Consider the following 113,166-nt stretch of genomic DNA (forward strand, 5'->3'; position numbering starts at 1 on the left):
GTGCCCGCTTTTGATTTGGCTGTTGCTTTTGCTCTTCAACACTCAAGACCCCATACAAGCCCTCATCCAAATAACGGATATACACCCTTAAACCAAAACCTGGCCCAACTCTTGCTCTACCTCCTGTTACCGCACCCTCGACCCCTGTGCGGCGGAGACTCTTGACTATGGCAATCACCCCGAATTCGCTCCTTCAGGCAGCCCTTGCGGCCAAGCCTCAAGCGCCCGCTGCCAATCCACCGGCAGTGGCTGCGAACCCGCGGGACAAGGCCCCGGGCTTCGCTCAGGTGTTCGCCAACCAGGCCCCTGCGCCGGCGGCAAAACCTGCCGACACCCCCATCAAATCCACCCGCGACAAGCCTGCGGACAACAGCCCCAAGCCCGTCGCCAACAACGACAAGCCTGCCGCCGGTACGCCATCGGTTGCCGATAACGGCAAGACTTTGCCTGCCAACCCGCCGGCCAAGGCGGACACCCCGGACACCACCGCCAAGTCAGACGACGATGCCCCGGCAGACGATCCGTCCCTGGCCCAGCAACCTCCGGTCGACCCCGCCGTAGACCCGGCGCTGATAGCCGCGGTAGTCCCTGTCCCCGTCCCCGCTACGCCGGCGCCCGTCGAGACCCCGACGCCGGCCACCGCGAAGGATGACAAGAACCAGCCAGTCGTGGCGCCACCGATGGCCGCGACCGACGACGCCAAGCCCGCCTTCGACCCCGAGGCCGATCCGCTGGATGCAATGCCCGCCGTGCGCCTGGCCATGGAACAGGGCGGACACGTGTCCGCCAGCAGCCAGGCCCCGGCAAAAACCGCCCCGGCCCCGACCCAGGATCAGCCGACCGCCGCGCAAAACTTCGTCACAGGCCTGGCCAATATGGTCGACCAGCAAGCGTCCAAGGACAGCACCGACCAGGGCGGCGACAAAGCCTTTGCCGGTCTGATCGACGGCGGCCTCAAGGATTTGAAGGACGCCAGCAGCGACACCCGTGTCGATGACTTCGCCAACCGCCTCGCCGCGCTGACCCAGGCTGCCACGCCGAAAACTGCGAATGCCCTGCCGCCGGTGGCCAACGCGCCATTGGCCATGCACCAGAGTGGCTGGACCGATGAGGTGGTGAACCGGGTCATGTACCTGTCCAGCGCCAACCTCAAGTCGGCAGAGATCCAGTTGCAGCCCGCTGAACTGGGTCGCCTGGACATCAGCGTGAAGATGTCCGCCGACCAGCAGGCGCAAGTCACCTTCATGAGCGGCCATGCGGTGGTGCGTGAAGCCCTGGAAAGCCAGTCGGGCCGCCTGCGGGAGATGTTTGCCCAGCAGGGCATGGGCCAGGTCGACGTCAACGTGTCGGACCAGTCACGTGGCTGGCAGGGGCAGCAGGGCCAGGACCAGCAACAGCAGAACCAGGCTCGCGGCGTCAGCGGCAGTGGCGGGCGGGGTGATGGAGTTGATGGCGGCGGTATCGGTGAGGTGGCTGAAGTGGCCGCGCCGGTGGTGCAGTCGGTGATTGGCTCCAGTGCCGTGGACTACTACGCCTGATCCGAGGCCTGGCGATGATCAAAATGTGGGAGCGGGCTTGCTCGCGAATACGGAGTGTCAGTCACCGTTACAGGTGCTGATCCACCGCTTTCGCGAGCAAGCCCGCTCCCACATTGGTTTTGCAGTGTCGGCGAAACCGTGACCGAACTGACAACTCTGGCATAACACTTGCTCTTGCCTTTCCCCAGAACTATGAATCCCAGAATAGTGACGGATTATTGGCATGGCGAAGAGCGACGACGCAGCAAAAGCACCCGCAGGCAAGGGCAAGCTCAAGCTTATCCTGCTGATTGTCCTGGCCTTGTTGCTGGCGATCGGCTTGTCCGTGGGGGCTACCTGGTACTTTATGCACAGTGCCCAGAGCAAACCGGCCGCCACGGCCGAGGTCAACCCCAACGTCAAGCAACCGGCAATCTTCGAGCCGATGCTGCCGGCGTTTGTCGCCAACTTCAATCAGAACGGCCGTCAACGCTACCTGCAGGTGAGCATTACCCTGCTGGCGCGTAACCAGGCAGACCTGGATGCCCTCAAGGTGCACATGCCAGTGATCCGCAACAACCTGGTGATGCTGTTTTCCGCCCAACCCTTCGACACCCTCGCCACCCCGGTGGGCCAGGAAATGCTGCGCCAGAAGGTCACTGCCAGCGTGCAGGAAGTGGCCCAGAAGGAAGTCGGCAAACCGGTGATCGAGCAGGTGCTCTTCACTAATTTCGTATTGCAGTAGGATCACGACATGGCCGTGCAGGACCTGCTGTCCCAGGATGAAATCGATGCGCTGCTCCATGGCGTCGACGATGGTCTGGTACAGACCGAAATGGCTGCCGAGCCCGGCAGCGTCAAAAGCTACGACCTGACCAGCCAGGATCGCATCGTCCGTGGACGCATGCCGACCCTGGAAATGATCAACGAGCGTTTTGCCCGTTACACCCGTATCAGCATGTTCAACATGCTGCGCCGCTCGGCGGACGTGGCGGTGGGCGGCGTGCAGGTGATGAAGTTCGGTGAGTACGTGCACTCGCTGTACGTGCCCACCAGCCTCAACCTGGTGAAGATCAAGCCGCTGCGCGGCACCGCGCTGTTCATCCTCGACGCCAAGCTGGTGTTCAAGCTGGTGGACAACTTCTTCGGCGGCGACGGCCGTCACGCCAAGATTGAAGGCCGTGAATTCACCCCGACCGAGTTGCGGGTGGTGCGCATGGTGCTGGAGCAGGCCTTCATCGACTTGAAGGAAGCCTGGCAGGCGATCATGGAAGTCAATTTCGAGTACATCAACTCGGAAGTGAACCCGGCCATGGCCAACATCGTCGGCCCCAGCGAAGCCATTGTGGTCTCCACCTTCCACATCGAACTCGATGGCGGCGGCGGCGACCTGCACGTGACCATGCCGTACTCGATGATCGAGCCGGTGCGCGAGATGCTCGATGCCGGTTTCCAGTCCGACCTCGACGACCAGGACGAACGCTGGGTGAAAGCCCTGCGCGAAGACCTGCTGGACGTCGACGTACCCCTGAGCGCCACCGTGGCCCGTCGCCAGCTGCGTTTGCGGGATATTTTGCACATGCAGCCGGGGGATGTGATTCCCGTCGACCTGCCGGAAGAACTGATCATGCGCGCCAACGGCGTGCCGTCGTTCAAGGTCAAGCTCGGTTCTCACAAAGGCAACCTGGCGTTGCAAGTGATCGAACCGATCAACCGTCGCTGATCCACCTTAATTTCTGCTCCGCCGAGGACATGTAATGGCTACCGAACACGAAAACACTTCCGCCGAAGACCAGGCCCTGGCTGACGAGTGGGCGGCTGCCCTGGAAGAAACCGGCGATGTCGGCCAGGACGATATCGATGCACTGCTGGCGGCCGATGCGGCCACTGCACCGGTCGGCAACCGCCTTCCCATGGAAGAGTTCGGCAGCGTGCCGAAGAACAATGACCCGGTGACCCTCGACGGTCCGAACCTGGACGTGATCCTCGACATTCCCGTGTCGATCTCCATGGAAGTCGGCAGCACCGAAATCAACATCCGCAACCTGCTGCAGCTCAACCAGGGGTCGGTGATCGAGCTGGACCGCCTGGCCGGCGAGCCGCTGGACGTGCTGGTCAACGGCACGCTGATCGCCCATGGCGAAGTGGTGGTGGTCAACGAGAAGTTCGGCATCCGCCTGACCGACGTGATCAGCCCGAGCGAACGCATCAAGAAGTTGCGTTGATATGAAGCGCTCATTGGTAGGACTGTTATCGACGCTGCCCTTGAGCGTAATGGCAGCAGAACCGGTTGCCCAGGCGGCTGCGCCTGCGCTTGGCAGCGGTGTGGGCGGGCAACTCACCCAGTTGGTGCTGGGGTTGTTGCTGGTGGTGGGGCTGATCTTCGTGCTCGCCTGGGTGTTGCGCCGCGTGCAGCGCATCGGCCCGGGCAATGCCCAGGTCATCGAGCTGGTGGGTTCACGCGCCCTTGGCCCGCGGGACAGGCTGGTGCTGGTGCAGGTCGGCGACGAGCAGATCCTGCTGGGCATCACCCCCGGTCGCATCACCCCGTTGCACGTGCTCAAGTCGCCTGTGGAAGTGGCCCAGACCCAAGCGGCCACGCCGGAATTCGCCCAGCGCCTCATGGAGTTGCTGGGCAAGGATCAGAAGGATAAGAAGTAATGCGCGTTTTATTGACGCTCATGCTGTTGCTGGCAGCGCCGCTGGCGTACGCAGCAGACCCGTTGTCGATCCCGGCGATCACCCTGGGCACTAACGCGGCGGGCGCGCAGGAGTATTCGGTCAGCCTGCAGATCCTGCTGATCATGACCGCGCTGAGCTTCATCCCCGCGTTCGTGATGCTGATGACCAGCTTCACCCGCATCATCATCGTGTTCTCGATCCTGCGTCAGGCCCTCGGCCTGCAACAGACGCCGTCGAACCAGATCCTCACCGGCATGGCGCTGTTCCTGACGCTGTTCATCATGGCGCCGGTGTTCGACAAGGTGAACCAGCAAGCCCTGCAACCGTACCTGGCGGAGAAAATGACCGCCCAGGATGCGATCGACAAGGCCCAGGGCCCGATCAAGGATTTCATGCTGTCGCAGACGCGCTCCAGCGACCTCGAGTTGTTTGTGCGGTTGTCCAAGCGTACCGACATCGCCAGCCCCGACATGGCACCGCTGACCATCCTGGTGCCGGCGTTCGTGACCTCGGAGTTGAAGACCGCGTTCCAGATCGGCTTCATGATCTTCATTCCGTTCCTGATCATCGACCTCGTCGTGGCGAGTGTGCTGATGGCCATGGGTATGATGATGCTGTCGCCGCTGATCATTTCGCTGCCGTTCAAGATCATGCTGTTTGTGTTGGTGGACGGGTGGGCGCTGATAATCGGCACCCTGGCCGGCAGTTTCGGTGGGGTGTAGGCCATGACGCCAGAAGTAGCAGTCGACCTGTTTCGTGAAGCCCTGTGGCTGACCACCATGATGGTCGCGGTGCTGGTGGTGCCGAGCCTGTTGGTGGGCCTGTTGGTGGCGATGTTCCAGGCCGCGACCCAGATCAACGAACAGACCCTGAGCTTTTTGCCGCGCCTGCTGGTGATGCTGATCACCCTGATCGTCGCCGGCCCGTGGTTGGTGCAAACCTTCATGGAATACATCCTGCAGTTGTACGGCAGTATTCCGCAGTTGATCGGCTGACCCCGTGAATTCGATGCTGGCGTTGACCGACACCCAGATCAGCACCTGGGTGGCCTCGTTTATCCTGCCGTTGTTCCGGGTCACGGCCGTGCTGATGACCATGCCGGTGTTCGGCACCACCCTGGTACCACGGCGCATCCGCCTGTATTTCGCGGTGGCGATCACCGTGGTCATCGTGCCGGGCTTGCCGCCGATGCCACCGGTGAATGCCCTGGACCTCAGTGCAATGATGCTGATCGCCGAGCAAATCATCATCGGCGCCTTGCTGGGCTTCTCCCTGACGCTGTTCTTCCAGGCCTTCGTGATCGCCGGGCAGATCATCTCGATCCAGATGGGCATGGGCTTCGCGTCCATGGTCGACCCTACCAACGGCGTGTCGGTGGCGGTGATCGGGCAATTCCTGACGATGCTGGTGACCTTGCTGTTCCTGGCCATGAACGGCCACCTGGTGGTGTTCGAGGTGATGACCGAAAGCTTCACCACCTTGCCGGTGGGCAGCGGGTTGGTGGTCAATCATTTCTGGGAGCTGGTGGGGCGCTTGAGCTGGGTGCTCGGTGCATCCCTGCTGCTGGTATTGCCGGCGATCACTGCGCTGCTGGTGGTCAACATCGCCTTTGGCGTGATGACCCGGGCGGCGCCGCAGTTGAACATCTTCTCCATCGGTTTCCCGTTGACCCTGGTGCTGGGCATGGGGATTTTCTGGGTCGGCATGGCTGACATTCTCAATCAGTATCAACCGCTGGCGACCGACGCCTTGCAGTTTTTACGTGACTTGGCGCGGGCGCGGTAAGCCATGGCCGAGAGCGAGAGTGGCCAGGACAAGACAGAAGACCCCACGGAGAAACGTAAAAAGGACTCCCGGGAAAAGGGCGAGATTGCCCGCTCCAAAGAGCTCAACACCCTGGCGATCATGCTCGCCGGTTCCGGCGGCCTGCTGATCTACGGCGGTGGCCTGGCCCTGGACCTGATGGAGTTGATGCGCCTGAATTTCTCCCTGCCCCGCGACGTGCTGCTGAGCCCGGGCGCCATGGGCTTGTACCTGCTGCACTCGGGCAAGATTGCGATCCTCGCGGTGCAGCCGATCCTCATCACCTTGTTGCTGGCGGCCCTGATCGGCCCGATTTCCCTCGGCGGCTGGCTGTTTGCCGCCGGCAGCCTGGCGCCCAAATTCAGCCGGATGAACCCGGCGGCCGGGCTCAAGCGGATGTTTTCCACCAAGGCCCTGGTGGAACTGCTCAAGGCCTTGGCCAAGTTCATCCTGATCCTGTTTGTGGCGTTGACGGTGTTGTCGTCCGACATCGACGACCTGCTGCGCATCGCCCATGAGCCGATCGAGCTGGCGATCATCCACAGTGTGCAAGTGGTGGGCTGGAGCTCGCTGTGGATGGCTTGCGGGTTGATCATCATTGCTGCGGTGGATGCGCCGATCCAGCTGTGGGAAAGCCACAAGAAACTGCTGATGACCAAGCAGGAAGTGCGCGACGAGCACAAGGACCAGGAAGGCCGGCCCGAGGTCAAGCAGCGGATTCGCCAGCTGCAGCGCGAGATGTCCCAGCGCAAGATGATGGCCTCGGTGCCCGATGCCGATGTGGTCATCACCAACCCGACCCACTACGCCGTGGCGCTCAAGTACGACCCGGAGAAGGGTGGGGCGCCGATGTTGCTGGCCAAGGGCAGTGATTTCACGGCGTTGAAAATCCGCGAGATTGCGGTCGCCAATGACATCCTGCTGCTGGAATCGCCGGAGTTGGCGCGGTCGATCTTCTACTCCACCGACCTGGACCAGGAGATCCCGGCCGGGTTGTATCTGGCGGTGGCTCAGGTGTTGGCGTACGTGTATCAGATCCGCCAGTACCGGGCGGGCAAGGGCAAGCGGCCGGATCCGCTCAAAGACCTGCCGATTCCGCCGGATCTGCGTCGGGATTCCTGATTTTGTAGCGTCCCTCCTGGCCTCTTCGCGAGCAAGCCCGCTCCCACATTTGACCGTGTATATCCTGTAGAAACGCGGTCAAATGTGGGAGCGGGCTTGCTCGCGAAGGCGTCCGCCCAGGCAACAAAAAATCTCGCAATTGCCTATGGCAACGTTTAAGTCGCCGGCAAGGGCGCTATGTCATCCAGCACTCGATCAGCCAGCAACCGCCCCACCTCGATTAACTGTGCAATCCCCAGCGCGCCTTCCCGCCGCGATCCTTCCAGTTCAAAGGCAAAGTCGCAGGTCAGCGCATGGGCTGAAGCCAGTGTTTCGGTGAGGTTGACCAGCAGGTCTTCGGTACTGATGCCGTCGATGACGCTGAATAGCACGACGGGGGCGTTGTGGGAGGAGGAATAGCTATCTTCGATAGCGCCTTTTTCGGCGTTGCGCAGGTTATGGGAAGTTGTTTTGGTCATGGTGACGCTCCTGGAGAATATGCTGGAGGTACCCTGAATTCACTCGGGCCGCGACGCCCGCCCGCTGCGTTTGCAGCGGTGTCCGAAGACTAGAGATCGACTTTCCCACCAGCAACCCTAAATACCTGTCGGACGTTTCGCTTTCCATCCCATAGCTAGCCGAACGGTCAGTTGTTTGGTTTAGCGTCGCTCAGCAACATCCCTTCCCGTGCCAAAGCATAAACCTCGAAATCACGGATACGCGTTGCTAAGGGACTTTGTTATGTGGGAGCGACTTATTCGCTGGCAAGATCGTGAGCGATTAGGGATTGGTTTTGAAAAGATCGAATCTCCATTTTTTGCGGTCGGTCATGTCCGTTGGTCTTTGGAGAGAGACCTGCACATGACGGGGCTGGATGAATTGAAAACCGCCTTTGGTTGCTACGGCGTTTATCGTAATAGGTTATCTGAGTTTAAATTGCGCCAGATGCTAGAGGCGGTAGAGCATGGGAACTGGTTCCTGGTGCTGGATGAGCCGTTCAGTCCATTGAGCCAAGACACAAGCGGCCGGTGGTGGAGGGGGCTGGAAAGTGGCTACCACCCGGCACGTGCGCAAGAGAGGTCAGAGTCGCCACCTGCTGAGCCAATCGGGGCGCTGCCAAGGCCTGCACCTATTGAAAAGCAATTGGCCTGTACCTTTACCAAACCCTGTACGTTGCCTGATGGTGCGATTGACTACACGAATTTCAGTGGGGCGATTCCCACCTTGGCCGTCGGCGACTACGGCACCTTCGCCCTGCTGGGTGGGCGTGAGGCGGACGCTGCGGGCACCATCGTTCTCAAGAAAATCAGGGGCAACCAGTTGCCGGCAGCGCTCGGAACGCTGCGATTGGGTGGGGCGGCGACGACTACAGGAGCCTCCTGTGGAGGTCTTTGTACTGCGGCAGCCGGTGCTGTAACGACGGGTGTTGCCAGCAGCGCATTGGCCGGTCTGGTTGCGTTGCTTTGGCCTTCGAGCCTTGGCGACAGTAGCTTGTACACTGACGAACAGCTCCATTCGATGAAAAATGGCCGTACGCGGCTTCGGTTGTATGTAGAGCAACAAGCTGATGGGGCCTTGAAGGGGTATGGATACAACACCCAGAAACGCCCTGACTGGGAAATGATACCGGTTGTGCAGTTTCAGGCGCGGGGCGCCCAACAAGTGGCCGACTTTGGTGATGGGGTGACCCTGATCTGGACGCCGGCGGTTGATCCGTCCAGCACCTCCGGTATTCCGCCATTGGAGGGCGCACCGCAGGCTCCGAACATCTGGATTTACCCGCCGACCGAGCAAGCGGATAACATCATCGTCAACCCGATTTACCCGCCTGAATACAAGGATTTTATTCTCGTGTTTCCGGCGGATTCGGGTGTGAAGCCGCTGTATATCGTGATGAATGTGCGCCTTCAGCCAGGGGTTGTGACGGGGCGGGGGCAGGATGTAGCAGGTCCCTGGTTAGCGGGTGCTGGTGCGGGGCTCGGAGCGCCCATTCCGACACGAATCGCTGATCAATTGCGGGGAAAGAACTTCGGCAGTTTTGATTCGTTTCGGAAGGCGTTCTGGATGGCTATAAGCAATGATCCTGAGTTGTTGGGTCAGCTAAGTCAGAGTGCTCGGGATCGTTTATCGACCGGAAACGCTCCTGTTGTTCGGGACAAGGATTCTGTGGGCCAAAGAAGCACTTACGAAATACATCATATCGAGCGCATTGCTGATGGCGGTGCCGTTTATGACGTGGACAATCTAAGGGTAAACACCCCGAAAAATCATATTGATCTTCACAGGAGGTCGTAAGTAGATATGGCAAATATTACTGATTACACAGAAGAAGAATTTGTAAGCCTTATCAATCAAATACTAATCGCCAACAAGGGGGGGACTGATGCCGAGCTGGGTGGATTGATTGAGCAATTTCGGCAGATCTCTGGGCATCCGGATGGTTCTGACTTAATTTTCTACCCTGCGCCGAGTAACGATAGCTCTGCCGAAGGAGTTGCTCTGACAGTGAAGGCGTGGCGTGCTGCTCATGGTTTGCCGGGCTTCAAAGATGCTTGATACCCCCACACTGTAGGAGCGAGCTTGCTCGCGAAGGCATCTTGACAGCCACCTTATCCCTCCAGCCAAACCCCCTACCTGTCAACTTTGACAGTAGCTATCCCCTGCCTTTAGCGGTTTGATTGAGGTGATGAGGCTGGCTGCGCTATGCAGTCTGCGCACGAGATGTCGGGAGAACGGCAATGGCAAGGGTTACAGGCACGGTCAAATGGTTCAACACAGAAAAGGGCTTTGGCTTTATCAAGCAAGAAGGCGGCGAAGATCTTTTTGTCCACTTCTCGGCCATTCAGAGCGACGGTTTCAAGACGCTTGAAGAAGGCCAGGCCGTTGAGTTCGAGGTGGTGCAAGGTCCAAAAGGACTGCAAGCGGAAAAGGTTCGTCTGGTCTAGGCAGGGACTGATCGTTCCCGCGCAGGGAGCGATCAGCCTTTGACGGCAATGCAACCCTAAATACCTGTCGGACGTTTCGCCATCTCCCGCGAACGAGCTTGTGTGGCGAGGGAGCTTGCTCCCGCTGGGGTGCGAAGCGCCCCCAATAAAGCTAGCGCGGTGAATCAGGCAAAGCGCGCAAGCCGTTCCGGGGCTGCTGCGCAGCCCAGCGGGAGCAAGCTCCCTCGCCACAGGTGATGTGTGTACGGCGGTAGCCCTTCGCTGTCCGTGAGACCGATCTGCTTCCTCAAGCAAAAGTTGGAAGGCTTCTTGCAATACCGCCTCCAGGACGCTTCCCGGCGTCAAAAGTTTGCTTCAAGGAAACGAGGAATACCGGTGGATCGCTCTCAAATGCTCAGCACGGCCCGTGGCACCCTGACTGACCTCTCGCGAGGCAATCTGGGTGTGCCGTTGTTGTTGCTGGTGATGCTGGCAATGATGATGTTGCCGATGCCGCCGTTCCTGCTGGATGTGTTCTTCACCTTCAACATTGCGCTGTCGGTCGTCGTGTTGCTGGTGTGCGTATACGCCCTGCGGCCGCTGGATTTCGCGGTATTCCCGACCATCCTGCTGATCGCCACCCTGCTGCGGCTGGCGCTTAACGTGGCTTCCACCCGGGTGGTGATGCTCCACGGCCAGGACGGCCACGCCGCCGCGGGCAAGGTGATCCAGGCCTTCGGCGAGGTGGTGATCGGCGGTAACTACGTGGTCGGTATCGTGGTTTTTGCGATCTTGATGATCATCAACTTTGTGGTCGTGACCAAGGGCGCCGGGCGGATTTCCGAGGTGAGCGCGCGTTTTACCCTCGACGCGATGCCCGGCAAGCAGATGGCGATCGACGCCGACCTCAACGCCGGCCTGATCGACCAGAACCAGGCCAAGGCCCGTCGCCTTGAAGTCGCCCAGGAAGCCGAGTTCTATGGGTCCATGGACGGTGCCAGCAAATTCGTGCGCGGCGACGCCATCGCCGGCCTGTTGATTCTGTTTATCAACCTGATCGGCGGCATGGCGGTCGGCATCTTCCAGCACGGCATGACCTTCGGCGACGCCGGCAAGGTTTACGCCCTGCTGACCATCGGTGACGGTTTAGTGGCGCAATTGCCATCACTGTTGTTATCTACAGCTGCGGCGATCATGGTGACCCGTGCTTCGGGCTCCGAAGACATGGGCAAGCAGATCAGCCGGCAGATGTTTGCCTCGCCCAAGGCGCTGGCGGTGGCGGCAGGCATCATGGCGATCATGGGCATCGTGCCGGGCATGCCCCATGTCTCGTTCCTGAGCATGGCCGCCATGGCCGCCGGCGGTGCCTACCTGTTCTGGAAAAAACAAAACAACATCAAGGTGATTGCCCAGCAGGAAGTGGCGCGCCAGCAGGAACTGCTGCCATCGCCGGCCCGCGCCCTGGAAACCAAGGAGCTGGGCTGGGACGACGTGACCCCGATCGACATGATCGGCCTGGAAGTCGGCTACCGCCTGATTCCACTGGTGGATCGCAACCAGGGCGGGCAATTGCTGGCGCGGATCAAGGGTGTGCGCAAGAAGTTGTCCCAGGACCTGGGCTTCCTGATGCCCACCGTGCACATTCGCGACAACCTCGACCTGGCCCCGAGCGCCTACCGCCTGACCCTGATGGGGGTGATTCTGGCCGAGGCCGAGATCTACCCGGACCGCGAACTGGCGATCAACCCGGGCCAGGTGTTTGGCAGCCTCAACGGGATTACCGCCAAAGATCCGGCTTTTGGCCTGGAAGCGGTATGGATCGAAATCAGCCAGCGCAGCCAGGCGCAGTCGCTGGGCTACACCGTGGTCGACGCCAGCACTGTGGTCGCCACCCACCTCAACCAGATTCTGTACAAGCACTCCCACGAGCTGATTGGCCACGAAGAAGTCCAGCAACTCTTGCAATTGCTGGCCAAGGCCTCGCCAAAACTCGCCGAAGAGCTGGTACCGGGTGTGCTGTCCACCTCGCAACTGCTCAAGGTGCTGCAAGCGCTGTTGGCCGAGCAGGTGCCGGTGCGGGACATTCGCAGCATTGCCGAAGCTATCGCCAACAATGCCGCCAAGAGTCAAGATACTGCCGCCCTGGTGGCCGCAGTGCGCGTCGGATTGTCGCGTGCAATCGTCCAAAGCATTGTAGGGCTTGACTCCGAGCTGCCTGTTATCACCTTGGAACCAAGGTTGGAACAAATATTGCTCAATAGTATTCAGAAGGCTGGGCAGGGCGCTGATGAGGGCGTGTTGCTGGAGCCAAGCATGGCAGAGAAGCTGCAACGTTCGTTGATCGAGGCCGCGCAGCGCCAGGAAATGGAAGGCCATCCGGTGATCCTGCTGGTGGCTGGCCCCGTCCGGGCGATGTTGTCGCGGTTTGGACGCCTGGCTATACCGAATTTGCACGTATTGGCTTACCAGGAAATTCCTGACAATAAGCAAGTGACTATCGTCGCGACAGTAGGGCCCAACGGCTGAGGTAGTGGGATATGCAAGTGAAGCGTTTTTTCGCCGCCGATATGCGTCAGGCCATGAAACTGGTACGTGATGAGTTGGGCGCCGACGCTGCGATTATCGGTAACCGTCGTATTGCCGGCGGCGTAGAGCTGACGGCTGCCCTGGATTACAAACCCTCGGCCCTGGCGCCGCGCGTGCCGAACATGGAGCTGGAAGACGAGCTGCGCAAGACCGCTTCGCGCATTGTCTCGGCCCAGGCTGAACTGAGCATGCGTGGCGACAGCGACGCCTCCACCAATCGCCAGCTGTTTGCCGGGCTGCCGTTGACCGCGTCCGAGCCGCTGGTAGAGCCGACTTTTGTTGAACCACCGCGTCCTGCTGCGCCAGCCCCGGCGCCGGCGGTAGACCAGCGGGTGTTCGACTCGATGCGTTTCGAACTCAACGGCCTGCGTGAACTGCTGGAAGTGCAGTTGGGTTCGCTGGCCTGGAACCAGTTGCAGGGCAGCCAGCCACAACAGGCCAACCTGTGGCGTCGCCTGCAACGCATCGGCCTGTCCGGCCCGTTGTCCCGCGACCTGCTGCAACTGACCACGCAAATTGAAGAACCTCGCCAGGCCTGGCGCATGCTCCTGGCCCACCTGGCGCGGATGATCGTCACCCCGGAAATCGAACCCCTGGAAGAAGGCGGTGTGATTGCCATGGTCGGCCCTGCCGGCATGGGCAAGACCACCACCCTGGCCAAGCTGGCCGCACGTTACGTGCTCAAGTACGGCGCCCAGAACATCGCGCTGGTGAGCATGGACAGCTACCGCATCGGCGCCCAGGAACAACTCAAGACCCTGGGCCGCATCCTCAATGTGCCGGTGACCCACGTCGACCCGGGCCAGTCCCTGGCCAACGCCCTCGACCCACTGCTGCGCAAGCGCGTAGTGCTGATCGACACCGCCGGCCTGCAAGCCAGCGACCCGGCCCTGCGCATGCAGCTGGAAAGCCTGGCCGGACGCGGGATCAAATCCAGAAACTATTTGGTGCTTGCCACTACCAGCCAGAAGCAGGTATTGACCGCCGCCTACCACAGCTACAAGCGCTGCGGGCTGGCGGGTTGCATCCTGACTAAACTGGATGAGACGGCAAGCCTGGGCGAAGTATTGAGCCTGGCAATCAGTCATGAATTACCGGTCGCCTACCTGACCGACGGGCCGCGGATCCCGGATGATCTGCATCTGCCGCGCCGTCATCAGTTGGTCAGCCGGGCTGTCAGCGTGCAAATGCAGGAAGAACCCAGTGAGGAAGCGATGGCTGACATGTTTGCTGACCTCTACCACAGCCCGAACAAGCGAGTTGGCTGAGGCATCATGGCTTTCTATTTAAAAATGACAGTGAAAAGTATCTACATCGATGGCCTGCCAGCAGTTCGCGCGGCCAACTTATGTAGCCTGCGTCTAAGCAAGACAAGGTAAAGAAATAAAATGGGCAGCATGCATCCCGTACAGGTGATCGCGGTGACCGGCGGCAAAGGTGGCGTCGGGAAAACTAACGTGTCAGTGAATTTGTCCCTGGCCCTGGCAGAGCTTGGCCGTCGCGTCATGCTGCTGGATGCTGACCTGGGGCTGGCGAACGTCGACGTTCTGCTGGGACTGACGCCCAAACATACCCTGGCCGATGTGATTGAAGGCCGCTGTGAGCTGCGCGACGTACTGTTGCAAGGCCCCGGCGGGATTCGCATCGTGCCGGCGGCTTCCGGCACCCAGAGCATGGTGCACCTGAGTCCGGCGCAACATGCCGGCCTGATTCAGGCGTTCAGCGACATTGGCGACAACCTCGACGTACTGGTGATCGACACCGCCGCCGGGATCGGCGAGTCGGTGGTCAGTTTCGTGCGCGCAGCCCAGGAAGTGTTGCTGGTGGTGTGCGACGAACCCACCTCGATCACCGACGCCTACGCCCTGATCAAACTGCTCAACCGCGACTACGGCATGAACCGCTTCCGCGTGCTGGCCAACATGGCCCAAAGCCCGCAGGAAGGGCGGAATCTGTTCGCCAAGTTGACCAAGGTCACGGATCGCTTCCTCGATGTCGCCTTACAATACGTTGGCGCAGTTCCTTACGACGAGTGTGTGCGCAAGGCCGTGCAAAAGCAGCGTGCGGTCTATGAAGCGTTCCCTCGTTCGAAGTGCGCATTGGCGTTCAAGGCTATTGCCCAGAAGGTCGATACCTGGCCGTTGCCCGCCAATCCCCGGGGGCATCTGGAGTTTTTCGTCGAGCGATTGGTGCATCAGACGAGCGCAGGACCGGTGCTATGACAGCCAGCGGCTACAACCTTTACAAGAAGTCGGCACGTGACAGTCAAGTCGAATTGATCGAGCGCTATGCGCCCCTGGTCAAGCGCATTGCCTATCACCTGCTGGCGCGCTTGCCTGCCAGCGTGCAGGTCGAGGACTTGATCCAGGCCGGGATGATCGGCCTGCTTGAAGTGTCGACCAAGTACGACGCGAGCAAGGGCGCGAGTTTCGAGACATACGCGGGTATCCGTATCCGTGGGGCCATGCTCGATGAAGTGCGTAAAGGTGATTGGGCGCCGCGATCAGTGCACCGCAATACGCGGATGGTGAGTGACGCAATTCGCTCAATTGAAGCAAAAACCGGTCGCGACGCTAAAGATCATGAAGTTGCGGCCGAACTCCAATTGAGTCTCGACGATTACTACGGGATTTTGAACGATACCTTGGGCAGCCGGCTGTTCAGTTTCGACGACCTTTTACAGGACGGCGAACATGAAGGGCTGCACGAGGACGGCGCGAGTGCCCATCTCGAACCGTCACGGGACCTGGAAGATGAACGCTTCCAGAGCGCGCTGGCGGACGCGATAGCCAATTTGCCGGAGCGTGAGCGACTGGTGTTGGCGCTGTACTACGACGAAGAGCTGAACCTCAAGGAAATCGGTGAGGTCCTGGGAGTCAGCGAATCGCGGGTCAGCCAGTTACACAGCCAGTGCGCGGCCCGCTTGCGGGGGCGTTTGGGAGAGTGGCGAGCGCGCTGACAGGCAGTGTGGGGACACTGCGAACGATACCGTCCAGGCCCTGCGCCCGGACGGGCTTGGCCCGTGGTGCGCCCCCGGTAGTCCTTTTTGTGTAACGCCTGTTGATTGATATGGCGCGCCCAGGTGCTGGGCGCGTTTAAGACTGCTTGGAGGTCGAATTGGACAAGAACATGAAAATCCTCATCGTTGATGACTTCTCAACGATGCGGCGGATCATAAAAAACCTGTTGCGTGACCTTGGGTTCACTAACACGGTCGAGGCGGATGACGGTATTACGGCGATTCCGATCCTCAACAGCGGGAGCATCGACTTTCTGGTAACGGACTGGAACATGCCGGGCATGACCGGTATCGATCTGCTGCGCCACGTGCGCGCCGATGAAAAACTGCGCAGCCTGCCTGTGCTGATGGTGACCGCTGAAGCCAAGCGTGAACAGATCATCGAAGCCGCCCAGGCCGGGGTCAACGGCTACGTGGTCAAGCCATTCACTGCACTGGCCTTGAAAGAGAAGATCGAAAAGATCTTCGAACGCATCGGTCATTGATGCTGCCACGGGGGAGCTATGGAGCATAAAGAATCATCGCAGGCCGACTTTGAGTCGACCCTGAAAAAACATGCTCATCAACTCGTCGAAAGCCTTGAAAGAGGCCAGTTCGGCGACGCGGTGCAGTTGATCCATGAGCTCAACCAGACCCGTGACCGCGGCCTGTACCAGGAAGTGGGCAAGCTCACCCGTGAGTTGCACAGTGCGATAGTCAATTTTCAGATTGACCCGCACATGCCCCAGGCCGAGGAAATCTCGCAGATCACGGATGCCACCGAACGCCTGTCCTACGTGGTCAGGCTGACTGAGGCGGCGGCCAACCGCACCATGGACCTGGTGGAAAACGCCACGCCTCTGGTCAACGGTATGGCCAGTGAAGCCAAGGCCCTGAGCACTGACTGGGGCCGGTTCATGCGTCGGGAAGTGGGCGCTGAGGAGTTTCGTGAGCTGGCGCGTCGGGTCGAGGGCTTTTTGTCCCGCAGCGAGCAGGAAAACCGCACGGTTTCCAGCAACCTCAATGACATTCTGCTGGCCCAGGATTACCAGGACCTCACCGGTCAGGTGATCAAGCGTGTGACCCAACTGGTCACCGAAGTGGAAAGCAACCTGCTCAAACTGGTGTTGATGGCGGGCCAGGTCGACCGGTTTGCCGGCATCGAACATGACCGCGCAGCGATCCTTTCTGAAAAAGATCCACAAAAACACCTCGCCAAGGGTGAAGGTCCGCAGATTCATGCCGATAAACGTGAAGACGTTGTATCCGGGCAAGACGACGTAGACGATTTGCTGTCCAGTTTAGGCTTCTAAGGAGCACACCCATGAGCTTCGGCGCCGATGAAGAAATCCTTCAGGATTTCCTTGTAGAGGCCGGCGAAATTTTAGAGCAACTGTCCGAACAACTGGTCGAGCTGGAAAGCCGACCGGATGATGCGAACCTGCTCAATGCAATTTTTCGCGGTTTTCATACTGTAAAAGGGGGCGCCGGCTTCCTCCAGCTCCACGAGCTGGTGGAGTGCTGTCACATCGCCGAGAACGTGTTCGACATCCTGCGCAAGGGTGAGCGGCACGTCGACTCGGAACTGATGGACGTGATCCTGGAAGCACTGGACGCGGTCAACGGCATGTTCAGTGAAGTGCGCGAGCGCGCACCGATCACTGCCGCCACGCCGGAACTGCTGGCCGCCCTGGCGCGCCTGGCGGAACCTGCGGCCAACGCTCCCGTGGTGGAAGCGGTGGCTGAGCCGGTTGCCGAGCCTGCGGGCGACGTGACCGACAGCGAATTTGAACAACTGCTGGACTCGCTGAACGCCGTCAAGGCCGAAGCCGAAGCGCCGGCAGCCAGTGCGCCGGCCATGGTGCCGACCACCGAAGACATTACCGACGCCGAGTTCGAGTCGTTGCTCGACCAGTTGCACGGCAAGGGCCAGTTTGCCCCGGACGCGGTGGCCGCAGCGCCAGCGCCAACGGAAGCCGCGGCGCCCGTCAGCAATGAAATCACCGACGACGAATTTGAAGCGCTGCTGGACCAGTTGCACGGCAAAGGCTCGTTTGCCGCCGAGGCTCTGCCGGAAGTCGCCGCAACGGCCGCCGCGCCTGCGGCACCCGCTGCTGCGCCGGCCGCCGATGGACTGATCTCCGATCACGAATTCGAAGCCCTGCTGGATGAACTGCACGGCAAGGGCAAGTTCACCGAAGTGGTCGGCGCTGCTGCACCGGCTGCTGCCGCAGCTGTCGCAACACCGGCTCCTGCCGCCAAGGCTGCCGCGCCTGTCGCAGCGAAAGCGGCTCCGGCTCCAGCAGCGGCCCGGGCTGCCACGGCTGCCCCGGCCCCGGACAAGCAACCGGCCAGTGAAGCCGAAACCACCGTGCGGGTTGATACCGCGCGCCTGGACGACATCATGAACATGGTCGGCGAACTGGTGCTGGTGCGTAACCGCCTGGTGCGCCTGGGCCTGAACAGTGGCGACGAGGCCATGCAAAAGGCCGTGTCGAACCTCGACGTGGTCACCGCAGACTTGCAGACCGCCGTCATGAAGACCCGGATGCAGCCGATCAAGAAAGTCTTCGGCCGTTTCCCGCGCCTGGTTCGCGACCTGGCACGCCAGCTCAAGAAAGAGATCAACCTGGAACTGGTGGGTGAAGAAACCGACCTCGACAAGAACCTTGTCGAGGCCCTGGCCGACCCGCTGGTCCACTTGGTGCGCAACGCGGTCGACCACGGTGTCGAGACGCCGGAAGAGCGCGAAGCCTCGGGCAAGAACCGCCAGGGCAAAGTGATCCTGGCGGCCGAACAGGAAGGCGACCATATCCTGCTGTCGATCACTGATGACGGCAAAGGCATGGACCCCACGGTACTGCGCAACATTGCAGTCAAGCGTGGGGTGATGGACAAGGACGCCGCCGACCGCCTCACCGACACCGAGTGCTACAACCTGATCTTCGCCCCGGGCTTCTCCACCAAGACCGAGATTTCCGACGTGTCGGGCCGTGGCGTGGGCATGGATGTGGTGAAGACCAAGATCAGCCAGCTCAACGGCTCGATCAACATCTACTCGACCAAGGGCCAGGGCTCGAAGATCGTCATCAAGGTGCCGTTGACCCTGGCGATCATGCCGACCCTGATGGTGATGCTGGGCAACCAGGCGTTCGCCTTCCCGCTGGTCAACGTCAACGAAATCTTCCACCTCGACCTGTCGCGCACCAACGTGGTGGACGGCCAGGAAGTGGTGATCGTGCGCGACAAGGCGTTGCCGCTGTTCTACCTCAAGCGCTGGCTGGTGGCTTCGGCCAAGCATGAAGAGCAGCGCGAAGGCCATGTGGTGATTCTTTCCGTGGGCACCCAGCGTATCGGCTTCGTGGTCGATCAACTGGTGGGCCAGGAAGAAGTGGTCATCAAGCCTTTGGGCAAAATGCTGCAGGGAACCCCGGGCATGTCGGGTGCGACCATTACCGGTGACGGTCGGATCGCGCTGATTCTGGATGTTCCGAGCATGCTCAAGCGTTACGCCGCACGGCGTATTTGATTCGGCCCGGGCAGGGCGGTTGTCCCTCGCCCGGCCTAACGGAGTGTTTATGGTAGTCAAGGTCCTGGTGGTGGACGATTCGGGTTTCTTCCGCCGCCGCGTCTCGGAAATTCTTTCATCGGATTCCAATATCCAGGTGGTCGGCACGGCCACCAACGGCAAAGAGGCGATCGATCAGGCCCTGGCGCTCAAGCCGGACGTGATCACCATGGACTACGAGATGCCGATGATGGACGGCATCACGGCGGTGCGGCACATCATGCAGCGCTGCCCGACGCCGGTGTTGATGTTCTCCTCGCTGACCCACGAAGGCGCCCGGGTCACCCTGGATGCGCTGGATGCCGGCGCGGTGGACTTCCTGCCGAAGAATTTCGAAGACATCTCGCGCAACCCCGAGAAGGTCAAGCAGATGCTCTGCGAGAAGGTGCACAGCATCTCCCGCAGTAACCGTCGCAGCCTGTTCAGTGCGCCGGCGCCCGCACCCGTTACGCCGCCACCGGCCGCCCCGAGCACCTTTGGTCGCCCGGCGCCTGCACCGGTTGCGCGCCCGGCCGCCGCCCCGGTGCGTACGGCTGCGCCCGCCGCACATTCACCTGCGCCCAAGCGCAAGGCCTACAAACTGGTGGCCATCGGTACGTCCACCGGCGGCCCGGTGGCCTTGCAGCGGGTGTTGACCCAATTGCCGGCCAACTTCCCGGCGCCGATCGTGTTGATCCAGCACATGCCGGCCGCGTTCACCAAGGCGTTCGCCGAGCGCCTGGACAAGCTGTGCCGCATCAGCGTCAAGGAAGCCGAGGATGGCGACATCCTGCGTCCGGGTCTGGCGCTGCTGGCCCCCGGTGGCAAGCAGATGATGGTCGATGGCCGTGGTGCGATCAAAATCCTGCCGGGTGACGAACGCCTGAACTACAAGCCGTGTGTGGATATCACCTTCGGGTCTGCGGCCAAATCCTACGGCGACAAAGTTTTGGCGGTGGTGTTGACCGGCATGGGCGCCGACGGCCGTGAAGGCGCGCGCCTGCTCAAGCAGGGCGGCAGCGCGATCTGGGCCCAGGATGAAGCCAGCTGCGTGATCTATGGCATGCCCATGGCCATCGTCAAGGCCGACCTGGCCGACGCCGTCTACAGCCTGGACGACATCGGCAAGCACCTGGTGGAGGCTTGCCTCTGATGGATGTATTGAGCCTGATTGGCATCATCATGGCGTTTGTCGCGATTATCGGCGGCAACTACCTCGAAGGCGGCCACCTGGGCGCTCTGGCCAACGGCCCGGCGGCGTTGATCGTGATCGGCGGCACCGTGGGCGCGGCGTTGTTGCAGTCGCCCATGAGTTCGTTCAAGCGCGCGATGCAGATCCTCATCTGGATTATTTTCCCGCCGCGTGTCGACTTGCCGGGCGGCATCGACCGCGTGGTCAACTGGAGCCTCACGGCGCGCAAGGAAGGCCTGCTCGGGCTGGAAGGCGTGGCCGATGCCGAGCCCGACAGCTACGCCCGCAAAGGCCTGCAACTGCTGGTGGACGGCGCCGAGCCGGAAGCGATTCGCAGCATCCTCGAAGTGGACTTCTACACCCAGGAAAGCCGCGACATCAACGCTGCCAAAGTCTTTGAAAGCATGGGCGGCTACGCGCCGACCATCGGCATCATCGGTGCGGTGATGGGCTTGATCCACGTGATGGGCAACCTGGCCGATCCGTCGCAACTGGGCAGCGGGATTGCCGTGGCGTTCGTCGCCACCATCTACGGGGTGGCCAGTGCCAACCTGGTGTTGTTGCCGGTGGCCAGCAAGCTCAAGTCGATCGCCCTGCGCCAGTCGCGTTATCGCGAGATGTTGCTCGAAGGCATCCTCTCGATTGCCGAGGGTGAAAACCCGCGCTCCATCGAATTGAAGCTCCAGGGCTTCATGGATTGATGGGAGGTATTTGTTGTGAGCCGTCGCCGCCGCGAGCCTGAAGAACACGTCAACCATGAACGCTGGCTGGTGTCCTACGCCGACTTCATTACGTTGCTGTTCGCGTTTTTTGTGGTGATGTACTCCATTTCCTCGATCAACGAAGGCAAGTACAAAGTCATTTCCCAGGCGCTGATTGGCGTGTTCAACGACGCTGACCGCGCCCTCAAGCCGATACCCATTGGCGAAGAACGCCCCAAGACCGTGACCCCGGCCAAGCCGCTGGTCAACGACAGCGATGAAACCGCCGCCGGCATCGGTGGCACCAGCGACCCGCTGAAAAGCATCGCCGATAACATCAGCGCGGCCTTTGGCGACCTGATCAGCTCCAACCAGATGACCGTGCGCGGCAATGAGTTGTGGGTCGAGATCGAGCTCAATTCCAGCCTGCTGTTCGCCAGTGCCGATGCAATGCCCAGCGACCAGGCGTTTACCATCATCGACAAGGTGGCGGCGATCCTGAAGCCGTTTGAAAACCCGGTCCACGTTGAAGGCTTTACCGATAACCTGCCGATCAGTACCGCGCAGTACCCGACCAACTGGGAGCTGTCTTCGGCCCGGGCGGCGAGTATTGTACGAATGCTCGCGATGCAGGGTGTGAACCCCGGGCGCCTGGCGTCGGTGGGTTACGGCGAGTTCCAGCCGGTGGCCAATAACGCCACGGCGGAAGGCCGTGCGCGCAACCGTCGGGTGGTGCTGGTGGTGTCGCGCAACCTGGACGTGCGCCGCAGCCTGACCGGTACCGGCACTGCCAATGCAACACCGGATGCCGCCTTGAAGCGGGCTGGCACACAAACTGCACCAGCGCCCGTAAAGGCGCCGGTTCGCGGGAGTGCCGTCAATTCTCCGTCACCGGCTCTATAACCCCATGCAATTTCTCGGTCGAGCCTGTGCCTGCCGGGAGGAACAATCCGAATGAGAGTCTGGGCAGTTGCCAATCAAAAGGGTGGTGTCGGTAAAACCACCACGTCCATCGCCTTGGCCGGCTTGCTGGCCGAGGCCGGCAAGCGTGTGGTCGTGGTCGACCTGGACCCCCACGGCTCCATGACCAGCTATTTCGGCTATGACCCGGATGCCCTGGAACACAGTTGCTACGACCTGTTCCTGCACAAGGGCAGCGTGCCGGCCGACTTGCCGGGGCAACTGTTGCTGCCTACCAGCAATGAAAAGATCTCGCTGTTGCCGTCCAGCACCGCCCTGGCCACCCTTGAGCGCCAGTCGCCGGGGCAGAGCGGCCTGGGCCTGGTGATCGCCAAGACCCTGGCGCAGCTGTGGCAGGACTTCGACTACGCGATCATCGACAGCCCGCCGTTGCTCGGCGTGCTGATGGTCAACGCCCTGGCCGCCAGCCAACAGCTGGTGATCCCGGTGCAGACCGAGCACCTGGCCGTCAAGGGCCTGGAGCGCATGGTCAGCACCCTGGCGATGATCAACCGCTCGCGCAAGCAAGCGCTGCCGTTCAGCATCGTGCCGACCCTGTTTGACCGCCGTACCCAGGCGTCCCTCGGCACCTTGCGGGTATTGCGCGATGCTTATCCGGACACCATCTGGCAAGGCTACATCCCGGTGGACACGCGCCTGCGGGATGCGAGCCGGGCAGGGCTGACGCCGTCGCAGTTCGACGGCAAGAGCCGTGGGGTGCTGGCGTATCGGGCGTTGCTCAAGCACCTGTTGTCCCAGCAACTTGTGGCGCAGGTGGCATGATGGTCATAAACAGCCCTGTAGGAGCCTGGCTTGCCAGCGATGCAGACGCCGCGGTTTTCCTGACCAAACCGGCTCTCGATTCAAGTCCGGACACTCACAGGCCGATAACCTCTGAATACAGGGTTGATGGGGCTTGCGCGTGGGCATACAGATGAACCGTCCCGTTGATTTCAAGACCCGGCCGCAACTGGCGCTGGAGTCCTACCTGGACGCTTTGCTCCAGGACGCCACCGAGGACATGCCGGAGCCGATTCTGATCCTCGATGAAGTCATCGAGCCTGAACCTGCTGCCCTGGACGAGTTTCAGCTGGCGGTCCTGGAAGAGCAGGCCCGTGATGCGTTGGTGGTTCCCGTAGCAGTTCCTGTACCGGTTGCTGTGCCCGTCGAGCCTGTGGTGATTGCGCCTGTAGTGGTGGAGCCGGTGGTTGAGGTTCACCTCCCGCCGAGCATCACGCCGCCGCCGGTACAGGGCGACGGTCGCCCGGTGTGGGCTGCGGAGCCGTTCGAATGTTTGCTGTTCGATGTCGCCGGGCTGACCCTGGCGGTGCCGCTGGTGTGCCTGGGGTCGATCTACTCCCTGGAAGGCCAGGAGTTGACGCCGTTGTTCGGCCAGCCGGATTGGTTCCTCGGGATCCTGCCGAGCCAGCAGGGCAACTTGAAGGTATTGGACACCGCGCGTTGGGTGATGCCCGACCGCTACCGCGATGACTTCCGCCAGGGCCTGCAATACGTTATTTCGGTCCAGGGCTACGAGTGGGGGCTGGCGGTGCATCAGGTCAGCCGCTCATTGCGCCTGGACCCGAACGAAATCAAATGGCGCAGCCACCGGGGCCAGCGGCCATGGCTGGCGGGCACTGTGATCGAACACATGTGCGCGTTGCTGGATGTCGCCGAACTGGCGGAGTTGATTGCCAGCGGCGCGGTAAAAGCCATGCCGCTGAACAAACGCACTTGATAACAAGCAGCAGCGCTACGGCGCTGCCTAAGAACACACACCGTAACCAACGGTATTTGAAGGGGTCTGGAGTATGAACAAGTCAGTGTCCGCACAAGGTCTGGTGGATGATCCAATCCTGCAATGGGTCACCTTCAAGCTGGACAACGAGTCCTACGGCATCAACGTGATGCGTGTGCAGGAAGTGCTGCGCTACACCGAAATCGCTCCGGTTCCGGGTGCCCCAAGCTATGTGCTGGGCATCATCAACCTGCGCGGCAACGTGGTGACCGTGATCGACACCCGCCAGCGTTTTGGCCTGGTGCCGACCGAAGTCAACGACAACACCCGCATCGTGATCATCGAAGCCGACAAGCAAGTGGTCGGGATCATGGTCGACAGCGTGGCGGAAGTGGTTTACCTGCGCCAATCCGAAGTCGAGACTGCGCCGAACGTCGGCAACGAAGAATCGGCCAAGTTCATCCAGGGTGTCTGCAACAAGAACGGCGAACTGCTGATTCTGGTTGAGCTGGACAAGATGATGAGCGAAGAAGAGTGGCAGGACCTGGAGAATATCTGATTGTTTCTTGAGGTAGCGGTGATCGTCCTGGCCATCCTTTGGGCCGGGACCCTGGGCTTCCTGCTGCGTTATGTTCGCCAGCAACGGGAATTGGCCACTCGACAAGTCGAGCGCGACGCTGTGCGCGACCGGCGGATCCTGGAGCTGGCCAAGCGGGTCGACCACTTCCAGCAAAGTGCGGTGCGTGTGGGTGATGAAGTGCACGAGCTGCGTTCGGTGCTGGCGCCGTTGCCGGACAAGCTGTCGGCACTCGAGCAGCGTGACCCGTCGAGCCTCTCATTCGCCCAGGCGGCGAAGCTGGTGGGCATGGGCGCCACGGTGGATGAGCTGACGCAGTCCTGCGGGTTGACCCAGGCTGAAGCGCAGTTGATGAGCCGGTTGCACAAGGACAGCTGAAGGTTACGAGCTGCAAGCGGTATTGCTTGCAGCTTATAGCCGGTGCCGGTTGCTCAGCCATTCGGCCATGGTCGAGTCCTCCAAAGCATATTCACCACGGTTGGCTTTCCAGACCAACTCCTTCTCCCGCAGCACTTCCAGTGCTTTCTGCACGTTTGGCGTGCTGGCGTTCGGCTCGACCTGGGCCTGTTCCAGCTTGCGGTTCACATCCTGGAAGGTTTTCTCCGCAAAAGGCGAGAACGCCTGCTTGCCCAGGGTTCGTTCGCCCATCACTTCAAGTACCGCCTGTTGCAGCGGCGAGAGGTCGTTGTAGGCGCTCTCGTAATCGCTCCAGATGCCGGCCTGGTGATTGAGTGCCCCGGTCCTCAGCAACTCGCCAAGGTTGCTGGCCTCGCCAAGACCCACGCTCACTTCGGTCAGTAGTGTGTTGAGCATTTCCGGGCGCCGGCCAACGAGCTGGAAGGCATAGTCCATGTCCTCCAGGTTGAACTGGTTGGTCGCGGCCAGGCGCCGGTTCCAGAGGTCCGTCACGAACTCGACGAAATCCCGGCTCAACAGCGGGAACGGCGTGATATGGGCGCCGAAGAACGGTTGTTTGCTCTTGAGTACCAGGTTGGCCAGTTTGTCCCGGCTGGAGCCGGTGAAGACCAGGCGCAGGCCGTCGGCCGTGCTGCTGCCGTTGAGATGATCCCGTGCCGCCTTGAGGGCGAACATGGCGTTCACCCCGCCTTCGCTGTTGAGGGCGTGCTGGGCCTCGTCCACGATCAGCACGATCATTTGCCCCGAGACCTGGTGCAGCACGTCCAGGGCGTGGCTGAGCGTGGTGCCGGCGGGCAATTGCGGTTTGGTGAAATCCCAACTCAAGGTGCGCAGCAGGCTGATCTTGTCGATACCGGCCTTCTTGGCCGCTTTGCTCACTGCGCTTTCGAACTCGCCCAGGGCTTTGCCGATGGCGCCGGAGATCAGTTCGGCGGGGTCGATTTCGCGGTTCATCCACAGGTCCACGTACACCGGCAGCCAGCCCCGGGCCTTGCACTCGGGGATAAGGTCGTTGCGCAGGAACGTACTCTTGCCGGTACGGCGCGGAGCCGCGAGGAACATGCCGGAGCTGTAGTCGGCAAATGACTCGCCTGCCAGATCACGGGCGAGCGCTTCGGCGAGTAGCTTTCGACTGAGAATCGGGCGGGTAGGGCTCATGGGTTTATCCTGAACTATCGGGTTCGAGATAATCTATACCTCGAAAGATATAATTGCTATACACCACCCACCGCAACTGATCATTCCCACGCTCTGCGGGGGAATGCATCCCGTGACGCTCCGCGTTACCCCTGCGCAAGACTTGAACGTTGCAGCGCCAGTTGGACGCGGAGCGTCCGAGGCGGCGTTCCCACGCAGAGCGTGGGAACGATCAGCCGGCTCCCACCTTAATAATCGTCGCCTCTTTCCGTCACATCCCGCTCCACCGGCCCCGCGTCCGGGTCGTAGCCCACCGGGAACTTGCCCTTCAGCGTCCAGGCAAACGCGATGATCTCGGCGACGGTGCGGTACAACTCTTCCGGGATACTGTCGCCCAACTCCATGCGTGCCAGTAATTTGACCAGCTCGGCATTTTCGTAAATCGGGACTTCGTTCTCCCGGGCCAGCTTGAGGATGGCTTCGGCCAGGGCATCGTCGCCCTTGGCGGTCAGGGTCGGCGCTTGTTGCCCGTCGTATTTGAGGGCGATGGCCTGGCGGGGCGGGTTGGGGTTTTTCATGCGGTTTCATCCACCCAGCGTTGTTCAAGCCCGGTTTTCGGGCCCCGTGGCGGGGTACCGAGGTGGCAGTCGAGGTCGCCGACGTTGAGTCCCGACGACACCAGGCGCTCGCGCAGGCTGCCCAGGTGGCTTTCGATCAGGCTGGCGGTGAAGGGCCGGGTCGCCCACAACTGGCTCGACAGTTTGCCCTGGCTCAGTTGCGCCTGGACCTGCAACGGGCCGAGCGGCTCCATGTCGAGCGCCATTTCCACGCGCCAGAGCATTTGCTTGGGATCCTTGCTGTCCTTGCGTTCCTGCTGTTCCTTGTCGGGCGCCGGTTCTTCCCGCTGGAACTTGACCTGCAACGGCACGATGTCCTGCAAGGTGCGCATGGGGATTTCCAGCTGCCAGGTGGTCAAGAGCTTGCCGTCGGCGGTGGTACCGGTCTGCTCCAGGCTCGACAGCTGATGGCTTTGCAGGCGGGAGATGGCCCCGGCGGCCAGGCGCAGCAGGTTTTCCAGGTCACTTTCACCTTCCAGGCGTTGCATCAGCCGATCGGGCAGCGGAAAGCCCGCGGGCGCCTGCCTGGCGCCGACCTGGCCGAGGGTACCCAGCGGGCTGCGTACGAAGCTGGGCAGCAATTGCGCCAGGGTGTTGGCAGCGAGGATCGCATTCAGATTGGTGCTGGCGGGCAGGGATGGCAGCAGGTCGGCGACGAAGCGCAGCAGCGCGCCTTTCATGTCCAGCGGCGGTATCTGCGGGTTTTGCCCGGCCAGCAACTTGGCTTCGAGGAAGGTCCCGCTGTTCTGGATCAGTTGCGCCAGCACCTTGGGGTTGCTGGCCTGGGCCAGGTCGGGCAGGCCGGCGAGCAAACGCTCGGCGGCGGCGCGCAGGTCGGCCCCGGTGCTGTCGCTGCTGGTCGCCGGCAGGCTTTGCAGCGCGGTGAACACCACGTCCAGCGAGCCCTGGCGGCTTTGCTGGGTGGAGAGTTGCTGGGCCACGGCCAATTGGTCCTGGCGCCCGCTCAGCGGTACAAAGCTCAAGGTCTGCGCACTTTGCACCACGGCGCTGAGCAGGCTGCCGACGCGCAAGGGCTGCGGGCTTTCGACGGTCAGGGTCGCGCCGCTGAGGACGTTATTGAGCACCGACACCAGTGAGCGATACACCACCGGCTGGTTGGCGCCCTGTGGCAGCGCCTGGGTGGTCAGCACCTTGCCTTGCAGCAGGGTGCCCACCGGTAACTGGCTGGTATCGATACGCGTCAGCGCGGCGACGCTGGAACTCAGGGCCTGCTGCAGGCTGATGGACAAATTGCCCGACGGCGTCTGGCTGACTTCCACCTGGGTACCCAGCGGCAGCGGCTGGCTGCTGCTGGCCTGCACCAGGGTTTGCCGGCCGCCTTCCAAGGTCAGCTTGAGCAGCAACTGAAATGCATCGCCGCCTTGTTTCAGTGCCAGCACCTCGGCATTTACGGTTTTTCCGGGGTCGATCAGGCCGGTCTGCGGCTCCAGCAGTTTCAGCAACTCGCCCGCTGCAGGCGCGGGCGCAGGCCCGGCCGGAAGCGTCGGGGGGAGCGTGGGAAGATTGATCTCACCGGTCATCGTGCGCGCCGTCTCAGGGGAAATTGCCCTCTTTAGAGTAGGGCATCACATGTATAATGCCGCCCGTCTTCAAAGAGAGCGTTAAAAACAACACAACTGATTGATCCAGCTCTCTAAAAACGGTCGCCAAAGCAGTTAATGTGCATCTCTTTAACGGCCGTTCCACCGCCGACTTGAACCGTAAAGGCCCGCGATCTCTTGACCAGCCCTCTTCTAGAAGCCGTAGCGCTCGCCTGTGAACGTGACCTGCGGATGCTGTTCGAACACCTCGAACTGCGTCTGGCGGGCGGCGACATGGTGCAGGTCAGCGGTCCCAACGGCAGCGGCAAGACCAGCCTGTTGCGCCTGCTGGCCGGTCTGATGCAGCCGACGGCGGGGGAAGTGCGGCTCAACGGCAAACCGTTGCACGAGCAGCGCACCGAGCTGGCGCGCAACCTGATCTGGATCGGCCACGCCGCCGGGATCAAGGATGTGCTCACCGCCGAAGAAAACCTCAGCTGGCTCAGCGCCCTGCATCATCCCGCCAGCCGCGAGGCGATCTGGCAGGCGCTGGCCGCGGTTGGCCTCAAGGGTTTCGAAGACGTTCCCTGCCACACCCTGTCCGCCGGCCAGCAGCGCCGCGTGGCGCTGGCCCGTTTGTATCTCGACGGCCCGCCGCTATGGATTCTCGACGAACCCTTCACCGCCCTCGACAAACAAGGCGTTGCCCAATTGGAAGAACACCTTGCCGCGCACTGCGAGCAGGGCGGCATGGTTGTCCTGACCACTCACCACACCTTGACGCGCATGCCTGCCGGTTACCGCGACCTCGACCTGGGACGGTGGGCGGTATGAGTGTTTTTGCCCTGTTGGTCGCCCGCGAAGCGCGGTTACTCTGTCGCCGTCCGGCCGAATTGGCCAACCCGCTGGTGTTCTTCGCGATTGTGATTGCGCTGTTCCCGTTGGCGGTGGGCCCCGAGACTAAACTGTTGCAAACCTTGTCTCCGGGACTGGTCTGGGTGGCGGCGCTTTTGTCAGTCCTGCTCTCGCTGGACGGGCTGTTTCGCAGTGATTTTGAAGACGGTTCCCTCGAACAGTGGGTCCTTTCGTCGCACCCCCTGCCACTTCTGGTATTGGCCAAGGTACTGGCACACTGGGCGTTTTCCGGCCTGGCGCTGGTATTGCTCGCGCCGCTGCTGGCGATGATGCTGGGGTTGCCCACCGAATGCCTGCCGGTGTTGCTCCTTTCCTTGTTGCTTGGCACGCCGGTTCTCAGTCTACTGGGCGCCGTAGGTGCGGCACTGACCGTCGGTTTGAAACGCGGTGGCCTGTTGTTGGCCCTGCTGATCTTGCCTTTGTATATCCCGGTGTTGATCCTGGGCAGCGGCGCGTTGCAAGCCGCGCTCCAGGGCATGCCGGCGACCGGTTACCTCCTGTGGCTTGGCAGCCTGGCCGCCCTGGCGGTAACCCTGACACCCTTTGCTATAGCGGCTGGCCTGAAGATCAGCGTCGGCGAATAATGAGGTCTGGTTAAGCGATAGAACCTTAACCAGTAAAGACCCTAAGCTTCTCGCAACGACGAGAAGCAACCGTGATGGAAACAGCATGAACTGGACCTGGTTTCACAAGCTCGGCTCGCCCAAATGGTTTTACGGCATCAGTGGCAAACTGCTGCCGTGGTTGAGCATCGCCGCCGTATTGCTGATCGGCATCGGCCTGGTCTGGGGCCTGGCCTTCGCGCCGCCGGACTATCAGCAAGGCAACAGCTTTCGCATCATCTACATCCACGTGCCTGCCGCGATGCTGGCCCAGTCCTGCTACGTGATGCTGGCGGTGTGCGGCATCGTCGGCCTGGTGTGGAAGATGAAACTGGCGGATGTGGCCCTGCAATGCGCCGCGCCCATCGGTGCCTGGATGACCGCCGTGGCGCTGGTCACCGGCGCGATCTGGGGCAAGCCGACCTGGGGTTCGTGGTGGGTATGGGATGCGCGACTCACCTCGATGCTGATCCTGCTGTTCCTGTACTTTGGCCTGATTGCCCTGGGCAACGCCATCAGCAACCGTGACAGCGCCGCCAAGGCCTGCGCGGTGCTGGCGATCGTCGGCGTGATCAACATCCCGATCATCAAATACTCGGTGGAGTGGTGGAACACCCTGCACCAGGGCGCCACCTTCACCCTCACCGAAAAGCCGGCAATGCCCGTGGAAATGTGGGCGCCGCTGCTGCTGATGGTGCTGGGGTTCTACTGCTTCTTCGGCGCCGTGCTGCTGATGCGCATGCGCCTCGAAGTGCTCAAGCGTGAAGCCCGCACCAGTTGGGTCAAGGCCGAAGTGCAAAACAGCCTGGGAGCCCGTGGATGAGCTTCAACTCTTTCAGTGATTTTCTCGCCATGGGCCATCACGCCCTGTACGTCTGGACGGCCTATGGCATTTGCCTGGCGGTGCTGGCCCTCAACGTCGCCGCGCCGATCCTGGCCCGCAAGCGTTACCTGCAACAAGAGGCGCGTCGTTTGCGCCGGGAGACCGAAAAGTGAATCCGCTGCGTAGAAAGCGTCTGTTGATCATCCTGGCCATCATGGCCGGTGTCGGCATTGCCGTGACCCTGGCCCTGAGCGCCCTGCGGGAGAACATCAACCTGTTCTACACCCCGACCCAGATCGCCAACGGCGAAGCGCCGCTGGATACCCGAATCCGTGCCGGTGGCATGGTCGAGAAAGGCTCGTTGCAACGCTCCGGCGACTCCCTGGACGTCAAGTTCATCGTCACCGACTTCAACAAGTCCGTGACCATCACCTACCGCGGCATCCTCCCGGACCTGTTCCGCGAAGGGCAGGGCATCGTCGCCCTCGGCAAGCTCAACGCCGACGGCGTGGTAGTGGCCGATGAAGTGCTGGCCAAGCACGATGAAAAATACATGCCGCCGGAAGTCACCAAGGCCCTCAAAGACAGCGGCCAATCCGCCCCGACCCCTGCCAAGGAGGGTTAAGTCATGACGTCCGCACTGTTTATTCCGGAGTTGGGCCAGCTGGCGATGATCCTCGCCCTGTGCTTTGCCATCGTCCAGGCCGTGGTCCCGTTGCTGGGCGCCTGGCGCGGTGACCGCCTGTGGATGAGCCTGGCCCAGCCGGCTGCCTGGGGCCAGTTCGCCTTTCTGGTGTTCGCCTTCGGTTGCCTGACCTACGCCTTCATGACCGACGACTTTTCTGTCGCCTACGTCGCCAATAACTCCAACAGCGCCTTGCCCTGGTACTACAAGTTCAGCGCCGTGTGGGGCGCCCACGAAGGTTCGTTGCTGCTGTGGGCATTGATCCTCGGCGGCTGGACCTTTGCCGTCTCGATCTTCTCCCGCCAACTGCCGCAAGTGATGCTGGCCCGGGTGCTGGCGGTGATGGGCATGATCAGCATCGGCTTCCTGCTGTTCCTGATCATGACCTCCAACCCGTTCACCCGCATCCTGCCGCAGATCCCGGTCGACGGGCACGACCTCAACCCGCTGCTGCAAGACATCGGCCTTATCGTGCACCCGCCGATGCTCTACATGGGCTACGTCGGTTTCTCGGTCGCCTTCGCCTTCGCCATCGCCGCCTTGCTCGGCGGGCGTCTCGATGCCGCCTGGGCGCGCTGGTCGCGGCCGTGGACCATCGTCGCCTGGGCATTCCTCGGCATCGGCATCACCCTGGGCTCGTGGTGGGCCTACTACGAACTCGGCTGGGGCGGCTGGTGGTTCTGGGACCCGGTGGAAAACGCCTCCTTCATGCCCTGGCTGGTGGGCACCGCGCTGATTCACTCGCTGGCGGTCACGGAAAAACGCGGCGTGTTCAAAAGCTGGACCGTGTTGCTGGCCATCGCCGCGTTTTCCCTGAGCCTGCTGGGTACGTTCCTGGTGCGTTCCGGCGTGCTGACCTCGGTGCACGCGTTTGCCTCCGACCCGGAGCGCGGCGTGTTCATCCTGATCTTCCTGCTGTTCGTGGTCGGCGGCTCCCTGACGCTGTTCGCCCTGCGTGCGCCAGTGGTCAAGAGCCACGTGGGCTTCAACCTCTGGTCCAGGGAAACCCTGCTGCTGGGCAATAACCTGGTGCTGGTGGTGGCGGCCTCGATGATTCTGCTCGGTACCCTGTACCCGCTGGTGCTGGATGCCCTGAGCGGCGCCAAGCTGTCCGTCGGCCCGCCGTACTTCAACGCGCTGTTCATCCCGTTGATGGCGCTGCTGATGGTGGTGATGGCGGTCGGCGTACTGGTGCGCTGGAAAGACACCCCGGTGAAATGGCTGGTGGGCATGCTCACCCCGGTACTGCTGGGCAGCGCCGCGCTGGCCGTGATCGCCGGTATTGCCTACGGCGACTTCAACTGGGCCGTGCTTGCCACCTTCATGCTCGCGGCCTGGGTATTGCTGGCCGGTGTACGCGACCTGATCGACAAGACCCGCCACAAAGGTTTGATCAAAGGCTTGCCGACCATGACCCGCAGTTACTGGGGCATGCAGGTCGCCCACATCGGCATCGCCGTGTGCGCCCTGGGTGTGGTGTTGTCCAGCCAGAACAGCGCCGAGCGCGACCTGCGCCTGGCCCCCGGCGAGTCCATGGACCTGGCCGGCTATCACTTCATTTTCGAAGGCGCCAAGCACTTCGAAGGGCCGAACTTCACCTCCGACAAAGGCACCGTACGCGTTGTGCGCAACGGTAAGGAAATCGCCGTGCTGCACCCGGAAAAACGCCTGTACACCGTGCAAAGTTCGATGATGACCGAAGCCGGGATCGACGCCGGTTTCACCCGCGACCTCTACGTCGCCCTGGGTGAACCGTTGGGCGATGGCGCCTGGGCCGTGCGGGTCCACGTCAAACCGTTTGTGCGCTGGATCTGGTTCGGCGGCCTGCTCACCGGCTTCGGTGGTTTGCTGGCAGCGATGGACCGGCGCTACCGGGTCAAGGTCAAGAGCCGGGTGCGTGAAGCCCTCGGTCTGCAAGGAGCGCCAGTATGAAGCGTTGGTTGATGGTGTTACCGCTGGCGGCGTTTCTGGTGGTGGCGGTGTTCCTGTATCGCGGGCTGTACCTGGACCCGGCCGAGCTGCCGTCCGCCATGATCGGCAAGCCATTTCCGGCGTTCTCGCTGCCGACCGTGCAGGGCGACAAGACCCTGACCCAGGCTGATTTGCTGGGCAAACCGGCACTGGTCAACGTGTGGGGCACCTGGTGCATTTCCTGCCGCGTGGAGCATCCGGTGCTGAACAAGCTGGCGGAGAAGGGCGTGGTGATCTACGGCATCAACTACAAGGACGACAATGCTGCCGCCCTGAAGTGGCTGGCGGAATTCCACAACCCGTACCAGCTGGATATCCGCGACGAAGACGGCAACCTCGGCCTGAACCTCGGCGTATACGGCGCCCCGGAAACCTTCTTCATCGATGCCAAGGGCGTGATCCGCGACAAGTACGTGGGCGTGATCGACGAAGTGGTGTGGCGCGAGCAACTGGCCGCCAAGTACCAGGCACTGGTGGACGAGGCCAAGCCATGAAGCGTTGGTTAGCCGCCGCTGTGTTGGGCTTGAGCATGGTCGGCGTGGCCCACGCCGCCATCGACACCTACGAATTTGCCAAGGACGGAGACCGCGAGCGTTTTCGCGAACTGACCAAGGAGCTGCGCTGCCCCAAGTGCCAGAACCAGGACATCGCCGACTCCAACGCACCGATCGCCGCCGACCTGCGCAAAGAGATTTTCCGCATGCTCGGCGAGGGCAAGGACAATCAGCAGATCATCGACTTCATGGTCGACCGCTACGGTGACTTCGTGCGCTACAAGCCGGCGCTCACCGGCAAGACTGCGCTGCTGTGGTTCGGCCCCGCCGGGTTGTTGCTCACAGGCTTAGTCGTTATGGCGGTGATTGTGCGCCGCCGTCGTGTCGCCCCGGCCGATGGCTCGGACTCGCTTTCCGTCGACGAGCGTCAACGCCTCGACCAACTGCTGGACAAAAAAACTGATGATTGATTTCTGGCTCGCAGCAGGTCTGCTGCTTCTGATTGCCTTGAGTTTCCTGCTGATCCCGGTGTTACGCGGCCGCCGTGCCCAGCGTGAAGAGGATCGCACTGCATTGAACGTGGCGCTGTACCAGGAACGCGTGGCGGAACTGCAAACCCAGCAGACCGAAGGCGTGCTGGATGCGGCCCAGCTGGACAGCGGTCGCGCTGAAGCGGCCCGTGAGTTGCTGGCGGATACCGAGGGTGTGGAAAAGCCCCGGGAATCGCGCCTCGGCAAACCGTTGCCGTTGCTCGCGGCGTTTCTGGTGCCGGTGTTGGGCGTGGCGCTGTACCTGCATTACGGTGCCAGTGACAAGGTCGAACTGACCCGCGAATTCTCCCAGCCGCCGGTGTCCATGGAAGACATGACCCGCCGCCTGGAGCGCGCCGCAGCGGCCCAGCCGGACTCGCCGGAAGGCCTGTACTTCCTCGGTCGTGCCTACATGGCCCAGGACCGTTCCGCCGATGCGGCGAAAATCTTCGAGCGCACCGTGGCCCTGGCCGGTCGCCAGCCCGAGTTGCTCGGCCAGTGGGCCCAGGCCCAGTACTTTGCCGACAACAAACAGTGGTCGCCCAAGGTCCAGGCCCTGACCGACGAAGCACTGAAACTCGACCCGAAGGAAGTCACCAGCCTCGGCCTGCTGGGCATCGCCGCCTTTGAAGGCCAGCGTTACCAGGAAGCGATCGACTACTGGAACCGCCTGCTGGCGCAACTGCCACCGGACGACAATTCCCGTGCCGCGCTGCAAGGCGGGATCGACCGGGCCGCCGAGAAGCTCAAGGAGAGCGGCGGCAGCGTGGCGCCCGTGAAGGCAGAAAAACAGATACAAGTGCGGGTGGACCTGGCCGCCGATGTGAAGGCCAAGGCCTTGCCGACCGACAGCGTGTTCATCTTCGCCCGTGCCGTCAAAGGCCCGCCGGCGCCCCTGGCCGCCAAGCGCGTGACCGTGGCCGACCTGCCGATCACCGTCGAGCTGGGCGACAGCGACGCGATGATGCCGCAGTTGAAACTGTCCAACTTTCCCGAAGTCCAACTGGTTGCGCGCATATCCCGGGCAGGTGTTCCCACAGCTGGCGAGTGGATCGGCCGCAGCCAACCCCTGGCCAGCAGCACCACTGCGCTGCAGCAGCTGACCATCGACAGTCCGGACCAATAATTCGAGGAAATGCCCATGACCGCTATCGCACGTATCACCCTGCTCAGCCTGGTATTGGGGTTGAGTGCTTGTGCGGTCCATCGGCCTCCGTCGCCTACCGGGCCGACTATTCCACCGACAGGGCCGTCGACCCAGCCGAGCACACAGCCAGGCACCCAGCCCTCAGGCCCAGTGATCAAACCGTCGAAGCCGGTGCCGAGCTCCTCGCCGACCTTCGCACCGCCACCGGGTGCGGCCAGCCACTGGGACGGGAAGATGCAGGTGTATGTGCTGGATGAACAGCCGGATACGTTCTACCGCCAGCGCACCTACTACCGCTGGAGCAACGGCTGGAGCCGGTCCATCAGCCCGAACGGGCCTTGGGAAGAGACCGATGTCCATGGCGTACCGCCGGGGTTGAGCAAGCAGTACGCACAATGAAAAAAGGCGACCTTCGGGTCGCCTTTTTCATGGCTGGTTTGGAATACAGTCCACCCAACAACAAAGCTCAAATGTGGGAGCGGGCTTGCTCGCGAATACGGCGTGTCAGCCAACAAATCGGGCACTGATATACCGTATTCGCGAGCAAGCCCGCTCCCACATTTTGAATCTCGTTTGATTTGAAATTACGCCAGCTCCTCAGTCTGCCTGGGCGCGCTTGTCCAGTGGACCACCCCGGCAATCACCCCCAGCATCACCCCAAACTCCACAATCCCCATCCAGCCCAACCGCGCCATTAACCAGCCGCTGACTGTCGCCCCCACCGCACCGCCAAAAAACGTCGCCGTCATGTACAAACTATTGATGCGGCCCTGGGCTTTCGGGTCCACCGCAAACGCCCGGGTCTGGTTGGAAACCAAGCCCGACTGCACGCCGATATCCAGCACGATCACCCCCAGCACCAGCAAGATAATCGAAGTCTCGGCACCCGCCAGCAGCAGGAACGCCAAGGTCACAATCCCGATACTCGCCCCAATCACCTTGCGCGAACCCAGCCTGTCGGAAGCCCGCCCACCGAGCGACGCCGCCAACGCACCCGCCGCACCGATAATCCCGAAGCCACCGGCCCAGGCACTGCCCAATTGCCATGGCCCATGAGCCAACAGTGCTGCCAGATTCACCCAAAACGCATTGAAGCAAGCCCACAACAACGCCTGCACCATCATTGATTGGCGAATCGGGCTGTTGTCGCGCATCAGCGGCCACAGCGAAGCCAGCAGGCGAGGGTAGGACAGGTTGGTGCTCGGCACGCCTTGTGGCAGCAGCCTGGCGGCACCGATCCACACCGGGATCATGAAGGCCGCCTCCATCGCGTACACCGCCCGCCAGCCATAAGCCTCACCGACTACGCCGGCGATCGTGCGCCCGAGCAGGATGCCGACCATGATCCCGCTGACCACCGTGCCCACATTGCGCCCGCGTTCGTGGGGCTGCGACATCACCGCCGCGAACGGCACCAGTTGCTGCGGTACACAGCTCACAATCCCCAAGCCGAAAGACGCCCCGATCAGCGCCCAGATGCCCGGTGAAAACGCTGCCGCCAGGGCGAAACAGAACGCCAGGGCAATCTGCCCCAGCACCAGCTTACGGCGGTCAAAACGGTCGCCCATCGGCAGCAGCAACGCCAGCCCGGTAGCAAAACCCAGCAGGGCGGAACCGGCCACCAGATCCACGGTGGTCACGTCCACGCCCATGTCCGAAGCGATCAGCGGCAGGATCGGCTGGGTGCAGTAAATATTGGTAATCACCGCGCCGGCGATCACCGCCATCATGATGATCTTGCCGCGCGGCGCGACCGCAGGCGCTGTGGAAGGTTGGGATGTCATCGGCAGGCCACTCACGGCGCTCTCCTTCAATGCAGATCTCCGGGAAGGAGATGAGTGGCCAACGTTACGCACTCGCGCTTGGCAGGATAATCCCCTAGGATTTGGAATCATCCTTCCAGAATTTGATAGGTTGCCATGAACCGTCTTGAATCCATGTCCATCTTCGTTGCCGTGGTTGATGCAGGCAGCCTGACCGCTGCGGCGCGGCGCCTCGACATGCCGCTGGCCAGCGTCAGCCGCAAGGTGGCTGAACTTGAGACGCACCTGAAAACCCGCCTGCTGCACCGCACCACGCGCCAGCTGTCGTTGACCGATGCCGGCGCCTCCTACCTCGACGCGTGCCGGCGCATTCTTGAAGACATCAGCGAGGCCGAGCGCGCGGCCACTGGCGAATATTCCCAGCCCCGGGGCGAACTGGTCGTTACCGCGCCAGTGGTCTTCGGGCGGCTGCACATCGTGCCGGTGGTGGCGGAATTCCTCGCGCAGTACCCGGAGATCGACATCAACCTGATCCTCACCGACCGCGTCGTGCACCTGATGGAAGAACACTGCGACGTCGCGGTGCGCATTGGCGAGTTGCCCGACAGCTCGCTCAAGGCCATGCAGGTGGGCACGGTGCGGCGGGTGGTGTGCGCCAGCCCGGCGTACCTGGCCGCTCGCGGTGTACCCGCTGAGCCCCAGGACTTGGCGGGGCATGACTGCATCACCTTCGAAGTGCTGGCGTCCCAAGGGGCGTGGGGATTTGGCGCGGGTAAAACCGGGCTCTCGGTACCGGTGCATTCGCGGTTGTCGGTGAACACCGCAGAAGCAGCGATTGCAGCGGCGACGTTAGGAGTGGGGGTGATTCGGGTGCTGTCGTATCAGGTGGCGGATGCGCTGCGGGAGGAGGCGTTGGCGGTGGTGCTTGAGGCGTTCGAGTCGGCGCCGCTGCCCATCAGTTTGGTGCATAAAGGCCAGTCACCGTTGCCGCTGAAACTGCGCGCGTTTCTGGATTTTGTAATGCCGCGGTTGCGCGCCCGCATCGCTCAATAACACCGGGCAGTTTGAACCTGATGAAAATCAAAATGTGGGAGCGGGCTTGCTCGCGAAAGCGGTGGATCAGTCACCCGATGTATTGACTGACCCTCTGCATTCGCGAGCAAGCCCGCTCCCACATTGGATTTATGTTGCCAGTTGGATTTCGGTTTTGATCAGGCCACCGGGCACTCTCGATCCAGCGCTCTATCCACCAACAACAATCCCAACTCCAGCAGTTGTTGCATCGCCAATACCAGGCTGCGGTCTTTGCCATCAATGTTTTCGGAAAGGTCCAACGCCATTGCATTGGCAGACTGGAGTGTTTCGTAGGCGTTGCTCAGCAGTGCTTCCGTTTCAACGTTGGCTGATACGGTGAACAGACTGAAGTGGTTTTTTTCATTGGTGGACGCTTTGGTTTCGGCGGGTTTCAGGTAGTGATCGATGGCCCGCTGGGCGGCGTCCTGAAGCTTGTTTTTTTCAGACTTGGAGCCAGACGTTTCTGGCGGATTAGGCGTGACCTTGTACATGCAATGACTCTCCATTCAGTGGGAGCTCACCACATCTGCGACCAAGCAGGTGGGTGGCGAGCTGTACGCAGGTTGGTCGACCAGGGAATGGAAACCCGGCAGGGCCAGGGCCCTCCCACGCACAGCTCGCCATAAAGCGAACACGATAATGCCGCTTGCGCGGCACTGTGCGCCATTCTAACCCGGGCGACCAAACCCGATCGCTGATGAGCAGCGACTTGGAGAGGCTAGCGGCGAGTTAAGGCTGCTGCAAGCCATAGAGATCGTAGGAAAAATCACCGATTTACCGGGATCTTGATTATTCCTGAAGCGATACTTCGGCAAGGCGCGGCTTTAGAAACTCCAGGGCATCTTTAAACACCTGATGCCACTCTTCTGACGGTTCGCCCGCCAGCGGGTGCCAGAAGAACTGGAACTCGTGGCTGCCATCATCCTCTGCAAAATGGGTCCAGGTATCTGGCAGGTCTTCAGGGATCAGGCATTGATGAAAGGCCCATGTATGCCCCGTGGACGCTGAGTGCCAAGTGCCCAGGTCACGTATCACCTTGCCGGTTATCCCGGCCTCTTCAAGCAACTCTCTAACTGCCGCAGCCTCGGTACTTTCGCCAGGCTCCAAGCTGCCCTTGACCAGTTGAAGACCTGCAAGTGGGTGTTTGAAGGCGAGGATTTCCAGGGATTGGCGGGTTCGCAGGATGACCGGACATGCCTTGTCTTTTCCCATCACGTTGTCCTTTTGCACATATTGGCGGCCAGCTATTGCACCACAGTCCGGCACATTTCCAATGCCGGGCGAAGACCTTGTGGCGAGGGAGCTTGCTCCCGCTGGACTGCGAAGCAGGCCCAAGTCAGCCACTTCAGTACATCTGACAGACCGTGTCACCCAGGCTTGGGGCCGCTGCGCAGCCCAGCGGGAGCAAGCTCCCTCGCCACAGGTTAGGTATGGATCGTTCCCACGCTCTGCGTGGGAATGCATCCCGTGACGCTCCGCGTCACCACTGCGCAAGACTTCAATGGACGCAGAGCGTCCGAGGCGGCATTCCCACGCAGAGCGTTGGGAACGATCAACGTCCTACAGCTACTTCCAACCTTTCATCAAACCTTCATCAAACGGTTTTACTCCAGTCATGTGCAAGTCATAGGGCTGACACAGCCCGCGCCTACTGTCGTTTGAACTCAAACGCAGCCACGGATGGCTGTTCAACCAGACAGAGAAGCCCATGACTCCAGCTATCCATGTCGATCATCTGAACAAGACCTTTGCGAAGAAATCCGCGCTGGTCGACCTCGAACTCACCGTTGCCACCGGTGAGATGGTCGCGCTGATTGGCGCTTCCGGCTCCGGCAAGTCCACCTTGCTGCGCCACCTCGCGGGCCTGGCCTGTTGCGACAAGAGCAACGGCGGCAGCGTCAAGGTGCTGGGCCGGGAAGTGCAGGCCAGCGGGCGGTTGAATGGCAAGGTGCGGCGCCTGCGCGCCGACATCGGCTACATCTTCCAGCAGTTCAACCTGGTCAACCGCCTGAGCGTGCTCGACAACGTACTGCTCGGTTGCCTGGGCCGCATGCCGCGCTGGCGCGGCAACCTCGGTTTGTTCAACACCGAGGAAAAACAGTTCGCCATGGAATCCCTGGCCCGCGTCGGCCTGGCAGACCTGGCCAGCCAGCGCGCCTCCACCTTGTCCGGCGGCCAGCAGCAACGCGTGGCAATCGCCCGCGCTTTGACGCAACGCGCCGAAGTGATCCTGGCGGATGAACCCATCGCCTCCCTGGACCCAGAGTCGGCGCGCAAGGTCATGGAGATCCTCGCCGACATCAACGGCCGCGACGGCAAGACCGTGGTGGTCACCCTGCACCAGGTCGATTACGCCATGCGTTATTGCCCGCGAGCCGTGGCGCTCAAGGGCGGGCGGATTCACTTCGACGGCCAGGCCAGCGAGCTGAGCAGCCAGTTCCTCAACGATTTGTACGGTGCCGATGTCGACACCAGCCTGATGTTTTCCGACCAGACCCGCACACCCGTCGTCCCCGCACGGTTGGCCCTGGCCCGCGCTTGAAACCTTACTAACGACCCACAGGAATCCTCTCCATGTTGAACCGTATCGGTCATGTGTTTCTGTCTGCCGTGCTGCTTGCCAGCGTGGCCATGGGCACTGCCCAGGCCGCCGACAAGGCGATCAATTTCGGCATCATGTCCACCGAGTCTTCGCAGAACCTCAAGAGCATCTGGCAGCCCTTCCTGGATGACATGCACAAGAAGACCGGCCTCACCATCAACGCCACCTTCGCTTCCGACTACGCCGGCCTGATCCAGGGCATGCGCTTCAACAAGGTCGACGTGGCCTGGCTGGGCAACAAGGCCGCGATGGAAGCGGTGGACCGTTCCAACGGGGAAATCTTCGCCCAGACCGCCGCCGCCAACGGGGCTGCCGGTTACTGGAGCGTGCTGATCGTGCGCAAGGACAGCCCGATCAACAACGTCGATGACATGCTCAAGAACGCCAAGAACCTGACCTTCGGCAACGGTGACCCGAACTCCACTTCGGGCTACCTGGTACCCGGCTACTACGTGTTCGCCAAGAACCACGTCGACGCCGCCACCGCCTTCAAGCGCACCCTCAACTCCAGCCATGAAGTCAACGCATTGAGCGTGGCCAAGGGGCAGTTGGACGTCGCCACCTTCAACACCGAAAGCTGGGACCGCCTGGAAGTCACCCAGCCGGACAAGGCCGCCATGCTCAAGGTGATCTGGAAGTCGCCGCTGATCCCGGCCGACCCGATGGTGTGGAGCAAGGCCCTGAGCGACAGCGAGAAGACCAAGATCCGCGACTTCTTCGCCAACTACGGTGACACCGACGAAGAGAAGGCCGTGCTGAAGAACATGCAACTGGGCAAGTTCCTCAAGTCCAGCGACGACCAGCTGTTGCCGATCCGCCAACTGGAGCTGTTCAAGCAGCGCACCACCATCAGCGCCGACGACAAGCTGGAAGCGGCTGACAAGGCCAGGAAGCTCGCCGACATCGACGCCGACCTGGCCAAGCTGCAAGAGCGCATCACCGAACTGGACAAGAAGACCGCAGCCAACGGCTAACCCCCTGTAGGAATCGGGTTCATGTGGGAGCGGGCTTGCTCGCGAATTCGGTGTGTCATTCAACGCATCCGGCGACTGAGTCACCGCATTCGCGAGCAAGCCCGCTCCCACATTAAGCCCAGTTCCAACCCTACACCGAGAGTGACCCATGACTACCTTGCATGCTGAAGCAGTGGGCAAAAGGACTTGGCCGCAATACCTGGGCTGGGGCCTGTTCCTGATCCTGCTGGCCTGGGCCTGGCACGGCGCCGAGATGAACCCGCTGGCGCTGTACCGCGATTCCGGAAACATGGCGACCTTCGCCGCCGACTTCTTCCCGCCGGACTTCCACGAATGGCGCTCCTACCTCAAGGAGATGATCGTCACCGTGCAAATCGCCCTCTGGGGCACGGTGCTGGCGATCGTCTGCTCGGTGCCCCTGGGCATCCTGTGCGCCGACAACATCACCCCATGGTGGATTCACCAGCCGCTGCGCCGGGTGATGGACGCCTTCCGTTCGATCAACGAAATGGTGTTCGCGATGTTGTTCGTGGTCGCCGTCGGCCTCGGTCCTTTTGCCGGTGTCCTGGCCTTGTGGATCAGCACCACCGGGGTCCTCGCCAAGCTGTTTGCCGAAGCCGTCGAAGCCATCGACCCGGGCCCCGTTGAAGGTGTGCGAGCCACCGGTGCCAGTGCCTTGCAGGAAGTGATCTACGGCGTGATCCCGCAAGTGATGCCGCTGTGGGTGTCCTACGCGCTCTACCGCTTCGAGGCCAACGTGCGTTCGGCGACGGTGGTGGGGATGGTCGGTGCCGGCGGGATCGGCGTGATCCTCTGGGAGAACATCCGCGCGTTCCAGTTCGTGCAGACCTGCGCGGTGCTGCTGGTGATCATCGTGGTGGTGAGCTGTATCGACGTGCTGTCCCAACGCCTGCGCAAGCAGTTCATCTGACGTCGGAGGGGTGCCCCAGGGCACTTTTTTTAAGCATGCAGTTGTCTAGACAAGATGAGCCGGTGTACCGCGAACTCGCTGACATCCTGCGCCGCGAACTGAGCAGCTACCAGGCCGGTGAATTCCTGCCGGGCGAGGTGCAACTGGCTGAACGCTTCGGCGTCAACCGCCACACCCTGCGCCGCGCCATCGACGAGCTGGTGTTCGAAGGCAGCCTGTTGCGCCGCCAGGGCAAAGGCACCCAGGTGCTGGACCGCCCGCTGATTTACCCGATGGGCGCCGAGACCTCCTACAGCCAGTCCTTGTCGGCCCAAGGCGTGGGCGTGGAAGCGATGCTGCTCAAGCGCCGCTACTGCTTTGCCAGCCGCGAAGAGGCCCAGCAACTGGGCATCGCCGAGATGGCGCCGATGATCGAGCTGCAAACCCTGCGCAAGCTCGATCACCAGCCGGTCAGCCTGATCCGCCACCGTTACTGCGCCAGCCATGCGCCGCTGCTGGCGGACTACAACGGCGGCTCGCTGCGCCACTACCTGCGTGAGCGTGACATGCCGTTGACCCGTACCCAAAGCCTGATCGGCGCGCGTTTGCCCAACCGCGACGAAGCCGCACTGCTGATGATGCCCCGGCACTTGCCGGCGCTCACCGTATTCACCCTTTCCCGCGATCGCGACGGCCGCCCGGTGGAGCTGGCGCAGTCCACCAGCCGTTCGGATCGCTTCCAGTACCAAGTGGTGACCTGATGGAGACCCCGATGAACCTGTCCCCGCGTCAACACTGGATCGGCGTGCTCGCCCGCGCCTTTCGCAGTGAATTGCTGCCCCATGAAGACGCCCTGCGCGACGTGGATTACCAACTGATCCGCGCCCCGGAAATCGGTATGACCCTGGTGCGTGGCCGCATGGGCGGCAATGGCGCGCCGTTCAACCTCGGCGAAATGAGCGTGACCCGCTGCGTGGTGCGCCTGGCTGACGGGCGCACCGGCTACAGCTACCTGGCCGGGCGCGACAAGGTCCACGCCGAACTGGCGGCCCTGGCGGATGCGCATTTGCAGGGCGCGCACCCGAGCCCCTGGCTCAGCGACCTGATCGGCGCACTGGCCAACGCCCAGGCCGAGCGCCGGGCGCAAAAAGAGGCCGACACCGCCGCCACCAAGGTCGAGTTCTTCACCCTGGTTCGAGGAGAAAACTGATGAATGCCCAACGCTTGCAACCGGCCTTTGTAGACCCGGTGCTGGACGCCCAGCGCGGTTTTCGCGGGGCCCTCAAGGCCCTCGCCGAGCCCGGCCTGATCCAGTCCTTGCCCGCGGCCCCCAGCCTTGAAGGCCTGGCGCCGGCTACCTATGCGCTGTGCCTGGCGCTGCTGGATATGGACACGCCGCTGTGGCTGGCGCCGTGCTTCGACACGCCGCTGATCCGCGCCAACCTGGCCTTCCACTGCGGCTGCCCGCTGACCGCCAACCGGGAAGAGGCCGCGTTCGCCTTGCTCGGTGAACAGGACTTGCTCGACCTCAGCGGCTTCGACCACGGCAATGACCGCTACCCGGATCAGTCCTGCACCTTGCTGGTCCAGTTGACCGACCTGGAAGCCGGTCGCGCCTTGAACTGGCGCGGTCCGGGGATCAAGACCCAGCGTCAGGTCAACCTGCCCGTACCCCAGGCGTTCTGGCTGGAACGTCAACGCCGCGAGACGTTTCCCCGTGGCCTGGACGTGTTGTTCGCCGCCGGCCATCACCTGATCGGCCTGCCACGCAGCACTCGAATTGCACAGGAGCATGCCTGATGTACGTAGCCGTCAAGGGTGGCGAACAGGCCATCGACAATGCCCACCGCCTGCTGGCGAAAAAACGCCGGGGCGATACTTCCATTGCGGAATTGAGCGTGGAGCAGATCCGCGAGCAACTGCCGCTGGCGGTCGCGCGAGTGATGAGCGAAGGCTCGCTGTACGACACGGAGCTGGCCGCACTGGCGGTCAAGCAAGCGGCGGGGGATCTGGTGGAAGCGATCTTCCTGCTGCGGGCCTACCGCACCACGTTGCCGCGCTTCAGCCCGAGCCTGCCGATCGATACCGTGCAGATGTCACTGAGCCGGCGTTTGTCGGCGACTTTCAAGGACGTGCCGGGCGGGCAACTGCTGGGCCCGACCTTCGATTACACCCACCGCCTGCTGGACTTTGCGCTGCTGGCCGAAGGTGAATACCCGGGCCCGCAAACCACGCCGGATGCGACTCTGGAACCGTGCCCTCGGGTACTCGGCCTGCTGGCCAAGGAAGGGCTGATCAAGAACGAATCCGACGACACCGGCAGCGTCGCCGACATCACCCGCGACCCGCTGGAATACCCGGCCAACCGCGCCCAGCGCCTGCAAGCCCTGGCCCGTGGCGATGAAGGTTTCCTGCTGGCACTGGGTTACTCGACCCAGCGCGGCTACGGTCGCAACCACCCGTTTGCCGGTGAGATTCGCATCGGCGACGTCGAGGTGTGGATCGACCCGGAAGAGCTGGGTTTCCCGGTCTGCCTGGGCAGCATCGAAGTCACCGAGTGCGAGATGGTCAACCAATTCGTCGGCTCGGCCACCGAGCTGGCGCAGTTCACCCGGGGCTACGGCCTGGCATTCGGGCATGCCGAACGCAAGGCGATGGGCATGGCCCTGGTGGACCGCTCGCTGCGGGCTAATGAGTTCAACGAAGAGATCGTCTCGCCGGCCCAGCAGGAAGAATTCGTGCTGTCCCACTGCGACAACGTCGAGGCGGCGGGCTTCGTTTCCCACCTCAAATTGCCTCACTACGTGGACTTCCAGTCCGAGCTGGAACTGATCCGCAAACTGCGCCAACCGGCCGAGGGCACCCGCCATGAATGACCTGACTCAAGCGCCTGCGCGTGACCCGGCGTACAACTTTGCCTACCTCGACGAGCAGACCAAACGCATGATCCGCCGCGCCTTGCTCAAGGCCGTGGCGATCCCCGGTTACCAGGTGCCGTTCGGTGGCCGCGAGATGCCGCTGCCTTACGGTTGGGGCACCGGCGGCATGCAACTGACCGCCGCGATCCTGGGGGCTGACGACGTGCTCAAGGTGATCGACCAGGGCGCCGACGACACCACCAACGCCGTGTCGATCCGCCGCTTTTTCGCCCGTACGGCGGGCGTCGCCACCACCGAAAGCACCCCGGACGCGACGGTGATCCAGACCCGCCACCGCATCCCGGAAACCCCGTTGCAGGCCGACCAGATCATGGTCTACCAGGTGCCGATCCCGGAGCCGCTGCGTTTTATCGAACCGTCGGAAACCGAGACCCGCACCATGCACGCCCTGAATGACTACGGGGTGATGCACGTAAAGCTCTACGAGGACATCGCCACCTTCGGCCATATCGCCACCAGCTACGCCTACCCGGTGATGGTGGATGAGCGCTACGTGATGGACCCCTCGCCAATCCCGAAATTCGACAACCCGAAACTCGACATGAGCCCGGCGCTGATGCTGTTCGGTGCCGGTCGCGAAAAGCGCCTGTACGCGGTGCCGCCGTACACCCAGGTCACCAGCCTCGACTTTGAAGACCATCCGTTCGAAGTGCAGAAGTGGGAACACACCTGCGCGATCTGCGGCAGCCATGAATCGTTCCTCGATGAGCTGATTCTCGACGACGCCGGTACCCAGAGTTTTGTGTGTTCCGACACCTGGTACTGCGCCCAACGGGTCAAGGAGAACAACCAGTGAGCCAGCCTCTTTTGCAAGTGCGTGACCTGTCGTTGTTGTACGGGGAAGAGAAGGGCTGCCAGGACGTCAGCTTCGATTTGTACCCCGGTGAAGTGTTGGGGATTGTTGGTGAGTCGGGCTCAGGCAAGTCCACCTTGCTCTCGCTGCTCAGCGGGCGTCTGCCACCGCAGGCCGGCCACATCGGCTATCGCGGCAAGGACGGTGAATGGCTGGATCTGTACAGCGCCAGCGAAGCCGAACGCCGCACCTTGCTGCGCACCGAATGGGGCTTTGTCGAGCAAAACCCACGGGACGGTTTGCGCATGGGGGTCTCTGCCGGCGCCAATATCGGCGAGCGCCTGATGGCCCAGGGCGTGCGCAACTATGAGCAACTGCGTGGCGCCGGCCTCGACTGGCTGGGCCAGGTGGAAATCGACCCGCAGCGTATCGACGACTTGCCCCGGACCTTCTCCGGCGGCATGCAGCAGCGCCTGCAAATCGCCCGCAACCTGGTCTCCAGCCCGCGCCTTGTGTTTATGGACGAACCCACCGGCGGCCTGGACGTGTCGGTACAGGCGCGCTTGCTCGACCTGCTGCGCGGCCTCGTTCGCGAGCTGGATCTGGCGGTGGTGATCGTCACCCACGACCTCGCCGTGGCGCGCCTGCTGGCCGACCGCCTGATGGTGATGCGCCGTTCCCGCGTGGTGGAAACCGGGCTGACGGACCAGATCCTCGACGATCCACAGCACCCTTACTCTCAACTGCTGGTGTCTTCGGTATTGCAGCCATGATGAATGCCTTGATCGAGGTCCGTGACCTCTCGAAAACCTTCACCTTGCACCAGCAGAACGGCGTGGTGCTGAACGTGCTGCGCGGGGTGGAGTTCAGTGTGAAAGGCGGTGAGTGCCTGGTGCTGCATGGCCAGTCCGGCGCCGGTAAAAGCACGTTGCTGCGCACCCTGTACGGTAACTATCTGCCGGCGGGCGGCAGCATCCGGGTACAGCACCTTGGCGAATGGCTGGAGCTGGTTGGTGCCGAGCCGCGTGAGGTGTTGCAGGTGCGCCAGCAGACCCTGGGCTACGTCAGCCAGTTTCTGCGGGTGATCCCGCGGGTGGCCTGCCTGGATGTGGTGATGGAGCCCGCCCTGGCCCGTGGCTGGTCGAAGGCCAATGCACAGTCGCGCGCCGAGCATCTGCTGACCCGCCTGAATATCCCGCAACGCCTGTGGCAGCTGGCACCCGGTACGTTCTCCGGCGGCGAGCAACAGCGGGTCAACATCGCCCGCGGCTTCATGGTGGATTGGCCGGTGATGCTGCTGGACGAACCCACCGCGTCCCTCGACGACAGCAACCGCCAGGTGGTGCTGGAACTGATGAACGAAGCCAAGGCTGCTGGCGCGGCCTTGATCGGCATCTTCCACGACCGTGCCGCCCGTGAAGCGGTCGCCGACCGCCATTTCGACATGACCCCCGCGCCTGTTGCCCAAGAGGAATACGCCCATGCCCGCTGAACAGATCCTCAGTAATGCCCGGCTGGTGACGGCTGATCGCATGTTCCTTGGCAGCGTCGTGCTGCGTGACGGGCTGATCGTCGACATCGCCGAAGGCCGCAGCCAACTGCCCCAGGCCCAGGACCTTGACGGGGATTTCCTGTTGCCGGGCCTGGTGGAACTGCACACCGACAACCTGGAAAAACACATGACCCCGCGCCCCGGCGTAGACTGGCCGTCGACCTCGGCGGTGCTCAGCCATGATGCGCAGATCATCGCGGCCGGCATCACCACGGTGTTCGACGCGGTGTCCATCGGCGACGTAAACCCCAAGGGCAACCGCATGCAGAAACTGCCGGCGATGCTCAATGCCATCGCGGCGGCAGAAAGCGCCGGCCTGACCCGCGCCGAACACCACCTGCACCTGCGCTGCGAGCTGTGCCACCCCGACACCCTGAGCGTGTTCCGCGACCTGGTGGAAAACCCATTGGTGCAGTTGGTGTCAGTGATGGACCACTCGCCGGGCCAGCGCCAGTTCGTGCTTGAATCCAAGTACCGTGAGTACTACATGGGCAAGTACCACCTGAACGACGAGACCATGGACGCGTTCATCAAGCTGCAAATGGCCAACTCCAGGGAGTACAGCGACCGCTACCGCGCCGCGATCGTCGAGCATTGCCTGGAACGCGGCCTGTCGGTGGCCAGCCATGACGATGCGACGTTGGCGCATGTGGAGGAGTCGGCGCGCTATGGCATGACCATCGCCGAATTCCCCACCACCCTGGAGGCGGCCCGTGGCTGCCGGCAACTGAACATGAAAGTTCTGATGGGCGCGCCGAACGTGGTGCGTGGCGGGTCCCACTCGGGTAATGTGGCCGCCGTCGGCCTGGCCGCCGAAGGATTGCTGGATATACTTTCCAGTGACTACTACCCGGCCAGCCTGTTGCAGGCGGCGTTCGTGCTGGCCAATCAACAGGACGGCGGCGACCTTTCTCGGGCGGTCAGGATGATCAGCCTGGCGCCCGCGCACGCGGCGGGCCTCAGCGATCGCGGCGAAATCGCCACGGGTCTGCGGGCCGACCTGGTGCAAGCCAGGAGCCGCGACGGACTGCCCGTGGTCCAACAAGTGTGGCGACAAGCGAAGAGGGTGTTTTGATGGCAGGCAGGTTGATCTATCTCATCGGACCATCGGGTTCGGGCAAGGACAGCCTGCTGGATGCCGCACGACCGCGTCTGGCCGAGCGTGGTTGCCGCATTGTGCGGCGGGTCATCACCCGCTCGGCGGAAGCGGTGGGCGAAGCGGCGCAGGGTGTGAGCCCGGCGCAGTTTGCCGCAATGGAGGCCGAGGGCGCATTTGCCCTCAGCTGGCACGCCAACGGGTTGTCCTATGGCATCCCGCGGGAAATCGATGAGTGGCTGGCGGCGGGGCACGATGTGCTGGTCAACGGCTCCCGCGGCCACCTGGCGCAAACCCGGCTGCGTTACCCGAACCTGCTGGTGGTGCTGCTGACGGTAGACCAAGGGGTGTTGCGCCAGCGCTTGCTGGCGCGGGGTCGCGAATCCCTGGCGGATATTGATCTGCGCCTGGCGCGCAATGCGCGATTCGCCGAGGGATTGAGCGCTGCTGCAGACGTGTTCCTGCTCGACAATTCCGGCCAACTGGAACACACGGTCGAGCGCTTGCTGGGCTGCCTCGACGGGCAACCTGCATGCGCCTGACACTGCTGGGCACCGGCGATGCGCGGCAAGTCCCGGTGTATGGCTGCGAGTGCGCCGCCTGTGGCCTGGCCCGCCATGACCAGAGCCTGCGCCGCCGCCCATGCAGCGCATTGATCGAGTGTGGCGACCAGCGCTGGTTGATCGACAGCGGGTTGCCCGACCTCACCGAGCGCTTCCCGCCGCGCAGCTTCAACGGGATTCTCCAGACCCATTACCATGCCGATCATGCCCAGGGTCTGCTGCATCTGCGCTGGGGCCAGGGGCTGGTGATTCCGGTGCATGGGCCGGTGGATCCGGAAGGGTTGTCCGACCTGTACAAGCACCCCGGCATCCTCGATTTCAGCCAGCCGTTTGCCGAGTTTGAAACCCGCCGGTTGGGTGAACTGAGCGTCACCGCGTTACCGCTGCTGCATTCCAAGCCCACCCTGGGGTATCTGCTGGAAGGTGAAGGGCGGCGCATTGCCTACCTTACCGACACCGTCGGCCTGCCACCCGCCACCCGCGATTGGCTGCAACGCGAGCCGCTGGATGTGCTGGTACTCGATTGCTCCATGCCGCCGCAACCGCAGGCACCGCGCAATCACAATGACCTGACGCTGGCATTGCAGTGTATTGAGGAGGTGGGTGCGCAGTTGGGGGTGCTGACCCATGTGGGGCATACGCTGGATGCGTGGTTGTTGCAGCATCGGCGGGAGCTGCCGCGGCATGTGACGGTGGGCTGGGATGGGCGGGTGATTTAGCGTGGGAAGTTATGTCAAGCGGTGAGGTCCTGATCGCCGGTGGATTTGGATGAAAAGTTTGAGTGGATGTATCTTTGTTGATGCCGGTTTGGAGTATTCATATTGGCGGCATTGTGTAGATTTTTGTTTTTTTTCTGATAAACCAAGGCGCTGCCGCAACGGCTGGTGTGTGTTCAGTTGTTGAAATTGCAAGTAATTTATTGAGTTTCTTAGCGGGTGTTTCATCGCTTTTAAGTGTTTCGATGAGAACTAAATAAGCGCTGTCCCGTGCTTTCCATGCATGGGAGCTTAATGGCTGATGCCGATTGTTCCGGCTCGTCTATTAATTAATAAAGAGTGCTCTTTCTCATGAACGTTTTTGACGCGATCTCCATCAGGCCCATGCTTCAAAACTTGCCGGAGTCTGACCCCGGTCCGACTGGCTTCGGCGCGAAAGCCAAGCCGACCTACACCACGGATCAGGCCGGCAAGCAGATCTCGCGGGACAACCTGCGGTTTCACGATCGTAACGGCGACAAGAAAGTTGATCTGTCCTACACCGTCGACCCCAGTTTCACCGCGCAGCAGCAACAACGCGTTCGTCAAGCGGTGCAGTCCTGGCAGGATGTTGCCAACATTAACCTCAAGGAGCAGGCAGATGGGGCAGACGGCACGGTAAACATTAAAAACAACCCTCGCGGTGACCGTGGTGTTGCCACATCACCTACACGCTCCAACACCAGCACGACCGCGACGATAGGCACGCTGAAAGCAGGGAGCAGACCTGGCCTGGGCAGCCACTTTTCGGTGACCGCGGTACATGAAATCGGGCACGCCATCGGCCTGCAGCATCCAGGCAACTACAATGGTGGCGGCTCTGCCTACAACAGTGGCGCGGTCTATGCCGGGGATACCAAGGCGCGCAGCGTCATGAGCTACTGGTCGGAGAAAAACCAGGCCGGCCACGACTTTCAGTCTTCGAATCCATCCGCGCCAATGATGGACGACATCGCGGCAGCGCAGCGGTTGTATGGGGCCAATCACCAAACCCGCAATACCGACACCACGTATGGTTTCAACTCCAACACCGAGCGGGAGGCGATGACGCTCAAGAGCGCCACGGACAAACCCGTTTTTTGCGTATGGGACGGCGGCGGTGACGATACGTTGGACTTTTCAGGGTTCTCACAGAACCAGAAGATCAACCTCAATGCCGAGTCGTTCTCTGACGTGGGCGGCTTGAAGGGCAATGTCTCGATTGCCAAGGGGTGCACAATTGAAAACGCAACAGGTGGGGCCGGTCGCGACACCCTGATCGGTAACGAGGCGGGCAATCGACTCAAAGGTGGAGCAGGGGCTGATACGTTGCGCGGTGGCGGCGGAGCGGACATGTTTATCTACGACAAGGCCAGTGATTCCACGCCCCAGGATCCTGACTTGATCGAGGACTTTACCAGCGGTACCGACAAGATCGACCTGTCGGGCGCATTGAAAGAAGCCGGGGTGGGCACCCTGGTGTTCACGGACCGATTCACGGGGCGCGCTGGCGAGGCCTTGCTCAAGTACGACGCCGCCACGGGCCGGTCAAGCCTTGAAGTTGACCTGAACGGCAGTGGCAAAGCCGAGTTGTTGATCAACAGTGTTGGCCGGATCAAGTCGACGGATGTGCAGTGGGCGGGGGCGACGCCTGGGTTCAAGCCGGTGCCATTACCCATGCCAAATGTAGTGCCGTCCCCGGCGCCGCCCCCTGCGCCTGATTCGAAAACGACCACGCTTGCAGTGTTGAACGAGATGATCGCCAAGACATTGTCGACGTTGCTGCAGCTATTGAAAGGTCTGCTTCAACAGCCGGGCGCCCCTGGGTAACCGCCAGAGTGAAGGCAGAGTCTGGCCCTGTTTCCAGTGCCTGGCTCTCAGCCATCAGCACCACGTGGTGCAGCAGCCGGATGTGTAGCAGATTGTTTTCATGCCCTGGTTAGGGCGATGGGTAATTGTAGGTTTATATGTCTCCGGTTTTCTTCGTATCGCATATTGAATGCAGAGCTGGCCTGATCTGAAACTTCTGAATATAAATATAGTGCGCTTGAAAAATTGGCGATGTGTTTCTGGCTGTTTGGATATTTAAATTGAAACGTTCATAGGGGTGACATTCGGTTTTTTCATGTGAGATTTTAAGGCGGCTGTTAAGTGAAAAAGTCGCGTTGAAAGTCTGTTTCCTGATGAATCAAAGTCTCAACTAAAAGGATGTTGTTTGTATGAGAGTCACTGCTTCTTTTGTTAATTCGACTGTTTCAAGTCATGAGCTATCTACGTTGAATGCGGCCACTACCAGTGATGGCGCAACCTCAAAAAAAACCTTCACCACGGATGATGCTGCAAAGCAGATCCTGCGAGAGGGCTCGAGGCATTACGATCGTAATGGCGATAACAAAATCGAGCTTTCCTTCACCCTTGACGATCAATTCTCTGTGCAACAGAAAGCGTCCTTGCGCAAAGCCCTGACGTCTTGGCAGGACGTGACAAATATTGTCTTCAAGGAGGGGGCGCCAGGTCCGGATGGTTCAATAACCATCAAGGCCAATCCCGATGACAATGGCGGGGTGTCGGGGCTGCCTAATCGCTGGTACGGTGATATGAGCACTACGGTTGGAACGAAAGGCGCTTCTGATGCCCCACGGCATGGCGATGTTTTTTTATCAACGGCCATACATGAGTTGGGACATGCCCTGGGGCTTGGCCACCCTGGGGACTATGGTGAAAGTGTGCACTCTTATGCAGATGCCCTATACACGCAGGACACCAGAGCCCACAGCGTAATGAGTTACTGGCGGGAAACCAATCATACGGGCCATGACTTCAAATCGCGCGAACCTTCAACGCCAATGAAAGATGATATTGCTGCCGTACAGAAACTCTACGGGGCCAATCTCAATATTCGGAATACCGATACTACTTATGGCTTTGAATCCAATACTGACCGTGACCACTTCAGCCTTGAGTCCTCGAAGGACGCCCCGATATTTTCGGTATGGGACGGGGGCGGGAATGAAACGCTGAACTTTTCGCTATTTTCCCAGAACCAGAAGATCAACCTGAATGCGGAGTCGTTTTCCAATGTGGGTGGCTTGAAGGGTAATGTGTCTATCGCCAAGGGCGTTGTCATTGAAAATGCCACAGGTGGCTCAGGTGACGATGAGCTCATAGGGAATGAGGCCGGCAACCGGCTCAAGGGTGGAGCGGGTTCAGACAGGTTGACAGGCGGCGCAGGCGCGGACGTGTTTGCTTACGATAGAGCGAGTGACTCGACACTCACCAGGCCTGACGAAATCCTGGATTTCACCAGCGGCACAGACAAGATCGACCTTTCGGGCTTATTGAAAAATACCTCAATCAAGCATTTCAACATTGTTGAGCGGTTTACGGGGCGTGCTGGCGAGATTGTCCTGAGCCATGACCCGCGCAGCGGAAACGGTAGTCTGGGTCTCGACACCACTGGCAGGGGCAAAGCGGATTTTCTGATTAAGAGCGTGGGTGGCATTCAGGCCAGTGACATAGTCACTGGCGGGGCATACGAACCTGGAGTTTCCAAGCCGGAGCCCCAACCAGAGCCCAAGCCTGAACCTCAACCGGACCCGAATCCGGAACCTTTTCCTGCTCCGCACGATACTGTCTATGGCTTCAACTCCAACACCGGTGATCCCTTCCTTAGCCTGCATTCCCAGAGTGGCGCTCCCAGGTTCCTGGTGAGGGACAAAGGTGGCGATGACACCCTGGACTTTTCGGGCTTCCGGCAGAACCAGACCATCGACTTGCGCGAGGGCGCAGCCTCCAGCGTAGGCGGCTTGCGCAATAACGTTGGTATAGCCAAAGGTGTCACCGTGGAGAATGCGATTGGCGGCTCAGGCCGTGACACGCTCATAGGCAATACGGTGGATAACGTTCTCACCGGCGGGGCAGGTGGAGATACGCTCTGGGGTGTGGGCGGTAGAAACACGTTCAGGTATGAGCGGGCCAGCGACTCGGCCTATGACGACGCTGACCTGATCATGGATTTCACCAGTGGCCAAGACACAATTGATCTGACGGGTTTAATGACAGAAGTCGGAACGCCCTTGCGGCTGGTGGATAGCTACACGGGCCGTATTGGAGATACCGTCGTCAAATACAACCAGCAGAGCGGGCGTTACTTTGTGGGCATCGACTTACTGGGACGGCGTCAGACAAACTTCCTGCTTAAAAGCACACGCTTGATCCGGCCAGAGGACGTGATCGGTCTGTCTACTCACCTGCGCTGAAAAGCAACGCGCCAGGGCGCTCGCCATCCTCCTGGAGGGGATACCGCCCATAAATCCCTGGGCGGTAATTCCCAATCAGTCAGCAAGCCCTTGACCTCGTCACTCGTCATTTCTGGCGGATGCGGCGTTGGAGCCGTTGATGCGGTTGTAAGGTGGGTCAGGCAGTCGCCACCGCCCCTTGCCGCGAGGCGCTCAAGAAGCGCAGCAACGCCACCAGCGGGAATGCGCTGCCCACCAGCATCACCCCCAGCCAGCCGCCGTGTTCGTACACGCTGCTGGCAATCGCCGAGCCGAACGCGCCGCCGATGAAGATGCTGGTCATGTACAGCGCGTTCAGTCGGCTACGGCTGTTGGCGTCGAGGGCGTAGATGGCGCGCTGGCCAAGGACCGTGTTCATCTGCACGCAGAAGTCCAGGACCACGCCGGTCACCGCCAGGCCGATCACGCTGTACAGCGGGTGCACGAAGGCCGGCAGGAAGCTCAGTGCGGCAAACAGCATCGCCAGCAGCGAAGCGCGGTGGGTGTGGCCGGCATCCGCCAGGCGCCCGGCAATGGGCGCGGCGATGGCGCCCAGGGCACCGACCAGGGCAAACAGGGCGATCTGGCTTTGGCTCAGGCCGTGGTTGCGGGACAGTTCCAGCGGGGCGGCGGTCCAGAACAGGCTGAAGGTGGCGAACATGCAGCCCTGGTAAAACGCGCGCTGGCGCAGCACCGGCTGGCGGCGCAGCAGGGTGCCCAGCGAGGCGAGCAACTGGCCATAGCTGGCCGCGTGATCCGGTTGGCGCTTGGGGATGGTCAGCATCAGCACCACGCTGATAAACGCCATCAGTGCCGCAGCGGCCATGAACATGGCGCGCCAGCCGAAATGGTCAGCCACCACGCTGGACACCGGTCGCGCCAGCAGGATACCCAGCAGCAAGCCGCCCATGATGCTGCCGACCACCCGGCCACGGGATTCAGCCGGCGCCAGGTGCGCCGCCAGCGGAATCAGGATCTGTACCGACACCGAGCTGAAGCCGATCAGCAGCGACACCAGCAGGAACAGGTTCGGCTGTTCGGTGAACGCCGCACCCAGCAGGCTGGCGATGGCCACCACGGTGGTGATGATCATCAGCCGGCGGTTTTCCAGCAGGTCGCCCAACGGCACCAGGAAGAACAGGCCCAGGGCATAGCCGATCTGGGTCAGGGACACGATCAGGCTGGCCATGGCCGGCGTGAGGCCGATGTCCGGGGCGATCAGCTCGATGATCGGTTGCGCGTAGTAGATGTTGGCGACGATGGCGCCGCAACAGAACGCAAACAGCATCACCATGCCTCGGGTCATCGTGCTTGTAGCGGGGGGCGTGGCGTTCATGGCGTTCTCATAAAAGCGAAGGATTGTGGCGAGCGAGGATAAAGACTGGCCCCGGGCGGGAGTAGCCTGTCTGTGGTGATAACACTCATGCCGGGAATTAATGACTGAAACGTTAACTTTCGCGCTGAAGGTCGATGATACATTCAGTCACAACTGCATAAACAGGAAATCGACTGCCATGAAGACGACATTCAACAAGATGCTCCTGGCCTCCAGCCTGGCCGCGCTGATGACCGTGGGCGTTGCCCAGGCCGCAGATGCCCCGCGTGTCGGCGTGCGGGGTGCGATTACCGCGATGGACGGCGACGCGATGCACGTCAAGGTCAACAGCGGTGAAGACGTCACCGTGCACCTGACCAAGGACACGCAGGTGCGTGCGGTCACCCTGGCAAAAATCGAAGACATCAAGCCCGGCAGTTACATCGGTTCGGCGGCCATGCCCAACGCGGATGGCACCCTGACGGCGCTGGAAGTGCATGTATTCCCACCGGCGATGGCCGGTACAGGCGATGGGCACCGTGCGTTCGACCTGAAGGAAGGCAGCAGCATGACCAACGGCACCGTGGGTGACCTGGTGGTGAGCGATGGCCGCACGTTGACCGTCAAGTACAAGGGCGGCGAGCAGAAGATCGTGGTGCCGGATGATGTGCCGATCGTCAACCTGGAGCCGGGTGATCGCAGCTTGCTGAAGCCTGGGGTGAAGGTGGTGATGTTTGCGGCGAAGGGCGCGGACGGGAGCGTAACGGCCCAGGCGATTTCTGCGGGTAAGGATGGCGTGACACCGCCGATGTAACGGCTGTAGATAGATCGTTCCCACGCTCCGCGTGGGAATACATCCAGTGACGCTCTGCGTCCTCAGCACGGTCCAGGTCTTGCGGCGCGACCTGGACGCGGAGCGTCCTATGATGCATTCCCACGCGGAGCGTGGGAACGATCAGCGCGTGGGAACGATCAGCGATCAGGGTGCGGATTACTGCCCGGAGTAGATCTGGTCAAAAACCCCGCCATCATTGAAGTGGGTCTTCTGCACGGTGCGCCAGTCGCCAAAGGTCTTCTCTACCGACAGGAAGTCGACTTTCGGGAAACGGTCGGTGTACTTGGCCAGCACTTTCGGGTCACGTGGACGCAGGTAGTTGTTGGCGGCAATTTCCTGGCCTTCCGGCGACCACAGGTACTTCAGGTATTCTTCGGCAGCCACTTTGGTGCCTTTCTTCTCGACCACTTTGTCGACGATCGAAACCGGCGGCTCAGCTTCTGCGGAAACGCTCGGGTAGATCACTTCGAACTGATCACGGCCGAATTCACGGGCGATCATTTCTGCTTCGTTCTCAAAGGTCACCAGCACGTCGCCGATCTGGTTGGTCATGAACGTGGTGGTAGCGGCACGGCCACCGGTGTCCAGCACGGGTGCGTGCTTGAACAGGTCACCCACGAACTTCTTGGCCTTCTCTTCGTCGCCACCGTTTTTCAGCACATAACCCCAGGCCGAGAGGTAGGTGTAGCGGCCGTTACCGGAGGTCTTCGGGTTCGGCACGATGACTTGCACGCCATCCTTGAGCAGGTCCGGCCAGTCTTTCAGGGCTTTCGGGTTGCCTTTGCGCACGATGAACACCGTGGCCGAAGTGAACGGCGCACTGTTGTTCGGCAGGCGGGTAACCCAGTTGTCCGGCACCAGTTTGCCGTTGTCCGCCAGGGCGTTGATGTCGGTGGCCATGTTCATGGTGATCACGTCAGCCGGCAGGCCGTCGATCACCGAGCGCGCTTGTTTGCTCGAACCACCGAAGGACATCTGCAGGGTCAGCTTGTCGTTTGGATGCTCGGCGGCCCAGTGCTTCTGGAAAGCGGCGTTGTAGTCCTTGTAGAAGTCACGCATCACGTCATAGGAGACGTTGAGCAGGGTGACCGGGGCGGCCTGGACGACGCCAGCCAGTGCGAGGCCGGCGGCCAGGAGAGAGGCACTAACGAGTTTTTTCACTGCTCATTCCTTGTTGTTCGAGAAGGTTTTTGAAACGCATGGGGGCAATATGCCAGCGACTATAACGGGGGGGCGCATAGTCGCTTAAAGATTAAAAAGAACTTTGCTTATTCCAGTTTCTTGAAAAGCGCGCTGCCACACCGTGAGCAAAACGCTGCATTGGGCTCATGGCTGTTTTTCTTGCACACCGGGCAATCCGTTTGCAATTGCTCACCGCGCATGGCGTTGGCCAGTTCGGCGGTGAAGATCCCGGTGGGCACCGCGATGATCGAATAACCGGTGATCATCACCAGCGACGAAATCACCTGGCCCAGCGGGGTCTTCGGCACGATATCGCCAAAGCCCACGGTGGTCAGGGTGACGATCGCCCAATAGATGCCCTTGGGAATGCTGGTAAACCCGTGCTCCGGGCCTTCGATCACGTACATCAAGGTGCCGAACACCGTGACCAGGGTGCAGACGCTGACCAGGAACACCACGATCTTCTGCTTGCTGCCCCGCAGCGCCGACATCAGGTAGTTGGCCTGCTTGAGGTACGGGCCGAGCTTGAGCACGCGGAAAATCCGCAGCATCCGGATGATTCGGATAATCAGCAGGTACTGCGCGTCGCTGTAGTACAGCGCGAGGATCCCGGGCACGATCGCCAGCAAATCCACCAGCCCATAAAAGCTGAAGGCATAGCGCAACGGCTTGGGCGAGCAATACAGCCGCAGGCCGTACTCGATGGCGAAGATGATGGTGAAGCCCCACTCGATATAGGCCAGCACGTTGGCGTAGTTGTCGTGGACTGCCTGGATGCTGTCGAGGATCACGATCACCAGGCTGGCCAGGATGATCAGCAACAGGGTGCTGTCGAAGCGTCGGCCGGCCGGGGTGTCACTTTGGAAAACCATGACGTAGAGACGCTCACGCCAGTGCTTGTTGCTGTCCATGGAAGTCGCCTGAATCGAAGATCAGCGAAGCCTAGGGGGATTCGAAGGGGCTGTCCATGCGGGTTTTCTGCATCACCCGCTGACTGGCGCGCACCAGCCAGGTGGCGAGGATAAACGGCGCGGTCAGCGCGGGCAGGTTCAGGCCGGTGAAGCCGGGCGTGAGGATGATCGCCAGCAGGATGCCGATCAGCGGCAGCCAGGGTTGGCGACGATGCTGGCTGAGGGCCAGGGCGGCCAATGCCGGGTTATAGCTGTGCAGGCCGAGCAGGGCGCTGGCGGGCTCGTCCATCAACAGGGCGATCAACACGCCGAGGCTCGCGCCGGTCAGCGCCCACAAGGCCGCGCGGCGGCTGGCTATTACAAGACCGAGGGCGATCAGCAGGCCGGCGAGGGGTTGGTCCATCAGGATGACTTGGGCCAGACCTGTGAACGGCGCGCAGAGTAGCGCCCAGGTGCCGGGTTCGCTGGCGGCAAATGCGGCGGGCGCGGTGGTGCCCAGCAGCAGCCAGCCGAGTACCACAAACGGTGCGGTGTAGGCGGGCAGGTCATCGGGGTTGGCGGCGCGTTTGAGCCACTGGCGGGTGAGGATTGCGCTGAGGCCACCGCAGGCGAGAATCAACGGCGGCAGCAGTGCCGACCAGCTGAAGTGCTGGCTGATCAGCAAGCCGAGCAGCACGCCGTTGTAGCTATAGAGACCGGCCTGGCGTTCGGCCTTGGGATAGCCGCGGCGTTGGGCGGTCAGCAAGCCGGCGACACCGCCCAGCAGCGCGCCGCCGAGCAGGGCCGGGGCGCCGATCAGGATCGCCAGCAGGCAGAGCAGGCCACACAGCGGGTGGCGCTGCAGGAATATCTGGCTGAAGCCGTTGAGCAGGGCTTCGGCCCAGTCGGGGCAGGGTTGGTTGGGCATGATCAATAATCTGCAGGAAAGCGCCGAATCTTGTGGCGAGGGAGCTTGCTCCCGCTGGGGCGCGCAGCGGCCCCAAAAGATGGGCCTGCTGCGCAGTCCAGCGGGAGCAAGCTCCCTCGCCACAGGGGATTAGATCAATGTCTCGATTCGCAACGAGTTGGTCGACCCCGGCTGCCCGAACGGCACCCCCGCGGTAATCACCAACGTATCCCCACGCTCCGCCATACCCTGTGCCTGGGCAATCTCCAACGCCGTGGAACACACCTCATCCACCTGCCGCAGCCGATCGTTCACCACCGAATGCACGCCCCACGCCACGCTCAAGCGTCGCGCCGTCGACAGGTTCGGTGTCAGGTTCAGAATCGGCACCGCCGGCCGTTCCCGCGCCGCCCGCAAGGTGGAGCTGCCCGACTCGCTGTAGTTCACCAGCACTGCCACCGGCAGGATGCTGCTGATACGGCGGATCGCACAGCTGATGGCGTCCGACACCGTGGCATCCGCCTTGGGCCGGCTGACGTCCAGCTGGGTCTGGTAATCCGGGCCATTTTCCACCTGGCGAATGATCTTGCTCATCATCAGCACGGCCTCCAACGGGTATTCACCGGAAGCGGTTTCCGCCGACAGCATCACCGCGTCCGCCCCTTCCGCCACTGCGTTGGCCACGTCGGTGACCTCGGCACGGGTCGGCGCCGGGGAGAAGCGCATGGATTCAAGCATCTGCGTGGCCACCACCACCGGTTTACCCAACTGGCGGCACACACCAATGATGTCCTTCTGGATTTGCGGCACGCTTTCCGCCGGCACTTCCACCCCCAGGTCGCCTCTGGCGACCATGATCGCGTCGCTCAGCTCGGCGATTTCCTGCAGGCGCTGCACCGCCGAGGGCTTCTCGATCTTGGCCATCAGGAACGCCTTGTCGCCGATCAACTCGCGGGCTTCACGGATGTCTTCCGGGCGTTGCACAAACGACAGCGCCACCCAGTCCACCCCCAGTTCCAGGCCGAAGCTCAGGTCGCGGCGGTCCTTGGCGGTCAGCGGGCTGAGCTCCAGCAATGCCTGGGGTACGTTCACGCCTTTGCGGTCCGACAGTTCGCCGCCATTGAGCACGGTGGTGTCGATGGCATCGGCGTGCTTGGTGATCACCCGCAGGCGAAGCTTGCCGTCGTCCAGCAGCAGGTCCATGCCCGGCTGCAGGGCCGCGATGATTTCCGGGTGGGGCAGGTTGACTCGCCGCTGGTCACCGGGTGTCGGGTCGAGGTCCAGGCGCAGGGCCTGGCCGCGAATCAGTTGCACTTTTCCTTCGGCAAAACGCCCCACCCGCAGCTTCGGCCCTTGCAGGTCCATCAGGATGCCGAGGGGATAATTGAGCTGGCGCTCCACCTGGCGAATCCACTGGTAGCGTTGGGCGTGGTCGGCATGATCGCCATGGCTGAAGTTCAGGCGAAAGATATTCACCCCGGCTTCCACCAGCTCGCGGATGTCGTCGATGCTGTCGGTGGCCGGGCCCAGCGTGGCGAGGATCTTGACCTTCTTGTCAGGCGTCATGTTCAGGGGACTCTCTTTCAGGGCTTTCAAGAATCAGAATGGCGCGGAAATCGTTGACGTTGGTGCGGGTCGGCTCGGTGATGATCAAGCCGTCGAGGGCCGCGAAGTAACCGTAGCCATTGTTGTTGTCCAGCTCGTCACTGGCGCTCAAGCCCAGGGCTTCGGCGCGGGCGTAGCTGGTGGGCGTCATGATCGCGCCGGCGTTGTCTTCCGAGCCGTCGATGCCGTCGGTGTCACCCGCCAGGGCGTAGACGCCGGGCAGGCCCTTGAGGCTGTCGGTGAGGCTCAGCAGGAATTCGGCGTTGCGTCCGCCACGGCCATTGCCGCGTACGGTGACGGTGGTTTCGCCGCCGGAAAGGATCACGCAAGGCGCCGCCAGGGGTTGGCCGTGCTGGATGATTTGCCGGGCGATACCGGCGTGCACCTTGGCCACGTCCCGCGCTTCGCCTTCCAGGTCGCCGAGGATCAGCGGGCTGAAACCGGCCTGGCGGACTTTCACTGCCACCGCTTCCAGGGATTGCTGCGGGCGGGCGATCAGTTGGAAATGGCTACGGGCGAGCACCGGGTCGCCGGGCTTGACGGTTTCCGACTCCGGGCTTTGCAGCCAGGTGCGCACCGACGCCGGGATTTCAATCTGGTAGCGCTTGAGAATCGCCAGCGCCTGTTGCGAGGTACTGGGGTCGCCAACAGTGGGGCCGGAAGCGATGACCGTGGCCTGGTCGCCCGGTACATCGGAAATCGCGTAGGTGTAGACGGTGGCAGGCCAGCTTGCCTTGGCCAGGCGCCCGCCCTTGATCGCCGAGAGGTGCTTGCGCACGCAGTTCATCTCGCCAATGGTGGCGCCGGATTTGAGCAGGGCCTTGTTGATCGCTTGCTTGTCCGCCAGGGTGATGCCGGCGGCCGGAAGGGCGAGCAGTGCAGAGCCGCCGCCGGAGAGCAGGAAGATCACGCGGTCGTCTTCGCCCAGGTTGCTGATCAGCTCCAGCACACGCTTGGCCACGGCCTGGCCTGCGGCGTCCGGCACCGGGTGCGCGGCTTCGACCACCTCGATTTTCTTGCAGGGTGCGCCGTGGCCGTAGCGGGTGACCACCAGGCCCGAGACTTCGCCTTGCCAGCAGTTTTCCACTACCAGCGCCATGGCGGCGGCGGCTTTGCCGGCGCCGATCACGATGACACGGCCGCTGCGGTCGGCGGGCAGATAGGGTTCGAGGACTTGCCGGGGGTGGGCGGCGTCGATGGCTGTGGCAAACAGCTCGCGAAGCAGGTGTTGCGGATCGACCGACATAAGCGGGCTCCCGGGGATTCTTGTTATTAGGGGTGCATCAAATTCGATGTGAAATGCGGTCAAAAATGTGGGAGCGGGCTTGCTCGCGAAAGCGGTCTACCATTCGACATCCATGCTGACTGATACACCGCTTTCGCGAGCAAGCCCGCTCCCACATTCGATCGCATTTCAACGGGGGTTATTTATCGCGAATCGAAAAATTCGCCATATGTTCCAGGCCCTTGATCAGCGCCGAGTGGTCCCAGTTGCCGCCACCGATGGCGGTGCAGGTGCTGAACACCTGCTGGGTGCCGGCGGTGTTCGGCAGGTTGATCCCCAGCTCCTTGGCACCGGCCAGGGCCAGGTTCAGATCCTTCTGGTGCAGGTTGATGCGGAAGCCCGGATCGAAGGTGCCCTTGATCATGCGCTCGCCATGCACTTCGAGGATTTTCGACGAAGCAAACCCCCCCATCAGTGCTTCACGCACCTTGGCCGGGTCGGCGCCGTTCTTCGAGGCGAACAGCAGCGCTTCCGCCACCGCCTGGATGTTCAACGCAACGATGATCTGGTTGGCCACCTTGGCGGTCTGGCCATCGCCATTGCCGCCCACCAGGGTGATGTTCTTGCCCATGGCCTGGAACAGCGGCAGGGCGCGTTCGAAGGTGTGCGGGTCGCCGCCGATCATGATGCTCAGGGTGCCGGCCTTGGCACCGACTTCACCACCGGACACCGGGGCGTCGAGGTAACGTGCGCCGGTCTCGTTGATCTTCGCGGCGAAGGCCTTGGTGGCGGTGGGCGAGATCGAACTCATGTCGATCACCACTTTGTTCGGCCCAAGACCTGCGGCAACGCCGTCGGCGCGGAACAGCACATCATCGACCTGCGGAGTGTCGGGCACCATGACGATGATGAATTCGGCTTCCTGGGCCACTTGCTGCGGATTGGCCAGGGCCACCGCACCAGCGCTGATCAGTTCAGCCGGCGCCTTGCCGTGATGCTCGGAAAGAAACAGTTGGTGACCGGCCTTTTGCAGGTTGGCAGCCATGGGTTGGCCCATGATGCCGGTGCCGATAAATCCGATTTTAGCCATGACGAAAATCCTCTCTTTATTCGATGTGAGCGCTGCTTTTTGTGGGAGCTGGCTTGCCTGCGATGGCATCACCTCGGTTTAACTGAGAGACCGAGTTGCCTGCATCGCAGGCAAGCCAGCTCCCACACAAGCCCTGCTTTCACATTGGGTTCTGTGTTGTGGGTTAGATCGCGTTGTGGCTTTTGAGCCAACCCAAACCCGCTTCGGTGGTGGTCAACGGTTTGTACTCACAGCCGACCCAACCCTGATAACCGATGCGGTCCAAATGTTCGAACAGGAAGCGGTAGTTGATCTCACCGGTCCCCGGCTCGTTGCGCCCCGGGTTGTCCGCCAGCTGGATGTGGTTGATCTCACCCAGGTGCGCAGCCATGGTGCGGGCCAGGTCGCCTTCCATGATTTGCATGTGATAGATGTCGTATTGCAGGAACAGGTTGGCACTGCCCACCTGCTCGCGAATCGACAGGGCCTGCGCCGTGTTGTTCAGGTAGAAACCCGGGATGTCGCGGGTATTGATCATCTCCATCACAAGCTTGATGCCTACCGCCTGCAGCTTGTCGGCGGCGTACTTGAGGTTGGCGACGAAGGTTTTTTCAAGCGTCGCGTCATCCACGCCGGCCGGGCGAATCCCCGCCAGGCAGTTGACCTGGGTATTGCCCAGTACCTGGGCGTAGGCGATGGCCAGGTTGACCCCGGCACGGAACTCCTCGACCCGGTCCGGGTGGCAGGCCAGGCCGCGTTCGCCCTTGGCCCAGTCACCGGCCGGCAGGTTGAACAGCACTTGGGTCAGGCCGTGGGCATCGAGTTGCGCCTTGATTTCAGCTGAGCTGAATTCATAGGGAAACAGGTATTCCACACCACTGAACCCCGCGTCGGCGGCGGCTTTGAAACGGGCAAGAAAGTCCTGTTCGGTAAACAGCATGGACAGGTTGGCGGCAAAACGCGGCATGGGGTTCTCCTTAATCGAGCAGTGAAATGGCAGTCGGCGCGTCGTTGCCCACCAGTGCCAGATCTTCGAATTCGTTGACGGCGTTGATCTCGGTGCCCATGGAAATATTGGTCACCCGCTCCAGAATAATCTCAACGATCACCGGAACCTTGAATTCTTCGATCATTTCCTGAGCCTTGCGCAGTGCCGGCTGGATCTGGCCCGGCTCGAACACCCGCAGGGCCTTGCAACCCAGGCCTTCGGCGACGGCCACGTGGTCGACGCCGTAACCGTTGAGTTCCGGTGCGTTGAGGTTGTCGAAGGACAGCTGCACGCAGTAGTCCATTTCAAACCCGCGCTGGGCCTGGCGGATCAGCCCCAGGTAGGAGTTGTTCACCACCACGTGGATGTACGGCAGCTTGAACTGTGCGCCCACGGCCAGCTCTTCGATCATGAACTGGAAGTCATAGTCACCGGACAGTGCCACGACGTTGCGGGTCGGGTCCGCCTTGACCACACCCAGTGCCGCCGGAATGGTCCAGCCGAGCGGGCCGGCCTGGCCGCAGTTGATCCAGTGGCGTGGTTTGTAGACGTGCAGGAACTGCGCGCCGGCAATCTGCGACAGGCCGATGGTGCTGACGTAGCAGGTGTCTTTGCCGAACACCTGGTTCATCTCTTCGTACACCCGTTGCGGCTTGACCGGCACGTTGTCGAAGTGGGTCTTGCGGTGCAGGGTGGCCTTGCGCTGCTGGCAATCGTGGAGCCAGGCGCTGCGGTCCTTGAGCTTGCCGGCGGCTTTCCACTCGCGGGCCACTTCAATGAACATGGTCAATGCAGAGCCGGCGTCGGAAACGATGCCCAGGTCCGGGGTGAACACGCGGCCGATTTGCGTCGGCTCGATGTCCACGTGAATGAATTTGCGGCCCTCGGTGTACACCTCCACCGAACCGGTGTGACGGTTGGCCCAGCGGTTACCGATGCCCAGCACCACGTCCGATTTCAACATCGTCGCGTTGCCATAACGGTGGGATGTTTGCAGGCCGACCATGCCCACCATCTGCGGGTGATCGTCCGGGATCGTGCCCCAGCCCATCAGGGTCGGGATCACCGGGATGCCGGTCAACTCGGCGAATTCCACCAGCAGTTCGCTGGCGTCGGCGTTGATCACGCCACCACCGCTCACCAGCAATGGGCGCTCGGCCTGGTCCAGCAGGGCCAGGGCTTTTTCCACCTGGATACGGGTCGCCAAAGGCTTGGCCAGGGGCAGTGGTTGGTAGGCGTCGATATCGAATTCGATCTCGGCCATTTGTACGTCGAATGGCAGGTCGATCAGCACCGGGCCCGGGCGACCGGAGCGCATTTCATAGAAGGCTTTCTGGAAGGCATACGGCACCTGGCCGGGTTCCAGGACGGTGGTCGCCCACTTGGTCACCGGCTTGACGATGCTGGTGATGTCGACAGCCTGGAAGTCTTCCTTGTGCATGCGTGCCCGTGGCGCCTGGCCGGTGATGCACAGGATCGGGATCGAGTCCGCCGAGGCGCTGTACAGGCCGGTGACCATGTCGGTGCCCGCCGGGCCCGAGGTGCCGATGCACACGCCGATATTGCCGGCCTTGGTGCGGGTGTAGCCCTCGGCCATGTGCGAGGCGCCTTCAACGTGGCGAGCAAGGACGTGATCGATGCCACCGACCTTCTGCAAGGCCGAATACAGCGGGTTGATCGCGGCGCCCGGGATACCGAAGGCGGTGTCGACCCCTTCACGGCGCATCACCAGGACAGCGGCTTCGATTGCTCTCATTTTGCTCATGGTTTTGGTGCCTCTTGCGTTTTGTAATTGTATACAAGTGGTGTTGGTCCGAAGTGTATTCACGGCGAGCGGGGCAGGTCAATCCATTTTCTTGGGTGGCCTTTACGTTCGTCGGAAGGCTTATGGACGGGAATATTTCGACGTGTGGTGCGTATGTTTCGAAATATTGTATACAAAAAATAAATCTATTGTGTTCTATTTGTTTGATCGAGCTTCTGATCAGACAGAGCTCCACGGCTTTCCCATAACAAGATAAGGACGGCACCCATGAGCGCTTTAACCTTGAAAGTCGCAGTCAACCTGGCCAGCCACGCCATCGCGGCAGGCCGCACCATTTCGGCGGCACCGCTGACCGTTGCGGTACTCGACAGCGGCGGGCATTTGATAACGTTGCAGCGCGAGGATGGCGCGAGCCTGCTGCGCCCGCAGATCGCGATTGGCAAGGCCTGGGGTGCGATAGCCCTGGGCAAGGGCTCGCGCTTGCTGGCGCTGGACGCACAGCAACGGCCGGCGTTTATTGCCGCGTTGAACAGCCTGGGGCAGGGCAGCGTGGTGCCGGCGCCGGGCGGGGTGTTGATCCGGGATCAGGCGGGTGTGGTGCTGGGCGCGATCGGGATCAGCGGGGATACGTCGGATATTGACGAGCAGTGTGCGATCAGTGCGATCGAGGGGTTGGGGTTGTTGGCGGATGCGGGGGTTACTGCTTGATGTGAGGTGACTGGTCGGGCCTCTTCGCGAGCAAGCCCGCTCCCACATTTGACTGCATTCCAAGGCTGGGACTCGGTCAAATGTGGGAGCGGGCTTGCTCGCGAAAGGGGCGACTCGGTCCCGGACCTAAACCCAAACCGCATCCCACAGCGGATAGTCGCCAATCCGCTCCACCAACCCTGCTCTTAATGGGTTGGCCACGACATACCGAGCCATCTTCACCAAGTCATCGTCCTTGCGCAGCGCACGATCATGAAAGCTGGTTTGCCATAGCCGCCCTTTGCGGCCCGTAGCGCCATTAACGGTTCGAGTGCTTTTGGACTTCACCTGGCACATCAGGTCTCCCAATGAGCCTTTTTGCAGCTCAATCAACCAGTGAAAGTGGTCGGGCATGACCACCCAGGCCAGGGAGTTCGCCAGCCCTTGATACTGGGCGAGCCGGAATTGCCAGACCACCAGGCGACCGAGATAAAAATCACTGAATATCGGCGCGCGTTCGTGGGTGTTGGTGGTGATCAGGTAGATGCGGTTGGACTCGCTGAATCGCCCGATGCGCAGGCGATGTGAAGCAGCTGGATCAGGCATTCCTTTGCCTCTCTTCAGGTGGGGTTCTGAGAGGCTAGATCGGGGAATCTGGAGATGATGGTTTGGCTTTGTGCAGGATGTGTCTGGGAGGGCGCTTTCGCGAGCAAGCCCGCTCCCACATTGGATCTGCGGGGTTTAAACAATTTATGTCTGGCACAAATTCAAATGTGGGAGCGGGCTTGCTCGCGAATCTTGAAGACGCTGCGGTCTATCAGTCCCGCTCACACCCCTTCAACACCAACCGAATAATCGTCTGCGCCGCCGCCTCATAATCCGCTTCATCCAACTTCGCCTTCCCGGTCACCGCCGAAATCTGCCAGTCAAAATCCGCATACGTCTGCGTCGCCGCCCAAATGCTGAACATCAGGTGATGCGGATCAATCGGCGCAATCAGCCCACGGTCCACCCAGCTCTGGATGCAGTCGATGTTGTGCTTGGCCTGGGCATTCAGCTGTTCCACCTGCTCGGGGCTTAAATGCGGGGCGCCGTGCATGATCTCACTGGCAAACACTTTCGAGGCAAACGGCAAATCCCGGGAGATGCAGATCTTCGAGCGGATGTACCCGCTCAGCACGGCCGAAGGGTCGCCATCAGGATTGAACGGTGTGGAGGCCGCCAGGATCGGCTCGATAATGCTTTCGAGCACCTCGCGATAGAGGTTGTCCTTAGACTTGAAGTAGTAGTAGACGTTGGGCTTGGGCAGCCCGGCCTTGGCGGCGATGTCGCTGGTTTTGGTCGCGGCGAAGCCCTTGTCGGCAAACTCCTCACTGGCAGCCCGCAGGATCAGTTCTTTGTTGCGCTCGCGAATGGTGCTCATAGACCAGGAGGTTCCTTGCCAAGACAGGCGGTCTGGCATGGTAGCACCGGCTTTGCGCAGGGCTCAAGAATCCCGCCGCAGCCCTTGCATGGCGGGGCGCCCAGCTGACTTTGTCTGTCTTGATGCTGAACGCATTCACGGTCGTACAGGCACAGCTCGAGCGCGCTGCTAGAGTTCAGGCAGCGAGCGGCCATTTAGCCTGGCCGCCGCTTCCTGTTTTCGGCGTTCGAGAGAGAAACCCGTGGAGAAAAGCAGACGACGTACGTTCGCCTGGGCCGTTGGCACGTTGTTACTGGTAGCGTTGTTGATTGCCCTGGGTTTGCACTTCTTTGCAGGCGGGCACAAAGGCCGGCCGGCCGTCACCGGCGAACCGGTGGCCGTGGTGCCGGTGGTGTTGCAGGACGTGCCGGTGTATATCGATGCCCTCGGCACCGTCACCCCCACCCGCAGTGTGACCGTGGTCACCCAGGTCGATGGCATCCTCAGCAGCGTGGAATTCAAGGAAGGCCAGCACGTCAGCAAGGGCCAGGTGATTGCGCGGATCGATGACCGTGCTCTCAAGGCCCAGCTGGCCGTGGCCAAGGGTACCCTGGCCCACGACCAGGCTGTGTTGAGCAATGCCCAGCGCGATCTGGTGCGCTACCGCGAACTGGTCAAGGCCGGTTCTACCAGCCAGCAAACCGTCGACACCCAGGCGTCCTTGGTCCAGCAACAACTGGGCACCGTGGCCGCCGACCAGGGCAATGTGCAGAACCTTGAAGTGCAGGTCGGCTACTGCACCATCACTTCGCCGGTCGACGGTGTGGTGGGCCTGCGCCTGGTCGACCCCGGCAATTACGTCACCACCACCAGCACCACCGGCATCGTGGTGATTACCCAGATGAACCCGGCCACCGTGGTGTTCGCGGTCCCCGAGGACGACTTGGGCGCTATTAACCAGGCCCTGGGCCGTGGCGCCGTGACGGTGCTGGCCTACGACCGCAACAAGAAAGCCCTGCTGGCCACCGGCAGCCTGTTGGCCCTGGACAACCAGGTAGACACCTCCACCGGCACCATCAAGGTCAAGGCGCAGTTCGATGATTCGGGCAGTGCGCTGTTCCCCAACCAGTTCGTCAATGCGCGCCTGAAGGCCGACACCCTGGCCCAGGTTGCCGTGGTGCCCACCCGGGCGATCCAGCATGGCAGCAAGGGCGATTTCGTGTTCGTGGTGAATGGCGACAAGGCCAGCCTGCGCAACATCAAGACCGGCCCATCGATGGGCGATGTGTCGGCGGTGCTCGAGAACGGCGTCAAGCCAGGCGAGCAGGTGATCACCGAAGGCGCCGACAAACTGGATGACGGTTCGGCGGTGAAGGTCGTCGCCCAGTGAGGAGCTGCCGAGCATGAACATTTCGCGGCCCTTTATCGAACGTCCCGTCGCCACCACCTTGATGATGGTCGCGGTGCTGTTGCTGGGGATGTTGGGGTATCACCTGTTGTCGGTGTCGGCGTTGCCTGAAGTCGACTACCCGACCATCCAGGTCTTCACCCAATACCCCGGCGCCAGCCCGGACGTGGTCAGCTCCTCGATCACCGCGCCGCTGGAGCGCCAGCTCGGCGAGATGCCGGGCCTCAAGTCGATGAACTCCACCAGCTCCGACGGCGCTTCGGTGGTGACCCTGCAATTCGACCTGTCGCTGTCCCTGGACGTGGCAGAGCAGGAAGTGCAGGCCGCGATCAACGCCGCCGGCACCTTCCTGCCGGCCAACCTGCCGTACCCACCGGTATACAGCAAGGTCAATCCGGCGGATGCGCCGGTGCTGACCCTGTCCCTGACCTCCGATGTGTTGCCGCTGACCAAGGTCGAGGACCTGGCGGATACACGGCTGGCGCAGAAGATCTCGCAGATCACTGGCGTCGGCCTGGTGACCATCAGCGGCGGTCAGCGCCCGGCGGTGCGGGTCGAGGCGAATACCTCGGCGCTCAATAGCCTCGGCCTGTCCATTGATGACCTGCGCACCTCCCTCGGCACGGCCAACGTCAACCAGGCCAAGGGCAATATCGACGGCAAGTTCCAGGCGTATTCGATTGGTGCCAACGACCAGCTGCAATCTGCCGAGGAATACCGCGACCTGGTGATCGCCTATAAAAATGGCGCGCCGATTCGCCTGTCGCAGATCGCCAGTTCCACCCAGGGCCCGGAGAACCCGCGTCAGGCTGCGTGGACCAACAGCACGCCGTCGATTGTGCTGAACATCCAGCGCCAGCCAGGCGCCAACGTGATCCAGGTGGTCGACCGCGTGCAGCAATTGCTGCCCAAGCTGCGGGCCAGTTTGCCGGGTACCTTGAAGGTCGATGTGCTGACCGACCGCACGCAAACCATCCGCGCCTCGGTCACCGATGTGCAGTACGAACTGGCGGTGGCGGTGCTGCTGGTGGTGATCGTGATTTTCATTTTCCTGCGCGACGTTGCGGCGACGGTTATTCCGGCAGTCACCGTGCCGCTGACGCTGGTGGGCACCCTGGCGGTGGCTTATGCGCTGGGCTTTTCCCTGAACAACCTGACACTGATGGCGCTGACTATCGCCATCGGATTCGTGGTGGACGACGCCATCGTGATGATCGAAAACATCACGCGCTATATCGAGGCGGGCGACTCGCCGCTGGAGGCGGCGCTCAAGGGGTCGGAGCAAATCGGCTTCACGATTATTTCGCTGTCGATTGCGCTGATTGCAGTGATGATCCCGCTGCTGTTCATGGGCGATGTGGTCGGCCGGCTGTTCCGCGAATTCGCCATGACCGTGGCCGTGACCATCGTTATCTCGGCGTTCATCTCCCTGACGCTCACGCCGATGATGTGCGCGCGGATGCTCAAGAATAAGCACCAGGAACGCCGCGCGGATTTCTTCGACCGCATCAACACCCACTACGTGCGTGGCCTTGACTGGGTGTTGGCGCACCGCACCTTGACCCTGATCTCGATAGCGCTCACCGCCGCGCTGACCCTGATGATTCTGGTGATCATGCCCAAGGGCTTTTTCCCCGACCAGGACACCGGCCTGATCCAGGGCATTTCCCAGGCGGCGCCGACGGTTTCGTTCCAGCAGATGCAGACCGAGCAACAGCGCCTGGCCGCGCGAATCCTCAAGGACCCGGCGGTGCAAAGCCTGTCGTCCTTCGTCGGTATCGACCAGACCAACCCGACCATCAACCAGGGCAACCTGCTGATCAACCTCAAGCCCCGCGGCGAGCGTGACAGCGCCACCGAGGTGATCCGCCGGCTCTCCGATGCCAACGCCGACGACGCCGGGATCCGCCTGTACCTGCACTCGGTACAGGACCTGACCCTCGACGCCACGGTGTCCACCACCAGCTACCGGCTGGGCCTGCAAGCCACCGATCCGGACGAGCTGGAAACGTGGACCACCAAGCTGCTGGCGGCGATCAAGCAAGACCCGATGTTCACCGACGTGCAAAGCCAGGCGATGCAATTCGGCAACCAGATCCAGCTGACCTTTGACCGCGCCACCGCCTCGCGCCTTGGTATCACGCCCCAGGCGATCGACGATGTGCTGTATGACGCCTTCGGCCAGCGCCAGGTCTCGACGATCTACACCCAGCTCAACCAGTACCACGTGGTGATCGCCACCGACCATCCGCCGCGCAACTTGCCGGACCTGCTCACCGGGTTGTACGTGGACATTCCCGGTGGCGGTGTGGCGCCGCTGTCGAGCATGGCGACCATGCAGGTGGTGCGTACGCCCGTGACCATCAACCGCCTGGGTCAGTTTCCGTATGCCGACGTGTCGTTCAACCTTGCTCCGGGCCAGACCCTTGGCACGGCTGTGACGCGGCTCAAGGACATCGAGGCCAAGGTCGGCTTGCCGCTGTCGGTGCAGGCCAACCTGGAAGGCGCGGCGGCGACGTTCGAACAGTCGCTGTCCAACCAGGTATTCCTGGTGGTGGCGGCGATTGTGGTGGTGTACCTGATGCTGGGGATTCTGTACGAAAGCTTCGTGCACCCGGTGACGATCCTTTCGACGCTGCTCTCGGCAGCGCTCGGGGCCTTGCTGGCACTGCTGGTGACCGGCACACAGTTCGACATTATCGGATTGATCGGCATTGTGCTGCTGATCGGCATCGTGATGAAAAACGGCATCATGATGGTCGACTTTGCCCTGGAGTTGTTACGCGAGGGCGGCCTGAGCCCCACGGCCGCGATCCGCCAGGCGGCAGAGTTGCGGTTCCGGCCGATCCTGATGACCAGCATGGCGTCGCTGTTCGGCGCGGTGCCGCTGGCGCTCGGTACGGGGATTGGTTCGGAGCTGCGTCACCCGCTGGGCATCGCGATTATCGGCGGGTTGTTGCTCAGTCAGTTGCTGACGCTGTTTTCCACGCCGGTGATCTTCCTCGCCATGCACGGCCTGGGGCAGCGCTTCAGCCGCCGCCCGGCTGAAGCGGTCTGATGGCAATGAACCTCAGCGCGCCGTTTGTTCGCCGCCCGATTGCAACCACCTTGATGGCGGCCGGCCTCGCGCTGTTTGGCGCGCTGGCCTTCATGCTGTTGCCGGTGGCGCCGTTGCCGGAGGTGGATTTCCCGACCATCAGCGTCAGCGCCTCGTTGCCCGGCGCCGATCCGACCACCGTCGCCAGTTCAGTGGCCACGCCCCTGGAGCGCCAGTTCGGGCAGATCGCCGGGGTCACGCAGATGACCTCATCCAGCAGCTTGGGCTCGGCGCGGATCATTTTGCAGTTCGACCTGAATCGCGACATCGACGGCGCCGCGCGGGATGTGCAGGCGGCGATCAATGCGGCCCGCAGCAACCTGCCCAGCGACCTGTCCGGCAACCCGACGTACCGCAAGGTCAACCCGGCGGATTCGCCGATTCTGATCATCAGCCTGACCTCCGACAGCGCCACGCCGGGGCAGATGTATGACGTGGCCTCGACCCTGTTGGAGCAAAAGTTGTTGCAGACCACCGGGGTCGGTGACGTGACGGTGGGCGGCGGGGCGCTGCCGGCGGTGCGGGTGGAATTGAACCCCGATCGGCTCAACCAGTACGGCGTCAGCCTGGAGCAGGTGCGCCAGGTGATCAACGCCTCCAACGTCAACTTGCCCAAGGGCAACGTGGCCATCGGCGACCGTAACTACGGCATTGCGGCGAATGACCAGTTGCTCGATGAAAAGGACTACGGGCCGCTGGTGGTCAAGGCCCACAACGGCGACCTGATCCATATCGCCGACCTGGGCTACGTGCGCGAAGACGTGCAGGACCTGCGCAACTTCGGCCTGTCCAACGGCAAGCCGGCAGTATTGCTGGTGGTGTTCAAGCAGCCGGGCGCCAATGTGATCGAGACGGTGGACGCGGTGAAAGCCTCGCTGCCGTTCCTGCAAAGCTCGATTCCGGCGACGATCAAGCTCAACCTGCTGATGGACCGCACCACCACCATTCGCGCCTCGTTGCATGACGTCGAGATCACGTTGCTGGTGTCGATCCTGCTGGTGACCCTGGTGACCTTCGGCTTCTTCCGCGACTGGCGCAGCACCCTGGTGCCGGCGATTGTGGTGCCGCTGTCGCTGCTCGGCACCTTCGGCGCGATGTACTTCCTCGGCTACAGCCTGAACAACCTGTCACTCATGGCGCTGACGATTTCCACCGGCTTTGTGGTGGACGATGCGATTGTGGTGGTGGAAAACATCATGCGCCACCTGGAGCGCGGCAAGACCCGGGTGGAAGCGGCGCTGGCCGGTGCCCAGGAAGTCGGCTTCACGGTACTGACCATCAGCGTGTCGCTGGTGGCGGTGTTTATTCCGCTGCTGCTGATGGGCGGGATTGTCGGGCGGCTGTTCCGCGAGTTTTCGGTATCGTTGTCGGTGGCCATCGTGATCTCGATGCTGATCTCGCTGACGGTTACACCGATGCTCGCCAGCGTGCTGCTGCGCGCGCCGAAAGCGATTCATGAAGGCAATGAACACCCGGACTCGCGCTTTCACCGCTTCTACGATCGCACCCTCGGTTGGGTGATCGACCATACGGTGCTGATGGGTTTTGTGACGGTGTTGGTGATCGTGCTCGCCGGCGTGTTGTACGTGCTGGTGCCCAAGGGTTTTTTCCCCCAGGAAGACACCGGGCGCTTGCAGGGCAGCATCCTGGCGAACCAGAGCATTTCCTATGGGGCGATGCAGAAGGACTTCACCGAGATCAACCGCAAGGTGATGAAAAACCCGAACGTCGAAACCGTCGCCGGGTTTGTCGGCGGTGGCGGAGGGGGCGGCGGGGCGGTCAACAGCGCGCAGATGTTTGTATTGCTCAAGCCCCTGGGCGAGCGCAAGGACAACGCCACCGAAATCATCGGCCAGATCCGCCGCAGCCTCGGCGACTTGCCGGGCACCAAGCTGTATTTGCAGTCGGCCCAGGACATCACCGTGGGTGGCCGGCAAAGTGGCGCGCAATACCAATACACCCTGACCGCCGATGACCAGGAGTCGCTGGACGAATGGGTGCCCAAGGTGGTGGCGGTGCTGCGCAAATTGCCGCAACTCACCGACCTCAATACCGACCAGCAAGACAACAGCTTGCTGGCCAATGTGCAAATCAACCGGGACACGGCGGCGCGCCTCGGGGTGAGTGTCTCGGCGGTCGACCAGACGCTGTACGACGCCTTTGGCCAGCGCCAGGTCGCGACCCTGTATCGCGCGGCCAACCAGTACCACGTGGTGATGGAAATCGCGCCGGAATACTGGACCGACCCTTCCGCGCTCAAGGGCATTTATGTGCCGACGGGCATCCAGGCCACGACCACCAAGGGCACCACGGCGGCGCCCAACCTGACCACCGGGCAGACCCTGGTGCCACTCTCGGCACTGGCGGATAACACGGTGGCGCGCACCGCAATTTCCATCAGTCACCAGGGCACGTTCCCGGCGGTGACAGTCTCGTTCAACCTGGCGCCCGGCACGTCCATCGGCCAGGCCACGGCGATGGTGGACGATGCGGTGAAGCAGCTGCGCATGCCCGCCAGTGTGGTCGGCCAGTTTGCCGGTACGGCCCAGGTGTTCCAGTCGTCGGTGGCCAGTGAGCCGCTGCTGATCGTCGCTGCGTTGCTGTGCGTGTATATCGTGCTGGGCATCCTCTACGAAAACCTGACGCACCCGCTGACCATTCTTTCGACCTTGCCCTCGGCCGGCGTCGGTGCGTTGATCGCCTTGCTGCTGACCGGCACCGAGCTGTCGATCATTGCGCTGGTGGGGGTGATTCTGTTGATTGGTATCGTGAAGAAAAACGCGATCATGATGATCGACTTCGCGATCACCGAGCGGCGGGAGTTCGGCCTAACGGCCAAGGAAGCGATTCGCCGGGCGTGCCTGATCCGTTTCCGGCCGATCATGATGACCACCCTGGCGGCGATCCTTGGCGCGCTGCCGCTGGTGCTCGGCACCGGTTATGGCTCTGAGTTGCGCCGGCCGTTGGGGATTTCGATTATTGGTGGCCTGCTGTTCAGCCAGGTGCTGACGCTGTACACCACCCCGGTGATCTACCTGTGGCTCGACCGGGCGTCACAGCGCCTGGGTCGGCGTAAGGAAGCAAGGTTATGAACGTGAAATACAGCGTGCTTTGCATCAGCCTGCTGCTCGGCGGCTGCATGGTCGGGCCCGATTACCAGAAGCCCGCCATGGAGCTGCCGCAGTCATTCAAGGAAGGCGCGCAGTGGCAGCGTGCGGCGGCCAACCCCCAGGGGGCCATGGACAGCCAGTGGTGGCTGGCCTATCAGGACCCGGTGTTGAACGACCTGGTGGCGCGCTCGGCCAAGGCCAACCAGTCGATCATCGCGGCGGAGGCGGCTTATCGTCTGGCCCAGGCGCAGGTGGCGTCCAGCCGGGCAGGGTTGTGGCCCACCGTTGGCGTAGGGTTGTCGGGTTCGCGGGGAACGGCAGGCAGTGGTAGCGGCACGTCCACCACCGGTACCACGGCGGGCGGCGTGCAGAACAGTGTCAGCGCAACCTTGACCGCCAGTTGGGAGCCGGACCTGTGGGGCCTGGTGCGGCGCGGGATAGAGTCCAGCCAGGCGACGGCCCAGCAATCGGATGCGTTGCTGGCCGGGGTGCGGCTGTCCATCAGTTCCAGCGTGGCGAGTAACTACCTCGCCCTGCGGCAGATGGACATCGACGTGCGCCTGTTGCAGCAACAACAGAAGATCAACCAGCAACTGCTGGACATGATCCAGGTGCAGTTCACCCAGGGCGTCGCCACCAACGACCAGTTGCTGGTGGCTCAGGACCAGTTGACCACCTCGATTGCCGACTTGCAGACCTCCCTGCGCGACCGCGAGCAATACGAACACGCGCTGGCCGTGCTGGTGGGCGTGGCGCCGAGTGAATTCAGCGTGGCGGTGCGCAATGACTACAGCTTCGTGGTCCCGCGGCCACCGTTGACCTTGCCGTCGACCCTGCTGCAACGGCGTCCCGATGTGGTGGCGGCGGAGCGCTCGGCAGCGGCGGCCAACGCGAAAATCGGCGTGGCTGAAGCCGCATTCTTCCCGACCCTGGATCTTACTGCCGAGGCCGGTTACCGCGGCAGTGCGTTGGGCGGGTTGTTCTCCCTGCCCAATCGCATCTGGACGTTGGGGCCGGCGCTGGCGGAAACCCTGTTCGATGGCGGCGCCCGCGAAGCGGCGGTCAAGCAGGCCGAGGCCAGCTATGACCAGATCGCCGCGACCTACAAGGGCACCGTGCTCAGCGCCTTGCAGAACGTTGAAGACAACCTGTCGGCAATCAACCACCTGCAAACCCAGGCCGATGCGTTCCAGCAGGTGTACCAGCGTAATCAGCAACTGTTCGGCAGCCAGGAAGCACAGTTGCGCGCCGGCACCGTGAGCCAGGAGGCCGTGCTGACCCAGCAACTGGTGTTGCTGCAAGCCGAGCAGAATCTTCGCGACACCCAGGGCCAGCTCAGCCAGGGCAGTGTGGCGCTGATCCAGAGCCTTGGCGGGGGCTGGCAAACGCCTGCGCGCTGAACGGCTCGCTAACCCGGTGTGCGCCGCGTTATTCTCGGCGCACTTTGAATCACGGGAAGCCCGAGCCATGGCAGGAAGCAGTTTGCTGGTATTGATCGACGACATCGCCGCGGTGCTCGACGATGTGGCGTTGATGACCAAGATGGCCGCGAAGAAAACCGCCGGCGTGCTGGGGGACGACCTGGCGCTGAATGCCCAGCAAGTCTCCGGGGTGCGCGCCGAGCGGGAAATTCCGGTGGTGTGGGCGGTGGCCAAGGGCTCGTTCGTCAACAAGCTGATTTTGGTGCCGGCTGCGCTGCTGATCAGCGCGTTTGCGCCGTGGGCGGTCACGCCGTTGTTGATGCTGGGCGGCGCTTACCTGTGTTTTGAAGGTTTCGAAAAACTCGCCCATAGCTTCTTCCACAAACGCACCGAAGAGCAGGCGCACCTGGTGGAAGCCGTGGCGGATCCGGCCACGGACCTGGTGGCCTTCGAGAAGGACAAGATCAAGGGCGCGATCCGTACCGACTTCATCCTCTCCGCCGAAATCATCGCCATCACCCTCGGTACCGTGGCCGATGCACCGCTGATGCAGCAAGTGATCGTGTTGTCGGGTATCGCCATCGTCATGACCATCGGCGTCTACGGCTTGGTGGCCGGTATCGTCAAACTCGATGACCTGGGCCTGTGGCTCACCCAGAAGCCCGGCCAGGCGGCGCGCAGCATTGGCGGGGCGATCCTGCGGGCGGCGCCGTACATGATGAAAAGCCTGTCGGTGATCGGTACGGCGGCGATGTTCATGGTCGGCGGTGGCATCCTGACCCATGGTGTGCCGGTGGTGCATCACTGGATCGAGACCGTGAGCCAGAGTACTGGCGGCCTGGCGTGGTTGATGCCGACGTTGCTCAATGCCGTGGCGGGGATCATTGCCGGGGCCGTGGTGTTGGCGGTGGTCAGCGTGCTGGGTAACCTCTGGAAGCGTGTGAGGGCATAGGCATTTGATCGAGCGACGGCAATTCAGCGGGGGCATGAAAGGCAAGAACCTCCGCTACCTGAATGAAAATCCCGGCGAGGCCCGTCAGACGGTGCGTGCGGGATTTGTGTTGCTCGAACATTTCTCGCTGCCGGCGTTTACCCAGGCGCTGGATACGCTGATCACCGCCAACCTGCTGCGGCCCGCTTCTTTTTCTACCTCGACCTTCGGCTTGCGGGAAGGCGAGGTGATCAGTGACCTGGGGCTGGTGATCCGGCCCGATGCGCGGCTTGAGTCTTCGCTGCTTAAAGAGTTGGACCTGTTGGTGATATGCGGTGGCTATCGCACTGAACTGAAGGCTGCGGAGGAGTTTATCCACCTGCTGAAAAGCGCCTCGGAGCAGGGTGTGAGCCTGGCCGGTTTGTGGAATGGTGCGTGGTTCCTGGGGCGTGCGGGATTGCTGGGCGGCTACCGCTGCGCCGTGCACCCGGAACATCGCCCGGCCCTCGCTGATTTCTGCAAGGCGACGCAGGTCAGCAGCGAACCCTATGTGATTGATCGCGACCGGCTGACGGCATCGAGCCCTTCCGGTGCGTTTCATATGGCGCTGGACTGGATCAAGGGGCAGTACGGCAAAGCGCTTGTGGAGGGGATCGAGGACATCCTGGCGTTTGAGGAGTCGCGCTACCGGCGGGTGAAACCCACGGAAAACGTGTGCTTGAGCGCGCCCCTGCGCGAGGTGGTCAACCTGATGGACGCCAACCTCGAAGAGCCTCTGGAGCTTGAGCAACTGGCCGTTTATGCGGGCCGTTCCCGACGCCAGTTGGAGCGTTTGTTCAAGGAGCAGCTTGGCACCACGCCCCAGCGTTATTACCTGGAACTGCGCATCACCGAGGCCCGTCGGCTGCTGCAACACACCGAGCTGTCCCAGGTGGATGTGCTGGTGGCCTGCGGGTTTGTCTCGCCGAGCCATTTCAGCAAGTGCTACAGCGCCTACTTTGGCTACAGGCCATCCAAGGAAAAGCGCCTGGTCAAATAGCCTGAGATTGGCATTCGCCACAAATATAGATACGATGCTAATCATTAGCTTGCTATCTATATGTAGGTTTAATGAAATCCTCCACCTTCCAGCTCCCTGATTTCTGGCAGGCGACGTTGACCCCGTCCCGTAGCGATCTGCTGTTTGCCTTGCGCAACATGATCGCCGGCGGGGTCGCGTTGTACCTGGCCTTCTGTTTTGACTTGCAGCAACCGCAATGGGCCCTGACCACCGTATTTATCGTGGGCCAGTCCACCAGCGGCATGGTCCTGGCCAAAGGCGCCTATCGGCTGGTGGGTACGTTTGTCGGGGCCATGGTTTCCATCGCGATGATCGGCGTGTTTGGCCAGGCGCCGTTGTTGTTCCTGCTGTGCATGGCGCTGTGGCTGGCGTTTTGTACCACGGGGGCATCCTTGCTGCGCAATCATGCGTCCTATGGGTTTGTGCTGGCGGGTTACACCACGGCGATTATTGCGCTACCCGCTACGGCGGCACCGCTGGGAGTGTTCGATGAGGCGGTGGCACGCTGCCAGGAGATCAGCCTGGGGATTCTTTGTGCCTCCATCGCCAGTACGATTCTGTGGCCGCGCCGGGTCGAGCAGGTGCTGGCGGTTCAGGCGCGCGCCGCCTGGCAGGCAGGGGTGCGGGCTGCCGCTTCGGAGCTGTTGGGTACCGACCAGCGTAAAGGCTTGCTCGAAGCATTGAGCCGCCTGGTGGCGGTGGACAGCCAGCGCGACCATGCCTGGTTTGAAGGGCCCAAGGGCCGGCGCCGCTCCCAGGCCTTGCGGGTGCTCAGCCGTGATCTGCTTAGCCTGCTGCGGGCGGCGCGGGGCGTGGCGCGCCAGCGGATGATGCTCGATGAAACGGCGGCGGTCGGGCCACTGATTGAAGCGGTGGCTTTGGCGTTGCAGCAGGAGCGCCTTGATGAGCTGCCCGGGTTGTCACAACGGCTTGGCCTGGCGTTGCAGGATCCGCATCTTGGCCAGGAGGCGCACTTTTGCCTGGTGCAACTGGCGCAGGTGTTGCGCTTGATTGAGCTGGGTGCATTGACGCTGTCGGCGGTCGAGCAGGGCAGGGTGCCGCCCGGCGCACCGGGGGCGATGTCCTGGCACCGGGATATCGAGCAGGGGGTGCTTGGCGGGCTGCGCAGTGCGTTGGCGTTTCTGGCGGTCGCGGCGTTTTGGATCTTTACGGCATGGCCTTCGGGTTTGGGCGCGGTATCGATTTGTGGCGTGGTGTTGAGCCTGTTTGCAGCGCGGGAAAACCCGTCGGCTTCCAGCCTTAACTTCCTCAAGGGCATAGCGCTGTCGATCCCGGTGGCCGGTTTTGTGTGCTTCGTGCTGTTGCCCGGCTTCGATGGCTTTCCCTTGTTATGCCTGGCGTTGGGAGTGCCGCTGTTTTTCGCCTCGTTGTGCATGAGCCGCCTCAAGCTGGCGGCCACGGCCTCGGCGTTCTGCATCTTTTTCGTCAACAACGTCGGGCCCAGCAATGTGATGACCTATGACTTCGCCGCGTTCCTCAACAAGGCCATCGCGACGCTGGTGGGTGTCGGGATTGCCGTGGTGGTGTTTCGGCTGATCCAACTCAATCCCGGCGAGCATCACTATCGGCGGATGTTCAAGGCGTCGCTGTTCGACCTGGCGCAATTGACTTCCCGTCCCCTGGAGCAGGCTGAAAGCTGGTTTGGCGGGCGCATGGCGGACCGGCTGATTCGCCTGTCGCGCTACAGCGAAACCTTGCCTGCCGATCGCCGTGTCCACTGGGATAACGGATTGCTGGGGCTGGACCTGGGGGACGAGTTGCTGGAGTTGCGCGCCTGCCTGGCGGACAGCCGGGGTGCGTTGGCGATTGAGCGCGATCGCTATTTGCGGGCATTGGAGTCGGTGTTGGAGGAGGGTGGACCGAGCGTGGCGAATGAGTCGCTGATGGATGCGGCCAGCGTTGCGATGCTTGAAGCGCTTGAACAGCCTTCGGGATTGGCGGAGCAGGATCGGGAAATGGCCAGGGCGGCGGTACTGCAATTGCGGTTTACGTGGCGTAAGTGGTGTCGGCGGGGGGTGTAGGCGCTGGCAAGCCAGCGCCTACACGGGGCATTACTCGGCGATCTGCAACTTGCGCGCCTCGGTGTACACGTAGCGCACCTTTTCATACTCGAACGGCGAGTTCATCTGGCCGTAGCGGAAGCTGGTCTGGTAGCGCTTGTCGACGGCGCGCAGGGCCCAGATTTCCGGGTGGTTTTCGCTGACCTTGGACACGTTCAGGAAGTTGATCTCGGTCTCGGCGCCGTAGTCCACCAGCAGGCCGGTGGTATCCCGCAGGTTCGACGGACCAAACAGCGGCAGCACCAGGTAGGCGCCGCCCGGTACACCGTAGAAGCCCAGGGTCTGGCCGAAGTCTTCGCTCTGGCGCGGCAGGCCCATGGCGGTGGCCGGGTCCCACAGGCCGGCGATGCCAATGGTGGTGTTGAGCAGCAGGCGGCCGGTGGTTTCCAGGGAACGATGGCCCTTGAGCTGCAGCAGGCTGTTCAGCAGGTTGGGTACATCCCCGAGGTTGTTGAAGAAGTTGCTGACGCCGGTACGCAGGAAGCTCGGGGTGACATAGCGGTAACCGTCCACCACCGGCAGGAACACCCACTGGTCGAAGCGGTAGTTGAAGTGGTAGACCCGGCGGTTCCACGACTCCAGCGGGTCGTAGACATTCAGCGCGTTGACCGACGAGCGCTCGAACTCACGCTGGTCCAGGCCAGGGTTGAACTTGAGGTGGCTCAGGGGCTCCTTGAAGCCGTCGGAGTCCACTACGGTCGGCGTGTGGGCCTTGCTGTTGTCGGCATTGGCCACGCCCGCGCACATCAGGGCGGCGAGCAGCAGAAGATATTTAGCCACGGAAGAACTCCAGCATGGCGTCGGCGTTGACGCGGTAGTTGAGGTTGCCGCAATGGCCGCCCAGGGGGTAGACGGTCAAGCGATCGCCGAAGGTTTTACGCAGGAAGCCAAGGTCGCCAGGGCCCAGGATCACGTCGTCGGCGTTGTGCATGACGGCGATTTTCGGGCTGTCGTGCAGGTAGTCCTTGAGGGCATACAGGCTGACCTGGTCAACCAGTTGCAGCAGGCTGCCGCCGTCGGAACGGGCGCGCCACATCGGGATCACCTGTTCGGTGAGGTAGCAGTCGAAGTCGCACTGCAGCGCACGCTTGAGGAACGGGGTGAGGCTGGTGCCTTCGCTGATCGGGTACTTGGGCGGGATGATCAGGCCGCGACGGTTGATCAGGTCCGAGGTGAAGGCAATATCGGCCGCCGAGAAGCGGAACGAAGTGCCGATCAGCATCGCCATCTGTTCGTTGGTTAGGTGTTCCTTGGAGTTCTGGAAGTCGTAGAGCAGGGCATCGTTGAGGTCGATGTAGCCCTTTTGCTGGAAGTAGCGGGTCAGCTTGTTCAACACCAGCTCATAGAAGGTGGTGCTGTTGTTGATGCCCTTGACCTCGGTCTGCACCAGCTTGTCGAGGTTGGTGATCGAGGTATAGAGGTTGACCGGCGGGTTCAGCAGCAGGACTTTCTTGAAGTTGAAGCTGCGACGGGTTTCATCCAGCTTGCTGACAAAGGCTGCGTCGAGGGCGCCGAGGCTGTAGCCGGTGAGGTAGAAGTCGGTCACGGGCAGCGTCGGGTTTTGCGCGCGTACGGCCTGCATCACGCGGTACATGTCTTCGGCGTCTTCCTGGCTGATGCCGGGAGTGGCGAAGCGCGAGGCGGCGGCGATGAAGTCGAAGCTGGTGGGGGACGACAGCTGGACGACGTGGTAACCGGCCTTGTAGTAGAGCTTTTTCAGATATTCGTTGATGGTGCTGTCAAAGCGTGCGCCGGTGCCGGCGATCAGGAAGATCAGCGGTGCGGCACGGTCCTGCTTGGCGATGCGGTAGGTGAGTTTCTTCACCGCCCAGAAGTTGTCAGGCAGGCTGAACTCGCGCTCGGGGCGCATCGTCAGGGTGTAGTCGGACTGATTGATTTGATCGTCCGATGGCAGTTCCGGCCGCAGGTTCGGCGGGGTGGTGGCGATGGTCGCTTCAAACGGGTTGGTCAAAGGGTAGCCATAGCTGGCCTGGTCGATATCGACCGCCAGTGCTGACGCACTCAGAAAAAGGCTGCCCAACAGGGCCGCACAGCGCAAGGAACGGAGCATGACTAAATCCCTAAGAGGAAAACGTGCTGAAGTGGAGTTCGCAGGCTATGACCACCGCGTTGCTGCCGAAGTGCCAGCCTTCGGCACTAAAAGTCGGAAAAAACGTCGGAATCGGGGTAATAGTAGCGAGACGATACACTTTGGCACGCCTTAATGAACACTTATCTGTTTGCAAAACTTGCCAACGGCCACCGGGGGATTAAGCTGGGCGCCGTTTTCGCCTATCGGAGTGCCCCATGTCCCGCCGTTTTCCGCTGATCCTGTTGCTTATTGCCCTGCCGCTTTGGCTGGCCGCCAGTTATGGCGCGCGTTACGGATTCATGGAGGATGGCCGTTGGGTGGGCATTTGCGCTGACGAAGCCAGCCGCTGGGAATGCCAGGTGCGTTCCAACCTGGGGTTGATGATTCACTTCAAGGTGCTGGGCTGGGCGGCACTGGTCACGGCGGTGCTGGCGTTTTTTGTGCCGGGCCGGGCCGGGTGGGGATTGGCCGTGTTGGCGCTGGTGTTCGGGTTTCCGGCGTTGGCGTTGTACAACACGACCTTTGCGGTGTTTGCGGTGGTGATTGCGGGGTTGCGGTTGGTCCGTAAGCCTCGCGTTGCCTGACAGGGCCTCTTCGCGAGCAAGCCCGCTCCCACATTTGACCGAGTACATCCCTTGGAATGCGGTCGAGTGTGGGAGCGGGCTTGCTCGCGAAAGCGGTCTTAAGCCTTGCGCACCCGCAAGCAACGCCACAATGCTAGGACCATGAGCAGGCTCACCACCGCCCAACCCCACGCCTGCTGGTTCATCAACCCTTCACGGAACAACTGCGGCGCAATACCGGCACCGATGATGAACGCCAGCAACGCAATCTCCCGCCGCAGCCCGCTCACCGGACGCACCAGGTACACCAGCGCTGGCAGCACCAGCGCGGCACTCGGGAAGCTGCGGTAACGCGGGTCAAATACCAGCGCCAGCATCATGACCGCACCGGCAAACCCGGCGATTGCCACCAGCCAGCCAGCGCGCTGCTCCAGCCAGTTGAAGGCGCGTTCGCGCCAACCTTCTCGCGTACTCAACGCCAGGGCGGCGTGAGCCAGTACCGCAAGGTTCAAGGCCACCAGCAATCCAGCCCACACCCACTCATCCGTGAAGCGCGCGGTGACCCGGTTCAACTCGGCCCAGGTGCCGATCGAGCAGGCCGCCACGGCGCCCAGCAATGGCAACAACAACGCAGCCCGGGCCGTGCGCACGCGGCCACCCAGCAGCAGCGTGCCCAGCAGGATGATCCCGCCAACCCCCAGCCACAGCGGCCAGTACGGCACATTGGTCACCGGGCCGGCGAGCACGCCCTTGTCCTGGCGATCCGCATCAAACAGGCCCCAGTAACCCCCCACCGCCCCTTCACTGGCACGTTTCCACGGCTGGTCAAAGGCTTCGATCAGGTTGTAGTGCCAGCCATTGGCTTCGGCCATGGCCACGAACCCGCGCATGAATTTCGCTTCGTTGACCCGGCTCGGCACCGCCGTTTCCCGCTGGCGGCCTTCGCTCGGCCAGCCGGTCTCGCCGATCATCACGTCCTTGGGCGCGAACTTGTTGCCGAAGGTCTGGCGCACATCGCCCACGTGCTTGAGCGCCTGGTCGATGCCCGAGGGGTCATCTTCCCAGTAAGGCAGCAGGTGGATGGTCAGGAAGTCCACGGCCGGGGCGATTTCCGGGTGTTGCAGCCAGAACTCCCACACATCGGCATAGGTGACCGGTTGCTTGATATGGTCCTTGACGTGATGGATCAACTTGACCAACTGCCCGGCGGTGACTTCCTTGCGCAGCAGGGTTTCGTTGCCGACGATCACCGAGGTGACGACGTCGGGGTTGGCATTGGCCGAAGCGATCAGTGCCTCGACTTCCTTGGCGGTGGCCACCGGATCACTGCTGACCCATGCGCCGCTCATCAGCTTCAGGCCGTGTTTGCGCGCCAGTGCCGGCAAGTCTTCAAGGCCGGTCTGGGAGTAGGTGCGAATGCATTCGAAACGGGTGGCCAGCAACGCCAGGTCGGCATCCATGCGCTCGGGGCGCAGTTTGAACGGCTGGTCGAATGGCGACTGGTCTTTGTCGAAGGGCGTGTAGGACGCACATTGCAGCTTGTGGCTGGCGCTGGCCACGTCCGGCAGCACCACCGGTTGGCCAAGGCCGTACCAATAGCCGCCGAGGGCCAGCACACCGAGAATCAGGGCAAATAAATAGGGCAGGAGCGGGAAACGTGCAGTCGCGGGCATGATCAGGCCGTCTGGGGGCAAAGGCGCGCATCTTACCCGGATTTGAGCCGTCCCAGTGGGGCCGCATAATTTTGACATGCAAAGTTCGGGCGGGATCGTCGGTGAATGTCCTACAAATCATCCTGCTGGCGATGTGATGTCGTTTCTTGCTTACCTGAGGTCGCAGTCAGAGCAGGTCGCTTGTGGCAGCAGGTTGATGATCGAAGTGTCAGCCCTCCACTGATGAGGCACCCACGTGATCGATGCGCGTGAAGGGGGCGCGGTGCACCACATAACAACAGGTTGACGTCGCTCGGCATCCGCCGGGCGCAGCACTTTCGGGGAAGCACTATGAAGATGCGACGACTCTTGGGCGCAGCTGCCACTCTGGTAGTTGCGATGAGCTCCACACTGGCCAGCGCCGACAGCAAAACCCTGAGCATCGGCTATGTGGATGGCTGGTCGGACAGTGTCGCCACCACCCACGTGGCGGCAGAAGTGATCAAGCAAAAGCTCGGTTATGACGTGAAACTGCAAGCGGTCGCCACCGGGATCATGTGGCAAGGCGTGGCCACCGGCAAACTCGACGCCATGCTCTCCGCCTGGTTGCCGGTGACCCACGGTGAATACTGGGCCAAGAACAAGGACAAGGTGGTCGACTACGGCCCCAACTTCAAGGACGCCAAGATCGGCCTGATCGTGCCTGAGTACGTGAAAGCCAAATCCATCGAAGACCTCAAGACCGACACCACCTTCAAGAACAAGATCGTGGGTATCGACGCCGGTTCAGGTGTGATGCTCAAGACCGACGAAGCAATCAAGGCCTATGGCCTGGACTACAAGCTGCAAGCCAGTTCGGGCGCGGCGATGATCGCCGAGTTGACCCGTGCCGAAGACAAACAGGAATCCATTGCGGTCACCGGCTGGGTGCCACACTGGATGTTCGCCAAGTGGAAACTGCGTTTCCTGGACGACCCAAAAGGAATTTATGGTGCTGCTGAGACCGTCAACAGCATCGGCAGCAAAGGCCTGGAAAAGAAAGCCCCGGAAGTCGTGGCGTTCCTGAAGAAATTCCAGTGGGCCTCCAAGGATGAAATCGGCGAAGTCATGCTGGCGATCCAGGAGGGCGCCAAGCCTGAAGCGGCAGCCAAGGACTGGGTGGCCAAGCACCCTGAGCGCGTCGCCGAGTGGACCGCTAAATAAGGCGTTAAAACTGTAGGAGCGAGCTTGCTCGCGAAGAACGCAAGGGCACCGCGATCATCCAGAATGAACGCGTTACCGTTGACGTTTTTCGCGAGCAAGCTCGCTCCTACAATTGTTTCTGCACACCCGTAAACCCTCGCTACACTCCTTCTACTACTAAGGTCGTCTGGAACCTGTTCCTCAGCCGCATACAGTGGATATGTTCCAATAATAAAAAGCTGTGCTGCGAGGATAAAAACAATGAACGACAGCATTTACCTCTCGATTCAAAACAGCCCGCGTTTCAAGGAGCTGGTTAGTAAAAGGGAAAGATTCGCCTGGATTCTCTCGGCAATCATGCTTGGGCTTTACTCCGCTTTCATTCTTCTGATTGCCTATGGGCCGCAAATACTGGGGGCCAAGATCAGCCCCGGTTCGTCCATCACGTGGGGGATCCCTATCGGGGTCGGGCTGATTGTGTCGGCCTTCGTCCTCACCGGCATCTATGTACGACGCGCCAACGGCGAATTCGACGACTTGAACAATGCGATTCTCAAGGAGGCTGCGCAATGATCCGTCGTCTATTGGCTGTACTCGGCGCTTCGGCCTTTGCACCTGCCGTTTGGGCGGCCGATGCACTGACCGGCGAAGTGCATAAACAACCGCTGAATATCGCAGCGATCCTGATGTTCGTGGCCTTCGTCGGCGCGACCTTGTGCATCACCTACTGGGCGTCCAAGCGCAACAAGTCGGCGGCCGACTACTATGCGGCCGGCGGCAAGATCACCGGATTCCAGAACGGTCTGGCGATTGCCGGTGACTACATGTCGGCAGCCTCCTTCCTGGGAATTTCCGCGCTGGTGTTCACCTCCGGCTACGATGGCCTGATCTACTCCATCGGCTTCCTGGTGGGCTGGCCGATCATTCTGTTCCTGATCGCCGAGCGCCTGCGTAACCTGGGCAAATACACCTTTGCCGACGTGGCGTCCTATCGCCTGGGGCAAACCCAGATCCGCAGCCTGTCGGCCTGTGGCTCTTTGGTGGTGGTGGCGTTCTACCTGATCGCGCAGATGGTAGGCGCGGGCAAGCTGATCCAGCTGCTGTTCGGCCTGGATTATCACGTCGCGGTGATCCTGGTAGGCATCCTGATGTGCCTCTATGTGTTGTTCGGCGGCATGCTGGCGACCACCTGGGTGCAGATCATCAAGGCAGTGCTGTTGCTGTCCGGTGCCTCGTTCATGGCGCTGATGGTGATGAAACACGTCAACTTCGACTTCAACATGCTGTTTGCCGAGGCGATCAAGGTTCACCCTAAAGGTGAAGCGATCATGAGCCCGGGCGGCCTGGTGAAAGACCCGATTTCGGCGTTCTCCCTCGGCCTGGCACTGATGTTCGGTACCGCCGGCCTGCCGCACATCCTGATGCGCTTCTTCACTGTGAGTGACGCAAAGGAAGCTCGCAAGAGCGTGCTGTATGCCACTGGCTTCATCGGCTACTTCTATATCCTGACCTTCATCATCGGCTTCGGCGCGATCCTGCTGGTCAGCACCAACCCGGCGTTCAAGGATGCTGCAGGTGCCTTGCTCGGCGGTAACAACATGGCGGCGGTGCACCTGGCCAACGCGGTGGGCGGCAGTATCTTCCTGGGCTTCATCTCGGCCGTGGCGTTTGCCACCATCCTGGCAGTGGTTGCCGGTTTGACCCTCGCGGGTGCTTCGGCGGTGTCCCATGACCTGTACGCCAGCGTGATCAAGAAAGGCAAGGCCAACGAGAAGGATGAGATTCGCGTATCGAAGATCACCACCATCGCCCTGGCAGTACTGGCGATTGGCTTGGGCATCCTGTTTGAAAGCCAGAACATCGCGTTCATGGTGGGCCTGGCGTTCTCCATTGCGGCCAGCTGTAACTTCCCGGTGCTGCTGCTTTCCATGTACTGGAAAAACCTCACCACCCGCGGTGCGATGATTGGTGGCTGGCTGGGCTTGATCAGTGCCGTTGGCCTGATGATCCTCGGCCCGACCATCTGGGTCTCGATCCTGCACCATGAGAAGGCGATCTTCCCTTACGAGTACCCGGCGCTGTTCTCGATGATCATTGCGTTCATCGGCATCTGGTTCTTCTCCATCACCGACAAGTCGGCGGCGGCAGAGAAGGAACGTGCGCTGTACTTCCCGCAGTTTGTGCGTTCGCAGACTGGCCTGGGGGCGAGTGGGGCGGTTAGCCACTAAACCTGTAACAGTTACAAAAAAATGCCCCGGTCGTGAGATCGGGGCTTTTTTTTGCCTTTATTGGTAACAGATACGACAAAACTGTTTCTCAAATCCGGCACAAATAAAAACGGCCTCCCTATCACAAAGGAGGCCGTTTTCGGTGTAGCCAAGTAGCGATCAGCTTACTTGCGGTCTTCCAGCTTGGTGATGTCACGCGACTCGTAGCCGGTGTACAGCTGGCGCGGACGGCCAATCTTGTACGGGCTGGAGAGCATTTCTTTCCAGTGGGAGATCCAGCCCACGGTCCGCGCCAGGGCGAAGATCACGGTGAACATGCTGGTTGGAATGCCGATCGCCTTGAGGATGATCCCCGAGTAGAAGTCGACGTTCGGGTACAGCGAGCGCTCGATGAAGTACGGGTCGGTCAGGGCGATCTCTTCCAGGCGCATGGCCAGTTCGAGTTGCGGATCGTTCTTGATGCCCAGTTCCTTCAACACTTCGTCGCAGGTCTTCTTCATTACGGTGGCGCGCGGGTCGCGGTTCTTGTAGACCCGGTGACCGAAGCCCATCAACTTGAACGGATCGTTCTTGTCCTTGGCCTTGGCGATGAACTTGTCGATGTTCGAGACATCGCCGATTTCATCGAGCATGGTCAATACGGCTTCGTTCGCACCGCCGTGGGCAGGGCCCCACAGTGCGGCGATACCGGCGGCGATACAGGCGAACGGGTTGGCGCCCGAGGAGCCCGCCAGGCGCACGGTAGAGGTCGAGGCGTTCTGTTCGTGGTCGGCGTGGAGGATGAAGATCTTGTCCATCGCGGCGGCCAGCACCGGGCTGATCGGTTTGATCTCGCACGGGGTGTTGAACATCATGTGCAGGAAGTTTTCCGCGTACGTCAGGTCGTTGCGCGGGTACATCATGGGTTGGCCCATGGAGTACTTGTAAACCATTGCGGCCAGGGTCGGCATCTTGGCAACCAGGCGGATCGCGGAGATTTCGCGATGCTGCGGGTTATTGATGTCCAGGGAGTCGTGATAGAAGGCCGACAGGGCGCCGACTACGCCGCACATGACGGCCATCGGGTGGGCGTCGCGACGGAAGCCGTTGAAGAAGGTCTTCAACTGCTCGTGAACCATGGTGTGGTTCTTCACGGTGCTGACAAACTGGGCCTTTTGCTCAGCTGTTGGCAATTCGCCATTAAGCAGCAGGTAGCAGGTTTCCAGGTAGTCCGACTGTTCAGCAAGCTGTTCGATCGGGTAGCCGCGGTGCAGCAGGATACCGTTATCACCGTCGATATAGGTGATCTTCGACTCGCATGAGGCGGTCGACATGAAGCCTGGGTCGAATGTAAAACGGCCCGTGGCCGTCAGGCCCCGTACGTCGATAACATCGGGACCAACGGTGCCGGTTAAAATGGGCAGCTCGACGGGGGCTGCGCCCTCGATGATCAACTGCGCTTTTTTGTCAGCCATGTGGCCTCCTATTTATGCTTCAAATCATCAGACAGACCCCCCACGCAGGGCCCGCACCACTATAGTGAGATAAATTCAGATGTCAATTTGCCTAAAGTCTTGCTCCAGAAGGCTTTAACCGTACTTTTTCCTCGAAATTACCTGCCATTTACGCCTTTTATGCCGCCAGCGCAATGCGCTATTAGGGTGAGGAGTGCGCGTTGTCATTAGTTGCCTAACTGTCTATACTCGGCCTCCGACCGCCAGGGGCTTTTGGGCCCGTTTTGATGGGGGTCGCACTCCCTGGGTGGTGGTTACCTGACCAGTGCACTCCCCAACAACTTTGCCCTGATTGTTAGGGGCTCTTCAGTGTGAAAAAAAGCCGTGAATAGCCAACGACCTGTAAACCTAGACCTAAGGACCATCAAACTCCCCATCACCGGCGTAACGTCGTTCCTGCACCGTGTATCCGGCATCATCCTGTTTCTTGGCCTGGGCATCATGCTTTATGCATTGAGCAAATCCCTGGGTTCGGAAGAAGGGTACGCCGAGGTGAAGGCATGCTTGACCAGTCCGCTGGCCAAATTCGTCGCCTGGGGCCTCCTGTCCGCTCTGCTTTATCACCTTGTGGCCGGTATTCGCCACTTGATCATGGACATGGGTATCGGTGAGACGCTGGAAGGCGGCAAGCTGGGCTCGAAAATCGTCATCGCCATTTCCGTGGTGCTGATCGTTCTGGCGGGAGTTTGGATATGGTAACCAGCGTTACGAACCTGTCGCGTTCGGGCCTCTATGACTGGATGGCGCAACGTGTGTCTGCGGTTGTTCTCGCGGCTTATTTCATCTTCCTGATCGGGTACCTCGCGGCGAACCCTGGCATTGGCTACGCCCAATGGCACGGCCTGTTCGCTCACAACGGGATGCGCATCTTCAGTCTGCTGGCCCTTGTAGCCCTGGGCGCTCACGCCTGGGTTGGCATGTGGACCATCGCGACCGACTACCTGACGCCGATGGCGCTGGGCAAGTCCGCGACAGCAGTACGGTTTCTCTTCCAGGCAGTATGCGGCGTCGCGATGTTCGCTTACTTCGTCTGGGGTGTGCAGATTCTTTGGGGTATCTGATTCATGGCTAACACAGTTAATACGCTTTCATTCGACGCCATCATCATTGGCGGCGGCGGTGCCGGCATGCGCGCTGCGCTGCAACTGGCCCAGGGCGGTCACAAGACTGCCGTGATCACCAAGGTGTTCCCGACCCGTTCCCACACCGTTTCGGCCCAGGGTGGCATCACGTGCGCCATCGCCTCCGCCGATCCAAACGATGACTGGCGCTGGCACATGTACGATACCGTCAAGGGTTCCGACTATATCGGTGACCAGGACGCTATCGAATACATGTGCTCCGTAGGCCCGGAAGCGGTCTTCGAGCTGGAACACATGGGTCTGCCGTTCTCCCGTACCGAACAGGGTCGCATCTACCAGCGTCCGTTCGGCGGTCAGTCGAAAGACTTCGGTAAGGGTGGCCAGGCCGCTCGTACCTGTGCCGCAGCCGACCGTACCGGTCACGCGCTGTTGCACACCCTGTACCAGGCCAACCTGAAGGCCGGCACCGTATTCCTCAACGAATACTACGGCGTCGACCTGGTGAAGAACGAAGACGGTGCCTTTGTAGGCATGATCGTTATCTGCATCGAAACCGGCGAAACCTCGTACGTGCGGGCTAACGCCACCGTATTGGCGACCGGCGGTGCAGGCCGTATCTACTCTTCGACTACCAACGCCCTGATCAACACCGGTGACGGTATCGGCATGGCCCTGCGTGCAGGCGTTCCGGTACAAGACATCGAAATGTGGCAGTTCCACCCGACCGGCATCGCCGGCGCCGGTGTACTGGTTACAGAAGGTTGCCGTGGTGAAGGTGGTTACCTGATCAACAAGAACGGCGAGCGCTTCATGGAGCGTTATGCTCCGAACGCCAAAGACCTTGCCGGTCGTGACGTTGTAGCCCGTTCCATGGTTAAAGAGATCATCGCCGGTAACGGCTGTGGTCCCGATGGCGACCACGTGATGCTGAAGCTCGATCACCTCGGTGAAGAAGTGCTGCACAGCCGTCTGCCAGGCATCATGGAGCTCTCCAAGACCTTTGCCCACGTTGACCCGGCTGTTGCGCCGATCCCGGTTGTTCCAACTTGCCACTATATGATGGGCGGCGTTGCCACCAACATTCATGGCCAGGCGATCACCCAGGACGCCGACGGCGTTGACCAGATCATCCCTGGTCTGTTCGCGGTAGGTGAAGTGGCTTGCGTATCGGTTCACGGTGCCAACCGCCTGGGTGGCAACTCGCTGCTCGACCTGGTGGTATTCGGTCGCGCCGCCGGCCTGTTCCTGGAACAGACCCTGAAGGAAGGCGTTGATTACGCTCGTCCACGCCAGTCCGACATCGACGCTGCCCTGGCACGTCTGGATGGCCTGAACTCGCGTACCGATGGCGAAGACGTTGCCTCCCTGCGCAAAGAGCTGCAAAGCTGCATGCAGAACTACTTCGGTGTGTTCCGTACCGGCGAATACATGCAGAAAGGTATCGCCCAGCTGGCTGACCTGCGTACGCGCATCGCCAACGTCAAGATCAACGACAAGAGCCAGGCGTTCAACACCGCTCGAATCGAAGCCCTTGAGCTGCAAAACCTGCTGGAAGTGGCTGAAGCGACTGCGATCGCCGCCGAGGTTCGTAAAGAATCCCGTGGTGCTCACGCTCGTGAAGACTATGAAGACCGCGACGACGAAAACTGGTTGTGCCACACCCTGTACTTCCCGGGTGACAAGCGCGTAACCAAGCGTGCCGTGAACTTCTCGCCGAAGACGGTTCCGACGTTTGAACCGAAGATTCGGACTTACTAAGGGTGGCTGCCATGTTGAAAGTCAGTGTTTATCGCTACAACCCTGATCAGGACGCTGCGCCGTTCATGCAGGAATTCCAGGTCGATACCGGTGGTAAGGACCTGATGGTGCTGGACGTGCTGGCCCTGGTTAAAGAGCAGGACGAAGGTTTCTCCTATCGTCGCTCTTGCCGTGAGGGTGTCTGCGGCTCCGACGGCATGAACATCAACGGCAAGAACGGCCTGGCGTGCATCACGCCGCTGTCTTCCGTGGTGAAAGGCAACAAGTTGGTTGTTCGTCCGCTGCCAGGTTTGCCGGTTATCCGTGACCTGGTCGTCGATATGAGCATCTTCTACAAGCAATACGAGAAGGTTAAGCCATTCCTGCAGAACGACACGCCGGCTCCGGCCATCGAGCGTCTGCAGACTCCGGAAGAGCGCGAGAAGCTGGACGGTCTGTACGAGTGCATCCTGTGCGCTTGCTGCTCGACTTCCTGCCCGTCCTTCTGGTGGAACCCCGACAAGTTCCTGGGCCCAGCTGCCCTGCTGCAAGCGTACCGCTTCCTGGCAGACAGCCGTGACACCAAGACTGCCGAGCGTCTGGCTTCGCTGGATGACCCGTTCAGCGTATTCCGCTGCCGCGGGATCATGAACTGCGTCAACGTATGTCCCAAAGGCCTGAACCCGACTAAGGCCATTGGTCACGTACGTAGCATGCTGCTGCAAAGCGGCGTGTAACCGACGTTGTAGTAAAAGCAGGACCGTTGTGCCCGTAGATGCTACGGCGCAGGCTTCAACCGGCGCCGTAGTTTTAACTTGAGCAGCGACTTACAAAGACGCGGCTCTTATTTTGAAGAAATGAGACAAGCAGGGGCATTCGGGTTGGTACCCGAACTATCAGCGTGATCCTAAGTGGCTTGTTTTGGTCGCTGCACTTGGCCTTTTGCAAGCAAACTCGGTGTTTTCGCCGGTGGTGTCCCCAAATCGAGGGTGACCAAGCATGCAAGAAAGCGTGATGCAGCGCATGTGGAACAGCGGCTATCTTTCAGGTGGTAACGCTGCCTATGTGGAAGAGCTTTATGAGCTCTACCTGCACGACCCTAACGCTGTGCCAGAAGAATGGCGCACCAAATTTCAGACGTTGTCTTCAGACGGCAACGCTGCCACCGATGTATCGCACGCAACAATTCGCGATCAGTTCGTGCTGCTGGCAAAGAACCAGCGCCGCGCCCAGCCGGTTTCTGCCGCAAGCGTGAGCAGTGAGCACGAGAAGAAGCAAGTTGAAGTACTGCGACTGATCCAGGCCTACCGTATGCGTGGCCACCAGGCAGCCCAGCTTGACCCGCTGGGGCTGTGGCAGCGTCCTGCACCTGCAGACCTGTCGATCAATCATTACGGCTTGACCAATGCCGATCTTGATACGACCTTCCGTGCCGGCGACCTGTTCATCGGCAAAGAGGAAGCGAGCCTACGCGAAATTCACGAAGCGTTGCAGCAGACATATTGCCGCACCATCGGTGCCGAATTTACGCACATCACTGATTCCGAGCAGCGCCACTGGTTCCAGCACCGCCTTGAAGGCGTGCGTGGTCGCCCGGTGCTGTCTGCGGACGTCAAGAGCCACTTGCTCGAGCGCGTCACTGCAGCGGAAGGCCTGGAAAAATACCTGGGCACCAAATACCCGGGCACCAAGCGTTTCGGCCTGGAAGGCGGCGAAAGCCTGATCCCGATGCTCGACGAGCTGATCCAGCGTTCCGGTTCCTACGGCACCAAGGAAATCGTGATCGGCATGGCCCACCGTGGCCGCTTGAACGTGCTGGTCAACACCTTCGGCAAGAACCCGCGCGAGCTGTTCGACGAGTTCGAAGGCAAGAAGAAGGTCGAGCTGGGTTCCGGTGACGTTAAATATCACCAGGGCTTCTCGTCCAACGTAATGACCACCGGCGGTGAAGTTCACCTGGCCATGGCGTTCAACCCATCCCACCTGGAGATCGTTTCTCCAGTGGTCGAGGGGTCGGTACGTGCGCGCCAGGATCGTCGTAACGATTCCACCGGTGAGAAGGTCCTGCCGATTTCCATCCACGGTGACGCGGCGTTCGCCGGTCAGGGTGTGGTCCTGGAAACGTTCCAGATGTCGCAGACTCGCGGCTTCAAGACCGGCGGTACCGTTCACATCGTCATCAACAACCAGGTGGGCTTCACCATCAGCAACCCGCTGGACGCACGCTCTACCGAGTACGCGACCGACGTTGCCAAGATGATCCAGGCGCCGATCCTCCATGTGAATGGTGATGATCCGGAAGCCGTGTTGTTCGTGACCCAGTTGGCCATCGATTACCGCATGCAGTTCAAGCGTGACGTGGTCATCGACCTGGTCTGCTACCGTCGTCGCGGTCACAACGAAGCGGATGAGCCTAGCGGCACCCAACCGTTGATGTACCAGCAAATCACCAAGCAGCGCACCACCCGTGAGCTGTATGCCGATAGCCTGATCAAGGCCGGCGTGGTGGACGATGCACGTGTTCAGGCGAAGATCGATGAATACCGCAACGCGCTGGACAACGGCCTGCATGTCGTGAAAAGCCTGGTCAAGGAGCCGAACAAAGAGCTGTTCGTTGACTGGCGTCCGTACCTGGGCCACGCCTGGACTGCGCGTCACGACACCTCGTTCGATCTGAAGACCCTGCAGGAACTGTCGGCCAAGCTGCTGGAAATCCCAGACGGTTTCGTCGTACAGCGCCAGGTTGCGAAGATCTACGAAGACCGTCAGAAGATGCAAGCCGGCGGCCTGCCGATCAACTGGGGTTACGCTGAAACCATGGCGTACGCGACCCTGGCGTTCGAGGGTCACCCGATCCGCATGACCGGCCAGGACATCGGCCGCGGTACGTTCTCGCACCGTCACGCTGTGTTGCACAACCAGAAAGACGCGGGCACCTACATCCCGTTGCAGAACCTGTACGAAGGCCAGCCACGTTTCGACCTGTACGATTCGTTCCTGTCCGAAGAAGCCGTACTGGCGTTCGAATACGGTTACTCGACCACCACGCCTCAGGCGCTGGTGATCTGGGAAGCCCAGTTCGGCGACTTCGCCAACGGTGCCCAGGTGGTTATCGACCAGTTCATCACCAGCGGCGAGCACAAGTGGGGCCGTCTGTGCGGTCTGACCATGCTGCTGCCACACGGTTATGAAGGTCAGGGTCCGGAGCACTCCTCGGCCCGTCTGGAGCGTTACCTGCAATTGTGCGCCGAGCACAACATCCAGGTGTGCGTGCCGACTACCCCGGCCCAGATCTACCACTTGCTGCGTCGCCAGGTGATCCGCCCGCTGCGCAAGCCGCTGGTAGTGCTGACGCCGAAATCGCTGCTGCGTCATAAATTGGCCATCTCGACCCTGGAAGATCTGGCGGATGGTTCGTTCCAGACCGTTATTTCAGAAATCGACACCCTGGACGCGGCCAAGGTCACTCGCCTGATCCTGTGCAGCGGCAAGGTTTACTACGATTTGCTGGAAAAACGCCGTGCCGAAGGCCGCGAAGACATCGCCATCGTGCGGATCGAGCAGCTTTACCCGTTCCCGGAAGACGACCTGATGGAGGCCATCGCGCCTTACACCAACCTCACCAATGTGGTGTGGTGTCAGGAAGAACCGATGAACCAGGGCGCGTGGTACAGCAGCCAGCATCATCTGCGTCGCAGCATCGGCAATCACAAACAGGCACTGGGCCTGGAGTACGCCGGTCGTGATGCTTCTGCTGCACCTGCGTGTGGTTATGCGTCGATGCACGCCGAGCAGCAGGAAAAACTGCTGCAAGATGCTTTCACTGTTTAACGCCTTCGCGCTGACTGAAACCGAATTTTAAGGACCCACAGATAATGGCTATCGAAATCAAAGCCCCGTCATTCCCGGAATCGGTTGCCGATGGCACCGTTGCCACCTGGCACAAGAAACCAGGCGAGGCCGTCAAGCGTGACGACCTGATCGTCGACATCGAAACCGACAAGGTCGTGCTCGAAGTGTTGGCTGAAGCTGACGGCGTGCTGGGCGCAATCGTTGCCGAAGAAGGCGCTACCGTCCTGTCGAACCAGGTACTGGGCTCGATCGAAGAGGGCGGTGCTGCTGCCGCTGCTCCTGCTCCTGCCGCCGCTGCTGCACCGGCTGCTGCCGCAGCTCCAGCTGCTGCACCGGCTGCGGGTGGCGAAGATCCAATCGCTGCACCGGCTGCGCGTCAGCTGGCTGACGAAAACGGCATCAACCTGGCGTCCATCAAGGGCACCGGCAAAGATGGCCGTGTGACCAAGGAAGACGTGGTTGCCGCCGTTGAAGCCAAGAAAAACGCTCCAGCTGCTGCTCCTGCCAAGGCTGCTGCCCCGGCTGCCGCTGCTCCTGTGTTCGCCGCTGGCGACCGCACCGAGAAGCGCGTACCGATGACCCGCGTGCGTGCCACCGTGGCCAAGCGCCTGGTTGAAGCACAGTCGAACATGGCGATGCTGACTACTTTCAACGAAGTCGACATGACCGAAGTCATGGCCCTGCGTTCGAAGTACAAAGACCTGTTCGAGAAGTCCCACAACGGCGTACGCCTGGGCTTCATGTCGTTCTTCGTGAAAGCGGCCACCGAAGCGCTGAAACGCTTCCCGGCAGTCAACGCTTCCATCGACGGCGGCGACATCGTTTACCACGGTTATGCTGACGTCGGCGTTGCCGTCTCCAGCGACCGTGGCCTGGTGGTACCGGTTCTGCGTAACGCCGAGCTGATGAGCCTGGCTGAAATCGAAGGCGGCATCGCCAACTTCGGCAAGAAGGCCCGTGACGGCAAACTGACCATCGACGAGATGACCGGTGGTACCTTCACCATCACCAACGGTGGTACTTTCGGTTCGATGATGTCGACTCCGATCGTCAACCCGCCACAAGCTGCGATCCTGGGCATGCACAACATTCTGCAGCGTCCTATGGCGATCAACGGCCAAGTGGTTATCCGCCCGATGATGTACCTGGCGCTGTCGTACGATCACCGCCTGATCGATGGTAAAGAAGCCGTGACTTTCTTGGTGACCATCAAGAACCTGCTGGAAGACCCGGCTCGTCTGCTGCTGGATATCTGATAAAGCGGCGGTGCGCCGTACCACCCGGTCTGCCGCGAGGCAGGCCGGAGTGCGGCTCACGGCTTGAAGCTTTTAGCTAAAGAGGATTTTTTTTCATGTCGCAGAAATTTGACGTTGTAGTGATTGGCGCAGGCCCTGGCGGCTACGTTGCCGCCATCAAGGCCGCACAACTGGGCCTCTCGACTGCTTGCATCGAAAAATACACCGACAAGGAAGGCAAACTGGCGCTGGGCGGTACTTGCCTGAACGTTGGCTGCATTCCTTCCAAGGCGCTGCTGGACAGCTCCTGGAAATTCCACGAAGCGCAAGACGGTTTTGCCATCCACGGCATCAACCACGCTGGCGTGACCATGGACGTGCCAGCGATGGTCGGCCGCAAGGCCAACATCGTTAAAGGCCTGACTTCCGGCGTTGCTACCCTGTTCAAGGCCAACGGCGTTACTTCCCTGCAAGGCCACGGCAAACTGCTGGCCGGCAAGAAAGTTGAAATCACCAAGCCTGACGGTTCGACCGAAATCATCGAAGCCGAGAACGTGATCCTGGCTCCAGGTTCGCGTCCAATCGACATTCCACCGGCTCCGGTCGACCAGAACGTGATCGTTGATTCGACCGGCGCCCTGGAATTCCAAGCGGTTCCAAAACGTCTGGGCGTGATCGGCGCTGGCGTGATCGGCCTGGAACTGGGTTCGGTCTGGTCCCGCCTGGGTTCCGAAGTGACCGTGCTGGAAGCCCTGGACACGTTCCTGCTGGCTGCCGACACCGCAGTGTCCAAAGAAGCGCTGAAAACCCTGACCAAACAAGGTCTGGACATCAAGCTGGGCGCTCGTGTTACCGGTTCCAAGGTTAACGGCGAAGAAGTTGTCGTGACCTACACCGACAAGGATGGCGAACAGACCATCACTTTCGACAAGCTGATCGTAGCCGTTGGTCGCCGTCCGGTGACCACTGACCTGCTGGCTTCCGACAGCGGCGTGAACATCGACGAGCGTGGTTTCATCCACGTTGACGATCACTGCGCTACCACCGTGCCGGGCGTCTACGCCATTGGCGACGTGGTTCGCGGCATGATGCTGGCGCACAAGGCTTCCGAAGAAGGCATCATGGTTGTCGAGCGCATCAAGGGTCACAAGACCCAGATGAACTACGACCTGATCCCGTCTGTTATCTACACCCACCCGGAAATTGCATGGGTCGGCAAGAACGAACAGCAGTTGAAAGCTGAAGGCGTTGAAGTTAACGTCGGCACCTTCCCGTTTGCCGCTTCTGGCCGTGCCATGGCAGCCAACGACACCGGTGGTTTTGTCAAAGTCATCGCTGATGCCAAGACTGACCGCGTATTGGGCGTCCATGTGATCGGCCCAGGCGCAGCAGAACTGGTTCAGCAAGGCGCAATCGGTATGGAATTCGGCACCAGCGCCGAAGACATCGGCATGATGGTTTTCTCCCATCCGACCCTGTCCGAAGCGCTGCACGAAGCCGCGTTGGCAGTGAATGGCCATGCCATCCACATCGCCAACAAGAAGAAGCGCTAAGCGAGATAATAAGAAACCACGGCGGTTGCCCGTCGTGAGCCTTGTGCGCAAGACTCACCGCGGAATATCCGCTGGACGCAGTCTTGCGCAGTTTCACCACCCAGGGTTCAAGCCTTTGGTGGTTTGACTGTGCAAGCAGCAGTCACAGGTGGCGCGGCACTCAATAAAGAGCGCAGCGCCGAATGCGCAGTACCTAACGAAGACGGTAATAAGCATGAATCTTCACGAGTATCAGGGTAAGCAGCTGTTCGCTGAATACGGCCTGCCAGTATCCAAGGGTTACGCAGTAGACACCCCGGAAGCAGCAGCAGAAGCTTGCGACAAAATCGGCGGCACCGAGTGGGTTGTCAAAGCCCAGGTCCACGCTGGTGGTCGCGGTAAAGCGGGCGGCGTTAAGCTGGTTCGCAGCAAAGAAGACGCCAAAGCCTTCGCTCAGCAGTGGCTGGGCAAGCGTCTGGTGACTTACCAGACTGATGCCAATGGCCAGCCAGTCACCAAGATCCTGGTTGAATCGTGCACTGATATCGCTAAAGAGCTGTACCTGGGCGCTGTCGTTGACCGTTCGAGCCGTCGCATCGTGTTCATGGCCTCCACCGAAGGTGGCGTGGACATTGAGAAGATCGCTGAAGAAACCCCAGAAAAAATTCTGAAAGCCACTATCGATCCACTGGTTGGCGCTCAGCCATTCCAGGGTCGCGAGCTGGCATTCCAGTTGGGTCTGGAAGGCAAGCAAGTTGCCCAGTTCGCCAAGATCTTCGTAGGTCTGGCCAAACTGTTCCAGGATCACGATCTGGCCCTGCTGGAAGTGAACCCGCTGGTGATCAAGGCTGACGGCGATCTGCATTGCCTCGATGCCAAGATCAACATCGACGCCAACGCCATGTACCGTCAGCCTAAGCTGAAGACTTTCCACGATCCGTCGCAAGACGATCCGCGCGAAGCGCACGCTGCCAAGTTCGAACTGAACTACGTAGCCCTGGAAGGTAACATCGGTTGCATGGTCAACGGTGCTGGCCTGGCCATGGGTACCATGGACATCGTCAACCTGCATGGCGGCAAACCAGCCAACTTCCTCGACGTAGGCGGCGGTGCCACCAAAGAACGCGTTACCGAAGCGTTCAAGATCATCCTGTCCGACTCCAACGTCGCTGCAGTACTGGTCAACATCTTCGGCGGCATCGTTCGTTGCGACATGATTGCCGAAGGCATCATCGGTGCAGTGAAAGAAGTCGGCGTTAAAATCCCGGTTGTTGTGCGCCTTGAAGGTAACAACGCTGAACTGGGCGCTAAAGTACTGGCAGAAAGCGGTTTGAACATCATCGCTGCTACCAGCCTGACCGACGCTGCTCAACAAGTTGTCAAAGCTGCGGAGGGCAAATAATGAGCGTCCTGATCAATAAAGACACCAAGGTTATCTGCCAGGGTATTACCGGTTCCCAAGGTAGTTTCCACACCCAGCAAGCCATCGAATACGGCACCAAGATGGTGGGTGGCGTTACTCCTGGTAAAGGCGGCACCGAGCACCTGGGCCTGCCAGTGTTCAACACCGTGAAAGATGCTGTAGCTGCCACTGGCGCCACCGCCAGCGTGATCTACGTTCCAGCTCCTTTCTGCAAGGACTCCATCCTGGAAGCAGCATTCGGCGGCATCAAGCTGATCGTTTGCATCACCGAAGGCATTCCTACCCTGGACATGCTGGACGCTAAAGTTAAGTGCGACGAGCTGGGCGTAGTCCTGATCGGCCCTAACTGCCCAGGCGTGATCACTCCAGGCGAATGCAAGATCGGCATCATGCCAGGTCACATTCACTTGCCAGGTAAAGTCGGTATCGTTTCCCGTTCCGGCACCCTGACCTACGAAGCTGTCAAGCAGACTACTGACGCCGGTTTCGGTCAGTCGACTTGCGTCGGCATCGGCGGTGACCCGATCCCAGGCTCGAACTTCATCGACATCCTGAAGCTGTTCCAGGAAGACCCGAAGACCGAAGCGATCGTAATGATCGGTGAGATCGGCGGTTCGGCTGAAGAAGAAGCGGCTGCCTACATCAAGGCACACGTGACCAAGCCGGTTGTTTCCTACATCGCTGGTGTGACTGCCCCTGCTGGCAAGCGCATGGGCCATGCTGGCGCAATCATCTCTGGCGGCAAGGGTACTGCAGACGAGAAGTTTGCTGCCCTGGAAGACGCAGGCGTTAAAACCGTGCGTTCGCTGGCAGACATCGGCAAGGCTTTGTCCGAGCTGACCGGTTGGGCTGTCAAGTAAGCCTCGCGCTTAACTGACGCTTCACCCCACAAAGGCCACCTTCGGGTGGCCTTTGTGCATTCTGAAGGTTGGTGGAGATCAACATGTGGGAGCGGGCTTGCTCGCGAAAGCGGTGTGTCAGTCAGCTCATGAGTGGCTGATACACCGCTTTCGCGAGCAAGCCCGCTCCCACATTCGATCGTATTTCAAAATTTAGATATAAAAACGCGACATAAAAATGTCGCTTATCGGACAGTTCGCCCCGCAACAGTGCGTTTGACCCGCAAATTCGTTAGGCTAGCCGCCTCTTTATGCGTGTGCCTCCCAAAAGGAAGCCTCGCGCCAGACCGGTCGGTCCCCATCCGGACCGGCAGTATTTCCCTCATCCATAGGGAAGCCCTCTCTAAATTCCGATTCAGTAGTGTGGTATTTCCTCAAATGAAAGTGTTGAAAAGCCAGGACATCCTGGCGTTGGGCTTTATGACTTTTGCCCTGTTCGTGGGCGCCGGCAACATCATCTTCCCGCCAATCGTCGGTTTGCAGTCCGGGCCTCATGTCTGGATGGCGGCGCTGGGCTTCCTGATCACCGCGGTCGGTTTGCCGGTGATCACCGTGGTCGCCCTGGCCAAGGTCGGTGGTGGCATGGACGCGTTGAGCAGTCCGATCGGCAAGATCGCCGGTGGCTTGCTGGCAGCGGCGGCCTACCTGGCTGTCGGCCCGTTGTTCGCCACCCCGCGAACCGCCACCGTTTCCTTTGAAGTGGGCCTGGCGCCGCTGACCGGTGAAAGCCCGCTGGCGCTGTTCCTCTACAGCTCGGTGTACTTCCTGTTGGTGTTCTTCATCTCCCTGTACCCGGGCCGTCTGCTGGATACGGTTGGTCGTTTCCTGGCACCGTTGAAGATCATCGCCCTGGCCGTATTGGGCATTGCTGCCTTTGCCTTGCCGGCCGGCGATGTGGGTGTTGCCACCCCTGAGTACGTGGCCGCACCGTTCTCCCAGGGCTTTATCAATGGTTACCTGACCATGGATACCCTCGGCGCGCTGGTATTCGGCATTGTGATCGTCAACGCGATCCGCTCCCGTGGCGTCGAGTCGCCGAAGCTGATCACCCGCTACGCGATCATCGCCGGGCTGATTGCCGGTGTGGGCCTGGCGCTGGTGTACATCAGCCTGTTCCGCCTCGGTTCGGGCAGCCACGAAGTGGCGGCCGGTGCCGCCAACGGCGCCGCCGTGCTGCACGCCTACGTCCAGCACACCTTCGGCTCCCTGGGCAGCGGCTTCCTCGCCGTGCTGATTTCCCTGGCGTGCCTGGTAACCGCGGTGGGCCTGACCTGCGCCTGCGCCGAGTACTTCAGCCGCGTACTGCCGCTGTCCTATAAGACCCTGGTGGTGATCCTGGCGGTATTCTCGCTGTTTGTGTCCAACCTGGGCCTGACCAAGCTGATCGCGTTCTCGATCCCGGTGCTGACCGCCATCTACCCGCCGTGCATCGTGCTGGTGGCCCTGAGCTTCTGTAAGGACTTCTGGCAGGAGCAGGGCCGGATCGTTGGCCCGGTGATGCTGGTGTCGTTCATCTTCGGTTGCATTGACGCGCTGAAGGGCGCGGGCCTGGCTGACTGGATGCCATCGCAACTGGCTCACCTGCCGCTGAGCGAGCAGGGCCTGGCGTGGCTGGTGCCTTCGGTGATGACGCTGGTGGTTGCGGTGGTGATTGACCGCCTGCTGGGCAAACGCAGTGAAGCGATGGCTTAAACGTTTAGCCACTAACTTGTGCCGAGGTTTAGTTCGAAGTTTCGAGCTGCCCGGCCGGGTTAAAAGCACCGGACAAAGTAAAGCCCGCTATTAAGCGGGCTTTCTTTTGCAACATGACTTTTCAAGTCACAGTGTTCAAGTCGTCAGACTCAAGAACCGGTTGCAGGTGTTGCTTCTTTCGCTGCAGCTTCGTTCGATTCAGCCTGAGCTTTGGCAGCATCGGCGTTTTCTTTCGCAGCGTCGTTCACTTTATCCTGTGCTTTCGCCATGTCTTTTTGAGCTTGCTCAGAGTGGGCTGCGGCGTCTTGGGCTTTGTCTTCGGATTTTTTGTCGCAGGCAGCGAGGCCGAGGGCAGCAGCCAGCATCATGGAAATAGCTAAAGTCTTGCGCATGGGGTGTTTCTCCTTATTGAAGATATCTACTGGCCTTTCGAGCCTATGCCCAACGCTTAGTTCCTTAAATCTCACAGATATATAAGGCTTTTCCCTAGGGAACTTTCAGCAAGGTTGTCTACTCCGCCGGCTCCACACTAATAAGAGTCTTTAACGAATGACCGAAAATCCTCTTTTATCCCGTGCCACGCGCTTTGTTTCAGCCTTGCGCCACTGCCAGGTGCTGGGCATCCAGGTGCACGCCGCCAGTGAGGACGGCATGACGCTGGTGCTGCCCTATGCTCCGCATATCGTCGGTGACCCGCAGACCGGCGTGATCCACGGCGGCGCCATCACATCCTTGATGGACACCGCCTGTGGCATGGCTACCTTGTGCGTACTACCGGAGTTCGAGGTTTGCCCGACCCTGGACCTGCGCATCGACTACATGCACCCGGCCGAGCCCCATAAACCGGTATTCGGCTTTGCCCAGTGCTACCGGGTGACCACCGACGTGATCTTCACCCGCGGCTTCGCCTACCAGGACGATCCGCAGCAACCGATTGCCCACGTGGTGGGTACGTTCATGCGCATGGGCAAGCGCCTCAAGGGCAGCCAGGGCCTGGGCAATGCAATCAAGGGAGAACAGGCATGAAACATCAGTTCAAAACCCGTCTGCAGCAAGCCCACGAACGGGGCAACTATGAGGCGCTGCTCAACCTGATTCCCTACGCCAGGCTGATCGGTATCGAATGCACGCGCCTGGGGGATGAATTGCTGTTCCGCATGCCGGCCAACAAGGACAACATTGGTAACCCGATATTGCCGGCGATCCACGGCGGGGTGATCGCGGGCTTCATGGAGCTGTCCGCAGCCTTGCATTTGCTGGTTTTCACCGGTGCGCCTGGTGTTCCCAAGATCATCGATTTCTCCCTGGATTACCTGCGCGCCGGCCAGTTTCGCGACACCTACGCCAAATGCCAGGTGTGGCGCCAGGGCCGACGGGTGGCCAATGTGGCGATTACCGCCTGGCAAAGCACCCCGGCCGAACCGATTGCCACCGCCCGCGCGCATTTCAAGATTGAGGAACCGGCCCGCCCTTGAAATCCTGGTCTTAGCCCCCAACTTTGATGACAACCCGCCGCCAACCCTCAAGGGCGCGGCCACTGCCATCCAATTGGAGTTTGATGACCATGAGTGTGGAAACTCAAAAGGAAACCCTGGGCTTCCAGACCGAGGTGAAGCAACTGCTGCACCTCATGATCCATTCGCTGTATTCCAACAAGGAAATTTTCCTTCGCGAATTGATCTCGAACGCCTCTGACGCTGTCGACAAATTACGTTTCGAAGCCCTGTCCAAGCCTGAGTTGCTGGAAGGTGGCGCGGAACTGAAAATCCGTGTGAGCTTCGACAAGGACGCGAAAACCGTCACCCTCGAAGACAACGGTATCGGCATGAGCCGTGACGATGCGATCACCCACCTGGGGACCATCGCCAAATCCGGCACCGCTGATTTCATGAAGAACCTGTCGGGCGACCAGAAGAAAGATTCGCACCTGATCGGCCAGTTCGGCGTGGGCTTCTACTCGGCCTTCATCGTTGCCGACAAGGTTGAAGTATTCAGCCGCCGTGCCGGCCTTGCCGCCAGCGAAGGCGTGCACTGGTCTTCCAAGGGCGAGGGCGAATTTGAAATCGCCACTGTCGACAAGGCTGATCGTGGTACCCGCATCGTCCTGCACCTGAAGTCCGGTGAAGACGAGTTCGCCGATGGCTGGCGTCTGCGCAATATCATCAAGAAGTACTCCGACCACATCGCGTTGCCGATCGAGTTGCCGAAAGAACAAGCGGCGGCCGAAGGCGAAGAAGCCCCAGCCCAGGAATGGGAAGTGGTCAACCGCGCCAGCGCCCTGTGGACCCGTCCTCGTACCGAAGTCAAGGACGAGGAATACCAGGAGTTCTACAAGCACATTGCCCACGATTACGAAAACCCGCTGAGCTGGAGCCACAACAAGGTCGAAGGCAAGCTGGAATACAGCTCGCTGCTCTACGTACCGGCCCGTGCTCCGTTCGACCTGTACCAGCGTGAAGCGCCGAAAGGCCTGAAGCTGTATGTGCAGCGCGTATTCGTGATGGACCAGGCGGAATCGTTCCTGCCGTTGTACCTGCGCTTTATCAAGGGTGTGGTTGACTCCAACGACCTGTCGCTGAACGTGTCGCGGGAAATCCTGCAGAAAGACCCGATCATCGACTCGATGAAGTCGGCGCTGACCAAGCGTGTCCTCGACATGCTGGAAAAGCTGGCGAAAAACGAGCCTGAGCAATACAAGGGCTTCTGGAAAAACTTCGGCCAGGTCATGAAAGAAGGCCCGGCAGAAGATTTCGCCAACAAGGAAAAAATCGCCGGCCTGCTGCGTTTCGCATCGACCAACGGTGACGACGGCGAGCAGAACGTTTCCCTGGCTGAATACCTGGCGCGCGCCAAGGAAGGTCAGGACAAGATCTACTACCTGACCGGTGAAACCTACGCTCAGGTCAAGAACAGCCCGCACCTGGAAGTCTTCCGCAAGAAAGGCATCGAAGTGCTGCTGCTGACCGACCGCATCGACGAGTGGCTGATGAGCTACCTCAGCGACTTCGACGGCAAGAGCTTTGTTGACGTCGCCCGCGGCGACCTGGACCTGGGCAACCTGGATTCCGAAGAAGACAAGAAAGCCGCTGAAGAAGTGGCCAAGTCCAAAGAGGGTCTGGTTGAGCGAATCAAGACCGCCTTGGGCGATGCCGTCAGCGAAGTGCGGGTTTCCCACCGTCTGACCGATTCCCCGGCGATCCTGGCCATCGGCGAGCAGGACCTGGGCATGCAGATGCGTCAGATCCTGGAAGCCAGCGGTCAGAAGGTTCCGGATTCCAAGCCGATCTTCGAATTCAACCCGGCTCACCCGCTGATCGAGAAACTCGACGGCGAGCAGAGCGAAGAGCGGTTTGGCGACCTGTCGCATATCCTCTTCGACCAGGCAGCCCTGGCTGCCGGCGACAGCCTGAAAGACCCGGCCGCTTATGTGCGCCGACTGAACAAGCTGTTGGTTGAACTGTCGGTTTAACACCGTTGTAGAAAAACCCGCTTCGGCGGGTTTTTTCGTTCTGGAGCCTTTCACCTGGAGTAAATGATGAGCCAAATCACCGTGCGTTCCGTGGTCTATCAGATTGATGGCCAGTCTTATGAAAGCCGCCTGGCATTTGATGCCAGTCATAAGGGCCCGCTGCCAGGGTTGTTGATGGCGCCGAACTGGATGGGTGTCAGTGCCGGCGCTGAAGAGATCGCCAAGAGCGTGGCCAGCAAGGGCTACGTGGTGCTGCTTGCCGACCTGTACGGGCAAACCGTCCGCCCTTCGAACGGCGATGAAGCGGGTGCGGCGATGATGCCGTTGAAGAATGACCGGCCGCTGTTGAACAAGCGCATGCAGGTCGCGCTTGATCACCTGAAAACCCAGACTGAAGCGGCGGTGGATACCTCGAAGCTGGCGACCTTTGGTTTCTGCTTCGGTGGTTGCTGCTCCCTGGAGCTGGCACGTACAGGTGCAACGTTGAAAGCTGCCGTTTCGTTCCACGGCAGCCTCGACACGCCGAACCCGGCCGATGCAAAAAACATCAAGGGTTCCGTGCTGGTGTTGCACGGTGCTTCCGACCCGTTGGTGCCGAAGGAGCAACTGCCGGCGTTTGAAGACGAAATGAACGCCGCCGGTGTGGATTGGCAATTGCTGAGCTACGGCGGTGCGGTGCACTCGTTTACCGACCCGCACGCGAATGTGCCGGGCAAGATGATGTATGACGCGAAGACCGCTGCGCGGGCCTTTCAGTCGATGCATAACTTGCTGGATGAAGTGTTCAAGGGCTGATAGTTCGGTTGCCTGAGCTGGCCCCTTCGCGAGCAAGCCCGCTCCCACATTTTAACCGTGTAAATCCTGAAGGAACGCGGTCGAAATGTGGGAGCGGGCTTGCTCGCGAAGGCTGTTTCACAGGTAATAAAGCGCTTAAGCCTTGCCTCCAGGCAACTCGATCCGCTCACTTTCCCCCGGCACTGTCGGCCAATCCCCAGCCGCCCAACGCTGCCGAGCCTGCTCGATCAACGCCGGATCACTCGCGACAAAATTCCAGTTAATCCGCCGTGGCCCATCCAGCGCCGCGCCGCCGAACACCACCAGGTGGCAATCAGTCTCGGCAAACAGCCCCATGCTTGCGCCTGCCGGCAACACCACCAGGCTATGCACCTCCAGCGCTTCGCCATCCAACTGCGCCTCACCCTCCAGCACATACACCGCCCGTTCTTCATGCTCATCCGGGATCAGCAGGGTGGTAGCCGTCTGCATCCGCACCTCGGCATACAAGGTGTGCGACAACACCGGCACCGGCGATTCGAGGCAAAAGCCATTGCCGGCAATCAGGCGAATCTGCACGCCGAGGTTATCGCTCACCGGCAAGCTGGCGGCCGGATGATGGCTGTAATGCCCAGGCCCTTGTTCATGTTCCTTGGGGGAGGCCAGCCACACTTGCAACCCGTGCAGGCTGAAACCACTGGCCTTCAACGCCTCGGGGCTGCGTTCAACGTGGGCAATGGCACTGCCGGCTGTCATCCAGCTGACGTCCCCGGCCTTGACCACCTGATCGGAGCCGAGGCTGTCCTTGTGCAGGAGTTCGCCTTCAAACAGGTAGGTCAGGGTAGAGAGGCCGATGTGCGGGTGTTGGCGAATGTTCATGCCGGTACCCGGGGCATAACGGGTTTGCAGCATATGGTCGAAAAACACGAAAGGCCCGACGCTGCGGCATTGCCTGGAGGGCAGTGGGCGCAGGATCGGTTGGCCTTCCACATCTTCGGCGCGCGGGCGAATCACGGTCACGGTGGTCATGGTGCTTCCCAGTCTGAGCGGGTCTGATGGTACTGAGCATAACCCGCTCGACGGGAGGTTGCCGCTACTGGCTGAAGGCGCCTTCGGAGAGCCGGGTCTCAATGGTAACTTCGGCCGTGGTCATCAGCTTGTGCACCGGGCAGCGATCCGCCACGCGGTGCAGCTCGTCGCGCTGCTCGTCAGTGAGTACGCCCTTGAGGGTCAGTTTGACGTTGAGCTTGTATTTGCCCTTTTGCTCTTCGGTGCTGTCATGGGTGACTTCCACGGTCACGCCGGTCAGCGGTATGTCTTTTTTCTGCGCATAGAGCTTGACGGTCAGGGCCTTGCAGGACGCCAGTGCGGCGTCGAAGTAATCGTGGGGGGAGGGCGCCGAATCGTCGCCGCCCAGGCTCTTGGGCAGGTCGGTAAACAGCTCGTGGTTATTGATATTGACGCTGTGGCGGAAGTTTTCGGCGTTCAGCGTGTTCACGGTAACAGGCATGGCAAACCTCACAGGGTGGCAGGAAGAAGCTCATGCAGTTATAGAGCATGCTGGCACGTTGGTGTTCCCCGTTGTTTACCGCTGAACCCGCAGGCGCGGTCCGAGGTCTACCGGCATTAGCCCTTGTTTGAGATACCCCCGTGCGCCGGACCCGCCTGAGTATTGCCCTGTTGCTGACCGCCGCAAGCCTTGCGGTGCAGGCTCGCGACTATGCCTACAGCGATGCACACCTGCATTACGTCGATTTCTTCCAGGAGTCGGCGGGCATGGATAAATTACTCAAGGCCATGGCCGATAATCGCATCGAGCACGTGATGATTTCCGGCATACCGGTGGCCAAGAAATGGCATGAGGACGAACCCAAGCGGCCGCGCTATTACGCCGGGGACGACGCCGACGCCTATTGGTACAGCGCCACCGACGTGTTCGTCGCCGATGCGGTCAATAAACTGAGCCCGGAGCAACGTCAGCGCTTTCATCCGTTCCTCAGTGGTTTCAATCCCAACGATAAAAATGCCGCATCCCATATCCAGCGCATGCTCGATCTCAATCCTGGGCTCTGGCAAGGCATCGGCGAAGTCTTCACCCGTCACGACGACCTGACCGCGCTGACCTCCGGCGACACTCCAAGGGCCAACAACGAGGCGATGACCCGCATCTATCACCTGGCCGCGGAGAATGATCTGCCGGTGATGGTGCATTCCAACATCACCTCCAAGCGTGAGAAAAATCCGTTGTACCTGGCGGAAATGGAAGAGCCGCTGCGTAATCACCCGCACACCCGGTTTATCTGGGCCCATGCGGGCAGCAGCATGGAGATCCATCGGCACCAGACGCAGATGGATTTTTTGCTGCCGACCCTGGCGCGCATGCTGGAGGCTTACCCCAACCTTTACGTCGACCTGTCCTGGAGCGTGCTCACGCCTTACTTGCTGGATGAGGCGGGAAAGGCACGCCCTGAGTGGGTAAAGCTGGTGGAGCGCTTCCCGGACCGCTTCATGCTTGGCTCAGACGTGGTAGGACGCTTCAACAAGCTCGGTAAGGAAATGCGCAGCTTTGACCCGTTCCTCGATGCGTTGCCTGAGGATGTGGCCAGAAAGGTCGCACGGGACAATTTCCTGGCGATTCTGCCCAAGCCCAGGTGATGGGTTTAGCTGAATCGCTACAGGCGGGGCGGGGCGATCATAAGGCGTTTTGATATCGCGTTTTCGTCTTAGGCAAAAGTCTCAACTCGCCGATACCTTTCAAGAGCCCGCTGCAGGTGGATGCAGCGCTTTTGGAAGGATTCCGAGCATGAATATCAGAAGTCTGAATATCGCCCCTCGCGCCGGCCTGGGGTTTGGTTTGCTGGCGCTGATGGTGTTTGCCCTGGGCGGGTTCGCCTTGTTGCAGATGGGCAATATGCGCCAGCAGTCTGACCAGGTGGAAAACAACTGGCTGCCCAGCGTGATGGCGGTCGGCGAGATGAATCAGGACCTGCTGCGGGTGCGGGCCCTGACGCTGCGGCTGCTGCTTAACCGCGACCCGCAGGCGATCACGCAAAATGAGCAGAAAATCACCGAGCTGAAAAGCGGCCTGCACAAGGCTCAGTCCCTCTATGAAGGCTTGATCGTGCTGCCTGAAGAGCGGGTGCTGTTCGATCGCTTTAAAACCGAGGAAGAGCGTTACCTGCAGCGCCAGGAACAGGTGATGGCGTTTTCCCGGGCGAATCAGTTGGAAGACGCGATCAAGGTGGTCAACGGCGAGATGAACCAGTTGGCCGACGAACTGGCCGGCACCCTGCGTGAGCTGGTGACGTTGAACAAGGTCAGTGCCAATCAGGCGGCGAGCCTGGCGCAAAGTGTGTTCACGCAATCGCGCAGTTGGGTGGTTGGCATGATTGCCGTGACGGCGCTGATCACCATCGGCCTGGCATTGTTGCTGACCCGCAGTATTGTGCTGCCGTTATCCCAGTCTTTGAAAGTCGCCCAGGGTGTGGCCAGTGGCGATCTGACCGGGGTGATTACTGTCAGCGGCCAGGATGAGCCGGCGCGTTTGCAGCAGGCGCTGAAAAGCATGCAGGAGAGCCTGCGGGAAACCATTCGGCGTATTTCCGATTCGTCCAGCCAGTTGGCGTCGGCTTCCGAAGAGCTTAGTTGCGTGACCGAAGATGCCACCCGTGGGTTGCATCAGCAGAGTCAGGAAATCGAGCAGGCGGCTACTGCGGTGAACCAAATGACGGCGGCGGTGGAGGAGGTGGCGAGCAATGCGGTGGCCACTTCACAGGCGTCCCGTGAGTCGGACCGTATTGCCCAGCATGGTCGCGAGCAGGTGCATCAGACGGTGTTGTCGATTGAGTCCCTGGCGGATGATGTGACGGCCAATGCGACTCAGGTGGAGGACCTGGCGCAGAAGGTGTATGGCATCAGTAAGGTGCTGGATGTGATTCGTTCGATTGCCGAGCAGACCAATTTGCTGGCGCTGAATGCCGCCATCGAAGCGGCGCGAGCCGGGGATGCCGGGCGTGGGTTTGCGGTGGTGGCGGATGAGGTGCGTGCCTTGGCCCATCGTACGCAGCAGTCGACCCAGGAAATCGAGCAGATGATCAGTGGGATTCAGCAGGGGACTGATCAGGCTGTCAGCTCCATGCAGCAGAGCAATACTCGGGCGCGGTCAACGTTGGATATCGCCAAGTCGGCGGGGACGGCGCTGGAGGAGATTGCTTCGGCGTTTACCCTGATCAACGAGCGCAACCTGGTGATTGCCAGTGCCTCGGAAGAACAGGCGGCGGTGGCGCGGGAGGTGGATCGCAATTTGATGAATATTCGCGATTTGGCACAGCAGACGTCGGCGGGGGCGAACCAGACCAGTGCGGCGAGCCAGGAGTTGTCGCGGTTGGCGGTGGATCTCAACACGATGGTGGCTCGGTTTTCGGTTTAGGTTGTTGGGGGGGGGGGCATATCCGTTGCTGCGGTCACGGCGGCTTATGGTTTCGCTCTTACAGCGAGTCACTTTGCAAAAAAGCGGCAAAGTAACCAAAGCGCTCTGCCCCGCCTGTCGGCGGGGCGCCTAAGATCAAAAGCAAGAGCACGGCGGCCTGGAAGCCGACCTGAGTGTTAGAAGCAAAAGCAGAACCGCTTTTCTGTGGGAGCGGGCTTGCTCGCGAAAAACCTGAGAGCGCCGCGTTCATTCAGAATGCCCGCGTCATCGTTAACGACCTTCGCGAGCAAGCCCGCTCCCACATTTGGACCGTGCCCGCTTTAGCTTTTGATTTTGCTTTTAAACACTCAAGCCTGAGCGAGGTGCCGAGTG

At 61.1% G+C, this 113,166-nt stretch carries 107 protein-coding genes; 82 read left to right on the forward strand and 25 right to left on the reverse strand.

All coding sequences use genetic code 11. The annotated features are described in order from the left end of the window. Window positions 1-167: 167 nt before the first annotated feature. The 9 genes from HX815_RS01545 (at window position 168) to flhB (ending at window position 7,124) form a co-directional block, all read left to right on the forward strand. A complete protein-coding gene (locus tag HX815_RS01545; protein WP_177027720.1) occupies window positions 168-1,538 on the forward strand; it encodes a flagellar hook-length control protein FliK in 1,371 nt (456 codons plus the stop codon). A gap of 223 nt (window positions 1,539-1,761) precedes the next feature. Further along, a complete protein-coding gene (fliL, locus tag HX815_RS01550) occupies window positions 1,762-2,262 on the forward strand; it encodes a flagellar basal body-associated protein FliL (RefSeq protein ID WP_003214560.1) in 501 nt (166 codons plus the stop codon). A 9-nt stretch (window positions 2,263-2,271) separates the two neighbouring features. After that, on the forward strand, window positions 2,272-3,240 hold the full coding sequence (gene fliM / locus HX815_RS01555) for a flagellar motor switch protein FliM (protein WP_003214559.1): 969 nt from the start codon (window positions 2,272-2,274) through the stop codon (window positions 3,238-3,240). A 34-nt stretch (window positions 3,241-3,274) separates the two neighbouring features. Continuing rightward, window positions 3,275-3,742, forward strand: a complete 468-nt coding sequence (fliN, locus tag HX815_RS01560; RefSeq protein WP_003214557.1) for a flagellar motor switch protein FliN — start codon at window positions 3,275-3,277, stop codon at window positions 3,740-3,742. Window position 3,743: 1 nt separating this feature from the next. After that, on the forward strand, window positions 3,744-4,178 hold the full coding sequence (gene fliO / locus HX815_RS01565) for a flagellar biosynthetic protein FliO (protein WP_023659254.1): 435 nt from the start codon (window positions 3,744-3,746) through the stop codon (window positions 4,176-4,178). Then, window positions 4,178-4,921: a flagellar type III secretion system pore protein FliP gene (gene fliP, locus HX815_RS01570; RefSeq protein ID WP_003214554.1), complete on the forward strand. Its 744-nt coding sequence runs from the start codon at window positions 4,178-4,180 to the stop codon at window positions 4,919-4,921. The genes fliO and fliP overlap by 1 nt, the downstream gene beginning before the upstream one ends. A 3-nt stretch (window positions 4,922-4,924) precedes the next feature. Then, window positions 4,925-5,194, forward strand: a complete 270-nt coding sequence (gene fliQ, locus HX815_RS01575; protein ID WP_003214552.1) for a flagellar biosynthesis protein FliQ — start codon at window positions 4,925-4,927, stop codon at window positions 5,192-5,194. A gap of 13 nt (window positions 5,195-5,207) precedes the next feature. Next, the gene (fliR, locus tag HX815_RS01580; RefSeq protein WP_003214551.1) at window positions 5,208-5,984 is read left to right on the forward strand and encodes a flagellar biosynthetic protein FliR; all 777 of its coding nucleotides are present in this window, start codon (window positions 5,208-5,210) and stop codon (window positions 5,982-5,984) included. Window positions 5,985-5,987: 3 nt separating this feature from the next. Beyond that, the gene (gene flhB / locus HX815_RS01585) at window positions 5,988-7,124 is read left to right on the forward strand and encodes a flagellar biosynthesis protein FlhB (RefSeq protein ID WP_008430191.1); all 1,137 of its coding nucleotides are present in this window, start codon (window positions 5,988-5,990) and stop codon (window positions 7,122-7,124) included. A gap of 155 nt (window positions 7,125-7,279) precedes the next feature. On the opposite strand, the gene HX815_RS01590 is transcribed toward flhB, so the two are convergent. After that, on the reverse strand, window positions 7,280-7,582 hold the full coding sequence (locus HX815_RS01590) for a DUF6124 family protein (protein ID WP_256347211.1): 303 nt from the start codon (window positions 7,580-7,582) through the stop codon (window positions 7,280-7,282). 262 nt (window positions 7,583-7,844) lie between these two features. Between HX815_RS01590 and HX815_RS01595 the strand changes: the two genes are divergently transcribed. The 17 genes from HX815_RS01595 (at window position 7,845) to HX815_RS01675 (ending at window position 24,704) form a co-directional block, all read left to right on the forward strand. Continuing rightward, the gene (locus HX815_RS01595; protein WP_177027721.1) at window positions 7,845-9,398 is read left to right on the forward strand and encodes an S-type pyocin domain-containing protein; all 1,554 of its coding nucleotides are present in this window, start codon (window positions 7,845-7,847) and stop codon (window positions 9,396-9,398) included. A gap of 6 nt (window positions 9,399-9,404) precedes the next feature. After that, a complete protein-coding gene (locus HX815_RS01600) occupies window positions 9,405-9,659 on the forward strand; it encodes a bacteriocin immunity protein (protein WP_087694328.1) in 255 nt (84 codons plus the stop codon). Between the two features lie 182 nt (window positions 9,660-9,841). Further along, window positions 9,842-10,048, forward strand: coding sequence for a cold-shock protein (locus tag HX815_RS01605; RefSeq protein WP_177027722.1), 207 nt, complete (start codon window positions 9,842-9,844; stop codon window positions 10,046-10,048). Between the two features lie 390 nt (window positions 10,049-10,438). Then, window positions 10,439-12,553: a flagellar biosynthesis protein FlhA gene (flhA, locus tag HX815_RS01610; RefSeq protein ID WP_023659255.1), complete on the forward strand. Its 2,115-nt coding sequence runs from the start codon at window positions 10,439-10,441 to the stop codon at window positions 12,551-12,553. Window positions 12,554-12,564: 11 nt separating this feature from the next. After that, window positions 12,565-13,881, forward strand: a complete 1,317-nt coding sequence (gene flhF, locus HX815_RS01615) for a flagellar biosynthesis protein FlhF (protein ID WP_003214543.1) — start codon at window positions 12,565-12,567, stop codon at window positions 13,879-13,881. A 120-nt stretch (window positions 13,882-14,001) separates the two neighbouring features. Beyond that, window positions 14,002-14,835 carry a flagellar synthesis regulator FleN gene (fleN, locus tag HX815_RS01620; protein ID WP_003192912.1) on the forward strand — a complete coding sequence of 278 codons (834 nt, stop codon included), beginning with the start codon at window positions 14,002-14,004 and terminating at the stop codon, window positions 14,833-14,835. Next, window positions 14,832-15,572, forward strand: coding sequence for an RNA polymerase sigma factor FliA (gene fliA, locus HX815_RS01625; protein WP_008434817.1), 741 nt, complete (start codon window positions 14,832-14,834; stop codon window positions 15,570-15,572). Before fleN ends, fliA begins: the two co-directional genes overlap by 4 nt. A 170-nt stretch (window positions 15,573-15,742) precedes the next feature. After that, the gene (locus tag HX815_RS01630; RefSeq protein ID WP_005790040.1) at window positions 15,743-16,117 is read left to right on the forward strand and encodes a chemotaxis response regulator CheY; all 375 of its coding nucleotides are present in this window, start codon (window positions 15,743-15,745) and stop codon (window positions 16,115-16,117) included. Window positions 16,118-16,135: 18 nt separating this feature from the next. Beyond that, window positions 16,136-16,924 carry a protein phosphatase CheZ gene (locus HX815_RS01635; RefSeq protein WP_003214538.1) on the forward strand — a complete coding sequence of 263 codons (789 nt, stop codon included), beginning with the start codon at window positions 16,136-16,138 and terminating at the stop codon, window positions 16,922-16,924. Window positions 16,925-16,935: 11 nt separating this feature from the next. After that, window positions 16,936-19,140 carry a chemotaxis protein CheA gene (locus tag HX815_RS01640; RefSeq protein ID WP_177027723.1) on the forward strand — a complete coding sequence of 735 codons (2,205 nt, stop codon included), beginning with the start codon at window positions 16,936-16,938 and terminating at the stop codon, window positions 19,138-19,140. Window positions 19,141-19,189: 49 nt separating this feature from the next. Continuing rightward, complete coding sequence (locus HX815_RS01645) at window positions 19,190-20,311, forward strand: chemotaxis response regulator protein-glutamate methylesterase (RefSeq protein WP_008434810.1); 1,122 nt, start codon at window positions 19,190-19,192, stop codon at window positions 20,309-20,311. Continuing rightward, the gene (locus HX815_RS01650; protein ID WP_003210645.1) at window positions 20,311-21,051 is read left to right on the forward strand and encodes a flagellar motor protein; all 741 of its coding nucleotides are present in this window, start codon (window positions 20,311-20,313) and stop codon (window positions 21,049-21,051) included. The genes HX815_RS01645 and HX815_RS01650 overlap by 1 nt, the downstream gene beginning before the upstream one ends. A gap of 15 nt (window positions 21,052-21,066) precedes the next feature. After that, window positions 21,067-21,954, forward strand: coding sequence for a flagellar motor protein MotD (gene motD, locus HX815_RS01655; protein ID WP_003210644.1), 888 nt, complete (start codon window positions 21,067-21,069; stop codon window positions 21,952-21,954). A 51-nt stretch (window positions 21,955-22,005) separates the two neighbouring features. Next, the gene (locus HX815_RS01660) at window positions 22,006-22,794 is read left to right on the forward strand and encodes a ParA family protein (protein ID WP_003210643.1); all 789 of its coding nucleotides are present in this window, start codon (window positions 22,006-22,008) and stop codon (window positions 22,792-22,794) included. Between the two features lie 151 nt (window positions 22,795-22,945). After that, window positions 22,946-23,749: a CheW domain-containing protein gene (locus HX815_RS01665; protein WP_003210642.1), complete on the forward strand. Its 804-nt coding sequence runs from the start codon at window positions 22,946-22,948 to the stop codon at window positions 23,747-23,749. Between the two features lie 73 nt (window positions 23,750-23,822). After that, entirely contained in the window at window positions 23,823-24,308 is a 486-nt protein-coding gene (locus HX815_RS01670) for a chemotaxis protein CheW (protein WP_003210641.1), read from the forward strand. Then, on the forward strand, window positions 24,309-24,704 hold the full coding sequence (locus tag HX815_RS01675; RefSeq protein WP_003210640.1) for a DUF2802 domain-containing protein: 396 nt from the start codon (window positions 24,309-24,311) through the stop codon (window positions 24,702-24,704). It begins immediately after the preceding gene. 33 nt (window positions 24,705-24,737) lie between these two features. On the opposite strand, the gene HX815_RS01680 is transcribed toward HX815_RS01675, so the two are convergent. The 3 genes from HX815_RS01680 to HX815_RS01690 all read right to left on the reverse strand — a co-directional run bounded on the left by HX815_RS01680 (window position 24,738) and on the right by HX815_RS01690 (window position 28,038). Then, the gene (locus HX815_RS01680; protein WP_177027724.1) at window positions 24,738-25,901 is read right to left on the reverse strand and encodes a hypothetical protein; all 1,164 of its coding nucleotides are present in this window, start codon (window positions 25,899-25,901) and stop codon (window positions 24,738-24,740) included. A 227-nt stretch (window positions 25,902-26,128) separates the two neighbouring features. Then, on the reverse strand, window positions 26,129-26,458 hold the full coding sequence (locus HX815_RS01685; protein ID WP_003210638.1) for an EscU/YscU/HrcU family type III secretion system export apparatus switch protein: 330 nt from the start codon (window positions 26,456-26,458) through the stop codon (window positions 26,129-26,131). Next, window positions 26,455-28,038 (reverse strand): flagellar hook-length control protein FliK, encoded by a 1,584-nt coding sequence (locus tag HX815_RS01690; protein WP_177027725.1) that lies wholly within the window; start codon window positions 28,036-28,038, stop codon window positions 26,455-26,457. Before HX815_RS01690 ends, HX815_RS01685 begins: the two co-directional genes overlap by 4 nt. Before the next feature lie 252 nt (window positions 28,039-28,290). Here HX815_RS01690 and ccmA point away from each other — a divergent pair, with 252 nt between their 5' ends. From ccmA to HX815_RS01740, 10 genes are all read left to right on the forward strand, one after another. Then, complete coding sequence (gene ccmA / locus HX815_RS01695; RefSeq protein ID WP_003210636.1) at window positions 28,291-28,872, forward strand: cytochrome c biogenesis heme-transporting ATPase CcmA; 582 nt, start codon at window positions 28,291-28,293, stop codon at window positions 28,870-28,872. Then, window positions 28,869-29,537, forward strand: a complete 669-nt coding sequence (ccmB, locus tag HX815_RS01700) for a heme exporter protein CcmB (protein WP_003210635.1) — start codon at window positions 28,869-28,871, stop codon at window positions 29,535-29,537. The genes ccmA and ccmB overlap by 4 nt, the downstream gene beginning before the upstream one ends. Window positions 29,538-29,622: 85 nt before the next feature. Then, entirely contained in the window at window positions 29,623-30,378 is a 756-nt protein-coding gene (locus tag HX815_RS01705) for a heme ABC transporter permease (protein WP_008434790.1), read from the forward strand. After that, window positions 30,375-30,551: a heme exporter protein CcmD gene (ccmD, locus tag HX815_RS01710; protein ID WP_008434788.1), complete on the forward strand. Its 177-nt coding sequence runs from the start codon at window positions 30,375-30,377 to the stop codon at window positions 30,549-30,551. Before HX815_RS01705 ends, ccmD begins: the two co-directional genes overlap by 4 nt. Then, a complete protein-coding gene (gene ccmE, locus HX815_RS01715) occupies window positions 30,548-31,003 on the forward strand; it encodes a cytochrome c maturation protein CcmE (RefSeq protein ID WP_008434786.1) in 456 nt (151 codons plus the stop codon). Before ccmD ends, ccmE begins: the two co-directional genes overlap by 4 nt. A gap of 3 nt (window positions 31,004-31,006) precedes the next feature. Continuing rightward, a complete protein-coding gene (locus HX815_RS01720) occupies window positions 31,007-32,995 on the forward strand; it encodes a heme lyase CcmF/NrfE family subunit (protein ID WP_087694319.1) in 1,989 nt (662 codons plus the stop codon). Beyond that, the gene (locus HX815_RS01725) at window positions 32,992-33,528 is read left to right on the forward strand and encodes a DsbE family thiol:disulfide interchange protein (RefSeq protein WP_008434782.1); all 537 of its coding nucleotides are present in this window, start codon (window positions 32,992-32,994) and stop codon (window positions 33,526-33,528) included. The genes HX815_RS01720 and HX815_RS01725 overlap by 4 nt, the downstream gene beginning before the upstream one ends. Then, window positions 33,525-33,998: a cytochrome c-type biogenesis protein gene (locus HX815_RS01730; protein ID WP_003210629.1), complete on the forward strand. Its 474-nt coding sequence runs from the start codon at window positions 33,525-33,527 to the stop codon at window positions 33,996-33,998. Before HX815_RS01725 ends, HX815_RS01730 begins: the two co-directional genes overlap by 4 nt. Continuing rightward, window positions 33,991-35,184 (forward strand): c-type cytochrome biogenesis protein CcmI, encoded by a 1,194-nt coding sequence (gene ccmI / locus HX815_RS01735; protein ID WP_102369664.1) that lies wholly within the window; start codon window positions 33,991-33,993, stop codon window positions 35,182-35,184. Before HX815_RS01730 ends, ccmI begins: the two co-directional genes overlap by 8 nt. A 15-nt stretch (window positions 35,185-35,199) precedes the next feature. Further along, window positions 35,200-35,604, forward strand: coding sequence for a hypothetical protein (locus HX815_RS01740; RefSeq protein ID WP_003210627.1), 405 nt, complete (start codon window positions 35,200-35,202; stop codon window positions 35,602-35,604). A gap of 185 nt (window positions 35,605-35,789) precedes the next feature. Here the strand turns inward: HX815_RS01740 and HX815_RS01745 are convergent, their stop codons facing one another. Then, on the reverse strand, window positions 35,790-36,989 hold the full coding sequence (locus HX815_RS01745) for an MFS transporter (protein WP_087694340.1): 1,200 nt from the start codon (window positions 36,987-36,989) through the stop codon (window positions 35,790-35,792). 135 nt (window positions 36,990-37,124) lie between these two features. Here HX815_RS01745 and HX815_RS01750 point away from each other — a divergent pair, with 135 nt between their 5' ends. Next, complete coding sequence (locus HX815_RS01750; RefSeq protein WP_177027726.1) at window positions 37,125-38,021, forward strand: LysR family transcriptional regulator; 897 nt, start codon at window positions 37,125-37,127, stop codon at window positions 38,019-38,021. A gap of 158 nt (window positions 38,022-38,179) precedes the next feature. On the opposite strand, the gene HX815_RS01755 is transcribed toward HX815_RS01750, so the two are convergent. Beyond that, window positions 38,180-38,533 (reverse strand): DUF6124 family protein, encoded by a 354-nt coding sequence (locus tag HX815_RS01755; protein ID WP_087694315.1) that lies wholly within the window; start codon window positions 38,531-38,533, stop codon window positions 38,180-38,182. A gap of 298 nt (window positions 38,534-38,831) precedes the next feature. Then, a complete protein-coding gene (locus HX815_RS01760) occupies window positions 38,832-39,254 on the reverse strand; it encodes an NUDIX domain-containing protein (RefSeq protein WP_177027727.1) in 423 nt (140 codons plus the stop codon). A gap of 496 nt (window positions 39,255-39,750) precedes the next feature. On the opposite strand from HX815_RS01760, the gene phnC reads away from it, so the two are divergent. From phnC to HX815_RS01835, 15 genes are all read left to right on the forward strand, one after another. Continuing rightward, a complete protein-coding gene (gene phnC, locus HX815_RS01765; protein WP_087694468.1) occupies window positions 39,751-40,584 on the forward strand; it encodes a phosphonate ABC transporter ATP-binding protein in 834 nt (277 codons plus the stop codon). A 32-nt stretch (window positions 40,585-40,616) separates the two neighbouring features. Next, a complete protein-coding gene (gene phnD / locus HX815_RS01770) occupies window positions 40,617-41,618 on the forward strand; it encodes a phosphonate ABC transporter substrate-binding protein (protein ID WP_003210622.1) in 1,002 nt (333 codons plus the stop codon). Window positions 41,619-41,766: 148 nt separating this feature from the next. Next, the gene (phnE, locus tag HX815_RS01775; RefSeq protein ID WP_003210621.1) at window positions 41,767-42,549 is read left to right on the forward strand and encodes a phosphonate ABC transporter, permease protein PhnE; all 783 of its coding nucleotides are present in this window, start codon (window positions 41,767-41,769) and stop codon (window positions 42,547-42,549) included. A 35-nt stretch (window positions 42,550-42,584) separates the two neighbouring features. Further along, the gene (gene phnF / locus HX815_RS01780; protein WP_023659262.1) at window positions 42,585-43,289 is read left to right on the forward strand and encodes a phosphonate metabolism transcriptional regulator PhnF; all 705 of its coding nucleotides are present in this window, start codon (window positions 42,585-42,587) and stop codon (window positions 43,287-43,289) included. Between the two features lie 11 nt (window positions 43,290-43,300). Beyond that, entirely contained in the window at window positions 43,301-43,738 is a 438-nt protein-coding gene (gene phnG, locus HX815_RS01785) for a phosphonate C-P lyase system protein PhnG (protein ID WP_003210619.1), read from the forward strand. After that, window positions 43,738-44,328 carry a phosphonate C-P lyase system protein PhnH gene (phnH, locus tag HX815_RS01790; protein ID WP_063028147.1) on the forward strand — a complete coding sequence of 197 codons (591 nt, stop codon included), beginning with the start codon at window positions 43,738-43,740 and terminating at the stop codon, window positions 44,326-44,328. The genes phnG and phnH overlap by 1 nt, the downstream gene beginning before the upstream one ends. After that, window positions 44,328-45,404: a carbon-phosphorus lyase complex subunit PhnI gene (locus HX815_RS01795; RefSeq protein WP_177027728.1), complete on the forward strand. Its 1,077-nt coding sequence runs from the start codon at window positions 44,328-44,330 to the stop codon at window positions 45,402-45,404. The genes phnH and HX815_RS01795 overlap by 1 nt, the downstream gene beginning before the upstream one ends. Further along, window positions 45,397-46,263 (forward strand): alpha-D-ribose 1-methylphosphonate 5-phosphate C-P-lyase PhnJ, encoded by an 867-nt coding sequence (locus tag HX815_RS01800; RefSeq protein WP_008434764.1) that lies wholly within the window; start codon window positions 45,397-45,399, stop codon window positions 46,261-46,263. Before HX815_RS01795 ends, HX815_RS01800 begins: the two co-directional genes overlap by 8 nt. Continuing rightward, window positions 46,224-47,033: a phosphonate C-P lyase system protein PhnK gene (gene phnK, locus HX815_RS01805; protein ID WP_085984643.1), complete on the forward strand. Its 810-nt coding sequence runs from the start codon at window positions 46,224-46,226 to the stop codon at window positions 47,031-47,033. The genes HX815_RS01800 and phnK overlap by 40 nt, the downstream gene beginning before the upstream one ends. Further along, entirely contained in the window at window positions 47,033-47,752 is a 720-nt protein-coding gene (gene phnL / locus HX815_RS01810; protein ID WP_008434762.1) for a phosphonate C-P lyase system protein PhnL, read from the forward strand. Before phnK ends, phnL begins: the two co-directional genes overlap by 1 nt. Further along, entirely contained in the window at window positions 47,742-48,887 is a 1,146-nt protein-coding gene (locus tag HX815_RS01815) for an alpha-D-ribose 1-methylphosphonate 5-triphosphate diphosphatase (RefSeq protein ID WP_177027729.1), read from the forward strand. Before phnL ends, HX815_RS01815 begins: the two co-directional genes overlap by 11 nt. Then, a complete protein-coding gene (gene phnN / locus HX815_RS01820) occupies window positions 48,887-49,450 on the forward strand; it encodes a phosphonate metabolism protein/1,5-bisphosphokinase (PRPP-forming) PhnN (RefSeq protein ID WP_087694466.1) in 564 nt (187 codons plus the stop codon). Before HX815_RS01815 ends, phnN begins: the two co-directional genes overlap by 1 nt. Continuing rightward, a complete protein-coding gene (phnP, locus tag HX815_RS01825) occupies window positions 49,441-50,190 on the forward strand; it encodes a phosphonate metabolism protein PhnP (RefSeq protein WP_003210610.1) in 750 nt (249 codons plus the stop codon). Before phnN ends, phnP begins: the two co-directional genes overlap by 10 nt. Window positions 50,191-50,538: 348 nt before the next feature. Then, window positions 50,539-52,035, forward strand: a complete 1,497-nt coding sequence (locus HX815_RS01830) for a M10 family metallopeptidase C-terminal domain-containing protein (protein WP_177027730.1) — start codon at window positions 50,539-50,541, stop codon at window positions 52,033-52,035. A gap of 389 nt (window positions 52,036-52,424) precedes the next feature. Beyond that, window positions 52,425-54,464, forward strand: a complete 2,040-nt coding sequence (locus HX815_RS01835) for a M10 family metallopeptidase C-terminal domain-containing protein (RefSeq protein WP_177027731.1) — start codon at window positions 52,425-52,427, stop codon at window positions 54,462-54,464. Window positions 54,465-54,621: 157 nt separating this feature from the next. Here HX815_RS01835 and HX815_RS01840 read toward each other — a convergent pair whose 3' ends face one another. Further along, the gene (locus HX815_RS01840) at window positions 54,622-55,818 is read right to left on the reverse strand and encodes an MFS transporter (RefSeq protein ID WP_177027732.1); all 1,197 of its coding nucleotides are present in this window, start codon (window positions 55,816-55,818) and stop codon (window positions 54,622-54,624) included. A gap of 178 nt (window positions 55,819-55,996) precedes the next feature. Between HX815_RS01840 and HX815_RS01845 the strand changes: the two genes are divergently transcribed. Further along, window positions 55,997-56,611, forward strand: coding sequence for a DUF5666 domain-containing protein (locus HX815_RS01845; protein ID WP_003210601.1), 615 nt, complete (start codon window positions 55,997-55,999; stop codon window positions 56,609-56,611). 177 nt (window positions 56,612-56,788) lie between these two features. Here the strand turns inward: HX815_RS01845 and HX815_RS01850 are convergent, their stop codons facing one another. The 8 genes from HX815_RS01850 to gcl form a co-directional block, all read right to left on the reverse strand. Then, window positions 56,789-57,793 (reverse strand): sulfate ABC transporter substrate-binding protein, encoded by a 1,005-nt coding sequence (locus HX815_RS01850; RefSeq protein WP_003210600.1) that lies wholly within the window; start codon window positions 57,791-57,793, stop codon window positions 56,789-56,791. Window positions 57,794-57,900: 107 nt separating this feature from the next. Continuing rightward, on the reverse strand, window positions 57,901-58,725 hold the full coding sequence (locus tag HX815_RS01855; protein ID WP_008434745.1) for an ion transporter: 825 nt from the start codon (window positions 58,723-58,725) through the stop codon (window positions 57,901-57,903). 31 nt (window positions 58,726-58,756) lie between these two features. Beyond that, a complete protein-coding gene (locus tag HX815_RS01860) occupies window positions 58,757-59,632 on the reverse strand; it encodes an urea transporter (RefSeq protein WP_003210598.1) in 876 nt (291 codons plus the stop codon). 129 nt (window positions 59,633-59,761) lie between these two features. After that, window positions 59,762-61,177: a pyruvate kinase gene (gene pyk / locus HX815_RS01865; RefSeq protein ID WP_003210597.1), complete on the reverse strand. Its 1,416-nt coding sequence runs from the start codon at window positions 61,175-61,177 to the stop codon at window positions 59,762-59,764. Next, window positions 61,167-62,462 carry a glycerate kinase gene (locus HX815_RS01870; protein ID WP_003210596.1) on the reverse strand — a complete coding sequence of 432 codons (1,296 nt, stop codon included), beginning with the start codon at window positions 62,460-62,462 and terminating at the stop codon, window positions 61,167-61,169. Before HX815_RS01870 ends, pyk begins: the two co-directional genes overlap by 11 nt. A gap of 178 nt (window positions 62,463-62,640) precedes the next feature. After that, window positions 62,641-63,531, reverse strand: a complete 891-nt coding sequence (locus HX815_RS01875) for a 2-hydroxy-3-oxopropionate reductase (RefSeq protein WP_003210595.1) — start codon at window positions 63,529-63,531, stop codon at window positions 62,641-62,643. A gap of 163 nt (window positions 63,532-63,694) precedes the next feature. Then, on the reverse strand, window positions 63,695-64,477 hold the full coding sequence (hyi, locus tag HX815_RS01880; protein WP_003210594.1) for a hydroxypyruvate isomerase: 783 nt from the start codon (window positions 64,475-64,477) through the stop codon (window positions 63,695-63,697). Between the two features lie 10 nt (window positions 64,478-64,487). Then, a complete protein-coding gene (gcl, locus tag HX815_RS01885; RefSeq protein ID WP_003210593.1) occupies window positions 64,488-66,263 on the reverse strand; it encodes a glyoxylate carboligase in 1,776 nt (591 codons plus the stop codon). Window positions 66,264-66,530: 267 nt separating this feature from the next. On the opposite strand from gcl, the gene HX815_RS01890 reads away from it, so the two are divergent. Beyond that, complete coding sequence (locus HX815_RS01890; protein WP_003210592.1) at window positions 66,531-66,971, forward strand: heme-binding protein; 441 nt, start codon at window positions 66,531-66,533, stop codon at window positions 66,969-66,971. A 126-nt stretch (window positions 66,972-67,097) separates the two neighbouring features. Here HX815_RS01890 and HX815_RS01895 read toward each other — a convergent pair whose 3' ends face one another. Then, the gene (locus HX815_RS01895) at window positions 67,098-67,556 is read right to left on the reverse strand and encodes a transposase (protein ID WP_177008365.1); all 459 of its coding nucleotides are present in this window, start codon (window positions 67,554-67,556) and stop codon (window positions 67,098-67,100) included. Between the two features lie 211 nt (window positions 67,557-67,767). Beyond that, on the reverse strand, window positions 67,768-68,373 hold the full coding sequence (locus HX815_RS01900; RefSeq protein WP_003210590.1) for a TetR/AcrR family transcriptional regulator: 606 nt from the start codon (window positions 68,371-68,373) through the stop codon (window positions 67,768-67,770). Between the two features lie 241 nt (window positions 68,374-68,614). Between HX815_RS01900 and HX815_RS01905 the strand changes: the two genes are divergently transcribed. The 7 genes from HX815_RS01905 to HX815_RS01935 all read left to right on the forward strand — a co-directional run bounded on the left by HX815_RS01905 (window position 68,615) and on the right by HX815_RS01935 (window position 81,421). After that, entirely contained in the window at window positions 68,615-69,742 is a 1,128-nt protein-coding gene (locus HX815_RS01905; RefSeq protein ID WP_008433882.1) for an efflux RND transporter periplasmic adaptor subunit, read from the forward strand. A 13-nt stretch (window positions 69,743-69,755) separates the two neighbouring features. Further along, window positions 69,756-72,818, forward strand: coding sequence for an efflux RND transporter permease subunit (locus HX815_RS01910; RefSeq protein ID WP_177027733.1), 3,063 nt, complete (start codon window positions 69,756-69,758; stop codon window positions 72,816-72,818). Between the two features lie 5 nt (window positions 72,819-72,823). Continuing rightward, window positions 72,824-75,949: an efflux RND transporter permease subunit gene (locus HX815_RS01915; protein ID WP_177027746.1), complete on the forward strand. Its 3,126-nt coding sequence runs from the start codon at window positions 72,824-72,826 to the stop codon at window positions 75,947-75,949. Further along, window positions 75,946-77,367 (forward strand): efflux transporter outer membrane subunit, encoded by a 1,422-nt coding sequence (locus HX815_RS01920; RefSeq protein ID WP_177019607.1) that lies wholly within the window; start codon window positions 75,946-75,948, stop codon window positions 77,365-77,367. The genes HX815_RS01915 and HX815_RS01920 overlap by 4 nt, the downstream gene beginning before the upstream one ends. Window positions 77,368-77,434: 67 nt before the next feature. Next, on the forward strand, window positions 77,435-78,340 hold the full coding sequence (locus HX815_RS01925; RefSeq protein WP_177019608.1) for a DUF808 domain-containing protein: 906 nt from the start codon (window positions 77,435-77,437) through the stop codon (window positions 78,338-78,340). Between the two features lie 34 nt (window positions 78,341-78,374). Then, window positions 78,375-79,358, forward strand: a complete 984-nt coding sequence (locus tag HX815_RS01930; protein WP_177027734.1) for a GlxA family transcriptional regulator — start codon at window positions 78,375-78,377, stop codon at window positions 79,356-79,358. 71 nt (window positions 79,359-79,429) lie between these two features. Further along, window positions 79,430-81,421, forward strand: coding sequence for an FUSC family protein (locus tag HX815_RS01935; RefSeq protein ID WP_177027735.1), 1,992 nt, complete (start codon window positions 79,430-79,432; stop codon window positions 81,419-81,421). Window positions 81,422-81,451: 30 nt separating this feature from the next. On the opposite strand, the gene HX815_RS01940 is transcribed toward HX815_RS01935, so the two are convergent. Together HX815_RS01940 and HX815_RS01945 are read right to left on the reverse strand one after the other, a co-directional pair. Next, window positions 81,452-82,240, reverse strand: coding sequence for a VacJ family lipoprotein (locus HX815_RS01940; protein ID WP_003210582.1), 789 nt, complete (start codon window positions 82,238-82,240; stop codon window positions 81,452-81,454). Next, window positions 82,233-83,531, reverse strand: a complete 1,299-nt coding sequence (locus HX815_RS01945; protein WP_003210581.1) for a hypothetical protein — start codon at window positions 83,529-83,531, stop codon at window positions 82,233-82,235. Before HX815_RS01945 ends, HX815_RS01940 begins: the two co-directional genes overlap by 8 nt. A 236-nt stretch (window positions 83,532-83,767) precedes the next feature. Between HX815_RS01945 and HX815_RS01950 the strand changes: the two genes are divergently transcribed. After that, window positions 83,768-84,136, forward strand: a complete 369-nt coding sequence (locus HX815_RS01950) for a hypothetical protein (protein WP_003210580.1) — start codon at window positions 83,768-83,770, stop codon at window positions 84,134-84,136. Between the two features lie 98 nt (window positions 84,137-84,234). Here the strand turns inward: HX815_RS01950 and HX815_RS01955 are convergent, their stop codons facing one another. Further along, window positions 84,235-85,788 (reverse strand): glycosyl hydrolase family 17 protein, encoded by a 1,554-nt coding sequence (locus HX815_RS01955; protein WP_177027736.1) that lies wholly within the window; start codon window positions 85,786-85,788, stop codon window positions 84,235-84,237. A gap of 330 nt (window positions 85,789-86,118) precedes the next feature. Here HX815_RS01955 and HX815_RS01960 point away from each other — a divergent pair, with 330 nt between their 5' ends. The 3 genes from HX815_RS01960 to HX815_RS01970 all read left to right on the forward strand — a co-directional run bounded on the left by HX815_RS01960 (window position 86,119) and on the right by HX815_RS01970 (window position 89,177). Beyond that, window positions 86,119-86,970, forward strand: a complete 852-nt coding sequence (locus HX815_RS01960; RefSeq protein ID WP_008433997.1) for a glycine betaine ABC transporter substrate-binding protein — start codon at window positions 86,119-86,121, stop codon at window positions 86,968-86,970. A gap of 240 nt (window positions 86,971-87,210) precedes the next feature. Beyond that, entirely contained in the window at window positions 87,211-87,522 is a 312-nt protein-coding gene (locus HX815_RS01965) for a DUF485 domain-containing protein (RefSeq protein WP_003210577.1), read from the forward strand. Next, a complete protein-coding gene (locus tag HX815_RS01970) occupies window positions 87,519-89,177 on the forward strand; it encodes a cation acetate symporter (RefSeq protein WP_003210576.1) in 1,659 nt (552 codons plus the stop codon). Before HX815_RS01965 ends, HX815_RS01970 begins: the two co-directional genes overlap by 4 nt. A 164-nt stretch (window positions 89,178-89,341) precedes the next feature. Here the strand turns inward: HX815_RS01970 and gltA are convergent, their stop codons facing one another. Further along, window positions 89,342-90,631: a citrate synthase gene (gltA, locus tag HX815_RS01975; RefSeq protein ID WP_003210575.1), complete on the reverse strand. Its 1,290-nt coding sequence runs from the start codon at window positions 90,629-90,631 to the stop codon at window positions 89,342-89,344. 363 nt (window positions 90,632-90,994) lie between these two features. On the opposite strand from gltA, the gene sdhC reads away from it, so the two are divergent. From sdhC to brnQ, 10 genes are all read left to right on the forward strand, one after another. Further along, the gene (gene sdhC, locus HX815_RS01980) at window positions 90,995-91,369 is read left to right on the forward strand and encodes a succinate dehydrogenase, cytochrome b556 subunit (protein ID WP_008433998.1); all 375 of its coding nucleotides are present in this window, start codon (window positions 90,995-90,997) and stop codon (window positions 91,367-91,369) included. Beyond that, on the forward strand, window positions 91,363-91,731 hold the full coding sequence (sdhD, locus tag HX815_RS01985; protein WP_003210573.1) for a succinate dehydrogenase, hydrophobic membrane anchor protein: 369 nt from the start codon (window positions 91,363-91,365) through the stop codon (window positions 91,729-91,731). The genes sdhC and sdhD overlap by 7 nt, the downstream gene beginning before the upstream one ends. A 3-nt stretch (window positions 91,732-91,734) precedes the next feature. Further along, window positions 91,735-93,510 (forward strand): succinate dehydrogenase flavoprotein subunit, encoded by a 1,776-nt coding sequence (gene sdhA / locus HX815_RS01990; RefSeq protein WP_003210572.1) that lies wholly within the window; start codon window positions 91,735-91,737, stop codon window positions 93,508-93,510. A gap of 11 nt (window positions 93,511-93,521) precedes the next feature. After that, on the forward strand, window positions 93,522-94,226 hold the full coding sequence (locus HX815_RS01995; RefSeq protein ID WP_003210571.1) for a succinate dehydrogenase iron-sulfur subunit: 705 nt from the start codon (window positions 93,522-93,524) through the stop codon (window positions 94,224-94,226). Window positions 94,227-94,488: 262 nt separating this feature from the next. Beyond that, a complete protein-coding gene (locus HX815_RS02000) occupies window positions 94,489-97,320 on the forward strand; it encodes a 2-oxoglutarate dehydrogenase E1 component (protein ID WP_003210570.1) in 2,832 nt (943 codons plus the stop codon). Window positions 97,321-97,364: 44 nt separating this feature from the next. Next, window positions 97,365-98,597, forward strand: coding sequence for a 2-oxoglutarate dehydrogenase complex dihydrolipoyllysine-residue succinyltransferase (gene odhB / locus HX815_RS02005; protein WP_008434003.1), 1,233 nt, complete (start codon window positions 97,365-97,367; stop codon window positions 98,595-98,597). Between the two features lie 95 nt (window positions 98,598-98,692). Continuing rightward, window positions 98,693-100,129 (forward strand): dihydrolipoyl dehydrogenase, encoded by a 1,437-nt coding sequence (gene lpdA / locus HX815_RS02010; RefSeq protein ID WP_003210568.1) that lies wholly within the window; start codon window positions 98,693-98,695, stop codon window positions 100,127-100,129. A gap of 214 nt (window positions 100,130-100,343) precedes the next feature. Beyond that, entirely contained in the window at window positions 100,344-101,510 is a 1,167-nt protein-coding gene (gene sucC / locus HX815_RS02015; protein WP_003210567.1) for an ADP-forming succinate--CoA ligase subunit beta, read from the forward strand. After that, the gene (gene sucD, locus HX815_RS02020) at window positions 101,510-102,391 is read left to right on the forward strand and encodes a succinate--CoA ligase subunit alpha (protein WP_003210566.1); all 882 of its coding nucleotides are present in this window, start codon (window positions 101,510-101,512) and stop codon (window positions 102,389-102,391) included. The genes sucC and sucD overlap by 1 nt, the downstream gene beginning before the upstream one ends. Window positions 102,392-102,808: 417 nt before the next feature. Beyond that, window positions 102,809-104,122 (forward strand): branched-chain amino acid transport system II carrier protein, encoded by a 1,314-nt coding sequence (gene brnQ / locus HX815_RS02025; RefSeq protein WP_003210565.1) that lies wholly within the window; start codon window positions 102,809-102,811, stop codon window positions 104,120-104,122. A gap of 149 nt (window positions 104,123-104,271) precedes the next feature. Here the strand turns inward: brnQ and HX815_RS02030 are convergent, their stop codons facing one another. Further along, window positions 104,272-104,514 (reverse strand): hypothetical protein, encoded by a 243-nt coding sequence (locus HX815_RS02030; RefSeq protein ID WP_003210564.1) that lies wholly within the window; start codon window positions 104,512-104,514, stop codon window positions 104,272-104,274. 157 nt (window positions 104,515-104,671) lie between these two features. Here HX815_RS02030 and HX815_RS02035 point away from each other — a divergent pair, with 157 nt between their 5' ends. The 4 genes from HX815_RS02035 to HX815_RS02050 all read left to right on the forward strand — a co-directional run bounded on the left by HX815_RS02035 (window position 104,672) and on the right by HX815_RS02050 (window position 108,386). Continuing rightward, on the forward strand, window positions 104,672-105,148 hold the full coding sequence (locus HX815_RS02035) for a PaaI family thioesterase (RefSeq protein WP_003210563.1): 477 nt from the start codon (window positions 104,672-104,674) through the stop codon (window positions 105,146-105,148). Continuing rightward, window positions 105,145-105,597: a PaaI family thioesterase gene (locus HX815_RS02040; RefSeq protein ID WP_008434008.1), complete on the forward strand. Its 453-nt coding sequence runs from the start codon at window positions 105,145-105,147 to the stop codon at window positions 105,595-105,597. Before HX815_RS02035 ends, HX815_RS02040 begins: the two co-directional genes overlap by 4 nt. 89 nt (window positions 105,598-105,686) lie before the next feature. Then, window positions 105,687-107,591 carry a molecular chaperone HtpG gene (gene htpG / locus HX815_RS02045; protein WP_003210561.1) on the forward strand — a complete coding sequence of 635 codons (1,905 nt, stop codon included), beginning with the start codon at window positions 105,687-105,689 and terminating at the stop codon, window positions 107,589-107,591. Between the two features lie 66 nt (window positions 107,592-107,657). Continuing rightward, window positions 107,658-108,386 (forward strand): dienelactone hydrolase family protein, encoded by a 729-nt coding sequence (locus HX815_RS02050; protein ID WP_087694452.1) that lies wholly within the window; start codon window positions 107,658-107,660, stop codon window positions 108,384-108,386. A 135-nt stretch (window positions 108,387-108,521) separates the two neighbouring features. Here the strand turns inward: HX815_RS02050 and HX815_RS02055 are convergent, their stop codons facing one another. Beyond that, a complete protein-coding gene (locus HX815_RS02055) occupies window positions 108,522-109,394 on the reverse strand; it encodes a pirin family protein (RefSeq protein WP_008434014.1) in 873 nt (290 codons plus the stop codon). 64 nt (window positions 109,395-109,458) lie between these two features. After that, complete coding sequence (locus tag HX815_RS02060; RefSeq protein ID WP_003210558.1) at window positions 109,459-109,875, reverse strand: OsmC family protein; 417 nt, start codon at window positions 109,873-109,875, stop codon at window positions 109,459-109,461. A gap of 140 nt (window positions 109,876-110,015) precedes the next feature. On the opposite strand from HX815_RS02060, the gene HX815_RS02065 reads away from it, so the two are divergent. From HX815_RS02065 to HX815_RS31500, 3 genes are all read left to right on the forward strand, one after another. Further along, window positions 110,016-111,020, forward strand: a complete 1,005-nt coding sequence (locus HX815_RS02065) for an amidohydrolase family protein (RefSeq protein ID WP_008434016.1) — start codon at window positions 110,016-110,018, stop codon at window positions 111,018-111,020. Window positions 111,021-111,168: 148 nt separating this feature from the next. Beyond that, a complete protein-coding gene (locus HX815_RS02070; protein ID WP_003210555.1) occupies window positions 111,169-112,794 on the forward strand; it encodes a methyl-accepting chemotaxis protein in 1,626 nt (541 codons plus the stop codon). A 173-nt stretch (window positions 112,795-112,967) separates the two neighbouring features. Next, window positions 112,968-113,166, forward strand: a 199-nt coding sequence (locus HX815_RS31500; protein ID WP_218168877.1) for a hypothetical protein, incomplete at its 3' end; no start/stop codon positions are given.

The sequence above is a fragment of the Pseudomonas sp. E6002 genome, from assembly GCF_013385565.1.
Lineage (GTDB): Bacteria > Pseudomonadota > Gammaproteobacteria > Pseudomonadales > Pseudomonadaceae > Aquipseudomonas.

Bases quoted from the DNA above. Each gene is read 5' to 3' on its own strand.
- HX815_RS01970 (WP_003210576.1), top strand. From the start codon at position 87,519: ATGATCCGTCGTCTATTGGCTGTACTCGGCGCTTCGGCCTTTGCACCT.
- pyk (WP_003210597.1), bottom strand. From the start codon at position 61,177: ATGACGCCTGACAAGAAGGTCAAGATCCTCGCCACGCTGGGCCCGGCC.
- ccmD (WP_008434788.1), top strand. From the start codon at position 30,375: ATGAGCTTCAACTCTTTCAGTGATTTTCTCGCCATGGGCCATCACGCC.
- HX815_RS01955 (WP_177027736.1), bottom strand. From the start codon at position 85,788: ATGCCCGCGACTGCACGTTTCCCGCTCCTGCCCTATTTATTTGCCCTG.
- odhB (WP_008434003.1), top strand. From the start codon at position 97,365: ATGGCTATCGAAATCAAAGCCCCGTCATTCCCGGAATCGGTTGCCGAT.
- fliR (WP_003214551.1), top strand. From the start codon at position 5,208: ATGCTGGCGTTGACCGACACCCAGATCAGCACCTGGGTGGCCTCGTTT.
- HX815_RS01830 (WP_177027730.1), top strand. From the start codon at position 50,539: ATGAACGTTTTTGACGCGATCTCCATCAGGCCCATGCTTCAAAACTTG.
- HX815_RS01730 (WP_003210629.1), top strand. From the start codon at position 33,525: ATGAAGCGTTGGTTAGCCGCCGCTGTGTTGGGCTTGAGCATGGTCGGC.
- flhB (WP_008430191.1), top strand. From the start codon at position 5,988: ATGGCCGAGAGCGAGAGTGGCCAGGACAAGACAGAAGACCCCACGGAG.
- phnD (WP_003210622.1), top strand. From the start codon at position 40,617: ATGTTGAACCGTATCGGTCATGTGTTTCTGTCTGCCGTGCTGCTTGCC.
- HX815_RS01670 (WP_003210641.1), top strand. From the start codon at position 23,823: ATGAACAAGTCAGTGTCCGCACAAGGTCTGGTGGATGATCCAATCCTG.
- HX815_RS01740 (WP_003210627.1), top strand. From the start codon at position 35,200: ATGACCGCTATCGCACGTATCACCCTGCTCAGCCTGGTATTGGGGTTG.
- gltA (WP_003210575.1), bottom strand. From the start codon at position 90,631: ATGGCTGACAAAAAAGCGCAGTTGATCATCGAGGGCGCAGCCCCCGTC.
- fliP (WP_003214554.1), top strand. From the start codon at position 4,178: ATGCGCGTTTTATTGACGCTCATGCTGTTGCTGGCAGCGCCGCTGGCG.
- HX815_RS01745 (WP_087694340.1), bottom strand. From the start codon at position 36,989: ATGACATCCCAACCTTCCACAGCGCCTGCGGTCGCGCCGCGCGGCAAG.
- HX815_RS02035 (WP_003210563.1), top strand. From the start codon at position 104,672: ATGACCGAAAATCCTCTTTTATCCCGTGCCACGCGCTTTGTTTCAGCC.
- HX815_RS01690 (WP_177027725.1), bottom strand. From the start codon at position 28,038: ATGACCGGTGAGATCAATCTTCCCACGCTCCCCCCGACGCTTCCGGCC.
- hyi (WP_003210594.1), bottom strand. From the start codon at position 64,477: ATGCCGCGTTTTGCCGCCAACCTGTCCATGCTGTTTACCGAACAGGAC.
- HX815_RS01600 (WP_087694328.1), top strand. From the start codon at position 9,405: ATGGCAAATATTACTGATTACACAGAAGAAGAATTTGTAAGCCTTATC.
- phnC (WP_087694468.1), top strand. From the start codon at position 39,751: ATGACTCCAGCTATCCATGTCGATCATCTGAACAAGACCTTTGCGAAG.
- HX815_RS01920 (WP_177019607.1), top strand. From the start codon at position 75,946: ATGAACGTGAAATACAGCGTGCTTTGCATCAGCCTGCTGCTCGGCGGC.
- HX815_RS01725 (WP_008434782.1), top strand. From the start codon at position 32,992: ATGAAGCGTTGGTTGATGGTGTTACCGCTGGCGGCGTTTCTGGTGGTG.
- fliN (WP_003214557.1), top strand. From the start codon at position 3,275: ATGGCTACCGAACACGAAAACACTTCCGCCGAAGACCAGGCCCTGGCT.
- phnH (WP_063028147.1), top strand. From the start codon at position 43,738: ATGAATGCCCAACGCTTGCAACCGGCCTTTGTAGACCCGGTGCTGGAC.
- flhA (WP_023659255.1), top strand. From the start codon at position 10,439: ATGCTCAGCACGGCCCGTGGCACCCTGACTGACCTCTCGCGAGGCAAT.
- HX815_RS02060 (WP_003210558.1), bottom strand. From the start codon at position 109,875: ATGCCTGTTACCGTGAACACGCTGAACGCCGAAAACTTCCGCCACAGC.
- HX815_RS01890 (WP_003210592.1), top strand. From the start codon at position 66,531: ATGAGCGCTTTAACCTTGAAAGTCGCAGTCAACCTGGCCAGCCACGCC.
- HX815_RS01930 (WP_177027734.1), top strand. From the start codon at position 78,375: ATGAAAGGCAAGAACCTCCGCTACCTGAATGAAAATCCCGGCGAGGCC.
- HX815_RS01835 (WP_177027731.1), top strand. From the start codon at position 52,425: ATGAGAGTCACTGCTTCTTTTGTTAATTCGACTGTTTCAAGTCATGAG.
- HX815_RS01685 (WP_003210638.1), bottom strand. From the start codon at position 26,458: ATGAAAAACCCCAACCCGCCCCGCCAGGCCATCGCCCTCAAATACGAC.
- HX815_RS02040 (WP_008434008.1), top strand. From the start codon at position 105,145: ATGAAACATCAGTTCAAAACCCGTCTGCAGCAAGCCCACGAACGGGGC.
- HX815_RS01995 (WP_003210571.1), top strand. From the start codon at position 93,522: ATGTTGAAAGTCAGTGTTTATCGCTACAACCCTGATCAGGACGCTGCG.
- htpG (WP_003210561.1), top strand. From the start codon at position 105,687: ATGAGTGTGGAAACTCAAAAGGAAACCCTGGGCTTCCAGACCGAGGTG.
- HX815_RS01915 (WP_177027746.1), top strand. From the start codon at position 72,824: ATGAACCTCAGCGCGCCGTTTGTTCGCCGCCCGATTGCAACCACCTTG.
- HX815_RS01815 (WP_177027729.1), top strand. From the start codon at position 47,742: ATGCCCGCTGAACAGATCCTCAGTAATGCCCGGCTGGTGACGGCTGAT.
- HX815_RS01870 (WP_003210596.1), bottom strand. From the start codon at position 62,462: ATGTCGGTCGATCCGCAACACCTGCTTCGCGAGCTGTTTGCCACAGCC.
- sucC (WP_003210567.1), top strand. From the start codon at position 100,344: ATGAATCTTCACGAGTATCAGGGTAAGCAGCTGTTCGCTGAATACGGC.
- HX815_RS01660 (WP_003210643.1), top strand. From the start codon at position 22,006: ATGAGAGTCTGGGCAGTTGCCAATCAAAAGGGTGGTGTCGGTAAAACC.
- brnQ (WP_003210565.1), top strand. From the start codon at position 102,809: ATGAAAGTGTTGAAAAGCCAGGACATCCTGGCGTTGGGCTTTATGACT.
- phnG (WP_003210619.1), top strand. From the start codon at position 43,301: ATGAACCTGTCCCCGCGTCAACACTGGATCGGCGTGCTCGCCCGCGCC.
- HX815_RS01895 (WP_177008365.1), bottom strand. From the start codon at position 67,556: ATGCCTGATCCAGCTGCTTCACATCGCCTGCGCATCGGGCGATTCAGC.
- HX815_RS01855 (WP_008434745.1), bottom strand. From the start codon at position 58,725: ATGGACAGCAACAAGCACTGGCGTGAGCGTCTCTACGTCATGGTTTTC.
- ccmA (WP_003210636.1), top strand. From the start codon at position 28,291: ATGCTGTTCGAACACCTCGAACTGCGTCTGGCGGGCGGCGACATGGTG.
- HX815_RS01925 (WP_177019608.1), top strand. From the start codon at position 77,435: ATGGCAGGAAGCAGTTTGCTGGTATTGATCGACGACATCGCCGCGGTG.
- lpdA (WP_003210568.1), top strand. From the start codon at position 98,693: ATGTCGCAGAAATTTGACGTTGTAGTGATTGGCGCAGGCCCTGGCGGC.
- HX815_RS02000 (WP_003210570.1), top strand. From the start codon at position 94,489: ATGCAAGAAAGCGTGATGCAGCGCATGTGGAACAGCGGCTATCTTTCA.
- HX815_RS01705 (WP_008434790.1), top strand. From the start codon at position 29,623: ATGAACTGGACCTGGTTTCACAAGCTCGGCTCGCCCAAATGGTTTTAC.
- HX815_RS02050 (WP_087694452.1), top strand. From the start codon at position 107,658: ATGAGCCAAATCACCGTGCGTTCCGTGGTCTATCAGATTGATGGCCAG.
- HX815_RS01935 (WP_177027735.1), top strand. From the start codon at position 79,430: ATGAAATCCTCCACCTTCCAGCTCCCTGATTTCTGGCAGGCGACGTTG.
- sdhA (WP_003210572.1), top strand. From the start codon at position 91,735: ATGGCTAACACAGTTAATACGCTTTCATTCGACGCCATCATCATTGGC.
- HX815_RS01635 (WP_003214538.1), top strand. From the start codon at position 16,136: ATGGAGCATAAAGAATCATCGCAGGCCGACTTTGAGTCGACCCTGAAA.
- HX815_RS01845 (WP_003210601.1), top strand. From the start codon at position 55,997: ATGAAGACGACATTCAACAAGATGCTCCTGGCCTCCAGCCTGGCCGCG.
- phnF (WP_023659262.1), top strand. From the start codon at position 42,585: ATGCAGTTGTCTAGACAAGATGAGCCGGTGTACCGCGAACTCGCTGAC.
- HX815_RS01640 (WP_177027723.1), top strand. From the start codon at position 16,936: ATGAGCTTCGGCGCCGATGAAGAAATCCTTCAGGATTTCCTTGTAGAG.
- HX815_RS01945 (WP_003210581.1), bottom strand. From the start codon at position 83,531: ATGCTCCGTTCCTTGCGCTGTGCGGCCCTGTTGGGCAGCCTTTTTCTG.
- sucD (WP_003210566.1), top strand. From the start codon at position 101,510: ATGAGCGTCCTGATCAATAAAGACACCAAGGTTATCTGCCAGGGTATT.
- flhF (WP_003214543.1), top strand. From the start codon at position 12,565: ATGCAAGTGAAGCGTTTTTTCGCCGCCGATATGCGTCAGGCCATGAAA.
- sdhD (WP_003210573.1), top strand. From the start codon at position 91,363: ATGGTAACCAGCGTTACGAACCTGTCGCGTTCGGGCCTCTATGACTGG.
- HX815_RS01960 (WP_008433997.1), top strand. From the start codon at position 86,119: ATGAAGATGCGACGACTCTTGGGCGCAGCTGCCACTCTGGTAGTTGCG.
- fleN (WP_003192912.1), top strand. From the start codon at position 14,002: ATGGGCAGCATGCATCCCGTACAGGTGATCGCGGTGACCGGCGGCAAA.
- HX815_RS02030 (WP_003210564.1), bottom strand. From the start codon at position 104,514: ATGCGCAAGACTTTAGCTATTTCCATGATGCTGGCTGCTGCCCTCGGC.
- ccmB (WP_003210635.1), top strand. From the start codon at position 28,869: ATGAGTGTTTTTGCCCTGTTGGTCGCCCGCGAAGCGCGGTTACTCTGT.
- HX815_RS01595 (WP_177027721.1), top strand. From the start codon at position 7,845: ATGTGGGAGCGACTTATTCGCTGGCAAGATCGTGAGCGATTAGGGATT.
- HX815_RS02055 (WP_008434014.1), bottom strand. From the start codon at position 109,394: ATGACCACCGTGACCGTGATTCGCCCGCGCGCCGAAGATGTGGAAGGC.
- HX815_RS01650 (WP_003210645.1), top strand. From the start codon at position 20,311: ATGGATGTATTGAGCCTGATTGGCATCATCATGGCGTTTGTCGCGATT.
- fliO (WP_023659254.1), top strand. From the start codon at position 3,744: ATGAAGCGCTCATTGGTAGGACTGTTATCGACGCTGCCCTTGAGCGTA.
- HX815_RS02070 (WP_003210555.1), top strand. From the start codon at position 111,169: ATGAATATCAGAAGTCTGAATATCGCCCCTCGCGCCGGCCTGGGGTTT.
- HX815_RS01605 (WP_177027722.1), top strand. From the start codon at position 9,842: ATGGCAAGGGTTACAGGCACGGTCAAATGGTTCAACACAGAAAAGGGC.
- gcl (WP_003210593.1), bottom strand. From the start codon at position 66,263: ATGAGCAAAATGAGAGCAATCGAAGCCGCTGTCCTGGTGATGCGCCGT.
- HX815_RS01755 (WP_087694315.1), bottom strand. From the start codon at position 38,533: ATGTACAAGGTCACGCCTAATCCGCCAGAAACGTCTGGCTCCAAGTCT.
- fliA (WP_008434817.1), top strand. From the start codon at position 14,832: ATGACAGCCAGCGGCTACAACCTTTACAAGAAGTCGGCACGTGACAGT.
- HX815_RS01800 (WP_008434764.1), top strand. From the start codon at position 45,397: ATGAATGACCTGACTCAAGCGCCTGCGCGTGACCCGGCGTACAACTTT.
- HX815_RS01750 (WP_177027726.1), top strand. From the start codon at position 37,125: ATGAACCGTCTTGAATCCATGTCCATCTTCGTTGCCGTGGTTGATGCA.
- HX815_RS01645 (WP_008434810.1), top strand. From the start codon at position 19,190: ATGGTAGTCAAGGTCCTGGTGGTGGACGATTCGGGTTTCTTCCGCCGC.
- HX815_RS01840 (WP_177027732.1), bottom strand. From the start codon at position 55,818: ATGAACGCCACGCCCCCCGCTACAAGCACGATGACCCGAGGCATGGTG.
- HX815_RS01860 (WP_003210598.1), bottom strand. From the start codon at position 59,632: ATGCCCAACCAACCCTGCCCCGACTGGGCCGAAGCCCTGCTCAACGGC.
- HX815_RS01950 (WP_003210580.1), top strand. From the start codon at position 83,768: ATGTCCCGCCGTTTTCCGCTGATCCTGTTGCTTATTGCCCTGCCGCTT.
- HX815_RS01590 (WP_256347211.1), bottom strand. From the start codon at position 7,582: ATGACCAAAACAACTTCCCATAACCTGCGCAACGCCGAAAAAGGCGCT.
- HX815_RS01760 (WP_177027727.1), bottom strand. From the start codon at position 39,254: ATGGGAAAAGACAAGGCATGTCCGGTCATCCTGCGAACCCGCCAATCC.
- HX815_RS01545 (WP_177027720.1), top strand. From the start codon at position 168: ATGGCAATCACCCCGAATTCGCTCCTTCAGGCAGCCCTTGCGGCCAAG.
- phnN (WP_087694466.1), top strand. From the start codon at position 48,887: ATGGCAGGCAGGTTGATCTATCTCATCGGACCATCGGGTTCGGGCAAG.
- ccmI (WP_102369664.1), top strand. From the start codon at position 33,991: ATGATTGATTTCTGGCTCGCAGCAGGTCTGCTGCTTCTGATTGCCTTG.
- phnP (WP_003210610.1), top strand. From the start codon at position 49,441: ATGCGCCTGACACTGCTGGGCACCGGCGATGCGCGGCAAGTCCCGGTG.
- fliQ (WP_003214552.1), top strand. From the start codon at position 4,925: ATGACGCCAGAAGTAGCAGTCGACCTGTTTCGTGAAGCCCTGTGGCTG.
- phnE (WP_003210621.1), top strand. From the start codon at position 41,767: ATGACTACCTTGCATGCTGAAGCAGTGGGCAAAAGGACTTGGCCGCAA.
- HX815_RS01630 (WP_005790040.1), top strand. From the start codon at position 15,743: ATGAAAATCCTCATCGTTGATGACTTCTCAACGATGCGGCGGATCATA.
- HX815_RS01795 (WP_177027728.1), top strand. From the start codon at position 44,328: ATGTACGTAGCCGTCAAGGGTGGCGAACAGGCCATCGACAATGCCCAC.
- phnL (WP_008434762.1), top strand. From the start codon at position 47,033: ATGAATGCCTTGATCGAGGTCCGTGACCTCTCGAAAACCTTCACCTTG.
- HX815_RS01900 (WP_003210590.1), bottom strand. From the start codon at position 68,373: ATGAGCACCATTCGCGAGCGCAACAAAGAACTGATCCTGCGGGCTGCC.
- fliM (WP_003214559.1), top strand. From the start codon at position 2,272: ATGGCCGTGCAGGACCTGCTGTCCCAGGATGAAATCGATGCGCTGCTC.
- HX815_RS01910 (WP_177027733.1), top strand. From the start codon at position 69,756: ATGAACATTTCGCGGCCCTTTATCGAACGTCCCGTCGCCACCACCTTG.
- HX815_RS01875 (WP_003210595.1), bottom strand. From the start codon at position 63,531: ATGGCTAAAATCGGATTTATCGGCACCGGCATCATGGGCCAACCCATG.
- HX815_RS01665 (WP_003210642.1), top strand. From the start codon at position 22,946: ATGAACCGTCCCGTTGATTTCAAGACCCGGCCGCAACTGGCGCTGGAG.
- HX815_RS01680 (WP_177027724.1), bottom strand. From the start codon at position 25,901: ATGAGCCCTACCCGCCCGATTCTCAGTCGAAAGCTACTCGCCGAAGCG.
- fliL (WP_003214560.1), top strand. From the start codon at position 1,762: ATGGCGAAGAGCGACGACGCAGCAAAAGCACCCGCAGGCAAGGGCAAG.
- HX815_RS01965 (WP_003210577.1), top strand. From the start codon at position 87,211: ATGAACGACAGCATTTACCTCTCGATTCAAAACAGCCCGCGTTTCAAG.
- HX815_RS01720 (WP_087694319.1), top strand. From the start codon at position 31,007: ATGACGTCCGCACTGTTTATTCCGGAGTTGGGCCAGCTGGCGATGATC.